This window comes from Variovorax multivorans (genome assembly GCF_051216835.1).
Classification (GTDB): Bacteria; Pseudomonadota; Gammaproteobacteria; order Burkholderiales; family Burkholderiaceae_C; genus Variovorax.
This window is the reverse complement of sequence record NZ_JBPJZL010000007.1, coordinates 443,710-555,951: the sequence shown is the minus strand read 5'-3', so window position 1 is coordinate 555,951 and position 112,242 is coordinate 443,710. Positions and strand designations below refer to the sequence as shown.

General features: G+C 62.9%; 103 protein-coding genes, 1 tRNA gene and 5 pseudogenes. 43 read left to right on the top strand and 66 right to left on the bottom strand.

Annotated elements, in window-relative coordinates; all coding sequences use genetic code 11:
• The 4 genes and pseudogenes from ACSFCA_RS21615 to ACSFCA_RS21600 form a co-directional block, all read left to right on the top strand.
• A pseudogene (locus ACSFCA_RS21615) lies at positions 1 to 433 on the top strand (mammalian cell entry protein); the annotation flags it as partial.
• Entirely contained in the window at positions 430 to 624 is a 195-nt protein-coding gene (locus ACSFCA_RS21610; RefSeq protein WP_435460542.1) for a hypothetical protein, read from the top strand. The pseudogene ACSFCA_RS21615 and the gene ACSFCA_RS21610, both read left to right, overlap by 4 nt.
• Positions 624 to 944 (top strand): response regulator, encoded by a 321-nt coding sequence (locus tag ACSFCA_RS21605; protein ID WP_435460543.1) that lies wholly within the window; start codon positions 624 to 626, stop codon positions 942 to 944. The genes ACSFCA_RS21610 and ACSFCA_RS21605 overlap by 1 nt, the downstream gene beginning before the upstream one ends.
• A complete protein-coding gene (locus ACSFCA_RS21600) occupies positions 929 to 1,300 on the top strand; it encodes a winged helix-turn-helix domain-containing protein (RefSeq protein ID WP_435460544.1) in 372 nt (123 codons plus the stop codon). The genes ACSFCA_RS21605 and ACSFCA_RS21600 overlap by 16 nt, the downstream gene beginning before the upstream one ends.
• Positions 1,301 to 1,949: 649 nt before the next feature.
• On the opposite strand, the gene ACSFCA_RS21595 is transcribed toward ACSFCA_RS21600, so the two are convergent.
• Positions 1,950 to 2,744, bottom strand: a complete 795-nt coding sequence (locus ACSFCA_RS21595; RefSeq protein ID WP_435460545.1) for a helix-turn-helix transcriptional regulator — start codon at positions 2,742 to 2,744, stop codon at positions 1,950 to 1,952.
• A 71-nt stretch (positions 2,745 to 2,815) separates the two neighbouring features.
• Here ACSFCA_RS21595 and ACSFCA_RS21590 point away from each other — a divergent pair, with 71 nt between their 5' ends.
• Together ACSFCA_RS21590 and ACSFCA_RS21585 are read left to right on the top strand one after the other, a co-directional pair.
• Positions 2,816 to 3,304: a DUF3237 domain-containing protein gene (locus tag ACSFCA_RS21590; RefSeq protein WP_435460546.1), complete on the top strand. Its 489-nt coding sequence runs from the start codon at positions 2,816 to 2,818 to the stop codon at positions 3,302 to 3,304.
• Between the two features lie 51 nt (positions 3,305 to 3,355).
• Positions 3,356 to 4,372 carry a Bug family tripartite tricarboxylate transporter substrate binding protein gene (locus ACSFCA_RS21585; protein WP_435460547.1) on the top strand — a complete coding sequence of 339 codons (1,017 nt, stop codon included), beginning with the start codon at positions 3,356 to 3,358 and terminating at the stop codon, positions 4,370 to 4,372.
• Positions 4,373 to 4,811: 439 nt separating this feature from the next.
• Here ACSFCA_RS21585 and ACSFCA_RS21580 read toward each other — a convergent pair whose 3' ends face one another.
• Both ACSFCA_RS21580 and ACSFCA_RS21575 read right to left on the bottom strand, forming a co-directional pair.
• Positions 4,812 to 5,711 carry a LysR family transcriptional regulator gene (locus ACSFCA_RS21580; protein WP_435477368.1) on the bottom strand — a complete coding sequence of 300 codons (900 nt, stop codon included), beginning with the start codon at positions 5,709 to 5,711 and terminating at the stop codon, positions 4,812 to 4,814.
• 190 nt (positions 5,712 to 5,901) lie between these two features.
• Positions 5,902 to 7,206 carry a hypothetical protein gene (locus ACSFCA_RS21575; protein WP_435460549.1) on the bottom strand — a complete coding sequence of 435 codons (1,305 nt, stop codon included), beginning with the start codon at positions 7,204 to 7,206 and terminating at the stop codon, positions 5,902 to 5,904.
• 1,505 nt (positions 7,207 to 8,711) lie between these two features.
• On the opposite strand from ACSFCA_RS21575, the gene ACSFCA_RS21570 reads away from it, so the two are divergent.
• Positions 8,712 to 10,166, top strand: coding sequence for an APC family permease (locus tag ACSFCA_RS21570; protein ID WP_435460550.1), 1,455 nt, complete (start codon positions 8,712 to 8,714; stop codon positions 10,164 to 10,166).
• Between the two features lie 47 nt (positions 10,167 to 10,213).
• A complete protein-coding gene (locus ACSFCA_RS21565; RefSeq protein WP_435460551.1) occupies positions 10,214 to 11,563 on the top strand; it encodes an aminotransferase class III-fold pyridoxal phosphate-dependent enzyme in 1,350 nt (449 codons plus the stop codon).
• Between the two features lie 38 nt (positions 11,564 to 11,601).
• On the opposite strand, the gene ACSFCA_RS21560 is transcribed toward ACSFCA_RS21565, so the two are convergent.
• Positions 11,602 to 12,618: a helix-turn-helix domain-containing protein gene (locus ACSFCA_RS21560; protein WP_435460552.1), complete on the bottom strand. Its 1,017-nt coding sequence runs from the start codon at positions 12,616 to 12,618 to the stop codon at positions 11,602 to 11,604.
• Between the two features lie 226 nt (positions 12,619 to 12,844).
• Here ACSFCA_RS21560 and ACSFCA_RS21555 point away from each other — a divergent pair, with 226 nt between their 5' ends.
• Positions 12,845 to 14,284: an aldehyde dehydrogenase family protein gene (locus ACSFCA_RS21555; RefSeq protein ID WP_435460910.1), complete on the top strand. Its 1,440-nt coding sequence runs from the start codon at positions 12,845 to 12,847 to the stop codon at positions 14,282 to 14,284.
• 114 nt (positions 14,285 to 14,398) lie between these two features.
• Here ACSFCA_RS21555 and ACSFCA_RS21550 read toward each other — a convergent pair whose 3' ends face one another.
• Positions 14,399 to 14,806 (bottom strand): winged helix-turn-helix transcriptional regulator, encoded by a 408-nt coding sequence (locus tag ACSFCA_RS21550; protein ID WP_435460553.1) that lies wholly within the window; start codon positions 14,804 to 14,806, stop codon positions 14,399 to 14,401.
• A gap of 58 nt (positions 14,807 to 14,864) precedes the next feature.
• On the opposite strand from ACSFCA_RS21550, the gene ACSFCA_RS21545 reads away from it, so the two are divergent.
• The 6 genes and pseudogenes from ACSFCA_RS21545 to tnpC all read left to right on the top strand — a co-directional run bounded on the left by ACSFCA_RS21545 (position 14,865) and on the right by tnpC (position 20,238).
• A complete protein-coding gene (locus tag ACSFCA_RS21545) occupies positions 14,865 to 15,230 on the top strand; it encodes a YybH family protein (protein WP_435460554.1) in 366 nt (121 codons plus the stop codon).
• Positions 15,231 to 15,356: 126 nt separating this feature from the next.
• Entirely contained in the window at positions 15,357 to 16,451 is a 1,095-nt protein-coding gene (locus tag ACSFCA_RS21540) for a Bug family tripartite tricarboxylate transporter substrate binding protein (RefSeq protein ID WP_435460555.1), read from the top strand.
• A gap of 114 nt (positions 16,452 to 16,565) precedes the next feature.
• Complete coding sequence (locus ACSFCA_RS21535; protein ID WP_435460556.1) at positions 16,566 to 17,516, top strand: Bug family tripartite tricarboxylate transporter substrate binding protein; 951 nt, start codon at positions 16,566 to 16,568, stop codon at positions 17,514 to 17,516.
• A gap of 284 nt (positions 17,517 to 17,800) precedes the next feature.
• Positions 17,801 to 18,328 carry a transposase gene (locus ACSFCA_RS21530; protein WP_435460557.1) on the top strand — a complete coding sequence of 176 codons (528 nt, stop codon included), beginning with the start codon at positions 17,801 to 17,803 and terminating at the stop codon, positions 18,326 to 18,328.
• Entirely contained in the window at positions 18,304 to 18,654 is a 351-nt protein-coding gene (tnpB, locus tag ACSFCA_RS21525) for an IS66 family insertion sequence element accessory protein TnpB (protein WP_101488468.1), read from the top strand. The genes ACSFCA_RS21530 and tnpB overlap by 25 nt, the downstream gene beginning before the upstream one ends.
• 17 nt (positions 18,655 to 18,671) lie before the next feature.
• Positions 18,672 to 20,238: pseudogene (gene tnpC, locus ACSFCA_RS21520) on the top strand (IS66 family transposase).
• A 404-nt stretch (positions 20,239 to 20,642) separates the two neighbouring features.
• Here the strand turns inward: tnpC and ACSFCA_RS21515 are convergent.
• Positions 20,643 to 21,743, bottom strand: a complete 1,101-nt coding sequence (locus ACSFCA_RS21515) for an ATP-binding protein (protein ID WP_435460558.1) — start codon at positions 21,741 to 21,743, stop codon at positions 20,643 to 20,645.
• On the bottom strand, positions 21,743 to 22,432 hold the full coding sequence (locus ACSFCA_RS21510) for a response regulator (protein WP_435460559.1): 690 nt from the start codon (positions 22,430 to 22,432) through the stop codon (positions 21,743 to 21,745). The genes ACSFCA_RS21515 and ACSFCA_RS21510 overlap by 1 nt, the downstream gene beginning before the upstream one ends.
• A gap of 194 nt (positions 22,433 to 22,626) precedes the next feature.
• Here ACSFCA_RS21510 and ACSFCA_RS21505 point away from each other — a divergent pair, with 194 nt between their 5' ends.
• The 3 genes from ACSFCA_RS21505 (at position 22,627) to ACSFCA_RS21495 (ending at position 28,645) form a co-directional block, all read left to right on the top strand.
• The gene (locus ACSFCA_RS21505; protein WP_435460560.1) at positions 22,627 to 23,907 is read left to right on the top strand and encodes an efflux RND transporter periplasmic adaptor subunit; all 1,281 of its coding nucleotides are present in this window, start codon (positions 22,627 to 22,629) and stop codon (positions 23,905 to 23,907) included.
• Positions 23,907 to 27,077: an efflux RND transporter permease subunit gene (locus ACSFCA_RS21500; protein ID WP_435460561.1), complete on the top strand. Its 3,171-nt coding sequence runs from the start codon at positions 23,907 to 23,909 to the stop codon at positions 27,075 to 27,077. The genes ACSFCA_RS21505 and ACSFCA_RS21500 overlap by 1 nt, the downstream gene beginning before the upstream one ends.
• An 89-nt stretch (positions 27,078 to 27,166) precedes the next feature.
• Positions 27,167 to 28,645 (top strand): efflux transporter outer membrane subunit, encoded by a 1,479-nt coding sequence (locus ACSFCA_RS21495; protein WP_435460562.1) that lies wholly within the window; start codon positions 27,167 to 27,169, stop codon positions 28,643 to 28,645.
• Positions 28,646 to 29,306: 661 nt separating this feature from the next.
• Here ACSFCA_RS21495 and ACSFCA_RS21490 read toward each other — a convergent pair.
• Entirely contained in the window at positions 29,307 to 30,584 is a 1,278-nt protein-coding gene (locus ACSFCA_RS21490) for a bifunctional O-acetylhomoserine aminocarboxypropyltransferase/cysteine synthase (protein ID WP_435460563.1), read from the bottom strand.
• 118 nt (positions 30,585 to 30,702) lie between these two features.
• Positions 30,703 to 31,581 (bottom strand): IclR family transcriptional regulator, encoded by an 879-nt coding sequence (locus tag ACSFCA_RS21485; protein ID WP_435460564.1) that lies wholly within the window; start codon positions 31,579 to 31,581, stop codon positions 30,703 to 30,705.
• Between the two features lie 214 nt (positions 31,582 to 31,795).
• Here ACSFCA_RS21485 and ACSFCA_RS21480 point away from each other — a divergent pair, with 214 nt between their 5' ends.
• The 8 genes from ACSFCA_RS21480 to ACSFCA_RS21445 all read left to right on the top strand — a co-directional run bounded on the left by ACSFCA_RS21480 (position 31,796) and on the right by ACSFCA_RS21445 (position 42,173).
• Positions 31,796 to 32,599, top strand: coding sequence for an SDR family NAD(P)-dependent oxidoreductase (locus ACSFCA_RS21480; protein WP_435460565.1), 804 nt, complete (start codon positions 31,796 to 31,798; stop codon positions 32,597 to 32,599).
• Positions 32,600 to 33,249: 650 nt separating this feature from the next.
• The gene (locus ACSFCA_RS21475) at positions 33,250 to 34,113 is read left to right on the top strand and encodes a PCC domain-containing protein (protein WP_435460566.1); all 864 of its coding nucleotides are present in this window, start codon (positions 33,250 to 33,252) and stop codon (positions 34,111 to 34,113) included.
• Between the two features lie 2 nt (positions 34,114 to 34,115).
• Positions 34,116 to 36,428: a molybdopterin-dependent oxidoreductase gene (locus ACSFCA_RS21470; RefSeq protein WP_435460567.1), complete on the top strand. Its 2,313-nt coding sequence runs from the start codon at positions 34,116 to 34,118 to the stop codon at positions 36,426 to 36,428.
• A gap of 38 nt (positions 36,429 to 36,466) precedes the next feature.
• Positions 36,467 to 37,486 carry a TRAP transporter substrate-binding protein gene (locus ACSFCA_RS21465; protein ID WP_435460568.1) on the top strand — a complete coding sequence of 340 codons (1,020 nt, stop codon included), beginning with the start codon at positions 36,467 to 36,469 and terminating at the stop codon, positions 37,484 to 37,486.
• 57 nt (positions 37,487 to 37,543) lie between these two features.
• Positions 37,544 to 39,427 (top strand): TRAP transporter large permease, encoded by a 1,884-nt coding sequence (locus ACSFCA_RS21460; RefSeq protein ID WP_435460569.1) that lies wholly within the window; start codon positions 37,544 to 37,546, stop codon positions 39,425 to 39,427.
• Positions 39,428 to 39,440: 13 nt separating this feature from the next.
• On the top strand, positions 39,441 to 40,292 hold the full coding sequence (locus ACSFCA_RS21455; RefSeq protein WP_435460570.1) for a transketolase: 852 nt from the start codon (positions 39,441 to 39,443) through the stop codon (positions 40,290 to 40,292).
• The gene (locus ACSFCA_RS21450) at positions 40,289 to 41,299 is read left to right on the top strand and encodes a transketolase family protein (RefSeq protein WP_435460571.1); all 1,011 of its coding nucleotides are present in this window, start codon (positions 40,289 to 40,291) and stop codon (positions 41,297 to 41,299) included. The genes ACSFCA_RS21455 and ACSFCA_RS21450 overlap by 4 nt, the downstream gene beginning before the upstream one ends.
• A 91-nt stretch (positions 41,300 to 41,390) precedes the next feature.
• Positions 41,391 to 42,173 (top strand): SDR family NAD(P)-dependent oxidoreductase, encoded by a 783-nt coding sequence (locus tag ACSFCA_RS21445; protein WP_435460572.1) that lies wholly within the window; start codon positions 41,391 to 41,393, stop codon positions 42,171 to 42,173.
• Positions 42,174 to 42,723: 550 nt separating this feature from the next.
• On the opposite strand, the gene ACSFCA_RS21440 is transcribed toward ACSFCA_RS21445, so the two are convergent.
• The 11 genes from ACSFCA_RS21440 to ACSFCA_RS21390 are packed head-to-tail and all read right to left on the bottom strand — an operon-like array spanning position 42,724 to position 53,527.
• A complete protein-coding gene (locus ACSFCA_RS21440) occupies positions 42,724 to 44,334 on the bottom strand; it encodes an AMP-binding protein (RefSeq protein ID WP_435460573.1) in 1,611 nt (536 codons plus the stop codon).
• A 7-nt stretch (positions 44,335 to 44,341) separates the two neighbouring features.
• On the bottom strand, positions 44,342 to 45,088 hold the full coding sequence (locus ACSFCA_RS21435; protein ID WP_435460574.1) for an SDR family NAD(P)-dependent oxidoreductase: 747 nt from the start codon (positions 45,086 to 45,088) through the stop codon (positions 44,342 to 44,344).
• Positions 45,085 to 45,582, bottom strand: coding sequence for an aromatic-ring-hydroxylating dioxygenase subunit beta (locus ACSFCA_RS21430; RefSeq protein ID WP_435460575.1), 498 nt, complete (start codon positions 45,580 to 45,582; stop codon positions 45,085 to 45,087). Before ACSFCA_RS21430 ends, ACSFCA_RS21435 begins: the two co-directional genes overlap by 4 nt.
• A complete protein-coding gene (locus tag ACSFCA_RS21425; protein WP_435460576.1) occupies positions 45,579 to 46,904 on the bottom strand; it encodes an aromatic ring-hydroxylating dioxygenase subunit alpha in 1,326 nt (441 codons plus the stop codon). Before ACSFCA_RS21425 ends, ACSFCA_RS21430 begins: the two co-directional genes overlap by 4 nt.
• Complete coding sequence (locus ACSFCA_RS21420; RefSeq protein ID WP_435460577.1) at positions 46,901 to 47,836, bottom strand: amidohydrolase family protein; 936 nt, start codon at positions 47,834 to 47,836, stop codon at positions 46,901 to 46,903. Before ACSFCA_RS21420 ends, ACSFCA_RS21425 begins: the two co-directional genes overlap by 4 nt.
• Positions 47,837 to 47,854: 18 nt before the next feature.
• On the bottom strand, positions 47,855 to 48,781 hold the full coding sequence (locus ACSFCA_RS21415; protein ID WP_435460578.1) for a VOC family protein: 927 nt from the start codon (positions 48,779 to 48,781) through the stop codon (positions 47,855 to 47,857).
• Positions 48,781 to 49,689: a fumarylacetoacetate hydrolase family protein gene (locus ACSFCA_RS21410; protein WP_435460579.1), complete on the bottom strand. Its 909-nt coding sequence runs from the start codon at positions 49,687 to 49,689 to the stop codon at positions 48,781 to 48,783. Before ACSFCA_RS21410 ends, ACSFCA_RS21415 begins: the two co-directional genes overlap by 1 nt.
• Positions 49,690 to 49,693: 4 nt before the next feature.
• Positions 49,694 to 50,095: a RidA family protein gene (locus tag ACSFCA_RS21405; RefSeq protein ID WP_435460580.1), complete on the bottom strand. Its 402-nt coding sequence runs from the start codon at positions 50,093 to 50,095 to the stop codon at positions 49,694 to 49,696.
• Between the two features lie 24 nt (positions 50,096 to 50,119).
• Entirely contained in the window at positions 50,120 to 51,175 is a 1,056-nt protein-coding gene (locus ACSFCA_RS21400) for an Ldh family oxidoreductase (RefSeq protein WP_435460581.1), read from the bottom strand.
• A gap of 10 nt (positions 51,176 to 51,185) precedes the next feature.
• The gene (locus ACSFCA_RS21395) at positions 51,186 to 51,917 is read right to left on the bottom strand and encodes an SDR family NAD(P)-dependent oxidoreductase (protein ID WP_435460582.1); all 732 of its coding nucleotides are present in this window, start codon (positions 51,915 to 51,917) and stop codon (positions 51,186 to 51,188) included.
• Between the two features lie 2 nt (positions 51,918 to 51,919).
• Positions 51,920 to 53,527, bottom strand: coding sequence for an FAD-dependent monooxygenase (locus ACSFCA_RS21390; RefSeq protein WP_435460583.1), 1,608 nt, complete (start codon positions 53,525 to 53,527; stop codon positions 51,920 to 51,922).
• Positions 53,528 to 53,668: 141 nt separating this feature from the next.
• On the opposite strand from ACSFCA_RS21390, the gene ACSFCA_RS21385 reads away from it, so the two are divergent.
• The 8 genes from ACSFCA_RS21385 to ACSFCA_RS21350 all read left to right on the top strand — a co-directional run bounded on the left by ACSFCA_RS21385 (position 53,669) and on the right by ACSFCA_RS21350 (position 62,100).
• Positions 53,669 to 54,241, top strand: a complete 573-nt coding sequence (locus ACSFCA_RS21385; protein WP_435460584.1) for a MarR family winged helix-turn-helix transcriptional regulator — start codon at positions 53,669 to 53,671, stop codon at positions 54,239 to 54,241.
• Positions 54,242 to 54,794: 553 nt separating this feature from the next.
• Positions 54,795 to 56,120, top strand: coding sequence for an aromatic ring-hydroxylating oxygenase subunit alpha (locus tag ACSFCA_RS21380; protein WP_435460585.1), 1,326 nt, complete (start codon positions 54,795 to 54,797; stop codon positions 56,118 to 56,120).
• Between the two features lie 47 nt (positions 56,121 to 56,167).
• A complete protein-coding gene (locus ACSFCA_RS21375) occupies positions 56,168 to 57,145 on the top strand; it encodes a Bug family tripartite tricarboxylate transporter substrate binding protein (protein WP_435460586.1) in 978 nt (325 codons plus the stop codon).
• Between the two features lie 53 nt (positions 57,146 to 57,198).
• Complete coding sequence (locus ACSFCA_RS21370) at positions 57,199 to 58,374, top strand: thiolase family protein (RefSeq protein WP_435460587.1); 1,176 nt, start codon at positions 57,199 to 57,201, stop codon at positions 58,372 to 58,374.
• Positions 58,368 to 58,736 carry a Zn-ribbon domain-containing OB-fold protein gene (locus ACSFCA_RS21365; RefSeq protein WP_435460588.1) on the top strand — a complete coding sequence of 123 codons (369 nt, stop codon included), beginning with the start codon at positions 58,368 to 58,370 and terminating at the stop codon, positions 58,734 to 58,736. Before ACSFCA_RS21370 ends, ACSFCA_RS21365 begins: the two co-directional genes overlap by 7 nt.
• An 18-nt stretch (positions 58,737 to 58,754) precedes the next feature.
• The gene (locus ACSFCA_RS21360; RefSeq protein ID WP_435460589.1) at positions 58,755 to 60,377 is read left to right on the top strand and encodes an ATP-dependent acyl-CoA ligase; all 1,623 of its coding nucleotides are present in this window, start codon (positions 58,755 to 58,757) and stop codon (positions 60,375 to 60,377) included.
• Positions 60,374 to 61,117 (top strand): hypothetical protein, encoded by a 744-nt coding sequence (locus ACSFCA_RS21355; protein WP_435460590.1) that lies wholly within the window; start codon positions 60,374 to 60,376, stop codon positions 61,115 to 61,117. The genes ACSFCA_RS21360 and ACSFCA_RS21355 overlap by 4 nt, the downstream gene beginning before the upstream one ends.
• Positions 61,114 to 62,100: a PDR/VanB family oxidoreductase gene (locus tag ACSFCA_RS21350; protein ID WP_435460591.1), complete on the top strand. Its 987-nt coding sequence runs from the start codon at positions 61,114 to 61,116 to the stop codon at positions 62,098 to 62,100. The genes ACSFCA_RS21355 and ACSFCA_RS21350 overlap by 4 nt, the downstream gene beginning before the upstream one ends.
• Before the next feature lie 14 nt (positions 62,101 to 62,114).
• Here the strand turns inward: ACSFCA_RS21350 and ACSFCA_RS21345 are convergent, their stop codons facing one another.
• From ACSFCA_RS21345 to ACSFCA_RS21330, 4 genes are all read right to left on the bottom strand, one after another.
• The gene (locus ACSFCA_RS21345; RefSeq protein ID WP_435477374.1) at positions 62,115 to 62,681 is read right to left on the bottom strand and encodes a flavin reductase family protein; all 567 of its coding nucleotides are present in this window, start codon (positions 62,679 to 62,681) and stop codon (positions 62,115 to 62,117) included.
• 82 nt (positions 62,682 to 62,763) lie between these two features.
• Positions 62,764 to 63,186 carry a cupin domain-containing protein gene (locus ACSFCA_RS21340; protein WP_435460593.1) on the bottom strand — a complete coding sequence of 141 codons (423 nt, stop codon included), beginning with the start codon at positions 63,184 to 63,186 and terminating at the stop codon, positions 62,764 to 62,766.
• 36 nt (positions 63,187 to 63,222) lie between these two features.
• A complete protein-coding gene (locus ACSFCA_RS21335; protein WP_435460594.1) occupies positions 63,223 to 63,999 on the bottom strand; it encodes an ABC transporter permease in 777 nt (258 codons plus the stop codon).
• Positions 63,996 to 64,817, bottom strand: coding sequence for an ABC transporter ATP-binding protein (locus tag ACSFCA_RS21330; protein ID WP_435460595.1), 822 nt, complete (start codon positions 64,815 to 64,817; stop codon positions 63,996 to 63,998). Before ACSFCA_RS21330 ends, ACSFCA_RS21335 begins: the two co-directional genes overlap by 4 nt.
• Before the next feature lie 108 nt (positions 64,818 to 64,925).
• Between ACSFCA_RS21330 and ACSFCA_RS21325 the strand changes: the two genes are divergently transcribed.
• Positions 64,926 to 65,648 carry a GntR family transcriptional regulator gene (locus ACSFCA_RS21325; RefSeq protein ID WP_435460596.1) on the top strand — a complete coding sequence of 241 codons (723 nt, stop codon included), beginning with the start codon at positions 64,926 to 64,928 and terminating at the stop codon, positions 65,646 to 65,648.
• A gap of 73 nt (positions 65,649 to 65,721) precedes the next feature.
• Complete coding sequence (locus tag ACSFCA_RS21320) at positions 65,722 to 66,750, top strand: ABC transporter substrate-binding protein (protein WP_435460597.1); 1,029 nt, start codon at positions 65,722 to 65,724, stop codon at positions 66,748 to 66,750.
• A 175-nt stretch (positions 66,751 to 66,925) separates the two neighbouring features.
• On the opposite strand, the gene ACSFCA_RS21315 is transcribed toward ACSFCA_RS21320, so the two are convergent.
• The 10 genes and pseudogenes from ACSFCA_RS21315 to ACSFCA_RS21270 all read right to left on the bottom strand — a co-directional run bounded on the left by ACSFCA_RS21315 (position 66,926) and on the right by ACSFCA_RS21270 (position 74,018).
• The gene (locus ACSFCA_RS21315; RefSeq protein ID WP_435460598.1) at positions 66,926 to 68,872 is read right to left on the bottom strand and encodes a DUF3363 domain-containing protein; all 1,947 of its coding nucleotides are present in this window, start codon (positions 68,870 to 68,872) and stop codon (positions 66,926 to 66,928) included.
• A 375-nt stretch (positions 68,873 to 69,247) separates the two neighbouring features.
• On the bottom strand, positions 69,248 to 69,781 hold the full coding sequence (locus ACSFCA_RS21310) for a S26 family signal peptidase (protein WP_435460599.1): 534 nt from the start codon (positions 69,779 to 69,781) through the stop codon (positions 69,248 to 69,250).
• A pseudogene (locus ACSFCA_RS21305) lies at positions 69,778 to 70,308 on the bottom strand (DUF2840 domain-containing protein). Before ACSFCA_RS21305 ends, ACSFCA_RS21310 begins: the two are co-directional and overlap by 4 nt.
• The gene (locus ACSFCA_RS21300; RefSeq protein ID WP_435460600.1) at positions 70,305 to 70,568 is read right to left on the bottom strand and encodes a chromosome partitioning protein ParB; all 264 of its coding nucleotides are present in this window, start codon (positions 70,566 to 70,568) and stop codon (positions 70,305 to 70,307) included. The pseudogene ACSFCA_RS21305 and the gene ACSFCA_RS21300 overlap by 4 nt, the downstream one beginning before the upstream one ends.
• Positions 70,565 to 71,323, bottom strand: coding sequence for a ParA family partition ATPase (gene parA / locus ACSFCA_RS21295; protein ID WP_435460601.1), 759 nt, complete (start codon positions 71,321 to 71,323; stop codon positions 70,565 to 70,567). Before parA ends, ACSFCA_RS21300 begins: the two co-directional genes overlap by 4 nt.
• Positions 71,324 to 71,523: 200 nt before the next feature.
• Positions 71,524 to 72,348: pseudogene (locus tag ACSFCA_RS21290) on the bottom strand (replication initiator protein A); the annotation flags it as partial.
• A gap of 27 nt (positions 72,349 to 72,375) precedes the next feature.
• A complete protein-coding gene (locus ACSFCA_RS21285; RefSeq protein ID WP_435460602.1) occupies positions 72,376 to 72,672 on the bottom strand; it encodes a helix-turn-helix transcriptional regulator in 297 nt (98 codons plus the stop codon).
• A 92-nt stretch (positions 72,673 to 72,764) separates the two neighbouring features.
• Positions 72,765 to 73,304, bottom strand: coding sequence for a DUF2285 domain-containing protein (locus ACSFCA_RS21280; RefSeq protein ID WP_435460911.1), 540 nt, complete (start codon positions 73,302 to 73,304; stop codon positions 72,765 to 72,767).
• A 13-nt stretch (positions 73,305 to 73,317) separates the two neighbouring features.
• Complete coding sequence (locus tag ACSFCA_RS21275) at positions 73,318 to 73,557, bottom strand: transcriptional regulator domain-containing protein (protein WP_435460603.1); 240 nt, start codon at positions 73,555 to 73,557, stop codon at positions 73,318 to 73,320.
• Positions 73,558 to 73,676: 119 nt separating this feature from the next.
• Positions 73,677 to 74,018, bottom strand: a complete 342-nt coding sequence (locus tag ACSFCA_RS21270) for a DUF2958 domain-containing protein (RefSeq protein ID WP_435460604.1) — start codon at positions 74,016 to 74,018, stop codon at positions 73,677 to 73,679.
• 235 nt (positions 74,019 to 74,253) lie between these two features.
• On the opposite strand from ACSFCA_RS21270, the gene ACSFCA_RS21265 reads away from it, so the two are divergent.
• A complete protein-coding gene (locus tag ACSFCA_RS21265; protein WP_435460605.1) occupies positions 74,254 to 74,544 on the top strand; it encodes a helix-turn-helix domain-containing protein in 291 nt (96 codons plus the stop codon).
• A gap of 30 nt (positions 74,545 to 74,574) precedes the next feature.
• On the opposite strand, the gene ACSFCA_RS21260 is transcribed toward ACSFCA_RS21265, so the two are convergent.
• The 5 genes from ACSFCA_RS21260 to ACSFCA_RS21240 form a co-directional block, all read right to left on the bottom strand.
• A complete protein-coding gene (locus ACSFCA_RS21260; RefSeq protein ID WP_435460606.1) occupies positions 74,575 to 74,916 on the bottom strand; it encodes a DUF2958 domain-containing protein in 342 nt (113 codons plus the stop codon).
• Between the two features lie 606 nt (positions 74,917 to 75,522).
• On the bottom strand, positions 75,523 to 75,831 hold the full coding sequence (locus tag ACSFCA_RS21255) for a DUF736 domain-containing protein (RefSeq protein WP_435460607.1): 309 nt from the start codon (positions 75,829 to 75,831) through the stop codon (positions 75,523 to 75,525).
• 500 nt (positions 75,832 to 76,331) lie between these two features.
• Positions 76,332 to 76,796, bottom strand: coding sequence for a thioesterase family protein (locus tag ACSFCA_RS21250; protein ID WP_435460608.1), 465 nt, complete (start codon positions 76,794 to 76,796; stop codon positions 76,332 to 76,334).
• Positions 76,797 to 77,082: 286 nt separating this feature from the next.
• Positions 77,083 to 79,137 carry a ParB/RepB/Spo0J family partition protein gene (locus ACSFCA_RS21245; RefSeq protein WP_435460609.1) on the bottom strand — a complete coding sequence of 685 codons (2,055 nt, stop codon included), beginning with the start codon at positions 79,135 to 79,137 and terminating at the stop codon, positions 77,083 to 77,085.
• A 76-nt stretch (positions 79,138 to 79,213) separates the two neighbouring features.
• Complete coding sequence (locus ACSFCA_RS21240; RefSeq protein ID WP_435460610.1) at positions 79,214 to 80,041, bottom strand: DUF932 domain-containing protein; 828 nt, start codon at positions 80,039 to 80,041, stop codon at positions 79,214 to 79,216.
• Between the two features lie 535 nt (positions 80,042 to 80,576).
• On the opposite strand from ACSFCA_RS21240, the gene ACSFCA_RS21235 reads away from it, so the two are divergent.
• Positions 80,577 to 81,389 (top strand): NYN domain-containing protein, encoded by an 813-nt coding sequence (locus tag ACSFCA_RS21235; protein WP_435460611.1) that lies wholly within the window; start codon positions 80,577 to 80,579, stop codon positions 81,387 to 81,389.
• 237 nt (positions 81,390 to 81,626) lie between these two features.
• On the opposite strand, the gene ACSFCA_RS21230 is transcribed toward ACSFCA_RS21235, so the two are convergent.
• The gene (locus tag ACSFCA_RS21230; RefSeq protein ID WP_435460612.1) at positions 81,627 to 82,802 is read right to left on the bottom strand and encodes a helix-turn-helix domain-containing protein; all 1,176 of its coding nucleotides are present in this window, start codon (positions 82,800 to 82,802) and stop codon (positions 81,627 to 81,629) included.
• Complete coding sequence (locus tag ACSFCA_RS21225) at positions 82,769 to 83,356, bottom strand: hypothetical protein (RefSeq protein WP_435460613.1); 588 nt, start codon at positions 83,354 to 83,356, stop codon at positions 82,769 to 82,771. The genes ACSFCA_RS21230 and ACSFCA_RS21225 overlap by 34 nt, the downstream gene beginning before the upstream one ends.
• A gap of 436 nt (positions 83,357 to 83,792) precedes the next feature.
• On the opposite strand from ACSFCA_RS21225, the gene ACSFCA_RS21220 reads away from it, so the two are divergent.
• From ACSFCA_RS21220 to ACSFCA_RS21210, 3 genes are all read left to right on the top strand, one after another.
• Positions 83,793 to 85,034 (top strand): hypothetical protein, encoded by a 1,242-nt coding sequence (locus ACSFCA_RS21220; protein ID WP_435460614.1) that lies wholly within the window; start codon positions 83,793 to 83,795, stop codon positions 85,032 to 85,034.
• Positions 85,035 to 85,089: 55 nt separating this feature from the next.
• A complete protein-coding gene (locus ACSFCA_RS21215; protein WP_435460615.1) occupies positions 85,090 to 85,530 on the top strand; it encodes a hypothetical protein in 441 nt (146 codons plus the stop codon).
• A gap of 199 nt (positions 85,531 to 85,729) precedes the next feature.
• A complete protein-coding gene (locus ACSFCA_RS21210; RefSeq protein ID WP_435460616.1) occupies positions 85,730 to 86,068 on the top strand; it encodes a helix-turn-helix transcriptional regulator in 339 nt (112 codons plus the stop codon).
• Positions 86,069 to 86,518: 450 nt separating this feature from the next.
• Here the strand turns inward: ACSFCA_RS21210 and ACSFCA_RS21205 are convergent, their stop codons facing one another.
• The 12 genes from ACSFCA_RS21205 to ACSFCA_RS21150 all read right to left on the bottom strand — a co-directional run bounded on the left by ACSFCA_RS21205 (position 86,519) and on the right by ACSFCA_RS21150 (position 97,186).
• The gene (locus ACSFCA_RS21205; RefSeq protein WP_435460617.1) at positions 86,519 to 87,508 is read right to left on the bottom strand and encodes a Bug family tripartite tricarboxylate transporter substrate binding protein; all 990 of its coding nucleotides are present in this window, start codon (positions 87,506 to 87,508) and stop codon (positions 86,519 to 86,521) included.
• On the bottom strand, positions 87,505 to 88,335 hold the full coding sequence (locus ACSFCA_RS21200; protein ID WP_435477364.1) for an ABC transporter ATP-binding protein: 831 nt from the start codon (positions 88,333 to 88,335) through the stop codon (positions 87,505 to 87,507). The genes ACSFCA_RS21205 and ACSFCA_RS21200 overlap by 4 nt, the downstream gene beginning before the upstream one ends.
• A 3-nt stretch (positions 88,336 to 88,338) precedes the next feature.
• Positions 88,339 to 89,118, bottom strand: coding sequence for an ABC transporter permease (locus ACSFCA_RS21195; RefSeq protein ID WP_435460619.1), 780 nt, complete (start codon positions 89,116 to 89,118; stop codon positions 88,339 to 88,341).
• On the bottom strand, positions 89,115 to 89,960 hold the full coding sequence (locus ACSFCA_RS21190) for an ABC transporter permease (RefSeq protein ID WP_435460620.1): 846 nt from the start codon (positions 89,958 to 89,960) through the stop codon (positions 89,115 to 89,117). Before ACSFCA_RS21190 ends, ACSFCA_RS21195 begins: the two co-directional genes overlap by 4 nt.
• 2 nt (positions 89,961 to 89,962) lie before the next feature.
• Complete coding sequence (locus ACSFCA_RS21185; RefSeq protein WP_435460621.1) at positions 89,963 to 90,952, bottom strand: ABC transporter substrate-binding protein; 990 nt, start codon at positions 90,950 to 90,952, stop codon at positions 89,963 to 89,965.
• 46 nt (positions 90,953 to 90,998) lie between these two features.
• Positions 90,999 to 91,883 carry a TauD/TfdA dioxygenase family protein gene (locus ACSFCA_RS21180; protein WP_435460622.1) on the bottom strand — a complete coding sequence of 295 codons (885 nt, stop codon included), beginning with the start codon at positions 91,881 to 91,883 and terminating at the stop codon, positions 90,999 to 91,001.
• 7 nt (positions 91,884 to 91,890) lie between these two features.
• A complete protein-coding gene (locus ACSFCA_RS21175) occupies positions 91,891 to 92,439 on the bottom strand; it encodes a MarR family winged helix-turn-helix transcriptional regulator (RefSeq protein ID WP_435460623.1) in 549 nt (182 codons plus the stop codon).
• A gap of 2 nt (positions 92,440 to 92,441) precedes the next feature.
• Positions 92,442 to 93,122 carry a dienelactone hydrolase family protein gene (locus ACSFCA_RS21170; protein ID WP_435460624.1) on the bottom strand — a complete coding sequence of 227 codons (681 nt, stop codon included), beginning with the start codon at positions 93,120 to 93,122 and terminating at the stop codon, positions 92,442 to 92,444.
• 11 nt (positions 93,123 to 93,133) lie between these two features.
• Positions 93,134 to 93,952, bottom strand: coding sequence for an SDR family NAD(P)-dependent oxidoreductase (locus ACSFCA_RS21165; RefSeq protein ID WP_435460625.1), 819 nt, complete (start codon positions 93,950 to 93,952; stop codon positions 93,134 to 93,136).
• 111 nt (positions 93,953 to 94,063) lie between these two features.
• Positions 94,064 to 94,966, bottom strand: a complete 903-nt coding sequence (locus tag ACSFCA_RS21160; protein ID WP_435460626.1) for a LysR family transcriptional regulator — start codon at positions 94,964 to 94,966, stop codon at positions 94,064 to 94,066.
• Positions 94,967 to 95,048: 82 nt separating this feature from the next.
• The gene (locus ACSFCA_RS21155; protein ID WP_435460627.1) at positions 95,049 to 96,152 is read right to left on the bottom strand and encodes a TauD/TfdA family dioxygenase; all 1,104 of its coding nucleotides are present in this window, start codon (positions 96,150 to 96,152) and stop codon (positions 95,049 to 95,051) included.
• A gap of 26 nt (positions 96,153 to 96,178) precedes the next feature.
• A complete protein-coding gene (locus ACSFCA_RS21150; protein WP_435460628.1) occupies positions 96,179 to 97,186 on the bottom strand; it encodes a tripartite tricarboxylate transporter substrate binding protein in 1,008 nt (335 codons plus the stop codon).
• Positions 97,187 to 97,531: 345 nt separating this feature from the next.
• On the opposite strand from ACSFCA_RS21150, the pseudogene ACSFCA_RS21145 reads away from it, so the two are divergent.
• Positions 97,532 to 97,963 (top strand): annotated as a pseudogene (locus ACSFCA_RS21145) (tyrosine-type recombinase/integrase); the annotation flags it as partial.
• A gap of 148 nt (positions 97,964 to 98,111) precedes the next feature.
• On the opposite strand, the gene ACSFCA_RS21140 reads toward ACSFCA_RS21145, so the two are convergent.
• The 12 genes from ACSFCA_RS21140 to ACSFCA_RS21085 all read right to left on the bottom strand — a co-directional run bounded on the left by ACSFCA_RS21140 (position 98,112) and on the right by ACSFCA_RS21085 (position 109,618).
• Positions 98,112 to 99,272, bottom strand: coding sequence for an IS30 family transposase (locus ACSFCA_RS21140; protein ID WP_435460629.1), 1,161 nt, complete (start codon positions 99,270 to 99,272; stop codon positions 98,112 to 98,114).
• Between the two features lie 316 nt (positions 99,273 to 99,588).
• A complete protein-coding gene (locus tag ACSFCA_RS21135; RefSeq protein ID WP_435460630.1) occupies positions 99,589 to 100,839 on the bottom strand; it encodes a tyrosine-type recombinase/integrase in 1,251 nt (416 codons plus the stop codon).
• Between the two features lie 192 nt (positions 100,840 to 101,031).
• Positions 101,032 to 101,108: transfer RNA gene (locus ACSFCA_RS21130), tRNA-Pro, on the bottom strand.
• Positions 101,109 to 101,134: 26 nt separating this feature from the next.
• A complete protein-coding gene (locus ACSFCA_RS21125; protein ID WP_258350107.1) occupies positions 101,135 to 101,593 on the bottom strand; it encodes a MerR family transcriptional regulator in 459 nt (152 codons plus the stop codon).
• A gap of 64 nt (positions 101,594 to 101,657) precedes the next feature.
• Positions 101,658 to 102,029, bottom strand: coding sequence for an integration host factor subunit alpha (locus ACSFCA_RS21120; RefSeq protein WP_093053063.1), 372 nt, complete (start codon positions 102,027 to 102,029; stop codon positions 101,658 to 101,660).
• Between the two features lie 5 nt (positions 102,030 to 102,034).
• Positions 102,035 to 104,476: a phenylalanine--tRNA ligase subunit beta gene (pheT, locus tag ACSFCA_RS21115; protein WP_435460631.1), complete on the bottom strand. Its 2,442-nt coding sequence runs from the start codon at positions 104,474 to 104,476 to the stop codon at positions 102,035 to 102,037.
• A 38-nt stretch (positions 104,477 to 104,514) separates the two neighbouring features.
• Positions 104,515 to 105,591, bottom strand: a complete 1,077-nt coding sequence (pheS, locus tag ACSFCA_RS21110) for a phenylalanine--tRNA ligase subunit alpha (RefSeq protein ID WP_093053069.1) — start codon at positions 105,589 to 105,591, stop codon at positions 104,515 to 104,517.
• 113 nt (positions 105,592 to 105,704) lie between these two features.
• Positions 105,705 to 106,064 carry a 50S ribosomal protein L20 gene (rplT, locus tag ACSFCA_RS21105; RefSeq protein ID WP_007832499.1) on the bottom strand — a complete coding sequence of 120 codons (360 nt, stop codon included), beginning with the start codon at positions 106,062 to 106,064 and terminating at the stop codon, positions 105,705 to 105,707.
• 24 nt (positions 106,065 to 106,088) lie between these two features.
• On the bottom strand, positions 106,089 to 106,292 hold the full coding sequence (gene rpmI / locus ACSFCA_RS21100; protein ID WP_007832497.1) for a 50S ribosomal protein L35: 204 nt from the start codon (positions 106,290 to 106,292) through the stop codon (positions 106,089 to 106,091).
• A 162-nt stretch (positions 106,293 to 106,454) separates the two neighbouring features.
• Positions 106,455 to 107,078, bottom strand: coding sequence for a translation initiation factor IF-3 (gene infC / locus ACSFCA_RS21095; protein WP_258355330.1), 624 nt, complete (start codon positions 107,076 to 107,078; stop codon positions 106,455 to 106,457).
• A gap of 101 nt (positions 107,079 to 107,179) precedes the next feature.
• Entirely contained in the window at positions 107,180 to 109,087 is a 1,908-nt protein-coding gene (thrS, locus tag ACSFCA_RS21090; protein ID WP_435460632.1) for a threonine--tRNA ligase, read from the bottom strand.
• A 219-nt stretch (positions 109,088 to 109,306) separates the two neighbouring features.
• Positions 109,307 to 109,618 (bottom strand): putative quinol monooxygenase, encoded by a 312-nt coding sequence (locus tag ACSFCA_RS21085; RefSeq protein WP_435460633.1) that lies wholly within the window; start codon positions 109,616 to 109,618, stop codon positions 109,307 to 109,309.
• Between the two features lie 115 nt (positions 109,619 to 109,733).
• Here ACSFCA_RS21085 and ACSFCA_RS21080 point away from each other — a divergent pair, with 115 nt between their 5' ends.
• Entirely contained in the window at positions 109,734 to 110,696 is a 963-nt protein-coding gene (locus ACSFCA_RS21080; RefSeq protein WP_258350110.1) for a GlxA family transcriptional regulator, read from the top strand.
• 101 nt (positions 110,697 to 110,797) lie between these two features.
• On the opposite strand, the gene aceA is transcribed toward ACSFCA_RS21080, so the two are convergent.
• Positions 110,798 to 112,129: an isocitrate lyase gene (gene aceA, locus ACSFCA_RS21075; RefSeq protein WP_093053080.1), complete on the bottom strand. Its 1,332-nt coding sequence runs from the start codon at positions 112,127 to 112,129 to the stop codon at positions 110,798 to 110,800.
• Positions 112,130 to 112,242 lie beyond the last annotated feature (113 nt).

Sequence of the window (112,242 nt, the reverse complement as noted above, 5' to 3'; positions counted from 1 at the left end):
GAAGGCGCCGGCCGTCACGATCGATGTGACCAGGGAACCGCTCGAGCTGCCGACCATTCCCAACGGCCTCGATACGCTGCAGTCGCAGGTGGAAGAGATCGTGTCCAAGGTCAACAAGGTGCCCTTCGCGCAGATCGGCAACGACCTGCGCACCACGCTCGCGAGCCTCGACAAGACGCTGACCAGCGCCGAGCAACTGACAACGACGCTGAACAACGACGTAGCGCCGGAAGCCATCGCGGCGATGAAGGATGCGCGCAAGACTATGAGCGCGGTCGAACGCACGCTCGCGCAGGACTCGCCGCTGCAGCAGGACGCGCGACAGACGCTGCAGGAGCTCACGCGCGCAGCCGCGTCGGTGCACGTGCTGACCGACTACCTCGAACGCCACCCCGAGTCGCTGCTGCGCGGCAAACCGGACGACAAGAAGTGAAACACCTCTCCAGCTTTCCGATTGCACACGCTGCCGTGCTCGCGCTTGTGGTTGGCGCCTTTCTGATCGACGGCCACGTGAACAGGACCGATCGCCGCTGCACGCTGGCGGCGCCGGATGTTCCGTCGGCGCCGTCTTCGACGCTTCTCGACGTCCAACGGAGAGCGCCGACGGCAAGGAGCGCCTGCTGATGAACATCCTGCTTCTCGGGGCTGAAAATCAAACGCGCAGCAAACTCGGCAGTGCGCTCTGGCGATCCGGCTTTGCAGTCGACGTGGCCGACCCCGGCGATGCCGAATTGCGGCTTTCCACCGGCAAACCGTACGCGTTGATTCTTCTCGACGTTGCACCACCAGAAGCAACCCAGGCGACGATAGGTTCGGTTCGGCGCATGACCAGCGCCCCCTTGCTGGTGCTGACCGGGCGAGGCCAGTTGGCGGACCGCGTCGAAGGACTTGCGCCGGGCGCCATCGAGTACCTGGCCGGGCCTTGCGCATGGACGATTTGCTGACGCGCGCCTGGGCGCTGACATCCCGCGACGAGAGTCCGGACGCCGCATTGCTCCGCCTGGCGGACCTGGCCATCGACCGGAAGCGCGGCAAGGCAATTCGTCAAGGCATGGACCTCCGCCTCAGTGCCACGCTGTTCGAGCTTCTGGATGTGCTGGTGGCTCACAGGGGCCAGGTGATGTCGCGCGCAAGGCTCATCAAGGCTGTCTGGGGATCGGGTGCCAATCATCGGCACGACAACATTGTCACCGTCGCCATCCTGAGACTTCGCCAGAGGCTGGATGATCCGTTCGATCTGAAGCTGATTCACACGGTGCACCGCCAGGGGTACGTCCTGGAGTTCCGCAATGACCGATAGCCTCGCGTGTCAGGCTATGAGCATCATGCAGTCGTATTTCTTCATTCTGATGTCGGAGCGCAATTCGAACGCGAATCTTGCAGGGGCAGCTTGAACTGAACGGTGCGTCCCGTCTCCTGCTGGCCACTTGAGCGTCACGCCCATGGCCGTCAGTGCCTGCACTTGTTGACGCGGGTTACCGCGTCCACATGGCATCCCACACGTGCGAGGATCGTACGCGCCAAGGCAAGGATCGAAATCCGTAGGTGTCGAGAACGCCCCAGTTCAGCACAGGCAGCCCATGCATCCGGGGTATTTGCGTAAGCAATCCCACAGCATTCCCAGTCTGGAGATTGCTACGCCACCCTCGAGATCCTCCAATGAACGGGCGGTCTACGTCGACGCGAACATCGGGGAAGAGTTGAGCGTTGAGATTGAGAAGATGGCACACGCCCTCAGTTCGAAAATACCGTGACGAGTACTGACTCGCAGTCGCTCTAACTTGAACCTGTCAAACAGCCGCACACAGCGAAGACGCCATTCTCTCGCGCCGCGGTGAGTTGCAGTAGGCGCGGAATCTCTCTCATCCACAGCCATGAGATGAAGTTTCAACGGTGCAAGGGTTACCAGAACTCGCCCGATCCGATCGGATGCCGTATTGCCCCTGCAGTCAGCAGGCATTGGGTGACCCATGTTCCGGCAGCATGAGCGCAAACAACTGGTTGCGGAAGTGGATCCCGAGCCGCCCGAAAGCGCGGTTCCTATAGGTCTTGACGGTGGGCAACGCGAGGCCCATGTCCGAGGCGATCCCATCCTGGGTCATGCCGCGCAGCAGCCGCAGGCACACGTTGAGTTCCTGCGCAGTCAGCGCCGGACAGCACGCCAGCAACCGGGCGCCGAGGTCGTCCGCCATGTCGACGTTCGTGAGCGCCACGTGCTTGCGCGCAAGCGCCATCAGCAAGCGCCCGGCGGAGCCGAAGTCGGCCAGTTGCGCATCGCTCAGCGGGCGCTGATGGGTGTGCCTATAGAAATTGACCGCGAACAGCGCGTCGTCGCAAGCAGAAGGCTCCTCTTCAACCACAGACACACGCTCCATCACGCCATGGGCGTCGTACACCTTGGCACGGTGTTCCGGCGGCACCTCCCGCGCAGTGATGTGGCACACACGCAGCTGCGGCGCGCTCGCTTCGCGCAAGGTGTGGTCCCCTTGGATCGGACCCGAGAGGTAAGCGCGCCAACAGTCACGGGTGGTGTCGGGCATGCCCCGGCTGCCGCTCAGAAAGATGGCCGGTCGCGACCCCGTGCGGTAGACCGAGAACGACCCCACCGGCAGGGCCGACGCCATGGCCTTGAGCAGGCAAACGCCAAACGTCGGCTCGCCCAGCGCACGCACCACCACCGGCAGGCATTGCGCCAATGACGCTTCGGCACTCTCGGCGGGCAGATCGGGAATCCAGGTGTGCATGGGGCAATACGGGGAATCCCGTCATCTTCCAGGATGACAGCGTCGCCCCGCCACCGGACTTACGCTAAGGCATGACTTCCACCCTTCAAGAGAACGATCCGCTTGCCGCGCCGCGCCTGACCTGGTTTGCCGATGTATCCGTCGAAGTCGGCGAGCCGCTGGTGCTGGGCGACGGCGCCCAGGGACTACGCCGCGTGGTGCCCATCGTGGGCGGCCATGTCAAGGGCGATGGCTGGAGCGGGCGGGTGCTGCCGGGTGGTGCCGATTTCCAGCGCATCGCAAGCGACACGGTCTCGCAGCTCGACGCCCGCTACGGTCTGGAGACAGATGCCGGCGACCGCATCTACGTGCGCAACCGTGCGATGCGCACCGCGCCTGCCGACGTGATGGCGCAGTTGCTGCGCGGCGCCCCCGTTGACCCGGCGCAGGTCTATTTTCGTTGTGCACCCTCTTTCGAGACGCGCAGCGAGGCTCTGCACTGGATCACCGAGCGCCTGTTCGTCGGGGTCGGCGTGCGCCACCCCGCCCAGGTCGTGATGCGCTTCTTCGCGCTGCAGTGATCCATGGCGCCAGCGCCGCGCCCCCCGTTTCAACACCGACAGGAGACCTCCATGACGACCGCCCAAACCACCGCCACGCGCCGCCGCGCGCTCATCGCCGCCACTGCGCTGGTCGGACCCGGGAGCATGTCCTGGGCGTCCCAGGCGCCCGCCCAGGCGGCCTCCGCCTATCCCAGCCGGCCTGTACGCCTCGTCGTCGGGTTCCCGGCTGGCAGCGGCCCGGACATCGTGGCGCGCCTGCTGGCCCAGAAGCTGTCCGAGGGGTGGGGGAATCTCGGCGCCATCGTCGACAACAAGCCGGGCGCCGGGGGGCTGATCGCCGCGTCGGAAGTGGCCCGTGCACAGCCCGACGGCTACACGCTCATGCTGGGTGAGACAGGCCAATTGGCCATCGCGCCCAGCAGCTACAACAAGCTGCCCTACGACCCGAGGAAGGACTTCGTGCCCGTGAGCCAGGTGGTCACGTCCAACTTCATGCTGGTGATCAACCCCGCGAAGGTGCCGGCGCGTGACATGAAGCAATTCGTGGATTGGAGTCGCGGGCAAAAAGACCTGTTCATGGGCACTTTCGGTGCCGGCACGCCAGGCCACTTCGGTGCCTTCCTGTTCGGCGATGCCGTCGGCCTCAAACCGGAGCCGGTGCACTACAAGACCACCGGCGATGCGCTGGGCGGCTTGTTCAGCGGCGACGTGGCGGGCGCCTTCGCGAGTGTGGGTCTGACTGCCGCCAACGTGAAAGCGGGCAAACTGCTGGCGCTGGCCTCCAGCGGGGATACGCGCAGCGCCAGTCTGCCCGACGTCCCGACCTTCCGCGAACAGGGCTACCCACAGTTGGCCTTTAACTCGTGGTTCGGCATCGTCGCGCCAGCCCGCACACCGCCCGAGGTCATCGCTCGGCTGGAGACCGACATCCGTAAGGCCGTGCAGTCGGCCGAAGGCAAGGCGAAACTGGAGGATGCGGGCTTCGGCGTCACGGGCACCACGTCCCAGGAATTCACTCGCGTGATCGCTGCCGACACTGCGAGCTGGGGCAAGGTGGTCGCTGCCACCGGCTTCAAGGCGGATTGAGCCATGGACGGGCGCGCCTCCGATGCACCGGTGCTGGCGGCATGTGCCGTCCTGGCATCGGGTCGGGCCGTGCCTGATAATCGAACGCATACGCCATCCACTGCGTCGTAGCCCCCCCCCGAGCGTGACGCTCAGCACCACCATGATTTGTCCGAACAGCTGGCGCTTGCTCCTCTCGGTATAGACCACTTCCGCGTTCTTTTTACGCGCGTACCGATCTGGCACCGCTCCTTTGAGTCTGAAATCGACGCTCAGCAGCGCGCACACTCATCGGAGCTTGGCGTGGCGCATGCAGGCGGACGTGTAGTGGCTTCAGGCTTGGCAGAAGCTGCGCGCGAAGGATCGCGGCCCCGTCAGGCGGCGATCAGCATCCCAAGAGATGCGAGGCCTGTCTATGGCCGGTGGCGCGAGGCAGGACCGCGCCGCGCACGAATAGCAATCAGTGCAAGGTTTTGGTGTGAACGAGAAAGCGTCGCAGCGCGTCTTTCAAGCCGCGCACCTGGCGCTTGTGCAGCACGTATGTCGTGATACCGATGTCCTCAGCCAGCGGCATGGCTACCACGTCAGTGCGACACAGGGTCTCCATGTGCCCTGCGTCAGCCACCCCAACACCCAAGCCAGCCGCGACACGGGTGACGTAGCCCGCCAGAGTGCAAGCTTCGCCGGCGATGACGGGTCTCGGCGCATACTGCTGGCGCATGGCATCCATCTGCTTGCGCAGCCCCGGAAGATGGCCGAGGTGGCAGGCAATAATGGGGAAGGCGAGAAGTTCGGACACTGACAGTACGTCGCGTGTTGTCAGTTCGTGATCCGGCGAGAGAAGCGCCACCAGCGGATAGGTCCAAGCCATTTCCCGAACAATAGTCTCGTCGTCTGGCACTCCGAAAGAGAAACCAACATCCACCTCCTCGCGTCGCAGCGCGGCCAATAACTCGATCGCACGCATCTCCGTGACTTCCAGCGGGATGTCGGGTGCCAGTACACGCCAGCGGACGAGGCATTCGGAAAGCCGGGGCTGAGCGATACCGTCGGCCACGCCGACGCGAAGCGGCTCTCGATAGCGGGCATCTGTTTCGCGCACCACGCGATTGATGCGCCGCAGCCGGACAAAGAGGCCGTGAGCCTGTTCCAGCAGCTTGGCACCGGCAGGCGTTAGCTGTAGCTTCCGCGACGATCGCACGAACAGCACGACGCCAAGCTTGTCTTCTAGGTCGCGGATGGTGCGTGAAAGCGGCGTTTGGTCGACGTGCACGCGCTCTGAGGCGCGGCGAAAGTTCAGCTCCTCTGCGACGGCGACGAAGTAGCGTAAGTGGCGCAATTCGATCATCTTCGCGGTCAATATGGAAATGAGAATACGTTTCAGGCTGCAGTTGCACGCGATTTAAAGCAACACATCAAGGCGCCCGTCCGAACGCATCATCCCGGTGCCGAGCGAGGACTCAGTCGCCGCTCGATCACGTTCGCCCCCTGAAGCAAGGCGCTTATGCCGGAGCCTCACAAGGCGTTGATTCGAACGGTCGCAATCCGGTTCAGAACGGCACGATGAGCAGCAGCTGTGCGTACACATTGGTGCCCTTGCCACTCTGCGTGCCACCGTTGCCCGCATGTGCGCTCGGCCTGTAGATGCCGATCAGCGGCGACACAATCAGGTGCTTGTGCGCGGCCCATTCGACGTACAGATCGAGTTCGCGCCCGTCGCGATTGAGCAATGCACGGTCGTGCAGCGTCTTGAAGTCGAAAAAGAGAGCACCCACTGTCACTGTTTCGATAGGCTTAGCGGTCAGCGCGACGTGATGGATGCGCGTATTGGTGTTAAAGGGACCGGCATAGTTGCTCGCCACCTCCCCTTGCAGCCAGCCCATGTAGCCGCCTGTGAAGAGCGAATCCCAGTTCTTTCCATAGCGAACATGCCGATAGGTGAGTTTGGGCGACCATGACACATCGGGAAACTCATAGCTCGCCTGGACATGCCAGGCAGTATCCGTCCCCGAGCTCTTGCGCTGGCTTGCATACTCGAAAGCGAAATCCGCATTCTGGATGCCTGCGTTGCCTTCGCCGCGTAGGCTATACACGTCCATGCCTTTGCGCAAAGCCTGCGCCGGACTGGCGTAGCGCGCATCCACGTCGAGCCCACGGATGTAGGTCAGGCCTAGAGTGCCTGCAGCACCGGTGTAGTCCAATGTGCCGACAGCCAGTTCCGTCTTTGCCTGGGCGAGGTTGTCCGACCTGAGCCACATCGCACTGCCATGCAAGCCCTGCTGGCCGCCTAGTCGCACCACTGCCGTGCGGGCAAAGGCATGGCGCGCGCCGATGTAGTAGGCCCCGCCCCGGCTCAAGCCTCCGCCGCCCAAGGCATTGCCGGAGTTGAGTCCGTCGTCGGTGATTAGAAAGCCACGGCCAACCTTGATCACTTGACGCCCCGCCGAGAGGTCCACGCCGTCACTGCCCAGCGCCGGGAACAGGTCGCCCGAGCGCCAGCCCAGATAGGCCTCCTCCATGTTGGTCCGGCGTTCGCTGCCATCCGTCATGCCGCCGGGATCACCATCGCCCCAGGTGCCCGAACTCACCACGGAGAAGCCTCCATAAGCCGTGCCTGCGCCTAGCCGGCCCGTCTGTCCGCTCAGGCCATACTTTGCGAAACCCTCTCGCCAGTGGGAGCCTCCAGAAGCGCCGTCGTAGTTGTACCGGCTGCGCATCAGCCCAAAAACCGCCGTCACATCGGCGTTCAGTTGCGCATTGCCCTCGTTGTATAGCTCATAGGCACCGGCCGGTACGGCCAGCACGATCGCCGCGGCTGAAGCGATCAAAGACAGGAAACCGTTGGAATGTCGCATGGTGAGGAGACTCTTTGTTGTCAGTGCTTGTGAAAAGCCCGGTGATCATGCCCAGCGGGCTAGCCGCCGGGATGGCGAAGAGGATGATGAAGCCCACGCCGACAGCTTCTTTTCGCAGCGCCGTGGAGCGGCCCCGTTGTGCAAGATCGCACTCATTCATTTCTCCAGTCAGATTTGGTGAGCCGGAGCGATGCTAAGAAGATGCCTTAAGCCGGAGGTAGCCCAAATCGGCAGCTTGTTCCCGATCGCGGGAACGTCGTATGCGCATTTGCCAAAACGGGATACTGGAGTGACTTGAGTGAGCAGGCGTTGCCGGCCCAAAGCCTGTGCAGGCACACGGCGCTAGGGCAGCGATGGCTTGGCCCAGCGGGTAGAAAGTCGGGCGGCGCGTGCCAGGCTCCACCAGTCAACTGCGGTCCATGCGGCAGCGGACGGTGCCATCGGCCCTTCGGCCTGCTGCGACAGTTCGGCCGAGCAGATCGCTCATCTTCCGGTCGAACGTGCATGTCGTTCATTCGCGCTGGGTGATAAGGACCATATTTCCATCCACCAGGAAGGCCGAATCTGCGCGGGCAAAGGACTTGAGTGTCGCTCTGCGCCTGCATGCGGGGTCGCGGCAGTGCGATCAGCACCCGGTGCAGGTGTGAGCTGCGCGGCGCTGCCCGAGACGCTAGCCGACAGCAAGTTCTCGGCCGCATGCGTGGCACGATCACCGTCGCGATGCAGGACAGGAACGGCAAGTTCGAGATCGCAGAGGGGGCACGCTCTTCGTTATGTACGAAGTCGGGGAACTGGGCAGGCTGCGCGCCTGCGGCGTTCTGCAGAGCGGCGATATGCAACGGCCCCGGAAGAACCATCTACCAGAAGGTCGCCGAAGTGCAGTCAAGGGCAACGAACTTGATCTTCAATGTCCCGATAGTATTCGTGTGGAAGAGAAACGGCGGCACAGCGCGGCAGGAAGACCTCCGACACGGGGACGCTGCGGTGGTTGCCGGCAAGGATTCGTCACTAAGGGCATGTTGCCTGTCAATCAGCTTCGATCGACGAGATCGGATCAATCAGTGTCATAGCCAGGCCTCCTGGGCGAATGCACTGTGCGCAGGTAAGAACGAGGGGTTGCGCCTCCCGGTAGCTGCACTGAGCCGACTTTGCTCCTGATCGCCGTACTTGGAGATCGCGCGCCGCGCGTAGCCAAGAGCGTTGAACCGCATCGTCGATGCGCCGTGCTCGCGTCCCTTCAAACGCAGTGGCGCTCCAAGGCCTTCGCAGCGCTTCCCGTTCCATGACGTGGCAAGAACTGCCATTGCCGCTCCCTGCTTCCGGGACCACCCGAAGCCTGCTGCGAACTCGAACTCCTACGCAAGCGTTGCCGATTCGGGCTACCGCGCCGTGCTGCATCGCCCATACAGTCGCCTCTCTGATCTGGCCCGAAGGATCTTCCGATCCAGAGAAATTGCGCTCCCGCATCGTGCAGCCCGATCGAGTCGCCACACTAGGAAAGAATAATGAGTTCCGTTTTGCCAACCGCCAACTCGACGTCTCTCAGGCGCAATGCGCTGGGTGTCTACTTCATCATCTTCTTCGTGGTCTCGGCGGCAAGCCCACTGAGTGTGATCGCCGGAGGCTTTCCGATCGGGATCATGCTTGGCAACGGCGCAGGCATGCCCGCGCTGCTGCTTGCAGCGCTCGTTGTCCTACTTTGCTTCTCCGTTGGCTATACCACGATGGCCCGCCACGTGACGAACGCCGGGGGCTTCTACGCCTTTTCTGCGGCAGGCCTCGGAGGGCTCGCCGGTGGGGCCGCTGGTGTCTTGGCCATGTTTGCCTACAACATCCTGCAGATCGGCCTCTACGGAATGTTTGGCGCGGTGATGGCTGCCACCGTGGCAGATACTTTCGGCATTCAGGCACCCTGGTGGGTCTATTCGATGCTCGCCATGTTGAGCATCGCGATCCTTGGCTACCGCAACATCGACCTCTCCGCGCGATTGCTTTCGTTCATGGTGATTGCTGAATACTTGGTCATTTTCGCCCTGGATATAGCGATCCTCAAGACCGGTGGCGACAGCGGTATCAACCTCGATTCCTTCAAACCATCGAACGTTTTCAGCGGCACGCCATCGATCGGACTGCTGTTCTGCTTCGCGGCATTCATCGGCTTCGAGGCGACAACGATCTATGGAGAGGAGGCAAGGAATCCCGAACGCACCATCCCGCTGGCCACCTACGTCTCGGTGCTGCTCATCGGTGGGTTCTATGCCCTGACGTTATGGTCGCTGATCATCGGGGTTGGAGCCGACAAGATCGTTCCGCTCCTGCAATCTCTGAAGGACCCGACGACCTTCATTTATGGGGTGTCCGACCATTTCGCCGGACCAAGGCTGACCGCAGCGATCCGGTTTCTGTTCGTCGTCAGTACCTATGCAGGGCTGCTGGCCTTCCACAACGCTGCGGCGCGCTACTTTTACGCCATCGGTCGAGATGGGCTTTTGCTCGCTTGGCTTGGCACAACGCATCGCGTGCATCAGAGCCCACACGCTGGATCAGCAACACAAAGTCTGATTGCTGCGGTCGTCGTCCTGACCTTCGCAGCTTTCGACGCCGATCCGATCTTGCAGCTTTTCTCGTGGCTTTCGAACTTGGCAACGCTCTGCGTGATTCTGCTGATGGCGCTGACTTCGTTGGCAGTTCTTGCGTACTACCACCGTCGTCCGGATCTCGGCAAAAGAATGGGAATCTGGCGTGTACGAATACTGCCGGCCTTTGCAAGCGCTGCGCTCCTGTTTGTCTTATGCATTGCGATGTTGAACTTCGAAGTTCTAACTGGAGCAAGCAAGGCCCTTTCTTATGGACTGTGCTCGATCATCTTGCTGGCTGTGATCACCGGTGTCGTTTGCGCTTCCCGCTTGCGACGGACATCACCACAGCGATTCCTCACCCTCGGCAGCAACAAGATCTGACGTTCAGGCGCTGACGTTGTCGAAAACTTATCAAGGATCACAAAACCATGTACAGAAAATACAAGACTGCCGAGAAGAAGTTCTGGCACCCGATGCGGTCGGCCAATCCGCTCAATACGTCCAGCACCTTGATCATCGCGAGCGGTGATGGCAACTACATCACTGACGTTGACGGGCATCGCATGATCGATGGCGTTGGCGGACTCTGGAACGTCAACGTCGGTCACAACCGCGCCGAGGTCAAGGCGGCGATCGCCAGGCAACTGGACGAGTTGGCCTACTACCAGACCTTCGACGGCATCGCACACCCGCGGGTCTACGATCTGTCGGAACGTTTGACAAGCATGTTCGCCTCAGAAGACATGCAGCGCGTTCTGTTCAGCAGCGGCGGCTCCGACGCCGTCGAAACCGCCCTGAAAATGGCGCGGCAGTACTGGATCACCGAGGGCCATCCCAGCCGCACGAGATTTCTCTCGCTGCGCAGCGGGTATCACGGCGTCCATGTGGGTGGCACCTCCGTCGGTGGCAACGGGGTCTACCACCACAATCATGGCCCACTGCTCGACGGCTGCTACCTCCTCGATACGCCCTGGCTTTATCGCAACCCCTGGGATTGCCGTGACCCGGGCCAGTTGGTCGATCATTGCATCCGCCAGATGGAAGACCAGATCGCCTTTCTCGGCGCAGACACGATTGCAGCCATGATTGCCGAGCCGGTGCAAGGCGCGGGGGGGGTCATCGTTCCCCCAGACACTTACTGGAAACGGCTCAGGGAGGTTTGTGACCGCCACGGTATCCTTCTGATTGCCGACGAGGTCGTCACGGGATTTGGTCGTTCGGGTTCGATGCTGGGCAGTCGCGGCTGGGGGGTCGCACCGGACATTCTGTGTCTTGCCAAAGGGATTTCCGCGGGGTACATCCCTTTGGGCGCGACGATGTTCAACGAACGCGTGGTACGGTCAATCGAGAACGCGTCAGGATTTTCGAGCGTGGTCATGCACGGGTACACCTACAGTGGGCATCCCACTGCATGTGCCGCCTCCCTGGCCGTATTGGACATCGTCGAGAAGGAAGACCTGCCTGGCAATGCCGCCAGCGTGGGAGCGGCCCTGATCGAGAGCCTTCGCCCGCTGAGCGAGCAGTTCGATGTCGTCGGTGAAGTTCGTGGCAAGGGGCTGATGGTCGCGCTCGACCTCGTTGCGGACAAGGAGACTCGCCAGCCCCTCGACCCGCAACTTGGTCAGCCAGCGCGTATCGCGGAGGCAGCCCGCCTTGCCGGCGTATTGGTGCGACCAGTCGGCAACAAGATCATCCTGTCCCCACCGTTGACGCTGACGCTCGAGGAGGCGGGCGTGATCGCACGGGTCCTGCGCGAAGCCATCGCATCGACTCGCTGACGCTTGTCGCATCAGGCGCCCCCCCTGCATGTCACCATTCAAGCGTATTCGCGCAATGAGGCCTTGTCGCTAGGCGACTCGTGATTCCATTCTTTCAGTGCGCCGGTCGCAATGCAGTCGCGCCGGGTCTGTGAGGGCAATTCTCCGAACAACTCTTTGTACTCAGAGGCGAAGTGGCTCAACTGTGTAAAACCCCATCCCGCGGCGGCGTCCGCGATCGTGACCGTGCGCACGTCCGTCGACATCAGCTGTCGACGGACGCCGTTCAGGCGAAGGCAACGGATGTAGTTCACCGGCGTCATGTGCGCCACGCTTCGAAAGCTGTTCTGCAGCGTACGGCGACTGATACGCAGTTGGGTGCAAAGGTCCAGCACATCCGGCTTTCGACCCATGTCGCTCACCGTACGGTTGTGGCACTTCTCGACGATAAAACTGTGCGGCGAGCTGCTCAGCCGATTACGAGGATTGCAGTCTGTGCTCGACAACAACGTCAGAAGAGCATCCAACAGACAGGCCTCCAGTGCCCGTGCGGTGTCGGCACACTCGTACAAGTGCGGCGTCGTGATCGCGTTGCAGAAGACAGCCATCAGAGCGGCGCGAAATTCGCCAAGCTTGCCGGGCTCCACCCGCAGCACCGGCTGCTTGAACACAATGCTCAGCGTATAAGCCGCCCCGACGCGATCGAACATCTGTTCGACTCTGTCAGCGTCGAAAGTCAGGACCAGCATGTCTGTGCCTTGCGGCATATGGAACATGAACTCCTCGCCGCCCCGCAACGGAAAGATGCTATTGCCGTCGGTCTCACGCCCTTGCATGCATGCCGTACCCGGCAAAGTGAGCGGAACAGCAAAGCACACCTTGCCACGCGGCGAACCGCCCTGCTGGACGACCCTTTGGTTGATGTACTCCCGAAAGACGTGGAAGGCACCGACGGAGAACTGCATGAGCGAACTGCACAGCGGCCCTGGCGACAGCTGGTTGTACGTCTGTTTCCAATCACGCACCGACGCCGCGTGCAAGTGAATGTCTTTGAACCGATCGATGGACGTCAGCATCTTGCACTCCTTGCGCCATTCCCTTCCGGGCGGCTCCACAGACCCGGGTCCCGATCATCAAATGAGCATTTCATCTTGATACCAAGTAACTTCATCTGAAGATGATTGCAGCTTTTCCCCGGAAAGGAATCCATGCAATCCCTATACGCGCCCGCCCGCTTGGTGCATCGGCGCTCGGCTTCCCCTCAATCCAAGGAGCATCTCTTTGTCCCAATCGAATCCACCCATCCAACTCGTAGAGAATTTTGTCGATGGCCAGCTTACGAGCGCGCAGGACGACGCACGCTTTGACAAGCTGGCACCCGCCACCGGTGCACTCCTCGCGCGGGTAGCAAACTCCACCGTTCAAGATGTAAGTGCGGCGGTCGAGGCGGCCGCCAGGGCCTTCGAACATGTCTGGCGAGACACGCCGGGTGCGCAGCGGGCACGCCTTCTGCAGCGCTTGGCAGACCTGCTGGAGCGTGACGCACACCTGTTCGTCCACATCTTGGCCGAAGAGCAAGGACGTCCCAAACATGAGATGGCGATGATGGACCTGCCCATGTGCGCCGACACGCTGCGTTATTTCGCCGGCTGGGCCGACAAGCTCGAGGGACGCCTGATCCCCACGAGCGGCTTCATGGGCAGGGCAACCTTGAACTATTCCAGTCGCACTCCGATCGGCGTGGCGGCATTGATCATTCCGTGGAATGCGCCACTGATGATCTGCATCTGGAAGCTCGCGCCTGCGCTTGCAGCAGGATGTAGTGTTGTCATCAAGACGCCGGAGGATGCACCCCTCGCAATATCGAGACTGGCGAGCCTGTTAAACGAGGCGGGTTTCCCCGCCGGCGTCGTCAACATCATCAATGGCGGTGCGGTCGCCGGCGAAGCGCTTGTCGGCCACCCTCTGGTACGCAAAATCAGCTTTACCGGCAGTACCGGGGTCGGTCGCACCATTGCGATACAGGCGGCGACGACTTTCAAGCGCGTCACTCTGGAACTCGGTGGAAAGGCCGCGCAACTCGTCTTCGCCGACGCAGACATCGATCAAGCAGTCATGGGCGTGACTATGGGACTGTTCGTCAATCAGGGGCAGACCTGCGCGGCGGGCTCACGCGTCCTGGTACATCGATCCATCCTAACGCGATTCGAGCAGGCCCTCACAAATGCAGCCAAATCGATGCGGCTTGGGCCCCCCTCTGAACCAGGAATGCAGATGGGTGCGCTGATCAATCACCGTCATATGGAGAGAGTCCGCAGCTACATTGCACTTGGCATGTCAGAAGGCGCTGTGATGCTCGCGGGCGACGAGCCCTTGCCGGCCGAAGGCTATTTCGTTCGGCCGACGGTTTTCTCGAATGTACGCAATGACATGCGTATCGCACAGGAGGAGATCTTTGGGCCGGTTGGCATGCTTATCCCGTTCGACAGCGAACAAGAAGCGATCCGACTATGCAACCAGAGCAACTTCGGATTGTCGGCGTCCATCTGGACTCAGGACCTGTCCACGGCGCACCGCGTGGCCGCCCGACTCGACGTGGGAGCCGTGGCGATCAACTGCTGGAGCCCATTGGACGCACGGCTGCCGTGGGGAGGCTTGAAGGATAGCGGCCTTGGCCGGGATCTCTCAAGCAAGGCGCTAGACGCGTACTTGGAGGAAAAGGCCGTTACGGTCGCGTTGTAGGGTCCGAGACTCAGCATGATTGGTACGTCCAGTCCTAGGCCGTCTCGGAGATCCGAAGCGATGACACTTAGTTTGCGCGCAAATGTTCGGTGAGATGCGACTCGAGCTTCAGCTCTATGGGGCAGTGCGCTTGGCATCCGCCCAGATCGCCAATTGATCGAGTATCAGCAACAAGTCGCTCCCCTCGCTGGTCAACGCGTAGCTGACCCGCGTGGGGAATCCAGCAATCCTGCTCCGAGAGATCAGGCCCTGTGCCGTCAACGCGATCAACCGCTCGACGAGCGCCTTCGGTCGGATTCCCGGCAAGCGGAGGATCAACTCTGAGTGATGGAGTGCGCCATCACCCAAATGCCACAAGATAACTGCGTTCCAGCGGTGCCCGAGAAATCCGAGCCACTGCTCGACAGGGCAGGCTGTGGCGTGAACGACTGACGTTACTTGCCCTTCCCTGCGCGGACCGCCCGACGTGTCATGGTGCGCTGCACCTTTCCGTTTGGAGATCTTCGAAGATGTCGGTTCCACTATTCCATCCCCGTAGAGAAAAAGGATTCAAATGCCGCGAATCTCAGACCCGCAAACGATGAATGAAACCTTCGGCGCACTGTTCAACGCGCGCGATTTGGAAGGCCTCCTCAGCCTGTACGAGCCGCAGGCCATGCACCAGAACACCGTCACCGGCGAAGCCGATGACGGAATCCTTGCTATTGAGCGATCACTTCGCGAACTCCTCAAGATCCAGGGCACGATGGAATCAGTGAACAATTTCACTCTGGCGGCGTCCGGCCTAGCTCTGCTGCGCGCCGATTGGCGCATTCTCGACAACAACAACGGAACCGTCCTGGCCGAAGGCTCTTCAGCCGAGGTTCTTCGGCAGCAGGCAGATGGTAGTTGGTTGTACTTGATCGACCACGCCGTTGGGTCGAGCATGCCCAGAGTCGACCAGTAACAGCTCGCTCGAACCTTCGCCGGTGCTGGATAACGTTACCTGCCGATCGGCAACCCTTGCCATCCATCGTGATATATCTTATCATATATCTTTTGCCGTGACATCCCCCATCACACCGAGGCTTTCGTGTTCACCACCGCTGTCGCCCAACGTCGCCGCACCTTTATTGAAGAGGATCGATCTACCGCATCGCGGCGCGGCGTCATGAACCTCGATAAGTCCCACGTGCGTCAGATTGGAGCGCAAATGCAGCGCGTGGTCCGGCAATGGCTCAGCGGCCTCGTCCTCATCGCTCTGGTGATTCCGCTTGCATCCACGGCGCAAGGTCCAGCTAAGACTGCGATCACAATCATCGTGCCCTTTGCCCCGGGAGGAACGAGCGACGCGCTCGCCAGGGCCTTGGCCGAGCCGGTCCACCGTGCGATGAATCAACCTGTCATCGTAGACAACCGCGCGGGAGCAAGCACGACGATCGGGACACAGGCAGTCTTTGCCGCGCCTGCCAGCGGGCAGACCTTGGTGATGAACACTGCGAGTTCTGTCATCAATCCGCATCTGATGCCTCGTCTCGCGTACGACATCCACAAGGATTTCGCTCCGGTGACCCTGCTCGCGTCGAACCCCCACATTCTTGTTGTTCGTCCGAACCTATCCGTGCAGGATCTGAACGGTTTCATCGCCTGGGCGCGCGCGAAGAACGGCGCGGCCAGCTATGCGTCCTTCGGCAATGGATCATCCGGTCATCTCGGATTCGAGTTGTTCAAGAAGGCGGCTCAACTCAACATGCTGCACGTGCCGTACAAGGGCGTCGCTCCGGCAACGAACGATCTGCTCGGTGGTCAAGTTGATGCCATGTTGACGGACCTCGCGCAAGTCGTTCCATTGATCCGCGCTGGAAAACTGAAGGCCATCGCGGTTGCTAGCGAGGGCAGGACACCCCTTCTGGAGGAGGTACCGACGTTTACGGAAGCGGGCTTACCAGGCTTCACGTCCAAATCCTGGTTCGGGCTGCTCGTACGCGCCGGCACACCGCCCGATGCAGTGGCGAGGCTCAACGCAGTGTTCGTGAGCGCGCTGCACGAGCCAGCGGTCCGGCTCAAGCTGGCAGAAGCCGGCATGGAGCCAATTGGCTCGAGCAGCACCGAGTTCGCAGCCTTCATGGCTGCCGAATCACAAAGATATGCGGAGGCCGTGAAATTCTCGGGTGCCAAACTAGATTGAACGCACCGCGCGCGCGCCAGACCTCCCAAATCCTCTGATACTTCCATGCCCGAAAACACAGTCTCTGCCTTCCCCTCGCCCTTCACACGTCGGCAGCTTGTCCTAGGACTGGGTGTGAGCGCGTTCACCGCGGCACTGCATGCCCAGCCGAAGTCTGCACTTCCCGCCTTCCCCACCCGAAGCCTCAGGTTGATCGTCAGCTATCCGCCGGGAGGCACCGCGGATTTGTTGGCACGTCTGGTCGCAAATGATCTGTCCAAGCGCTTCTCTCAGCCTGTCGTTGTCGAAAACCGTCCCGGGGCCAATGGCAACATCGGCGCTGATATCGTGGCCAAGAGCGCATCCGACGGACACACATTGCTCATCACTGCGCCCGGTCCACTTGCCGTCAATGCGAGTTTGTATGCCTCGCTTCCCTTCGACCCCGCGAAGGCCTTCGCACCGATCATTCGGGTAGCAGTCGCCCCATTGCTGCTCGTGGTTCCGTCAGCCCTTCCGATCCACAACCTTGCCGAACTGTTGGCGTATGCCAAGGCCCATCCGACGGCGATTTCGTATGGTTCCCAGGGGAATGGATCCAGTGGTCATCTGGCCATGGAGTTGCTCAAATCTCGAACCGGACTGTCGGCGGTACACGTGCCTTACAAGGGCAGCACGCCTGCGCTCAACGATCTGCTCGCCGGTCATGTCACGATGATGTTCGACAACATCTCGTCGAGCTATCCGCACGTGCAGAGCGGCGCGCTACGCGCACTCGCCGTCGCGGAAACGAAGCGCGTCGGCAGTATGCCGGGCATCCCGACCATTTCTGAGTCTGGCGTGCAGGGCTTTGAAGCGACCCCTTGGTTTGGCCTCGTCACGACGGCGGGAACTCCGGCCAGCGTTGTGAACGAGATCTACCGTGCGGTCAAAGACATTCTCGACGCGCCAGCGACGCAGGCTCGGTTCGCGCAGATGGGTGTGGAACGAGCGAGCGAATCGCCAGACGCATTTGCCCGACTTATTCAAACTGAAACGATCAGATGGCGCGATGTGGTACAGCGCTCGGGGGCACGGGCGGAATGACTTCCTTCCACCAGACCGGGGCGTTGCCTGCTGTGCACCATGTCGAGAGAGAGAGAGAAGAGCTGAGCGCTAAACCCGCCTTGTCTTGAGTGATCGAGATGAGCCACACGGCAGCATCCTCCTCGCTCGATACTCTCATTGTTGTTTGCTGCCGTGAGTCCACGGTGGGATGACTGCCTCTTGGTCACCGGCGTGATGTAAGCCGTCAATTAACCACGCCCTTGTTCAGGGAGCGATGAGCTGTGAGGCTACGTGCCCATGTATAGCAACATGGACACGTAGACATGACAGAGCAGTACGCAGAGTTGCGAGGCCGGTTGGTTGTGGGGCGTAAGAGTGACGGTCGCGGCGTCTACGACGAAGCCGCCAAGAGGGAGTTGATCGTTGCGTGCCTCAAGCAAGGAGTGTCGGTGGCACGAATGGCGATGGAGCACGGTGTCAACACGAACCTGCTGAGGACGTGGATCGCGGCTTACCAGCGGCGAAGCGCCCAGGTGCCAGCGGGCGACATCGCGCGAATGCAAGATGCGGCATTCGTTGCCGTGCGCGTAGAGGGTGAACAAGATCAGCCTCAGCGAATGCCTCAGCGCGAGTGTGCGGTGGCGGCGCCCGCGATGGCCCATGCACCTGCTACGGCAGTGGCGGTGATCCCGAATGAGAACTCCTTGACGGCACCGACCCCGATGGTCGGGTTGCAGGTGCGCCTGCCCAACGGCGTGCAGCTCGATCTAGGCGAGACGAGCTTGCAGCAATTGCCGACGCTGGTGCAGATGTTGAGCCGACTTCCATGTTCCGCTTCGACGAAGGGCTGAAGGTCTACCTGCACCGCGAGCCGGTGGACTTCCGGTTGAACATCAACGGCCTGGCCGTGCTGGTGGAGCAGGCGCTGGGCCTGGACCCGTTCGCCTCGTGCGCGTACGTGTTCAGCAACCGCCGGCGCGACCGGGTGAAGATCCTGGGTTGGGAGCGCAACGGCTTCTGGCTGTTGCTCAAGCGGCTGGAGAAGGACAGGTTCATCTGGCCCTCGGCCGATGCGGTTCCCACGCTGACGGCCGAACAGCTGCACTGGTTGCTGGAGGGCATCGACATCGCGGTGGTGCAACGCCACTCGCGCCTGCGCTACTCCAGCGTGGCCTGAAGGAACAATGATGGCGCATGCCGATCCAAGCGGGCGTGTCGTCGCCCGCCACCATCACCGCTGAAGAACTCGCCGCGCTCATCGCCGAGCGCGATGCGCTGGCCGGCGCGCTTCGAGTAGCGACCACCGAGCGGGACCTCGCACTGGAGCGGCTGAAGGCGCTGCAGCGCCAGCTGTTTGCGGCCAAGAGCGAAGCCCGCGGCACCGATCAGAAGGACCTGTTCCTCAACGAGGCCGAGGCGCTCGCGCCCACAGATCAGACGCCGCAAGCCGAGACCGACGAAGAGGAGTCGACACCGGTCGCGGGCCATCAACGCAAGAAACGCGGACGCAAGCCGCTGGACCCTGCGCTGCCGCGCGAGATCGTGCGCCACGAACTGCCCGAGGCCGAGCGTGTGTGCGCGCATGACGGGCACGCGCTGGTGGAGATCGGCGCCGAGGTCAGCGAGCAGATGGATGTCATCCCCGAACAGGTGCGCGTGCTGCAGCACCACCGCATCAAGTACGCCTGTCCCTGCTGCGATCAGAGCCTGAAGGTTGCACCGACGCCGGCGCGCATCATCCCGCGCGGGCTGCTCACCGAGCAGGCCCAGGCCTGGGTCATCACCGGCAAGTACCAGTTCGGCATGCCGCTGTACCGAACGGCCGTATTGCTGCGCCGCTTCGGTGGCGACATCGCGAGCAATACGCTGGCTTCCGGCATCGTGCGCATCGGCCAGGCTGTACAGCCGGTCATCAACCTGCTGCGCGACCACTTGCTGGACTCGGACCTGATCTACGGCGACGAGACCACGGTTCAGGTGCTCAAGGAACCGGGACGCAAGGCGCAGACCAAGAACTACATGTGGGCGCAAATGAACGGCACCGGTGCGGCTGTTCGCCTATGCGCCAGGACGTGGCGCCGTGCACGCCGAGAAGCTGTATGCCGGCATCCGCCCCGGCACCACGCTCATGAGCGACGGCTACGAGGTCTACAACGGCATTGCGAGGGCCGGCAGCCTCACGCATCTCGGGTGCTGGGTTCACGCGCGTCGACCGTTCATCAAGGCCGAGGAGGCCATCCCGAAGGCAGCCCGCTCGCCCGATCAGATCGCGCCCCGGTTCGTGCGGCTCATTGGCAAGCTGTACCGCGCAGAAGCACTGGCCAGGGACTGGGCGCCCGCGCGCCGGCTGCGGCTGCGTTCGCGCTACAGCGCCGCAGTCGTGCGCGAGATCGAGCAACTGTTGCTCACGCACCTGCACGCCGTTGCACCATCGAGCTTGCTGGGCGAGGCACTGCACTACCTGCATGGGCAATGGCCCAAACTCGTGCGGTTCGTGGACAACGGCTCCTGGCCGTTGGACTCCAACCCGGTGGAGAACGCGATCCGGCCCTTCGTCGTCGGGCGCAGCTGGTTGTTCGCCGACACCGTGCGCGGTGCCAACGCGAGCGCCAATCTCTATTCGCTGATCGAGACCGCCAAGGCCAACAACATCGAGCCCTATCGGTATCTCGTCGCGCTGTTCAAGAAGCTGCCGCTGGCGCAGACGGTCGACGACTACGAGGCGCTGCTGCCCTGGAACCTTGAACTCGGCGGCGCGTAGGCCGTCCTGCGCGCATCGGCTCTGACACCACGCGCAAGGGCGTGGTTTATTGACTGCTTACGGCGTGATGGACTCGATCAGCGCCACGCTTCTCAGCGCGCCTCGATGTACCTGCGGATCCGCCGCCGCGCAGGCACCGGCGGCCACAGAGATTTCATACCCGCAGTCTGCGGCTCACGTACCGTATTTTCACGACGGAATGGACCGCAACGCCGGGGCGATTGCCGACAGTGTCAAGCGACATCAGGAACTGACCCCCCGGGGGTCAGTTTCTCGTGTCGCCTGACAGACAGCTCCCAATCGGTGCCCGGTCGCAGGGTGTTTGATCTGGGCACGCTGTCCAATGCCGTTGAGCCTGAGCAAAGCGAGAACAGCCGATTTTCAATGAACAGGCTGATCGCCATTCACGGTGGAACCTTGAATGCGCGAAACTGTGCCGGCTTTCCGACCGCGTACGGGAGTTTCATCTCAAAGATGGACCCGCCCACGGGAGATCTTCGATATTGCACTTCGCCTGAGTGAGCCAAGACAATCGCCCGGACAACTGCCAATCCGAGCCCCGATCCCCCGTATTGCCGCAGACGTGACGGCTCATCGCGCATGAAGGGATCGAATGCCTGGCGTGCGAATTCAGGCGCGAGACCCGGGCCTTCGTCTTCTACCCTCAGCACCACATGGCTGGCGGTCGCCTCAAGCTCGACCTTGAGCTTACCGGGTTGGGCATAACGTCGCGCATTGTCGAGAAGCGCCATGAGGGCTTGTCGCAGCCGTGCGCCGTCGCAGCGCAGCACGATGTCCGATTGAGTCACCTCGACCGCCAGGCCGGCCTCAAAGAGTGCAGGGCTCATGGAATCGACCGTGCGCTGAACCTCGGCGCCGACGTGTACCGGTTCGATGCGCATTTCCAGGTGGCCACTGTCCTGCAAGGTGACGATGCGCAAATCGTCAACGAGCCGCGACAAGCCTTCCACTTGAGCCAAGAGGCCGTGGATCAGTTCTTCACTCGGCGGAAAGACGCCATCTTTGACGCCCTGCAATCGGCCCCGCAAGATCGTCAGTGGCGTTCTCAATTCGTGAGCGATGGCCGCATTCCACGAAGCCATGCTCGCGGCCATGTCCTGCAGTTTTGCCGCCATGACGTTGAAGTCATCGACGAGATGGGCCGTTTCACCAAGCGACCTGTCACCGGGGTTTGCCCGGACCGCAAGATCCCCCGCCGCAATACTGCGAGCGCTCTCCGCCAAAGAATTAAGCGGGGTGAGGATGCGCCGAGTCAATCGCAGCGCGATGACCACGGCCGCGATCAATCCCAGCATCAGGAACATCGCAACAATCAGGTAGTCGGGGCCTTGCGGAAGAAAGGTCTCCGGAGGTCCCGGAGGTGGGGGAAGAAACCGGAAAAGCAGCGCGTAGGCGATGAACGAGCCAACAAATCCGATGATTGTCGTGATTGCCGATACAAGACTCATCGACAGCACGATCTGGCGGCTAAGTCGGCCGGACATCAGGCCTCCGTCAGTCGGTAGCCCACACCGCGCGTACCCATCATCATTCCATGCGCTCCGGCCTGGTCGAGCTTCTTGCGTAGGTTGCTGACGTGGCTGTCTACGGTCCGCTCCAGCGCATCACCCCCGGGCAGGCAGGCGTCGACCAGCTCGCTTCGACTGAAAACACGGCTCGGTGATTTGCCCATGTGCGCCAGCAGCCGGAATTCGGTCAGCGTCAAACCAAGAGGGACGTCGCCTGTTTCGTGTATCACGCGCGCCGCATAGCCCTCCAGATCGATTTCTAACCGACCCAACCGGATCACGCTCACGGAAATGACTCCCCCGGCGCGGCGCAACACCGCCTGGGTGCGCGCGACAACTTCCACAGGATTGAAAGGCTTGACGATGTAGTCGTCTGCGCCGAAGCGCAAGCCCTGCAAGCGATCGATGTCCTGGTCCAAGGCGGTAAGCATGATCACCGGCGTGTGGCCGCGCCGACGCAATTCGGCCAGCACAGCCCATCCGTCCATCTTCGGCATCTTGACGTCCAACAACACCAAGTCTGGCTTCAGCACTCGATGAACCTCGATGGCTGTTTGACCGTCGTTGACCCGGTAGGTACGAAAACCCTCCCGCGTCAGATAAGCATCGAGTATCTCGGCGATTTCTGGTTCGTCTTCAGCGATAAGGATGAGCGAGTTGTTCACGGTTGGGCCTCAGTACCAACATTGTCGGACTACGGACGGCGCCGCGTCGAGGTTGGACGACTTGCCTCCACCAACTCTCCACGATTCCCCAACACTTCCTGAGTCCATCCCACCGAGGATGCGCAGGCCGCATGGGACGCTACCCGGACCCAAGACGGCAAAAAGACTTATCACGGAAAAATTTTGGCGCAGGAATGAACAGCAGCACGACAGTCAGGACCACCGCAGCGGCATTGCTGCTTCTCGCCCTTGCAGCATGCAAGCAAGCCGACGACGGCGCCTCCGTTTCGCAAGAAAGGCCTACTGTCAGCGTCGTGACTCTGCATGCGCAGTCGGTTCCGCTCACGGAGGAATTGGCCGGGCGCGTTGTCGCGTCGTTGGAGGCGGAGGTCCGTCCTCAGGTCGGCGGCATCATTCAGACGCGCCTATTCACAGAGGGCGGCGAGGTCAAGGCGGGCGCAGCCCTGTACAAAATCGATCCGGCCACCTATCAGGCCACCTACGACAGTGCCGTCGCTGCGCTCTTGAAAGCCCAAGCCGCTGTACCCAGCGCACAGGCCAAAGCCGATCGCAATAAGGACCTGGTCAGCCAGAAGGCGATCAGCACGCAGGACTACGAAGCAGCGGTCGAGGCCTTGGCACAGGCCCGGGCCGGTGTTTCCGCAGCCCAGGCCGCTGTACAGACGGCGAAGATCAACCTCGACTACACCACGATGACCGCGCCTATTTCCGGGCGCATCGGCAAATCGTCACTGACTCCTGGTGCGCTTGTCACCGCGGGCCAGGCAACTGCGCTTGCGACCATCCACCAGCTCGACCCCATCAACATTGACTTGACCCAGACCAGCTCCAGTTTGCTCAATCTGCGCCAGGCGATCAAGGCCGGACGCATCAAGGCCTCCGGCGCACACATCGACGTGACGCTCAAGCTAGAAAACGGCACGGTCTATCCACTGACAGGCAAATTGGCGTTCGCCGAGTCCAGCGTGAGCACCACAACAGGCTCCTATACGCTGCGCGCGACTTTTGCCAACCCGGACCGCCTGCTGCTGCCCGGCATGTATGTGCGCGCCGTCGTCGACAAGGGGGCGGCGCCGCAGGCCTTTCTCGTTCCTCAGCGCGCCGTCAGCCGCAATGCGCGCGGCGAAGCAACGGCGCTCTTTCTCAAGAACGGCAAGGTGGAGCAGCGCGTGCTGACTGCCGGTCGCTCTATCGGCAACGCATGGGTGGTCGAAAACAGCGTGACCGACGGTGACCAAGTGATTGTGGAAGGCAGTCAGGGTGTCCGTGAAGGAGATGCGGTCACATCGGTCAGCGTGGCGATAGATGAGGCGACGGGCCAGATCCGTCAAGCTAACCAGGGCGGCTCCCACAGTCAGCAGGCGCCGGCGGGATTGAGCGATGCTCAAGCCCTCACCAGCTCTGCCGCATTGGCGACCTCCAATCAACGCGATACGGCGAGCCGGGGCCAGTAATGTCGGAATTCTTTATCAAACGACCGGTCTTCGCCTGGGTCCTCGCCATCGTCGTCATGCTGGGAGGCCTGATGGCACTCCGCATGCTTTCGATATCGCAGTACCCGGAGATCGCGCCCACCACCATATCGATCAACGCAAGCTATCCCGGTGCGGATGCCCAGACCGTCGAAAACTCGGTCACCCGAATCATCGAGCAGGGCATGACGGGTCTCGACAATCTTCAGTACATGTCTGCGTCCTCCGACTCCGCAGGGTCGGTGGAAATCTCGCTGACCTTCAGCAACGCGGCGAATGCAGATGTAGCCCAGATGCAGGTGCAGAACAAACTCCAGCTCGTCACCTCTTTGCTGCCGTCTATTGTGCAGAGCACGGGGCTGACGGTGACCAAGTCGTCGTCCAGCTTCCTCATGGTGATCGGTTTCGTCTCGACGAATGGCAAGCTCACTGCGACCGACTTGGACGATTACGTCAACAGCACGTTGAACGAGACGATCAAACGGGTACCCGGGGTCGGCAAGACGCAGTTGTTCGGCTCCGGCTATGCCATGCGGATCTGGCTCAACGCCGAGCGTCTCGCGCAGCATGCGCTGATGCCCGGCGATGTCGAGACTGCCATCAAGGCGCAAAACACCCAGGTATCGGCCGGCCAGCTCGGCGCGCAACCCGCGCGCCAGGGGCAACAACTCAACGCGACGGTTACAGCCCAGAGCCGTCTGCAGACGGTCGAGCAATTTGGCAACATCATTCTCAAAAGCGCTACCGATGGGTCGGTTGTTCTTCTTCGAGATGTTGCCCGCATCGAGATTGGTGCCGAAAGCTACACCGGCAGCGCGACCTACAACGGCAAGCCGACGTCGGGCCTCGGCGTCAACCTCGCAACCGGCGCGAACACCATCACCACCGCCAAGGCTGTCAAGGCCGCGATCAGCGGGCTCGCAACAACTTTACCCGCTGGCGTGGAGGTCGTCTATCCCTACGAGACGACGCCATTTGTGACGCTCTCTATCAAAGAGGTGGCCAAAACGTTGGTAGAGGCCATCGTGCTCGTGTTCGTCGTGATGCTTGTGTTTCTTCAGAACGTACGCGCTACGCTCATCCCTACCCTGGCCATTCCAGTGGTTCTTCTTGGAACCTTCGGGGTCTTGTCCATCTTCGGGTACTCAATCAACACGCTGACGATGTTCGCGATGGTGCTCGCTATCGGCCTGCTCGTCGATGACGCCATCGTAGTGGTGGAAAACGTTGAACGCATCATGGCCGAAGAGAACCTCTCGGCGCGCGAAGCGACGCGCAAGTCAATGAAGGAAATCACCGGTGCACTGCTGGGTATCGCAGTCGTGCTGTCAGCCGTATTTGTGCCGATGGCATTCTTCGCAGGCTCGACCGGCATCATTTATCGCCAGTTCTCGGTCACGATTGTCTCAGCCATGGTGCTGTCGCTCATGGTTGCCTTGATCCTGACGCCGGCGCTGTGCGCATCGGTCCTAAAACCCCCGAAGCCTCATGGCCCGCAACGCGGATTCTTTGGCTGGTTCAATCGTACGTTCGAGCGCGGCTCGCAGCGCTATCGTAGCGGCGTAGAGAAGATTTTGACCCGCCGGAAGCGCTTTTTCATTGCCTTCGTAGGTATTGTGCTTGTCATGGCGTGGATGTTCGCGCGCCTGCCCAGTTCATTCCTGCCCTCTGAAGACCAAGGCATTCTGATCACGTCCGTACAGCTGCCGGCTGGGGCGATGCAGGACAGAACGCGAAAGGTGCTGGACCAGGTCACGGACTACTACCTCCAGCAGGAAAAGGATGCCGTCGACGGCGTCATGGCAGTCTCGGGCTTCGGGTTCGGCGGCGCGGGCCAGAACGTTGGCATCGTCTTCGTTCGCCTGAAGGACTTCGGCCAGCGCAAGTCGGCGAGCTTGTCCGCAAGCGCGCTCGCTGCACGCGCCACCACGGCGTTCGCCACGACAAAGGATGCCCAGGTATTCGTCCTTTTGCCACCTGCCATCGAAGGCCTTGGTTCGTCCAACGGATTCGACTTCTACTTGCAGGACGCTGGTGGGTTGGGCCGCGAACAACTCAGCACCGTCCGCGATCAGTTGCTCAGCGCCACAGCCAAGGATGCGAGCTTGCGCAACACCCGCCAGAACGGGCAGGAAGGCACGCCACAGTACGCCATCGATATCGACCCGGCGAAAGCGAGTGCGCTGGGCGTGAGCCTGGCCGACGTGAACACTACGTTGTCGACGGCTTGGGGTAGCAACTATGTCAACGACTTCATTGATCGGGGGCGCGTCAAGAAGGTGTACGTGCAATCCGATGCCGATTTCCGGATGCAACCCAAAGATTTGGACAACTGGCATGTACGCAATTCCAGCAACGCCATGGTGCCGTTTGCATCGTTTGCTAGCGGCCATTGGACCTTTGGTCCTGCTCGACTGGAGCGATACAACGGTTTGCCTGCCCTCCAGATTCAAGGGGAAGCCGCTGCGGGCGTGAGCTCGGGCACAGCCATGAGCGCGATTGATCGACTCGTCGCAAAGCTGCCCAAAGGCTATAGCCATGAATGGACGGGGCTGTCGTACCAGGAGCGCATGTCGGGCAGTCAGGCCACGTCGCTTTACGCGATCTCAGTGCTGGTGGTTTTCCTGTGCTTGGCCGCACTGTATGAGAGCTGGTCTATTCCCTTCGCCGTGATGCTATCGGTGCCAATCGGGATCGCCGGGGCACTTTTGGGAGCCCTGCTCTTCGACCAGTCCAATGACGTGTACTTCAAGGTCGGCCTGCTGACGACGATCGGCTTGGCGGCGAAGAACGCGATTCTGATCGTGGAGTTCGCGCTGGAGCGCCAAGCGCGCGGCGCGGGATTGGTCGAAGCCACGCTGGAAGCTGCCAAGCAGCGTTTGCGCCCCATTTTGATGACCTCGTTTGCCTTCATCCTGGGCGTCGCACCGCTGGCCCTGGCCACCGGCGCTGGCTCCGGCGCGCAACGGTCGATCGGCATTGGGGTGATGGGCGGCATGATCGCCGCCACCGTGCTGGGGATCTTCTTCGTGCCACTGCTCTTTGTAGGCGTGCGCGCTATTTTCAAACGGCAGTCGTCTCCCGATCTTGAACCAGACAACGGATTGCCTGCGAAGAATCCTGCCGCCGGTGATGTGACGAACCCAATATGAGCAAACGGAAAATGATCAGCACGAAGGCGACGGCGACGCATGGTCTCGCCCGCCCCCCCCACTCCCTGCCCCAACGCTGCGCACCCGTCATGACGTTGCTGGTCAGCATGTTCCTTGTGGCCGGCTGCGCCGTGGGCCCTGACTATCACGCACCGCCGGTCACATTGCCCGTCCAATGGGCCACGACGCAAGATCGCACACTGTCGTCCGCCGCACCGGACCTATCCCGATGGTGGACGCGTCTGGACGATCCGCTTTTGAATGCGCTTGTGGACGAGGCAGTAGCCGGCAATTTGGATGTGGCTACCGCGAGTGCCAAGATTCGTGAGGCTCGGGCCACTTACAACCAGGCGGCCGGCTCGTTGGTCCCATCGTTGACGAGCACAGCGTCCGCAACGCGGTCCGTCAGCAACGGCGTTGCGTCCGGCGGGACAACCGGCACGACATCTACCGGTCTCACGACCTCCTCAGGCGGCAATACGTTCAAGGCGGGGTTCGATGCGAGTTGGGAGTTGGACCTTTTTGGCGCCAACAGGCGCGCGGTCGAAGCGGCGGGATATGGCGTGGACGCCGCCCAGTGGAGTCTGCGTTCGACGCTGCTCACCCTGATCGGCGATATCACGTCCAACTACATTCAGGCGCGCGGCTACCAGACTCGTCTGGCATTGGCTCGCGACACCGTCTCATCGCAAGAAGAGACAGCACGGATCACGCAAGTCAAGTTTGACGCAGGCGCATCTTCCGGCCTGGATGCGGCCAATGCTACAGGCCAGGCGCAAACCACCAAGGCGGCGATTCCAACGTTGGAAAGCTCCTACGCACAGACCGTGCATAGCCTGTCTGTCCTGACGGGCCAGGCACCGGCTGCGCTGATGCAGCGTCTGCAGGCGGTTGAGCCGATCCCCACGCCACCGTTGCCAATCGCGCTCGGCATTCCTGCGAACGTGCTGCTCGCCCGTCCGGACGTTCTGCTGGCTGAACGCCAATACGCCCAATACACGGCCAAGATCGGCCAGGCAGAAGCGGCGCGCTACCCGAGCGTCAGCCTGACCGGCAGTCTGTCGACCTCTGGCAAACAGGTCGGCGACTTGGCGAAGCACTCTTCGATCGGTTGGTCATTCGGTCCGTCCGTGACACTTCCGCTTTTCAATGGCAGCAAGCTGAAGGCTACGGTGGATATCACCCGGGCCCAGCGTGATCAGTATTTCATCGCCTACCAGTCCTCTGTATTGGCCGCGCTGAAAGATGTGGAGAACGCTGCAGTCGGCCTGTCCCAGGAGACGGCGCGTGTCCAGAATCTGGAGGCCTCGGTCGATGCCTACCGCCAAGCGGCGAGCCTTTCCCAGCTCCTCTATCAGGCCGGCTCCACGGGCTTCCTTGATGTGCTGACGGCCCAGCGTTCGCTTTACACGTCGCAAGATGCGTTGATCCAGAGTCGGGTGCTGATCACCACCCAGTACATTGCGCTGAACAAGGCTCTGGGTGGCGGTTGGGACGGTGAGATCGATACGTCAACGCCGGCCGTCACTGACTCCTATACCGGGCCGCGTCTGTCCAGCGCCGAATGAGTACGGCTTTGCGTCGCTTGAGCTATAACCGGCAATGTTTAACCCTCCTCTGCGTCGATCAAGTTCATGATGCACGCGATCGAAGTGCGCAACGACCAGTCAATACTGCACACCCTCGATCAGCGAAAACAGAGGGTACTGAGGAGACGATCAGAGGGGCCGCCACGCAGAAGTCGAGCCACCAGGTCGGCAGGTAGCCAGCGCCCGCTGCCCCGCTCGGATCGTCTTTCGCCATGCCGGGCTGGACGTGCAGCCAGCAGCGAAAGGGGCCCGACGAGGCCCAGTCGCGCCAGTTGAATCGCAACTGCGCGAATGCGAAAGTGCGGATAAGGATGCACGGCCTTACCGCCCATAGGGTCAAGGGTCTGGTGAAAGCTCTCGGGAACCTGCGTCAGTTTAGGGAGTCGGTTCGGATCTTCGCCGACCGAATCGGAGCAGGTTCTAAGGCGCCTGCCCGCGGGACAGCAGCGCTGACGTGCGCCTTAAAGACGGCCTATCACCTAGGACCAGCAGATGAGGCGTCGCAGCCGCAACCGCCGAACTCATCAGATGCCCACCATAGGTCCTCCCGTGTGTTTCGGTTCACAGCGCAGACTGCGCTATTCTCTTGGATGGAGACCGTAAAACTGTCTGCTCGTCGAGGGACGCGTGCCGATGTTTGCTAGTCGGCGGCAGCAGCCAACGCCTGTGTGAGATCGTCCAAAATATCGTCGCAGTGCTCAATCCCAACAGACAGTCGAACCATGTCCCGTGGAACCCCCGCCTCTTCAAGCTCTTTCTCGTCGAGTTGGCGGTGAGTTGTTGAAGCCGGATGACAGGCCAGGGACTTGGCATCGCCGATGTTCACCAGGCGGACGAACAATTTCAGAGCATCAATAAAACGCGCGCCGGCTTCGTGCCCTCCCTTTACCCCGAACGACAAGATCGAGGCCGGCCGCCCCCCCATGTAGCGTTTGGCCAATTCATGCTCGGGGTGGTCAGTCAGTCCAGCGTACTTTACCCATGACACCGCGGGATGCTCACGCAAGAACGTAGCAACCTTCAAAGCATTCTCAGTGTGACGCTCCATCCGTAGCGCAAGCGTTTCCAAACCCTGCAAGATCAGAAACGCATTGAACGGCGACAGCGCGGCCCCGGTATTGCGCAACGGCACGACACGGCACCTTCCAATGAACGCGGCAACTCCAAATGCTTCCGTGTAGGTGACGCCGTGGTATGACGGGTCGGGTGTGTTCAACATGGAAAATCGGGCTGCGTTCTCGCGCCAGGGAAAGGAACCCGAGTCGACAACGATGCCACCGATGCTGGTGCCATGACCGCCCATGTATTTCGTGAGGGAGTGCACCACGATGTCTGCGCCGTGTTCGAACGGTCTGCACAGCATCGGCGTGGCCACGGTGTTGTCGACGATGAGCGGGACGCCGTGCTTGTGCGCCACGTCGGCCAAGGCTCGGATGTCCACGATGTTGCCTGCGGGGTTGCCGATGGATTCGCAGAACACTGCTTTTGTCCTTGCATCGATCAACGCCTCGATGCCCGCCACATCGTCGTGGCCTGCAAAACGTGTCGTGATGCCGAAACGCGGGAGGGTGTGCGCGAACAAGTTGTACGTGCCTCCATAGAGCTTTGCAACCGAGATGATGTTGTCACCGGCTTCAGCGACCGTTTGAATCGCGTACGTGATCGCCGCCATGCCGGATGCAACGGCCAATGCGCCAACACCCCCTTCCAATGCAGCGACTCGTTTCTCGAGCACGTCGTTGGTCGGATTCATGATGCGCGTGTAGATGTTGCCCGCGACCTTCAGGTCAAACAGATCCGCACCATGTTGCGTGTCGTCGAACGCGTAAGCGGCCGTCTGATAGATGGGCACGGCGACGGACTTCGTCGTCGGGTCGGGGCTGTAGCCGCCGTGGATGGTGATGGTTTCCAGTTTCATAGGGTCTCCGGTGGGCTGAAACATGACCGCGTTGCGCCCGACGGCTCATGCGAATCAGTGAAGAATCTTTGACTTGGCTGGCGTACGCTGCGCTGTCGAGACAGGCCGCAAAACGTCGTCAGCGATATGGCTTTCTTGCCTGTTCGGCACGAGTCGGCACCTTTTTCTCGTCGGCGACCGTGGGCTTCGTTCTCGCCATCAATTTCCTGCGCAGCTTCTCCGCTTCCTCTCGCATGAGCGGTACCAGAGACTCCTGGCGCGCTTCGGGCAACCGGGTGTCGATCGCGCCGATGGAGAGCGCCGCATTGGGTTGACCGAACTGGTCATAAACAACGACGCCGATGCCCCAAGAACCAGGGTGCACCAGACCGCGGTGTGCTGCAAATCCCCTCGCCCGGGTTTCGACCACGAGCGTCTTCAGGCTGTCCACAGATATGGCCGGATACTTTTCTTTATAGATGAGGGCGTTGTCGGCAAGGATCGAATCAACTTCTTCATCTGGCAATGCAGCCAGGATGGCGATACTCCCTGCACCCACACCCAAAGGGTGCCGGTCGCCAACCGACAGCACATGAGCGCGAATGGGATAGTCGCCCTCTTCACGGTGCATGCAGACGGTGAAGTGTCCTCGGCGAACGGTCAAGAACGCTGTGTCTTGAGACACTTGGGCAAGACGCGCGACGCTGCTCTGCGCGAGTTGATGGATGCCGAACCGATCCTTCGCGAGTTCTCCGAGCACGTAGCTCTCATAACCCAGGTGGTAACGCTTGGTTGCGATGTCCTGCTCGACCAGTCCACCGCGAATCAACGCCAGCAGCAATCTGTGTACCGTCGGCTGCTTGAGCCCGCTCTCCGTCACGAGTTGACCGAGTGAAGCGCCTGCCGCGTGCAGCTTGGACACGTGCAACAGGACGGCGATGGCCCGGTCGATAGCCTGAGCCCCATCGGGGGCAGCGCCGCCTGCAGCAGTTCGGGCTCGTCTTTCCTGGTTCTCCATCTTTTCTCCGTGAGATTTTTTGATCCATATTATGGATATTCCAACTTTGCCAATTTTCTGCTATCAGGCCGATTTTCGACCTGCCCCCAAGGGAATTTAGGGTTAACGCCTACGTCAACCGCACGAAGTCCCAGTATGGTCGACATCAAGAATTTATATTTAGTCCATTATATGGACTTTACGCGCCTTAGCCAATTTGACTTGGACTTCCAACATGACGCAAACCCTTAAGGGCAAAACAGCCCTTGTATTCGGCGCTGGATTCAAGGGTGACGGCTGGAGCAATGGAAAGGCCACGGCGGTTGGCTATGCGCGCGCGGGCGCTTGCGTAGCGTGCGCGGACATCGACCTTGCCGCGGCAAAGGCCACCGCGGCGGTCATCGCCAGCGAAGGCCATCGGGCCATCGCCGTTCATAGCGACGTGAGGGACTCGGCATCGGTCGAAGCCGCCACGCGCTCTGCGCTGGCGTTCTCGGGGACCCTGGACATCCTTCACAATAACGTCGGTGTGACCCACATGGGCGGCCCCGTGGAATTGGATGAAAGCACCTTCCAGTTGTCGCTGGATCTGAACCTGGGTTCGGTGTTTCGCACGGTCAAGGCAGCCGTGCCGCACATGCTCAAACAAGGCAGCGGCGTCATCGTCAACATCTCTTCATTGGCAGCCTTGCGATGGACTGGCTACCCGTACTTCGTGTACTCGGCATCCAAAGCGGCCGTCAACCAAGCGACGGTCGCAATCGCCATGCAGTACGCGAGACAAGGCATACGAGCCAATTGCATCATTCCCGGCGCGATCGACACGCCCCTCATCTACCAGCAAATCGCTTCGCAGTACACATCGATTGAAGAGATGCTGGCTGCGCGCAATCGAATGGTGCCACTGGGACACATGGGCGATCCATGGGACATCGCTAACGCGTCCGTGTTTCTGGCGTCAGACCAAGCCAAGTTCATCACCGGTGTCTGCCTTCCGGTCGATGGCGGTCAAAGTTGCGCCACCGCTCCTCTGGGCTGACACCACCCATTCACGAAACCCCAGTCGAGGCGACACCTGGCAGAGGGGTTGCACGTTCGTCGACCCTTGCACCCGCCCAGCGCGGGCCAACACCAGCTGGCATGTCCACGCGCGCGACGCATCGCCACGCCAACGTGAGCCGCTGATCCGTGGCGGTGGGTCATGGGTTGATCACGCCACCGGGCGACATCCGAAGCTCAGCTTGTTGATCGCAAGGACCGCCCACGCGATCGCCTTTGGTGGTGACGGGCAGGCGAATTTCTCCAATGCGGTCGACAACGCGCACAGCTAAACGAGCTCGCCCGACTCCACCCCTCGGCGGCTCGGCGGCCAGTCACATGGAGCCGCTCCGACCTGAGTCCAAAAACCAGTTTTGACCATGTGAAAGATGATCAATAAAAGTCCATATTATGGATTTATATATAAATTATTTTCTTGCTTGCCAAGTGATTTGAAATGAAAACCCATGGTAAACCCCGAGATTCCTAGCTGTTTTCTAGGAATAAAGTCGGTTCTTGGCAGATGCGCAGCAGCAAATCAAGAATCCATATTATGGACTTTAAATAACATTTAAAAGTCCACAATATGGTTTCACTAGTCAAGCACCCAAGCTTTAGCTCACGGCCCTAATTGCTCCTCACCCGACAACCATGCTCACCACCCTCGTACAACCAGGAACTCCCGAGACCCAGCGACTGGAATCCATAGAGGGCCCGCTGCACAGCGTCCGCTTCAACGTTGCCGCTGGGGCAACTCTGCTTGCAGGAATCAGCCAGGGGATGCATCACGCAGGCATTCGCAGTGGGACGCTTCGGATGGCGGACTTCGATGTGCACGCCCTGCACTATGTTCGGCCGACCGAGACGGACGACGACGAGCACGTGGCGTTCTACAGCGCGACCCACCGCATCGACGCACCGGTCCGCGTCCTGTTGGCGGTGGCGACTTTCGGTGAGAAGGATGGCCAGCCATTCGTGCATTGCCACGCGCTGTGGACGGATGACGAAGGCAGGGTCAAAGGCGGCCACCTGCATAACGACTGCGTGCGGGTGTGCGAAGACACGCCAGCGACAGCTTGGGGTCTGGGCAATGCCGCAATGTCAGTTGAATTCGATGCGGAGACAAACTTCAGCTTGTTCCGCCCCCGCGCGGTGCAGGAGCGGCTCCCACCGCCCCGGAACGCGTCGCGCTGCGTGATCGCAAAAGTCCGTCCAAACGAGGATTTGCTAATCAGCATTGAACGCGCTTGCGAGCGCTACGGGATCCACCGGGCGCGCGTCGCTGGCAGCGTGGGCAGTGTGGTTGGTGCAACGTTCACCGATGGCCGAAGGGTATCGGACATCGCCACCGAGATCCTTGTGATCTCTGGGCACGTGGAGCCCGATGCCGAGGGGCCATGCGCTCAGTTGCGCATCGCACTGATTGACCCCAGAGGCGATGTCCATTTCGGAGATCTCGCCCGCGGGGAAAACGCCGTTTTGATCTGCTTCGAACTGGTCCTCGTTGAGGTCTGACAGTGGCTCGATATACCCTTTCCCACTGGGGCCTGTACGAGGTCGAGAAGACGGCCGCTGGAGAGCCGTCCATCGCCGCGTACCGGCACGATCCAGATCCATCGGCCATCGGACTGCACCAATTTGCGCCCGAACTTTCCCGGCTTCGTGTCCGCAAACCAGCGGTGCGCAGAAGCTGGCTTGAGAACGGGCCTGGCGCCAACCCCGAACTCAGAGGTCGGGAACCGTTCGTCGAAGTCGAATGGGAAGAGGCCTTCAGTTTGGTGGCCGCCGAGATCGAGCGCGTGCGCACGACCCACGGCAATTCGGCAATCTTCGGCGGGTCTTATGGCTGGGCCAGCGCCGGGCGCTTTCACCATGCCCAGAGTCAAATCCACCGCTTCCTAAACGCCGCAGGCGGTTATGTGCGCCACAAGGACTCGTACAGCCTTGGGGCGGCGCACGTGATCATGCCGCACGTGGTAGCAGGCATGGACGAGCTCATCAGCATCCACCACACGTGGGATGTTCTCGCTGAACATACCAAACTGCTTGTGACCTTTGGCGGCGTGCCCCGCAAGAACGCCCAGTCATCTCCCGGCGGCGTGGGACGCCACAGGGTTCGCGACGGGCTCGCGTCTTTGCACCGAGCCGCCGTGCGAATCGTCAACTTGGGGCCCGTCAACGACAACATCGAGACGGGCGGCCCGATCGAATGGATCCAGTTGCGGCCCAACACCGACGTCGCGATGATGATGGCGCTGTGCTGGGTGCTGCGCGACGAGAAACTGCACGACGTCGATTTCTTGAGTCGGTACTGCGTGGGGTATATCAATTTCGAGGCGTACCTACTGGGCGCCACGGATGGCATTGCGAAGACGCCGCAATGGGCTGCGACCATCACCGGCGTTCCCGCCGAAGTAACGTACCAATTGGCCCGCGACATGGCCAAAAACCGGACCATGCTCAATGTGGCGTGGTCGCTGCAGCGTGCCGAACGGGGCGAGCAGCCCTTCTGGGGTGTGGTGACTCTGGCTTGCATGTTGGGTCAGATCGGGCTGCCCGGAGGCGGGTTCGGCGCAGGCTACGGACCTGCCAACACAATGGGAACACCCCATCGCAAGATCGGTGGCCCCACCCTGTCGCAAGGCTTCAACCCCGTGACGCAGTTCATCCCAGTGGCGCGGATTGCAGACCTGCTGATTCACCCGACCGAAGCCTTCACTTACAACGGGACCACCTACACGTACCCTGACATCCGAATGGTGTACTGGGCCGGCGGCAACCCGTTTCATCATCATCAGGATCTGAATCGGCTGGTGAAGGCATGGCAACGGCCTGAAACGATCGTGTTCCACGAACAATACTGGACCGCCGCTGCGAAGTTTTCAGACATTGTGCTGCCCGCGACGACCTCCCTGGAACGTGACGACATCGGTTATGCATCGCAAGAGGGCGTGCTGGTCTGGATGTCAAAAACGACTGAGGCCGTGGGCTATGCGCTCAGCGACTACGACATCTTCGCCGGGATTGCCAGCAAGCTGGGGTGCGCCGACGTGTTCACCGAAGGACGCTCGGCCGACGCATGGCTGAGGGTCATGTACGAAGATCTGGTGCCCAAGTACGACCGCGTCGGCATCGCGCTTCCGGACTTCGAAGCGTTCAAGGAACTGGGACTGATCGATCTGGACGCATCCGGGTCCAGTCACGTCATGTTCAGCGCCTTTCGCGAAGACCCGCTAACCCACCCTCTCAAGACGCGCTCTGGCTTGATTGAGATCACTTGCCGCGATATCGAATCGTTCCAATTGAGCGATTGCGTCGGTCACGCGGCCTGGCTTGCCCCGACCGAATGGTTGGGATCAGATCTGACGGGCAAGTACCCATTGCATCTGTTGACGGACCAGCCCCGCAACAAGTTGCACAGCCAGCTGGATGCGAGCCCGCACAGCATGGCCTCGAAGGTACACGGCCGCGAACCTGTTTACCTGAGTGCCGACGACGCGGGCGCTAGAGGCATCCAACACGGTGATCTGGTGCGCGTATTCAATGACCGAGGCGCCTGCCTGGCCATCGCCACCGTTTCGGCCGACGTGATGTCAGGCGTGTGCCGTATCTCCACAGGCTCCTGGTACGACCCCGATCCAGACACTGGACTCGACAAGCATGGCAATCCCAACGTCCTGACGAACGACGTTCCGGCCTCAGGACTGTCGCAAGGCTGCGCTGCCCAATCGTGCCTCGTTCAATTGGAGCGCTTCACCGGCGAGCCGCCGCCAGTGACCGCCTTCGAACTGCCCGCCTTTGCCGACCGGGCGGATGACAGCGGCATCTGACGGCTTTGCCTTTCACCATTTTCACAAGGAGACATGTCATGTATCAACTCTCACGTCGCAAGATGTTTGGCGTCGCAACCGGCACAGCACTGGGCTTGGCTGGCTGGGGCCAGTCGCGTCCGGCACACGCTGCGGATTTCACATTGAAGTACGCCAACAACGCGCCCGCAGCCCACCCCCTCACGGTCCGCATGAAGGAAGCCGCGGAAGCCATCCGCGCTGAGACCAATGGCAAAGTGGACCTGCAGGTGTACTTCAATAGCCAGCTTGGCGGCGACACCGACATGCTCGCCCAATTGCGTGCGGGTGGCTTGGATTTCTTCACGCTTTCACCCCTGATCCTTTCGTCCATGGTGCCCAAAGCGGCCATAAGCGGCATCGGGTTCGCGTTCTCGGACTACCAGAAAGTGTTCAGCGCGATGGACGGCGAGCTTGGCGCGTTCGTGCGTGCAGAGATCAGCAAAACCGGCCTGCATCCCTTCGAAAAGATTTTCAACAACGGCTTCCGGCAAATCACGACGTCCACGCGCGCGATCCATCAACCGGCTGATCTTAAGAATCTCAAGATCCGCGTCCCACCTGCGCCCCTGTGGACGTCGATGTTCAAGAGCTTCGATGCGGCACCACTGTCGATCAACTTTGCCGAGGTCTATTCCTCACTGCAGACCAAGATCGCTGACGCGCAGGAAAACCCGCTTGTGACCATCGATTCGGCCAAGCTATACGAAGTCCAGAAGTTCCTGTCAAAGACCAACCACATGTGGGACGGATTTTGGTTCCTAGCAAGTGGCAAGACTTGGAACAAGCTGCCGGCGGACGTGCGCCAGGTCATCGAAAAGCATGTGAACCGCTGCTGCCTGCTGCAGCGCGAAGACGTCATCTCGCAGAACGTGTCGCTCGAAAAACACGTTGCCGACAGCGGTCTCGCCATCAACAGCGTGGACAGCACGCCGTTCCAGGCGAAGCTCAAGTCAGCTGGTTTCTACAAAGAGTGGCAGACCCGGCTGGGCGACCCGTTGTGGGCCTTGTTGGAAAAAAGCGCTGGCGCTTCGCTCTAAAACTCATGAAGCCCGCCGTGGCGGGCTTCCATCCGCGTACTCATCAAGGATGTTGCGATGAAAACAGCCATTCCCATTCCCATTGGTCACCCCACAGGGCTCTCACGCTTCGCGGCCAGCCTCGATGCAAGGATGCGTCCCCTGATCGAAGTCCCGTGCGCTCTGCTCGTGGTGATAGATATCGTCGTACTGTCCATCGGCGTGGCCAGCCGGTACGTGTTCCACAGCCCACTGGTTTGGTCAGACGAGCTTGCCGCGATGGTCTTTCTTTGGCTCGCCATGCTCGGTTCCGTCGCCGCCTTCCAGCGCGGCGAGCACATGCGCATGACTGCGCTTGTAGGGAAACTCAAACCCAACACGCGAGCTTTCGTTGACGTGATCGCCATCGTTGTGCCGATCACGTTCCTGCTCCTGGTGCTTCACCCTTCGTACGAGTTCGCTTCCGACGAGGTGATGATGACTACTCCCGCTCTGGAGGTGTCGAACGCGTGGCGCGCGGCCGCACTGCCGGCCGGTTTTGCGCTTATGACGGTGGTCGCATTCCTCAAACTGGCCCAGGTGACCAGTGTGCGCCACCTCGTCAAGGCGGTCGCCACCGTGGCAATCATCGTCGCCGCGTTCTGGTTGCTGCAGCCCGTCTTCGCGAAACTCGGCAGCGCCAACCTGTTGATCTTCTTCGTGGGATTGGTCGCCGTGATGGTCTTGACGGGCGTCCCGATTGCATTCGCGTTTGGGCTTGCCACCTTCGCCTACCTCGGTCTTACTACGGCGACACCGACCGTCATCGTGGTAGGTCGTATGGATGAAGGCATGGGACATCTAATCCTATTGGCCGTCCCAATGTTTGTGTTTCTCGGTCTTCTGATTGAAATGACGGGCATGGCCAAGGCCATGATCGGCTTTCTGGCCAGCCTGCTCGGCCACGTTCGCGGCGGACTCAACTACGTGCTGATCGCCGCGATGTACCTTGTATCGGGCATTTCAGGATCGAAGGCCGCGGACATGGCGGCCATCGCCCCAGTGTTGTTTCCCGAAATGAAGAAGAGGGGCGCCAAACCGGGCGACCTCGTGGCGCTGCTCTCAGCAACCGGCGCACAGACGGAAACAATTCCGCCCAGCTTGGTGTTGATCACGATCGGCTCTGTGACGGGGGTTTCCATCGCGGCGCTTTTCACAGGCGGATTGCTGCCGGGCGTGGTGCTCGGAGTGGCGCTATGCGCGCTGGTTTGGTGGCGCTATCGCGGCGAGAACCTCGACGACGTGCAACGCGCCACCAAACGCGAGATATGGAAGGCCTTCCTGGTCGCGCTGCCGGCGATGGCCCTGCCCTTCATCATCCGGGCCGCAGTGGTAGAGGGCGTGGCAACCGCCACGGAAGTCTCGACGATTGGGATCGTTTACGCCTGCCTGATGGGCATTCTCGTGTACCGCCAGTTCAAGCTGTCGCGGCTGTTCCCGATGCTGGTAGACACCGCGTCCCTGACCGGGGCCATCCTGCTCATCATCGGCGCGGCCACCGCCATGGCATGGGCGTTGACGCAGTCCGGCTTTTCCGCGTCGCTCGCGCAATACATGTCCAGCTTGCCCGGTGGTGCGCCCGTCTTCATGGCGGTGTCCATCGTCGCCTTCATTGTGTTGGGAAGCGTGCTCGAGGGAATTCCGGCTGTGGTGCTTTTCGGCCCCCTTCTCTTTCCCATCGCCAAGGCCGTGGGGATCCACGAAGTGCACTACGCGATGGTGGTCGTGCTCTCCATGGGCCTCGGCCTCTTCGCTCCGCCTTTCGGCGTGGGCTACTACGCCGCATGCGCAATCAGCAAGATCCATCCCGACGAAGGCATCCGCCCGATCGTTGGTTACATGGTGGCGCTGTTTATCGGCGTGGTCGTCGTCGCAGCGGTGCCCTGGATCTCGATCGGCTTCCTCGCCACATCACAACCCTAAAAGGAAGGTATTCATGAAACTCCCCAAGACAGAGCGGTTGCGCGACTTGGCAGCGCGAGCGTACAAGGTTCGAATCAACGCGCTACGCATGGCAGAGATCCACGGCCAGGGCTACATCGCCCAGGCGCTGGGCGTGGCCGATCTGCTAGCCGTCACGTACCTCGACTCGATGCAGACTCGGCCACAAGAGCCGAAATGGGAGGACCGCGATCGCTTCCTCCTGTCGGTCGGACACTACGGCATCGCCCACTACGCGATCCTGGCTGAGGCCGGATACATCAGCGAAGATGAACTCGACACGTACGGATGCGACGACAGCCGTCTCCCGATGTCGGGCATGTCGGGCTATACCCCCGGCGCAGAAATGTCCGGGGGCTCCATTGGCCTCGGCTTACCAATGGCGGTAGGCATGGGTCTTGGACTGAAACGCAAGAATAACAAGGCGTTCGTCTACACGTTCATGGGCGACGGAGAGATGGCCGAGGGTCCGACCTGGGAAGCAGCGGCCGCCGCGTCGCACTTCGCGCTGGACAACATCATCGGCATCGTTGACTTCAATGGCGTCCAAGCCGATGGCCCGAGTACCCAGATATTCAAGACGGAACCACTGACCGACAAGTTCCGCGCTTTCGGCTTCCACGTACAACGCGTGGACGGGAACGACCTGGAGGCCCTCGTCGATGCGTTTGAAATGGCGCGTAATCTGAAAGACGTCGTGCCTCGAATCATCATCTGCGACACGAAGATGGGCAAGGGTGTGGACTTCTTGGAGAAGCGCGAGAAAAACCATTTCATCCGCCTGGAAAAACCTGAGTGGTCGTCAGCGTACGAGCGCCTTGGCGCATTGAGGAAAGAAGTAGCATGAACAACAGCACCGTGATGGAACAAACAACAGTCCAAGCGCCGAAGCCCATGGCGCAAATCGCTTCGAACGTCGAAGAAGGGCATCGCGTCCGCGCCACGCCCTTCGGCAAGGCACTGGTCGCCCTGGCCGAATCGGATCCGCGCATCGTGGGCATGAGCGCAGACCTGGCCAAATACACCGACATGCACATCTTCGCGCAGGCCTTCCCGGACCGCTTCTACCAAGTCGGGATGGCCGAGCAGCTGATGGCAACGGCGGCGGGAGGATTGGCAAAGGAAGGCTTCGTCCCTTTTGCTTCGACCTATGCGACTTTCGCATCGCGCCGCTGCTATGACTTCATGTCGCAAGCTGTCGCGGAGCAAAACGCCAACGTCAAGCTGATCGGCGGCCTGCCTGGCTTGACCACAGGCTACGGCCCAAGCCACCAGGCGACAGACGACCTCGCCATTTTTCGCGCGATGCCGAACCTGGTCGTGATAGATCCGTGCGACGCGCTGGACATCGAACAAATCGTGCCTGCCATCGCAGCCTATCCCGGCCCCGTCTACATGCGAGTGCTGCGCGGCAATGTGCCATTGGTCCTTGACGAGTACGACTACAAGTTCGAGCTCGGCAAGGCCAAGGTCCTGCGAGGCGGCCGTGACGTTGTCATCATCGCGACCGGGTTCATGACGATGCGGGCGTTGGATTCGGCCAAGGAGCTGGAGAAAGATGGCATCGACGTGAGCGTTGTGCACGTGCCCACCGTCAAGCCGCTGGACGAAGCGACGATCATTGCGGAAGCCAGCAAGGGCGGCCGCCTGGTCGTGGTGGCGGAGAACCACACGACCATTGGCGGATTGGGCGAAGCGGTTGCGGGCACGCTGATGCGCGCACGCGTGTCGTGCTCGTTCCACCAGATTGCCTTGCCAGATGCGTTTCTGCACGCGGGATCCTTGCCAGTCCTTCAGGATCGGTACGGCATCTCACGCAAGGCCATGATGGCCAGCATCAAGAACTGGCTATAAGGCTTCCACCTCGCCGTTCGCGTCTGCGGGCGTTCAGGGGGCGGGCGCCCGCCCCTGAGCGGGCCCATCGCCATCTCAACAAGGATTCGCCATGAATCACCAAGATCGTGTTTGCATCGTGACCGGGGGTGCCAGTGGCATCGGGCGTTGCATCGTAGAGAAATTTGCGCTTGAGGAGAAGGCGACGGTGTGCTTGCTCGATCGCAATGCCGAGAGCGCCCACGCTGTGGCGGAGTCGGTCCGCGCGTCAGGGGGAACGGTCCATCCCTACGCGGTGGACTTGTCCAACATCGCCGCCATCGAGCGCGTTTTCTCGGATCTGGTCGCCGCCGTGGGCGGCCCGCAGATTTTGATCAACTGCGCCGGCTTCGCATCGGTGGAAGCTGCTGCCACTTTCAACATTAACAACTGGCGCAAGAGCATGGACATCAACGTGACGGCAGCCATGCGCCTTTCCCAACTGTGCATCGCCACCATGCGCGAGCATCGATGGGGACGCATCGTGAACATCTCGTCTGTCAGCGCCGATCTAGCAGGAACCGGCCGCCTCGCCTATGGCACGTCCAAAGCAGCGCTCAACGCCATGACGCGCCAGTTCTCGGTCGAGGTGGCACAAGATGGCATCACGGTCAACGCGGTCGCGCCCGGCCCGGTCCAGACGTCGCTGACCGGCGAGAACCATGGTGGCAGCACGGCCGACATCTACAAGAGCATGATCCCAATGGGACGTTACGGCTCCATGGAGGAGATCGCCCACGCCGTGTCGTTCCTTGCCTCCACCGGCGCCAGCTACCTAACTGGCCACACCCTGCCCGTCGATGGCGGATTCCTGGCGAGCGGCATCATCGTCCGCGACCTTTTCAACAACGCTTGAAAAGCACCCCGGCTACCCCTGATACGTCGAAGGCGATCCCGTGGACGGGGGACGGCCTGACGCTCGGCGGCTTGGCACCGCGATCCAGCCATGTTCCTAAGGCGTTCGCCCAACGGTCGCCTGATCTCAGGCTCGTTACGAGGTGCATGGACCTTCTAGTTTTGCGACGCGTGGTGAAGCGTTTGCGCGGTCCACACCACAGGTTTCTGACGAACGGATGGAGCCATGCACATCGGGGTATGCAAGTAAACAACGCGAGCTGAGACGCGCGTCGCCGTCACGGCTGAACTGCGAAAAGCTCGTGGGGCATCGTTGTACCGATCATCGGCGGGTGGTTGCTTCAGGCGGGCGGCTGGCACGCCAGCTTCTGGGCTCTCGCCGGCGTGAGCTCAGCCAAGCTCCTATGGGTGTGGCGCCGATGCCCGGAGTCACTGCCGGTGCAACCGACGCGCCACCGAACCTCAGACCCAAGCATCTCAGGGATTCTTCATCCGACTATCGCTGCGACGACCCCCTGCCGCTCCGGTGGCAGCCAGTGAGCTGATCTCCGTCAGTGCTGGCCCCTCGACGACCGCTTCTTCAAATACCTCAGGTCAAAAACATTCCCGCTTTGTACCAGCAAGCGCGCCATCGTTTTGAGCTCCCCGCGTTGCAATTTCTGCGATGTTGTCAGGGGCAACGCTGCAACAAAAGCGATGTAACCCGGAACCTTGAAGTAGGTCAACTTCTTACCCGCAGAGTCGAATATCTGCCGAGCGGTGTCGATCGTCGGCGCGACCCCCTCGGCCAGTTCAATGCAAGCCATCACCTCTTCGCCTCGCAACTCGTCATCGACTGGCCCCACACCAACGGCTCGCACCCCGGCGATCTGGTTCAACACGCCCTCCACTTCCAGCGACGCAATGTTTTCTCCGCTGCGACGAACAATGCTCTTGCTACGATCCACGAAGTGCAACGACCCGTCATCGCCTTCGCGCACCATGTCGCCAGTGCGGAACCATCCATCGGACCAAGCCTCCTCCGTCAACACGGACTGACCTGCGTAGCCGCTGAAGAATCCCCCTCGCGCATCCTCGCCAGCGGCGCGCACCTGCAATTCGCCAGTCGCGCCCTTGAGGACCTGATTGCCGTCGGGTGTTACCAAGCGATATTCCATTGCATTGGTGGGCCGGCCGAAACACCGAGTCCCCACATGGCGCGGCTCCTCGCTTGCTACCATGGCTGCACCCGCCCCCACCTCAGTCATCGACCAAGATTCGAGCAGCGGAAAACCGAAACGCTCCTCGAAGGCCTTGTGGTGGGATGGATGAACGCCCGCACCAAATCCGAAACGCAGCGCGTGACGTCGCTCGTGCTCTCCCTGCGGGATTTGCAGGAGCATGGCAGGCATGACACCCAGATAGTGAACGATCGTCGCGCGGCTCTCGGCTACGACCTGCCACCATGATCGAGGGTGAAAGCGATCCAGCTGTACGATGCAGCCGCCCGACAGCACCATGGCCATGGTCGAGCAGGCCAGAGCGTTCATGTGCGTGAGCGGCAACGGCGTGATCAGCCGCTCCTCTCCGTTGCGAACGTGGCACAGCCCGCCGACGTTTATGTACCACGTGCCGAAGGCCAGGAAATAGCGGTTCGACAACATGCACCCCTTGGGCGCACCGGTGCTGCCGGACGTATAAACGAGCGAGCACTCGTCGCGCCCGGAATTTGGTGACGCCTGCAGGCAATGCGGCGGATCGCTATCGATCACATGCACTGGAAGAGTCGGAGCCGCGGCCTCGAGCAGGGCGCGTCGCTCGGGCAAGGCCACGGCCATGGCCACACCGCTGTCGCGCACGACATGAGCCATGTCCGCAGTGCTGCCTTCCGCATTGAGTGGCACGATCGAGATGCCCAGCGCATTGAGCGCCAGCCAATGCACGAAGAAATCCGCCCGATTGTCCAGCAGCAGAGCCACACGATGGCCCGTTCGCAGGCCGCTCTCGCGATAAGAGGGGACTAGCGACTCGGTCAAGCGCGCGGCCTCACCATAGGTCAGATCCAGTGGACCGCGGGCGTAGCTAGCAGCGGCGGTGGCTGGAATGTGAACGAACGGAGCCTGAGGAGTGCGATCCGCGGTTTGACGAAAGGCTTGATAAACGGAGCTGGGGGCGTTCAACATATGCGGTTCAGATTGGAATGGCAGTGCCGACGCTGGCGCCGCCGCACACGAAAAGGTTCTGCCCTGTCACCCAGCTGTTGCGCGGGTCGGCAAAGAAAAGGACCGCGCGCGCGACATCCTCGGGCTCTCCAAGGCGACGCATCGGCAATGCAGCCGCAAGGTCACGGGCTTTCTGGCTCTGAGCCGGAATGTCAGCCACGAGCATCGGCGTGACGGTCGGTCCGGGTGCCACGGCGTTGACGGTGATCCCATACGGGCCCAACTCCAGCGCCCACGTACGCGTCATCGCCACCAGCGCAGCCTTCGTCGCAGAATAAACGGTGCGCCCCGCCATTCCGACCAGCGCGCGCGACGACAGGTTCACAATCCGGCCAAAACCGCGCTCGCGCATGCCGGGCGTGAGAGCTTGCGCCAACACCACCGCGGCCCGCAGATGAAGGTCCACGAGGAGTTCAAACTCCTCATCCGCCACATCTTCGAGCCTCGTGTTTCGCACGACACCCGCGTTGTTGATCAAGATGTCGAAAGGCGCTTGCTTCGCGAGATCCAGCGACATTGTTCGCGTCGAACGGATGTCACTCAAATCGACCTCATGCTGCGCGAAAGCGGCGTGAGATAAGGAGCCTTTGTCGCGAGACAGGGAAACGACTTCCGCGCCCTGACTTAGGAGTGCATGGCACACAGCCGCGCCGATCCCGGCGCTACCGCCAGTCACCAGTGCACGGCGACCCGTAAAGATGTCACCGCTACTCATGGGAAAAGTTGCACCGAAGGCAGCGCAGCGTCGCAATTGAGTAGGTTGACCCGCTTAGTTCGGATTCGAAGCTTGCCTTTTGCGTCAACCGCCAAGGTGTGCCAAGAGACGGCGCCCAGGACAAACTGCTCTTCACCGCGCGCCTCGAGATAGGTGTAAGAAGTCCGAACCAGGTAGTCGTTGCGCTCGGGATCAAAGCGCTCTACCGTGGGCTGCTGAAGAACGTGCAATCCACGACTCACAGGTTGCTGGGAAAACGCGCGCGCATGACCAAGCCGTTCGACGCGAAGCCGTAGCAGCAGCTTATCCTCATGCATGAGCGAGTTGTGGCTGACTGCATCGACCTGGTCGTGTTGCAGAGGAATCCAGTACACGCCATCGTCGGCGAAAAGCTCGTACCAGTCACCGTAGCGCCGCTCATCGAGCAGCCGCGCCTCGCCAACGACGAAAGCGACGAGGTCGTTTTGACTGATTTCTTTGGCAACTTCGATCATTCCTCTTCTCCCATCATCGACGACCATGCACGAAACTGATTGCGCACGGATATCTCGCTCGTTCCATTGACTGTGAGGTCACGGGCCTTCTCTTCGTCACTGACATGATTGCGATGAAGACTGATCCATGGATTGCCATTGGCAGCCAATCCCTCCTGGATGGACCGGTAGCAATGCAGGTCGTCATGGCCGACCACCGACATCGGTGAATTGATCAGACGGCTGTACATCATGGTGCGTTGCAGGAGCGCATCGGGCGCCCCCTTCAGACGCAGGGTCCACGACTCAACGACGGTCTTGTCCACCGCGATTGGCCGGATCACGCGTATTGCCTGGATGGCTCCCTTGACGGTCAGGCTCGGGTAATAGACAGTGTTGTGACGCACAGTCCCGAGAATCGCGCGCGTGCGCTCTTCGCCATAAGCCGCAACGAGCTGTTCCTCGTATGCCGGCACCTGCGAATAGCTCGAATGCAGCGAGATCGATTCGGTACCCGTGTAGCTGTGCCCGCCTGCAAACACGCGCACACCCATCGCATCAGAGAACTGGTAGTTTTCAGTGAAGGGGACCATGACCTCGATGGCCATCGGCTTGACTTTGTCCGAGGGCTCATCCTTCCACAGGGATTTCGCTGTACCTGCCGAGGATTCGTGGGCCACCATCGGATGCATCGTGTCGTTGAGATTCTCGATGAACATCTTCCAGTTGCAGTTGTGCGTGTACCGCAAACAACCGCCCACAACCTCGAGTTCGCCTTCGGCCGAACGATCGGCCATGTTGTCGATGGAACTCAAGGAGTCGCCGAAGTACTCCTCAAAACCGGGTCCGGTGTCAGACAGGCGGGCGAAGACGAAGCCGCGCCGTGAGGCAACGTTCTGAATGCGGCACATGCCGCCGCTGGCCGGCGCCTGTGCGAACTCTGTGCCTTCATAGCCGCTGCGAAGAGGAACACCCGCCAGGCTTCCGTCAGTTCGGTAGATCCAGGCATGGTAGGGGCAACGGAACTGGCGACCGGTGTTGCCTGTCGGGGCCGTGACGAGTTTGGCGCCCTTGTGGGCACAGCGATTGAGAAGTACGCGGACGCTATGATCCGGCTGTCGCACGAGAAGGACCGGTTGATTGCCAAGATCGGCGGTCAGGTAATCGCCCGGCTCGGGCACCTGGCTCTCATGCCCCACGTAAATCCAGGCGCGCCGCCACAGGCGTTCCATTTCCAAGTCGAAGATTTCCGGATCCACGTACACATCACGATGTACTTGGTCGACCTTGATCAGCGCAGCGATGGCCTTGGCATCGTTGCGATACCGATTGACGTTACTCATGTTCGTCCTTTGGAAGCGATGAACTGATTTGTTGTTTCCTGCTCTGCAGGCATTCCGTCGGGCAGGCCCATTGGGAAGGGCCAGTCAGAGCCGAATAGGATGTGGGTAGGTCCGAATACGTCTCTCGCCAGGCTGAGGACGCCGGGATGGTGCGCGATGCAGTCCGCGTAGAAGCGCCTTGCCGCCTGCAACGGCCTCTCCACCTCGTGATCCACGCCGGGGCGGCGGGTCTCGAATCCGCGCTCCATGCGCCCGACCAGCGATGTGAAGACGCCACCTGCATGGGCGAGACAGAATCGCCCCCTCGGATATCTGGCGGGCACGCCCGCCATCACCAGATGTGCGGCAGCCACCCCGGTTTCCATGGGATTGCCAATGAGATTCTCCAGATAGAAGGAAGCGAGCCGGCCGTCGGCACATGCACCCGGATGCAGGAAGACGAATGCGCCCTTGTCGTCGAGGATCTTCCAAAGTGGTTCGTAGGCCGCATCTGAAAAAAGGATTCGCGGGTCGCCGCCCGCGGCGAGCGCGACACCCTCGAACTGGTGTCCCTCATAGTGCCTGAGCAGTCGCAGCGCCAGCGCAGGATGTTCCATGGGCAGATGAAGAAGCGCAGAAAGTCGCTGGTCATGCGCCGCGGTCAACTCGAGCAGCCCATCGTTCAAGGCTCGAGCCCAGAGTTCGGCCGCGCGCTCATCGAGCTGCTGGCGATACAGGGGCGGAGGCACGGAAACCAGCGCCCTGTCCACGGAGTGTTCCTCCATCCAAGCCAGCAGACGCTCGGGGAAATACAGATTCGCAATACCGATGGCATGGCCGTCGACGGTCAGCTTGGGCGGTTCGGAATGCCACACAACGCCCGGAAGACCCGCCAAGCGCTCGGCTGCGAAGGGCACCAGATGCGCGTGAACATCGAGAGCAATGGGATTCATGGGCGGTCCGGGCCGTTTTCAGCGCGGCTCAAGATTCGCGTTCATTTCGTTGCCCCAGAACTCCGGCGACCATTTCGGTCCCCAGACATAGGGGAGCTGGTTCCAGTCCCTCGTGACCCAGGCTTCACTGATCTTGTCCATATCGCTGTAGTACTCGACCCAGCTGCCCCAGGGATCCCGGATGTAGAGGAACAAATTCGAAGCCAGGGCATGGCGCCCCAGCCCGAACTGATCGGCGAACCCCGCTTCTCGCATCTGCCAGCCGCCAAAGCCGAGCTGGTCAAACGAGTCCACGTAGAAGCTCGCGTGTTGGAATCCGCGATGCGTACTGTTGATGAGACCGAAACAGTGGTGATCTCGAACGCCTTCGCCGCCCGCCATGAACGAAACCTTGCCCACGGCACGGTCCGTCGTGCGCAGACCCAATGCCTCGCTCAGGTAAGCCTCCGCCTTTGCGAAATCCTGGGTGAAAAGCAGCATATGTCCCAATTTCTTGGGCAGGACTTGCTTGGGCAGTTCCGTCCAAAGATGTCGGTCCACCCGCTTGTGATCCACGACGAACGGCTCGATGACGACTTCATCGGCAGGCGTGCGCGGGGTGAGGTTGAACCATGTCCCCCACGGATCCTGAAACCAAAGTCCCGGGCGAAGACCGGCAAACGGCGGCGCTGCTGCCGGTGTGCCCAGCGCCTTCAGCCGCTCTTCGAAGCGCGGCAAGTAGGCCGCCTCCACGAAGAAGGAGAGGTGGTGCAGGCGCTTGATGGAGCCCGGTGGGCCTTGGAGTACCAGCACGCTCGGCGCTGCCACATCGGCACATCCCAACGCGAGCGCGCCCTCATGCGCCTTGGGTTGCAGACCGAACGCAGTGTAGAAGCTGCGCGCTACCTCGACGTCAGGCACTTCAAATCCATATCCTGCAAGTGAATGCACGCGTGCGGAAGACATCAAAAGTCTCCTTCTCGATAGGACGTGAGGTCGGTGGCCGTTACCTTGTTGTCCAACTCGCCCAGCCCCGTGGCTCGAACAATCACGCGGTCGCCATCGGCCAGGAAAACCGGAGGCACGCGTGCATTGCCGATACCGCTCGGGGTGCCGGTGAGGAGGACGTCACCCGCCTCGATCGTCATGCCGGAGGAAAGCTCAGCGATGAGTTCTGGGATCGGGAACGCCATGTCGCTAACAGTGGCGCTCTGCATGGTCCTGCCATTCAACTCGCACTCAATGGCAAGCGCTTCAAGCGCGACGTCATCACGGTGAACGATCCAGGGCCCAAGTGGCATCGTCGCGTCGATGCTCTTCCCCTTGAGCCACTGTCCCCCGTGACGGCGTTGCAGGTCGCGTTGCGAAACGTCATTGGCCAGGCAGTAACCCCAGACATGGTCCATTGCTTTCGCAATCGAAATGCTGCGACCGCGCTTTCCCAGGACGACGACGACCTCGGCCTCGTAGTCCCATTTGGCCGAAAGTTTGCTATCGAAGGCGATCGGATCGCAGGGCGCGATCACGGTCGCTGGCGCCTTCGTGAAGAATGTGGGAGCGTCAGGTTTGGGCACGTCCTGGCCTTCGCGCTTGCCCTCACTCTCGTAGAAATGGTCCCAGTAGTTCCAGCCGGTGCAGAGCACGTCACGCCGGAACCTTCTGAGCGGCGACAGCACCTTCACATCCTCCAGGGCGACGACGTCGATCGAGTTCGCGGCATGAACCTTCAGCTCTTGCGCAAACTCCGGCCCACGCGAGACGATGTCCAGCACATCGCCCAGCTCCAGAGGCAGAAGGCGAACGCGTCCCTCGTCGTCCAGGCAGGCCGCGCGCTCAGCTCCGCGCAGCAAAACAGTTCCGAGTCGAAGTGCCATGGTCTCAGTCCTCGATGACAGCGATCGCGCTGATCTCGATCAGGTACTCCGGCTTGACCATCTTGCTGACCTCGACCATGGTCGACGCCGGCGCAGGGGCCTCGAAGAACTCACGGCGCACCTTGTGGATGATGTCGAAGTACTCGATGTTGCGAACGTAGACATCGACACGACAGATGTCGCGCAGCGTGCCGCCCGCGTCCTCCACCGCGGCCTTCAGGTTTTCACAGACCTGGCGGGTTTGCGCTTCGATGTCACCGATGCCGGCGATGGTTCCATCCGCCTTCCGCGCGGTCATTCCCGAAATGAAGGCCATGCGGCCCGCAGGCTTGACGCTGATGGCGGCCGAAAAGTGTCCGTTCGGCGTCGCCAGCGACGCGGGGGAGTGTTGCTTCTTCGTGCTCATGATGGTTTTCTCTCTGTGGTTGGATCAAAGGGTCGACGTCGCGCCGAGGGGCGCCACGCGAGCGGATTGCGCGAGGCTGTCAAACTGGGCGACAAGCTCTGGCGAGAGCTTCAACGCGTGCTGGTTGTGTGCACGGCGTTCGCGCTCAAGATCGCCCGGGGCGTAGACGGCAGCCACCTCGGGCGCGCGCACCGAATTGCGAATGCGTTCGGCAAACGCTTCGGCTCGCGCGGGCATGCCCGCCCCCGCATCAATGGCAAGAAACCAGTGTGCGCAGTCGTAGGGACGATCGGAGGCGCCATAAAGAGGCTGAACCTCCGCAGCCATAGACCCGCCGGAGAGCCCACCACACAGAAGATCGACCATGACCGCGAGCCCAAAACCCTTTGGACCAGCGGCTGGCAGAAGCATCCCTGCAATCGCCTCGCTCGGGGACGTCGTCGGCCGCCCGCCCTTGTCAGTTGCCCAGCCTGGCGGGATGGTCCCGCCCTCGCGCTCTGCGTTGCGGATCTTTCCCATGGCTGAATTGCTGGTCGCCATATCGATGACGATGGGTCGGCCCGCCAGCGCCGGGAATGCGAACGACAGTGGGTTGTTGCCGACCACACGCTCCGCGCCGCCGGGCGCCGGCATCAGCGGACGCGTGTTGGACATCGCTGCGCCAATCAGGCCAGCTTCTGCAATCCGCGCACTCCAGTACGCTGCCGTTCCGAAGTGAAACGCATGCCGTACCGCGACAACGGCCACGCCCGTCTGACGTGCTCGCTGGATCGCCAGATCCGTCGCCAGTACTGAAGAGACTTGGCCGAGCGCATGGTCGGCATCCAGAACCAGCAACGAAGCACGGTCTTCAACGACGTTGGACACCGGCTTGGCTTTGACGCTGCCGGCACGCAGGCGCTCCACATACATCGGCAGCAGCATGCAGCCATGAGACGCCACGCCCTGCAGATCGGCCTCGACGAGTGCTGCCGCGGTGTGTTGCGCATCGGCAGCCGGCACCTCGCAGGATTCAAGGATTTGCGCTGCCCATTCGATCAGACGACCGGGTGCCACGCTCAGATTTTTGGTGTTATTCATAAGGAGCCCTTCAAGACGCGGGGATCAATCTGCGCTCGACCACGTTCCCGGAAATCGTGCTGGCGCCATCCGAGATCAGATGAAGCAACGTGGGAACTACGGCCGAAGGCTGGGAGACGCCCAAAGTGCGCTCGTAGCCCGCGAGCTCCTCCGCGCTGGCCGATTTGAGGAAGACGGGTGTCGCAACGAGCCCGGGCGAGAGTGCATTCACGCGAACGCCGAATTCGCGAGCCTCGAGCGCAGCGCATTTGACGAGCCCGATGATTCCCGCTTTCGTCGCGGCATACGCCGCAGCGCCGGGCCAGCCATTGCTGGCCAAACCCGACGTGAACGCAACGACGGAGCCGCGGCGCTGGCGTTTCATCGCTGGCAGGAGTGCCCGCAACAGATAGAAAACCCCCGATAGATTGACGTCGAGATGGCGCTGCCATTGCACATCTGTTGTGTCCTCGATGCTTGAGCGTTCCTGAATCGCCGAGGTCAGCACCGCCGCATCGACGCGTCCGTCCGCAGCCAGAATGCGGTCGACCAACTGCTGGCAGCCATGCGAGTCCGCTATGTCGAGAGTGGCGACCTCGATACGAGCAACCGAAGCGAGCGCGTGGAGCGCCTTTTCGTCGATGTCCACCGCCCAGACTTTGGCCCCGCATCCGGCAACTGCCAGGGCTGTCTCGCGGCCGATGCCCGAAGCAGCACCCACGACGAGCACCGTGTGCCCGCTGAAGTCATAGGAGACTTTCATCGTCAAGCTCCCTTTGGCGGGAGCACGCCCGTGATCTTCGTGTAGAGCGCTTCGGCGTCTGCCCCATCCATCGAAACGATGGCCGCGACATGCTCGTCCGGCCGAACGAGCACCAGGGTGTTGGGCTGGACATCCAACCGTTTCATGAATGCATCCCCCGGATCGAGCACCGCGCGATCGCGCAGGCCGCTATCGTGTGGAGCATCCCAGCGCGAGACGACGCGGTGCGCGAGGGCCGGTGAATCGTGCGCCGGCAACGAGGGGCGGCGGCGTGCATCGGTGAAGTACAGCGCGACAAATCGATCCTGACAGAGGTCATGCGCACGCAGCACGCGCCCATCGCTGCCATGCAGGGGATGGTCGGGCAGACGATCCCCCACTTCGATCGCCGGGCGGGTACTGCGCTTGAAAAGGCTTCCGCCGCCATGCCCCTCCAGATCCAACTTCACGCCGAGCAAGCCCCGGGTGTAGGCGTTCGCCCAGCTGTTGTCGGTCATTGCGATGGCGCTGTCCTTGCGACGGGCCATGTACAGGCGCGCCGCCTCTGCCACCTGGCCCGATCCATTGATTGCCATGGGCCGCTGCTCGCGCTCATAGCCATCGATGAGGCTCTCGTCGGCCCACCCTCGAAGCACCCAGTTGAGGCGCCAGGGAAGATTCGACGCATCCAGTGCACCGGTGGTGATACCGAGACCCCACATGGGCGTGATGAGGTGGGCGGCGTCGCCCATCAGCAGGACGCGGCCGCTGCGCCAGCGGCTTGCAACGCGATGATGCACGTTGTAGATGACCTTGCTGATCACCTCGACGTTGTCCACTTGGCCGATGAAGGACAACGACTTTTCCAGCAACTCAGCGTCCGTCGGCGAGTCCTGGCCCGGTAAAAGTGGATACAGGAAGCGCCAGCACTTCGGATGCCGCACCAGAATCATCCACTGCTCGGGGTCCGAAAAATAGGCCAGGTAGGGATAGTCGCGCGGGTTGCCGATATCCAGGTCCAGCTTGAGATCCACCAGCGCGTACTTTTCATCGAGCGAGTAGCCCTCGGCCTCTATGCCCAACTTCGTGCGCACCATGCTCCGGCCACCATCGCACGCCAGCATCCAAGCACACTCGACGGTCTTGGCGCCTTCGGGCGTGTCGAGCTTCAGCAGCACATGGTCATCCCGGTCTTCGAAGCCGACCAGCTTGTGCCCCAGATGGAGGCTTGCGGTCTCTCGCGTACTCAACTCCTCTGCGAGAACCGGCTCGAAGTCGTGCTGCGGAATGTTGATGACGAACGGGAATCGCGTCTCATCGCCAAGCAGGTGAAGAGGAACTGGGAACTGGGCGGTCTGCGTGCGACGGTCCACCTCGCCGATCTCGTCAATGCGCAACGAGGACGCCAGAACTTTATCCACGGCGCCATACCGGCGCAGCACCTCCAACGTCCGCGTAAGGATGGTGCCGGCTTTGATTTCCATCGATAACTGCCCATCCTCCTCGTAGACCTGCACAGGAATGCCGTAGCGGGCAAGCCCCAGTGCTGTGAGCAGACCGATTGGCCCTGCACCAATGATGGCCACCGGGCGGCCGTCCGCGTTCGGGAATGAGGAAATGGTTGCATTCAAGATAAGAAGCTCCGCAGGAACGGCGACCTCCCCTGAGAGACCGGACCGTGATTGAGACCAAGACATGACGATCATAAATCGATAAAACTTGATGTCAAGATACTTGATTGAGGAATACTTGAACCGCGTAAACTAGGAGGAATGACACAGACCCTCACCGCCTCCCGCAAACCGAAAGCGCCGGCCTCCACTGGCGCGGACTTGGAAACGGCCGATTACGTAGATCACTTTGTGATGGAGTGGGATCGGCACCGCCCAGATCTTCAGATTCACCGTCTCTCGCCTCTCATGCGCGTTCTTCGGCTCTCGAACCTGCTCGAGAAAGAACTCTCCCGGATCGCCAAAATGCAGGACATCACGAGCGCGCAGTTTCAGGTGCTCGCGGCCCTGCGCCGTCACGATCCGGAGCCACAATCGCTTTCCCAACTCAGCCGCATCGCCATCCTGACCTCGGGGTCCATGACGTCTCTGGTGGACCGCCTGGAGGAGCGCCAGTTCGTCCGCCGCCAGCGCCACCCCGAAGACCGAAGAGGCATCTTGCTGGCCCTCACGGATGCGGGCCGCAACGTCATCGACGCTGCGCTAGAGATGCGAGTGCGCCGACTGCATGCATTGGCCGACTCGCTTTCCGCGCAAGACCTGAGCGCCATCTCCACCGGGCTGCGCAAGCTGCTACTGGCCGTCGACACGCCCTTTGAAGGCAATCCGTCCTGAAAGAATCCTCGGCTTACAGCAGTGCACGTCCCGGATGCGCAGCGCGCGCCTTGCGCCGACTTGCACGCAGCAGCTTTGCGACCGCCGTCAGCACGATGCCGTGCACTCACGGTCTCCTCTCGGAATCAACGGCTGCGAGACATCGCGGACGCGACACCGTGGGCAGCACCCCCAATGCAGCGTTCTGAACGCTGGCCGTGAGTCAGACCCGCTTTGGCGCTTGGCCTGCATGGGCCGCGCCTGATACGCCCCGTGAAGGGCGCGAACTTGGCAGCACCGCCTCACTCCCTCGGCGCGATCCAGCGCCATTGACGTCGCGGCAGCGCCTAGCCGGCAGTCGATAGCGTCAGTCGGTCTCACAGAGATCGTCCCGGACGCAGATGTTCTAACTGACATGTGCGCGTCGCATAGCGGCCGCCATTCGCGCAGCGTCGCGCCAGACTCTCGCTGCGCCATATTGACTATCTTGTGATATGTCACATAGAATATTTCCAGAGAATACTCATAAACCTGGTCTTCGATTCGGAGGCTAGGCAGCCACGACGGAGCCCACGTGAGCAGATATCGCAACAACCAAGCGGCCATCGCCGATCTGATCCGAACCGATCAGGTCCATGCGGACCTCTACATTGATCCAGAGCTCTTCGCGCTGGAGCAGGAGATGCTATTTGTACGCACGTGGCAGTACGTCGGGCATGCCAGCCAAATTCCGAACACCGGCGACTTCTACACGGTGACGATCGCGGGTCAGCAACTCATGATGATCCGGCAAGCCGATGCATCGGTGTCCGTATTGCATAACCGATGTGCCCACAAGGGGGCAACGCTGTTCTCGGAGCCCAGCGGCAACGCGGGCAAGGTCATTCGCTGTCCCTATCACGCATGGACGTACAAGCTCGATGGCTCGCTGATCTCCATGCCTCTTCGTGCGGAGTACGAGTACACCAACGTGCGCGCCTGCCCCGCAAGTGAGGGTCTCTCGAAGCCTGCGATACGCAACTATCGTGGCTTCGTCTTCGTGAGACTCTCACCCGAGGGCCCGGACTTCGAGACGTACGCCGGTGGAATGCTGGAGGTGATCGACAACCTCATTGACAGATCGCCCGAAGGCGACGTCTCTGTAGTGGGTGGCTGCATCCGATCGACCATTCGTTGCAATTGGAAGATGTACCTCGAGAATGTGAACGACGCCGTCCACGCGATTTCCACACACGAATCGGTTGTCGTGACAGCGAAGAATGCATGGGATGCAGAGGTCGACCGATCTGCCACCCCAATGGCGGTCGAGCAGCTTCTGCCGTTTGGTTCAGGGCTTGATTTCGTCCGCGGCATAGGTGCGCGCATTTTGAACAATGGTCACAGCATCCTCGGCACAAAGGCGAGCCTGCACACCGGATATCACGCGTTGAACGAGTATGAGGCATCACTCGCGCACGTGCATGGACCCGACAAAGCACGACAGATTCTTTCCTTCGCACCACAGAACGCCATTCTGTTTCCAAGCCTTGCCCTGAAGTGCTCGCCCCAACTCCTGCGGGTGGTGAGGCCCCTCGGCGTGGATCGGATCGTCGTCGAGGCCTGGGCATTGCAACTAAGAGGTGCGCCTGCCGAACTGGCAGCGCGCACCATGCACTACAACCGGTTGGTTTATTCGCCAATGTCGCCAGTGGCCCACGATGACGTGCACGTGTTCGAGGGCATGCAACGCGCACTGCACTCCCGTGCCAACCCCTGGGTCAGCCTGCACCGTCTTCACCGCGCCGACGAAAGCACAGACCTCGCCGTCGATCACAGCGCTACAAGCGAAATCCTGATGCGCAATCAGTTCCGGGCCTGGGCGCAATGGATGCAGCAGGGCACGCCAGCCACAGTTTCCTAAGCGAGTTCTTCTGCGCCCCTCATCCCATACACCCCTGGAGCTCTACGATGACACACACCCGCCGCGATTTGCTCAGCACCGCATGCCTCCTGGCCGCATCCGCACTTGCGCTGCCCGCACGGGCGCAGGACTACCCCAGGAAGCCCATTACCATCATCGTTCCGTTTCCGCCGGGCGGCATCGCAGACCCCATCGCCCGCCTCGTAGGGCAGAAGTTGAGCGAATCCCTAGGCCAGCCGGTCATCATCGACAACAGGCCGGGCGCCGCCGGCCAAGTCGCAATCTCCGCCGTCAAGAATCAGCCAGCCGACGGCTACACGCTGTTCATGGGCAACATGGGATCCCAGGCGCTCAATCCATTCCTCTTCTCCAAGCTCGGCTATGCGCCCGGCGACTTCGCGCCGATCACGCCGGTCGTGCAAACGCCTCATTGGCTCGTCGTGCACCGCGACAGCCCGCTGCGATCGGTTGCCGACCTGATCGCGCAATCCAAGAGTAAGCCCGGGGGGCTGACGTTCGCTTCCCAAGGCGTCGGCACTGGCGGACAACTGCTCGCAGAAATGTTCAAGGCGCGCACTGGCATCGAGGGCACGCATGTCCCTTACAAAGGCTCGGCACCCGCTTTGCTAGACCTGCTTTCGAATCGCGTGGATTTCTTTTTCGACTCCGTCAGCACCAGCCTTCCCTACGTGAAGGAAGGTCGGTTGCGCGTGCTCGCCGTCGCGTCGTCCAAGCGGCTGCCTCAGGTTCCGGATATCCCGACGCTGGCCGAGCTCGGTTACCAGGGCATCGAGCTGTTGTTCTGGTTCGGCATGTTTGCGCGCACGGGCACACCCGATGCCATCGTCAACAAGCTGAACGCGGAGTTCACCAAGATTGTCCAGTCACAAGCTCTGCAGGATGCCACCTTGCCCATCGGCCTCGAACCTATCCACAGTTCTCCGGCCGAGCTCTCGGCACGAATCCAAGCGGACGCACAGCGCTGGGGCAAGGTCATCAAGGACGCAAAGATCAGTGCCGACTGAACACGCCTTGGCGAATCGATCAACGACCACCTCTCTTCGACCAGAGACCGCGCGTGTCTTCCAAACCCAGTTCTGATTTCGGCGGGGTTGTCATCGCAGCTCCCGTGTCGGTCGCCTACGCGCGCTACAGCAGTGAGCCGGCTGACTGGTACTTCGCGCAGTGCCTGCGTGCCATGCTGGGCGCATCCGGCCTGGACAAGGCGGAGATCGACGGGCTGGCCGCCTCGAGCTTCACCTTGGCGCCGAATCCAGTCGCATCGCTTACCCTGTCGCTGGGCATCTCGCCCGGTTGGCTGGAGGCAGTGCCTTTTGGGGGCGCAAGCGCCGTCATGGCGCTGCGCCGGGCTGCTCGCGCCGTTCAGGCAGGCGACGCATCCGTCGTAGCTTGCATTGGAGCCGACAGCAATCCCGCGGATGGCTTCAAGGACATCATCAGCGGCTTCTCGGTCGCATCCAACGACGCGGTGTTCCCCTATGGCGCGGGCGGCCCCACAATGCCATTCGCCCACATTACGCGGCAGTACATGGACGCCACCGGCACCTCTCGCGATGACTTCGGTCGTCTGTGCGTAGCCCAGCGCGACAACGCCAGCCTCTGCGAGCATGCGCTACTGCGCAAGCCGATCACCCTCGATGACTACCTGTCTGCGCCTGCAATCAGCGAGCCGTTTCACAAGCTCGACTTGGTGATGCCCTGCGCCGGCGCCGAGGGCTTCCTCGTCTTGCGCGAAGCGCATGCCAAGGCTCTCCAGATCCCCTACGCCCGCATCCTCAGCGTGGTCGAGCGCCACAATGCCTACCCCAACGAACATCCGGTGTTGCGCGGGGGCTGGCTTCTCGAGTGTGAACGCCTGTACGCGACGGCGGGATGCCGGCCAAATGACATCGACGTGGTTGCAACCTACGACGACTGTCCCGCCATCGTCTTAATGCAGCTCGAAGGTCTCGGATTCTGTGCGCAAGGGCAAGCCCGCCATCTCGTGCGAGATCGGGACTTGCGACTTGGAGGGGACTTCCCCATGAATACCAGCGGCGGCCAACTCGGCTGTGGTCAGGCAGGAGCGGCGGGAGGCTATCTCGGCCTCGTGGAGGTACTTCGCCAAGTGTCGCATCAGGCGCCTGGACGGCAAGTCCGGGGCGCTCGACGGGGCGTCGTCAGCGGCTACGGCATGGCCGTCTACGACCGCTGCCTCGGCAGCGGCGCAACGTTGCTGGAGGGCGCATGGTGACCACCTCATCGAACGCAATGAAGGCGCTGATCGACGCCGCACAGGCCACCGGCTTCGCAGTGCCGCGGTGCGGAGCGTGCGGGCATCGCTTCTATCCGCCTCAGTCCTTCTGTCCGCACTGCCTGGCCCCCGAGATCGAGTATGTGCCCGACAGTGGTGACGCAATCGTCCTGTCCACCACGCGGCTGCATCGCACCTTCGATCCAGCGTGGACCGCTGCCTTGCCCGTCCATATTGCCAGCGTGAAGACAGCGGCGCAGCTCTCTCTATTTGTGACTGTGGATCGCATGCTCCCCGTAGGTACCCAGGTCAGGATTCATCTTCGCCACGGCCTCTTCCATGCAGAAGTTCGCGGCCTCTGATATCACCCCACGCCCACCATGACGTCCCTGTTGCCACTCCAGCCCCAATCCGTCCAGAACCGCACGTTGCCCCGGATGCTGCAACGTCAGGCCGCGCGGCAACCTGACGCCCGATTCCTGACGATGGGATCGAAGCATTGGACCCACGCCGACGCCCTTAGGGCCGCCGGCGCGCGCGGCGCTGCCCTTCACGCCGCAGGCGTCACTAAGTCCGATCGCGTGGCCTCGATGTGCGGCAATCGCATCGAGGCGATTGAGGTCTTCACCGGTTGCGGCTGGATCGGCGCGGTGGCGGTACCTATCAACACGGCGGCCAAGGGACCTCAGATCCAGTACTACGTCGAGAACAGCGGCGCGAAGCTGCTTGTCATTGAGGCTGCTTTTCTCGAACGACTCGAAGATGTCGATTTCTCGCAAACCGCTCTCGAGACGATCTGGGTGATTCCGAGCCCCGCATGCGGCGCACAAGACCGATCACACGTGAACGGCGCCCGTGTCGTGGCCTACCCTGTGGCCGGCCCCCCCGTGTCGGCCGAGGACATGGAGTCGTCAGATACCTTGGCGATTCTGTATACGTCGGGGACAACCGGTCCCGCCAAGGGCGTCATCTGCTCTCACGGACACTACTACATGTTCGGTTTCAATAGCGTACGCATGCTCGGCGTCACTGGCAGTGACGTGCTCAGCACCACCCTTCCGCTGTTCCATATCAACGCCCTCAACACGTTTGCGCAAGCGAGCATCACGGGTTGCCAGGTCGTCATTCACGAGAAGTTCTCCGCGTCAGGCTTTTGGCCCACCTCCCGGGCTTGCGGCGCGACGGTGATCTATCTGCTCGGCGCCATGATTCCCATGCTTCTGGCTCAACCCATCTCCGAGGACGAGCGGTCTCACAATGTGCGTATAGGCCTCGGTGGAGGCGCCCCGGGCACGACGGCAGAGGACTTCAAGAATCGCACGGGCGTACTTCTCGTCGACGGCTACGCCTCGACCGAAACCTCTGTGGTGATCTCGACCCCGCCGGGCGTGGCCGGGCTTGGAGCGATGGGGTGGCTCAATGAAGGCTTCCAGGCCCGCGTGGCCGATGCATTCGATCTGGAGGTACCGCTCGGGGAGGCAGGCGAGCTCCTGTTGCGCGCGGACGAGCCCTTCGCGTTCGCGAGCGGCTATTTCAACATGCCTGACAAGACCGTGGAGGCGTGGCGCAACCTGTGGTTCCATACCGGCGACCGCGTCGTGCGCGAGACCGACGGTAGTTTCCGGTTCGTCGACAGAATGAAGGATGCGATCCGCCGCCGTGGCGAGAACATCTCCTCCTACGAGGTGGAGCAAGCATTGCTCACTCATCCCGACATCGCCCAGGCTGCGGCTTTCCCAGTGCAGTCCGAGCTCGGCGAGGACGAGGTGATGGTCTCGGTCGTTCTGCATGCGGCCAGCCGCATCGAGCTATCCAAGCTCGTCACGCACTGCGAGTGCCGCCTGCCCCACTTCGCTGTGCCACGCTACTTCGATGTGGTCACCGACTTGCCGCGCACGGAAAACGGCAAGGTCCAGAAATTCAAGTTGCGCGACACGGGAGTGACCGCGACCACTTGGGAACGTCCAGGCGCCAGCCAACCTCGTCGCCAGAGCAACGCATGACCGGCATTGAACGCCCCAAGGACGCACCGCTGACTTGGTTCTGCGTGTGGGTGGCCGACCAGGTTTTGCCTTTGGCTCCATACGAACGCAACGCGTTGCGCGCACTGGTGAACGGCTGCCCAGGAACACAGGCAGCGCACGTGATGCTGCCGACATCGGCAGACGATCCTTTCTATCCGGACCGCGAGGGGTCGCCTTCGCTGGTGGTGCAACTCGACTTCTTCCACCCGTGTGTGCTGGAACAGCATCTTGGTCCAGGCGGCTACCTCGCACCCCTTGCCGACCCGGATTTCCTGCCAAGCCTGGCAGGCGCCCAAGCCACGCAACAGGGCATGCTCGCACGGTACTATCCGGTCGCCGAGCCCGGCATTCGCAGCGCACATGCCGAAAGCGTGAGCTACTGGGTCGAGTACGCGGGCCCTGCTGCCAATCCCAACAAGTGGCACGAGGCGTACATGCGCCGCCACCCGTTGCTGCTTTCCCAGTTCCCTGGCATCCGCGCGATCGAAATCTACACCCCCGCCGCGCTGGTGTGCGGGCTACCGCTGCCAGAGCGGCCCTGCCTTCAGCGCAACAAGACCGTGTTCGACAGCGCGCAGGCCATGAGCCACGCGATGCAAACTCCGGTGCGCGGCCTGCTGCGCCAGGATTTCCATCGCTTGCCCCCATTCGAAGGCGCCGCGCTGCACTTTCCCTTCGAGACATTGACCTACCGACCCTCAGCGCCGACCCTGCCATGACCGATCCTTCGACTCTCCAGCTCTTGGTCGCCACGACCGAGGAACTCAACTCCCTCATTCGTCGCATCGTCCTTCAAGCGCCGGATGGCGGCCTCCTGCCAAGTTTCAGCGCCGGGGCTCACATCCAGGTGCAGGTGCAGCTCGGCGTTGGCCTAAGCGACTGGCGTCACTACTCGCTCATCAGCTTCGACCCGACCGGTTCCTCGACGCTTGCTCCCCGCGACTACACCATCGCGGTGCGGCGAGAAGATGTGGGCCGAGGCGGATCCAAGCACATGCATCAGCTCAAGGCTGGCGACTCCGTTACTGTGCAGGCGCCCAAGAATGACTTTCCCCTCCGTGATCACGAGGCAGCGGCCGTTTTGGTCGCCGGCGGCATCGGCGTCACGCCACTTGCCTCCATGGCGACCGAGCTCAAGCGCGTGAACCGTGCGGCGCGCATGGTGTACGCGGGCCGCATGCGAGAGCTCATGGCATTCGTGCCCGAACTCCGTACGCTGCTCGCGGACTCGCTGGAGCTCCACGTCGACGAAGAAGCCAATGCCCCGCTGGACATTGCACGACTGCTTGATGGCTGCGACGCGGGTGAAGTCCTCTACGTCTGCGGTCCGAAGATCATGCTGGACGCGATCCTCTCTGAGGCCCAATCCCGAGCCTGGCCGTCCGACCGTATCCGGTTCGAACTCTTCTCCGCACCCGAGGCTCAGACGGGTGACCGCGCCTTCGAGGTCTTGCTCAAGCAAAGCGGCAAGACGCTCACCGTGTCTTCCGATCAATCGATCCTGGACTGCCTCCTCGACAACGGGTGCGACGTGCTTGCCGACTGCAAACGCGGCGAATGCGGCATCTGCGCCGCCACCGTCCTCGAAGGCGAGATCGATCACCGTGATTACGTGCTCACCGAGGCGGAGAAGGCCAGCGGTAAGGTCATGCAGATCTGCGTATCCCGCGCAAAAGGTCCACGGCTGGTGCTTGACCTCTGAAGCGCGCGGCAGTTTCAGGAAGAGCCCACGAGAAGGGGTGCAGGCAAAATTTCGCCCAGCCTGCCGTACCAGGAACCGCCTAGTCGGCAGATCGGGTCCAACAGGGCCGAATCAATGCGCCCCTCCTGCAGCACCGATTCGCGCACGTGGTACTGCAACACCCGACCGATCATCAACCGGTTGGGTTGATTTCCCAGTTCGATGCACTGGTGAAGCACGCACTCCATGGCCACCGGCGCGGCCGCCAGACGCGGCGTCGCAATCCGAACGCTCGCCACTGTCGCAAGGCCGAGCAACGCGGCCTCGCTGACGTCGGCACCAACGTCCTGCGCGCTCGCGTGCACCGCTGCGAGCAGACTGTGATCAGCCATGTGGACCACAAACTCCCCCGTATCCAGGATGTTGCGTGCCGTGTCCTTGAGCCCGTCGAATGCCGCGCGGCGTGCATCGATCCCGATGGCGAGCATGGGTGGATCGTGGCACACAAAAGTGAAGGAGGAGAAAGGTGCCAGATTCATCACGCCCTGGGGAGACCTTGTGCCGACCCAAGCAACCGGACGCGGGACCACTGCGCCTGTCATGAGCTTGTAGATCTCTGCGCCTGACAAGCTCTCCGGGTCGATCGCATGCATAAGGCTCGGCCCGCTCGCCACCTCACGCGCGTCAGGTTGCGTCGCGGGCATCCGTGTACCAGTCGGGCACCTTCGGATAGTGCGGACCATCGTAGATCTCGACCACCACCGACTCCTCGTGCGCGAGGGTGGGCCCATGCACTTTCCCCTTCGGGTTGCAATAGAACGAGCCGGGCAAAAGCGTAACTCCGGTCGCCGTGTATTCGTACTTGCCACTCAGGCAGTACATGAACTGGTTGGAGGCGTGGCTATGGGGCTTGGGAATGCTGGTGCCCTTGGCGAACTTGATCAGTGCGATGGATGCACCGGTTGCTTCGTCACGCCAGAGCATTTTCTCAAAGACGCCCTTGAGGGACTTCTCACGCCATTCCATGGTCTGGGTCGCGATGAGGATTTCGACAAGATCGGGGGCCTCGCCGCCTGCGGCTTCAGCGAGTGTAGTTGTAGACGACATAGGATATTTCCTCGGTAGGTTGATCGAAGGGAGGCACTAGTGACTCGACGGAGGCGGCAACCAGGCCGAAAGCACCTGCTCGCCCAACACCACCAAGAGGTACACCGCCATCCCCATGAAAGAAAGTCCGAAAAGCGCAGCGAATGCAAGTGGTGTGTTGATCTGCGAGGTCGCGCTCAGCAGCAGGAATCCGAGCCCTTCGCCCGCGCCAACGAACTCTCCAATCACTGCCCCGATGAGCGACAGCGTCACGGCCACCTTGGCGCCTGTAATGACGAATGGCAACGCTGCAGGAAACCGGACCATCCGGAACACTTGCCAGCGCGACGCACGCAGACTTCGCGCGAGTTCGAGCAATTCCTTCGGCGTCGACTGCAAGCCCGCGGCCGTGTCCACCACAACCGGAAAGAAGGCCACCAACCAGGCCAGGGCGAGCTTCGATGACATCCCCGTGCCCAGCCAGACTAGCAAGATCGGCGCAAGAGCGACCTTCGGCACCGACTGCAAGGCCACGAGCAACGGGTAGAACGTCAGGTTGACCCAGCGGAAGCTGGTGACGGCCACGGCCAGGGGAATGCCGAGCACCAGTGAAAGTGCAAAGCCGTAGAGCGTCGCTTTGAGCGTGACCCACCCTTCCTCCACAATCGCTTGCCAGTGCTCGGCAAAGGCGTGCGCCACCTTGACCGGGGTCGGCAACACCGCAGTGGGTACCGCCCAAATCATGCAAACCAGCTGCCACAAGGCCAGTAACAGAATGACTCCAGCGATCGGATAGGAAAGACGCCCCCCCGCGGCCACGGCACGACCCGTCATTGCACGCCTCCTTCGACGCTGAGTTGCTGCGCCGACACCGACGGATGGATCACGCCCAGCGCCTCTCCCGCCGCTCGCTCCGCTTGCGTGAAGGCTGTCTCGAACCGCATGCTACGGTGGCGCGGGTTGCCCAGTGCAGGCTCGATCTGGCAAACCACGCGAGCCGGCCTCCGGCTGAACACCAGGACCTTGTCGGCGAGATACACGGCCTCGGAGATGGAGTGTGTGACGAAGAGCACGGCCGCGCCGGTCTCTCTGCGCACATCGAGCAGCAGATCGTTCATATCGAGTCGTGTCAGTTCGTCGAGCGCGCCAAAAGGCTCATCCATTAATAGCAGCTTCGGCTGATGAATCAGCGCCCGACACAATGAAACGCGCTGCTGCATGCCTCCCGACAGCTGGTGCGGGCGCGAGCCCTCGAACCCGTCCAACCCCACCATCCCAAGCAGGTCGCGCGCACGGCGCTCCGCTTTTGCGTCTCGCCGCCGCAAGACTTCCATGGGAAAGAGCACGTTGTCCAGGACCGTGCGCCAGGGCATCAGCCCAGGCGCCTGAAATACGAACCCGTAGTCGGGATATGGACCCTGAACATCCCTGCCGCCGATGGTCACCTCGCCGCCGGTCCGGTCGACTAGCCCAGCAACGATGCGCAGCAGCGTGGTCTTGCCGCAGCCGCTCGGCCCGAGGAGTGTGACCAGTTCACCCTCGTCAAAGAAGAAGGTCGCGTCCTCGAGCGCGACGAGATCTTCCTTCGCGGATGGCCCCAGTTCTGCGGCAGGGAACACCTTGCGCGCGGCATTGATGACTCCAAATGTCATTTCATTTTTTCCGTCGACCGCTGTAGGTAGGATTGCAGTGCCGCCTCCGGCAGTCCGCGGCCACCAAGCGGGTTTTTGTTTCTAAAACCACATGATATATTACCAAACATGGCACGTCTATCAATGAGCTCTTTACCGCAAGCAAAAGTGGTAGTGGCGCGCGCGCCGATCGCGCCTAAGCGCTCCGAGCCAAAGGCACCCTCACTCACGCAACGGGCCTACGACCAGATCAAGAACAGCATCCTGTCGATGGAGTTGCGCCCGGGCCTCTTTCTGAACGAGGCCGCACTGTGTGAGATGACAGGACTTGGCCGCATGCCTGTGCACCAAGCCATTCATAAGCTTCAGGCTGACGGGTTGATCGAGGTCATTCCGCGCAAGGGTCTCGTGATCCGTTCGGACTCGTTGCAGGACATCCTCCTCCTGATTGAGGCGCGCCTGGCCATCGAACCAAACATCGTCGCGCTGGCGGCCCAGCGAATCCACAACGATCAGATCGCAGAACTGCGGCGACTCCTCAAACAGTCCGCCTCTCTGGTGCACCAGCGTCAAAGGGAGTCATTCAGTGCCATTGACAGAGCATTTCATGGCGTCGTAGCCGACGCGGCCTGCAACAAGATACTGACCGATACGTTGCGCCCTCTGCATGAGCGCTCTGACCTGATCTGGCATCTTCGCATCATGCCCGCCGACGGCCTCAAAGTGACCCAACAGGAGCATGAAGCGGTGCTCAAGGCAATCGTCGAGCGCGATTCGGAAGGTGCGTGGAAAGCGATGCACGCGCATCTGACATCGCTGCACAACCGAATCTTAAAAGCGTCGAATCTCTGACCCCTGCCATTCGGTGCGGCTGCAGATTCCACTCTATGTATGGTTTCCCCCACCCTAGAAAAGGAACTGCATCATGAAGTCGCCCGCTCAACTTGTATCAGCGGCTTTGGCCATCTTGGCCATTACCTCTACCGCGCTGACTCCGGCGCCGGCGCAGGCCGCGCCCAATGAGGAGGACGTCAAATTTGCGCTCGATTTCATACCGCTGGGTCGGCATGCACCGTGGTACGTGGCCTTGTCCAAGGGATACTTCAAGGAAGAGAAACTCAACGTCTCGATCTTGCCCACGAAGGGCACAGCTGATGCGATTCGGTACATTGAGACGGGCTTGACCGAGTTTGGATTCGTCGACATTCCCAGCCTCGTCGCGAGTGGCAGTGGAGGCTCTTCCGTTCGGATTGTTGCGGGCATCTATCAACGCGCGCCTTATTGCGTCTTCAGCATGAACCCAGGGGCGAACGTCACGTCGCCCGCAGGCATGGTCGGTCTGGAGATGGGTTCCAGCAGCGCATCATTCATGCCGCGCATCTTCAGTGCGTTCATGAAGCTGAACAACCTCGACCCATCGACGCTTAAGATTGTGAACATCGACGGTTCGGCCCGCGTGCCAATGCTCGTCAGCAACAAGGTGCAGGCGATCGATCAGTTCCTGATGGGAGAGCCATCGATCCGCCGCGCCGCGACGAACGGTGCACAGCCGACCTGCCTGCTACTGGCAGATCATGGCCTGGACATCTATGCCAACAGCATTGGCGTACGCGAGGATTTTCTGAAGAAGAATCCGGCCGCCGTGCGTGGTTTTGTCAAAGCGGCTCTCCGAGGATGGAAATACGCTCTCGCCAACCCCGAGGAAGCAGCGAAGATTCAGACTCAGTACCTCAAGGCCCTGGATCCGGCAATCATCGTTGAGGAGTTGAAAATCCTTCGACGCATTGCGATCACGCCGGACGTCGAGGCGCGCGGTTTCGGAACGCTGTCGCGTGAGAAGCTGACGCGCACGGTCGAGTTCATCAGCCAGAACGTCACCGTTCCCGGGACACCACCAACGGTGGATCAAATGTTTGTCGCCGGGTTCCTGCCCCAGCCACCCATCAAACCGTGATCGGACCGCACCGTTTCGCTGCATGTCGTAGCGATGCCGATGGCTTGCGCCCCGCGTGTTGATTCGCGCCGAAATTGACCCAGCTGCGGGTCAGTTTCACATCGGCACGTTCTTGGCGAAGTCTCTTCAAGCACGCTCTGTCTAAGCCGTTGCCCCGAATTTCGTGGTGCGCGGCTCAAATGGATATGCCCTGCTGGCGCCCAAGTTGCCAAGTCACGGACCCGCCGCGCACGATAGCCGCCATCTGCTGGCCCAGCCGCTGCTCGATCACCGGCCGCCAAGGCACCAGGCTGAAACCCATGCCGTCGTCGAGTATGGCGAAGCGACCGCTGGCGAGTTGGACGGAACGATGGTAGACGCCGCTGGCGCGCCCTCCATCCTGCATCGGCAGATAAGTCTTGCCAGTTTGGTCTTGTAGAGACTTCCCCACAGCCGTCAATTCGCGGTCACGCAAGGTGGACAATAGGTTTCGCGCGAGAACCACGTGCACACTTGGTCGCTCGGCCAAACCCTGCTCAATCAAGAAGTCCGCGCGGCCGCGCATCGAGTCGCGTACCTGCGAGCCAAAGCCCCGCGCTGCCAACTCGCTACCCTCCTCGATCAATTGCCTGTCCAACCAGGTCGCACCGATGGCGCGCACCTGTTGGTCGATGGGAAGATGCGAGCACAATTCGATGGTCAGGCCCGTGCCTCTCTGCGCATCATGCTGCTGCGCCTTCCACACCAGGTCCGGCGGTACCCGCCAGACGCCATCAGCCACGCGCACCACGATGCCAGCGCGGCGCAGCGCCTCGAGCCGGCGCACGTGGACATCGACCGTAGCCTGCGGATCGCGATCTGCCGCCTGTTCTAGTCGGGTCAGGTGGTCGGCAGTCTCGTAGATACCGTCCTTGGCGATTGCCGCGATGGTGCGGTCCACGGTCCGCTTTCGCCCCGGCGGCTTTGCTTCGACGATACCGTCCACCGGCAGCACTGACAGATCGGCGTCGGCCTGTAGTTTCAGGTAGTGCGCCCGACCATCGATGCCATCGACCACTAAATAGCCGCGATCGTGCAGTTCATCGACCAGGCCCTTGTCCGCGATGCGGCCAATGACGGGAGCGGTCGACGCGCCATCCAGAACGTATTCGCGCTGCTGCCCCTTGAGTGCCCGGCGCATGATGCCCAACGCATCCTGGCGCTCACCCATCGCGGTCAATGTGCACGCCATGTCCGGCGCCAGATGCCATCGGTTGGCATCAATCCGCTCGGCCAGCGCCATGGCTTCGAGCCGTTGCAGCCGTGTCCGCAGCAGGTTATGGCGTTGGTGGTCTTCGGGCCGGCCAGTCAGGTCCACGACATTCGCCACACCCCGGCACAACAAGGCCCGGTCCAGGCCGGTCAACCGTTGTTGCTCGACTTCGCGCTGCAAGCCTTGCCGGATCTCGACCTCGGTGCGCGGGCCCAGCCACTCGGTGGCGATCTCACTAGCGCGCATGCGCATGCCCTGGGCGATGTAGCCCGGCGCGATCACGAGGTCTTCCTTGCCGGCGGTCCGGCCGTTCAGCACAACGTGGGTATGCGGGTTGTCGGTGTCCCAGTGATCGACCGCCACCCAGTCCAGCGGCGTTTCCAGATCTACCGCCATGCGCTGCATCAGTTGCCGCGTGAAGCCGCTCAGATCTTGCAAGACAACCGCATCCTCCGCCGAGACGATGAAGCGGAACTGGTGCCGGTCGTCTCGCCCGCGTTCTTCGAAGGCCTTGAGGTCTGCGGTATCGGTTTCGGGCCCGTAGGCCTGGCCGCGCTGCCCGTCGCGTGTCACCCCATCGCGCTCGATGTAGCGCAAGTGCGTGGATACCGAGTTCGCGCCGACTTTCCGGAGCACCACGAAGCGCGCCTTGATGACGACGCGCCGGGCATGCGAGCTCAAGCGAGCGCCCGCCATGCCGGCTGCGACGCGGCCCCGACCGAAGGTCGATGCGGGCCGCCCTGCCCGCTGGCCGGGAGCTTTGACGCCGGCCTTTGAGACTTCCTTGAGCACCCGGGACACGAAGCGCTCTGGGCGAGGTCCTACGCGGGATTTCGGGGCCGCCGGCCGGACGCGAAAGCGCTCGCCATCCGATTCCTTACGCGAAGCCATGGCGAGCACTCCAACGCAACCAGGCGCAAGGGATCGGAAGCGGCACGCGCGCAATGCCGCGGCGATGCTGCATTGCGCATGGGCGCGGCACCGACACCGACTGGTGCAGTGCCGCGCCCAACCCACGTGCAGATTGGTTCCGCGGGTGGCGGCGTGCCGCCCCTTTTATCTGGCCCCCAGTCTCCACCTCCCGCATCCGCTCCCGGCTCCGACCTACCGCCAGCCGCGCACGGGGTGCGCAACGCTGCCCGAGGGGCAGCGGCGGTGCAGCTCGCGCTGCACGCTGGCGGCGGACTCTCTGCACGATGGAGTGCAGAGCGGACGCGCGGCCGGCTGCAGTCCGGCGGCATGCTCGGACGCCGGATACGACGAAGTTCATTGCGCACTCCATATCCACAAAGGCCGCGCGACGCCGAGCACGGCTGACGCGGAAATGGGCCCGAAATACCGACTGTCGAACGACGTCGGATTCGTGTCGCCGATCAAGAACAGCTCGCCCATAGCAAGGGCGCGGCACTGCGCCCAGGCTTGCAGCGGACGAAGCGCGCCATCATGCGTTCGCACGCTCGCCACCACGGTGCCGTCGATGTGCACAAGCTGCTTTCGGACACACACCGATTGCGGCGCGAGCGCGCCGATGCGCTTGAGGATCGGCACGCCGCTCGGCAGGTAGCCGCGCTGGGCCGCGAAGGCGGCCACGCCGGCGGGAAGCCGTGCCAGCACGATGCTGCCAACGCGCAGTGAGGCTGCGCTTTCAATGCGCGCGATGCGGTACCAGCCGCGCGGTACGCTGTCGCTCGGGTTGTAGACCACGAACACGTGGTCGCGTGTCGCCATCGGCGCGACCGCTGGCGCGTACAGCGCAGCCAAGCCAACGCCCATCCAGGCGAAGAGCAGGCGCGGCGTCATCGCAGCGCCTCACGCGCCAGATGCGTCGCATGCCTTTCGGCGGTGTACGTCGGCAGCGGCTGGCGTGCAGCCAACCGGTTGCCGACCGTGCGCCAGTACGTGACAGCCACCGCGCACGGATCGATGCCCAGCGCCTTGATGGCATCGATCACTTCAAGCACGCCTTGACCTGCGCCTCGCCATCGGCGCGCAGCAAAATCCGCGCGCCCGGTTGCACGCCGGCAACGCGCTGCGCGCCCTCGAACAGCGAGGGCGCCTGCAGCACCATGAGCTGCCACAGTGCCGTGCCATGGTCGTTGCCGATCCACTTGATGCGGCAGCAGATCGCGCCCGGCTCGAAGGTCGCGACGCGCCGCCAGCGGTCGAGGATGGTCTCGCGCATCGCGCCGACCGAAGCGCAGCCAGACGTTCACGCGTTGCTGGACGAAAGCGAGCGAAACCTGCATGTTCGCTGGCCGCTGTGGCAATGCAGCCTGCGGCCAGGTCTGCACGATGGCCGGCGTCAAATGCGAAACCCGTGCGGTCATGGCGTGTCCTCCGGGTACTCGCGCTGCAGCACTTCGCGCAGCATCTCGGCCGCCGTGGTACTGCGCTTGAACGCCACGATCTTGATGCGCCCCCGCAGCGCGGGCGTCACATCAATGGTCAGGCGCGCGGTGTAAATCGACGCCTTGGGTGCAGTCGTCGGTTCGTCGGCGCGCCGCACCCAGGCCGACGCAGCATCGGCAGCCGGCCTGCGGCCGATCGGCGCGCGCTTCTGCGCGGTGGATGTCGCGCGCGACGTCATCGCAGCATCTCCCGCACGGCCTGCGTCAGCGCGGCGATCTCGCGCGCGGCTGCGCACGTCGGCGCCGCTTCGCAGGCGAGCCGGCCGGCGGCGACACTGTCGGCGAACACGATGCGCTGCGAGACTTCGGCGCGCAGCGCAGCGAACGGCTGATCGGCCAGCGCCCCACGCGCCTCGCGCCCGATGACCGTCCCCACCACGCGCCGGTTGATCACAAAGGCCGCGCGCAGTTGCGGCCGGAACACCCTCGCTTCGGTGACGAGCTGCACCATCTCGTGGCTGGCCCACACGTCGTAGGCGCTGGGCTGCACCGGGATCAGCACCAAGTCGGCGGCCAGCAGCGCGGAGCGCGCAAGCGCCGCGACCCGGGGCGGACCATCGATGACCACGTAGTCGGCCTGCGAGGCGATCTGCGGCGCTTCCTGGTGCAGCGAGTCCCTCGCCAGCCCGAAGACGCCGTAAAGCCGCTCCTGGCCGTTCTGGAGACGACGCTGCGCCCAGTCCAGAGCCGACCCCTGCGGATCGGCGTCGAGCAGCGTGACGCGCCGACCCTGCATCGCCAGCTCGCCGGCCAGATGCGTGGCGAGCGTCGTCTTGCCTGCACCGCCTTTCTGGTTCAGCAGCGCGATCACTTTGCCCGAGAGGGGCTCGCTGCCTGGCGAGTGGTTTCCGGCTGGCCGGCTTGCTTGGATTGCCTCGAAAGAGGCGCTGCCCATTCTTTGAGCACCTTCGGCTCGCGCGCGCGTGACTTCCATTTATGTATCCCTTTAGATGTTTAGGGAGCCCCGAAACCGTTGCGGGGCGCGGCTTGCGGGCTGTTTGGCGCCGGTGATCCACCGACAGTTGCGCCGGTGATCCACCGAGTCGCCCGACGGTGATCCACCGAGCCCATCCCCACGCCATCCACAGGTTCTTCAACAGAATCTGTGGATAAGTCAGGTGTTGCGACGCCGTCCGGGCAGTGGCGAAACGCCAGCCATTCGCTGCCGCCACGGCGCTCGATGACGAGGCCATAACCCGGCAGCGCTTGGCGCAAGGCAAGGCGGCGCACGTGCGCGGCGAAGTCGCGGTAGCGCTGCAGGCTCCCGGACTTCAGGTACAGGTGGCGCATCTCGAAGCGCCAGCCCGCGGGCTGGCGTCCGCCGTGCTTGCGCACCAGCCGGTACAGCCAGCGCTCGATGCCTCCGGAAAGCCGGAAGTAGGTGGGATCGAGCGTGAGGACCAGGGTCTCCTCCATCACGCCGGAGAAGAACCAGTCGGCCAGGATCAGCTCGATGCCGTCGGAACGCCCGTCGGGCCGGACGTACTCCTTCCACTCGTTGATCCAAGAGAAGCGGTGCACGCGCATGGCGCCGTTCGGACGCTCGCGCTGGCGCAGCGTGGTGGCGATGGTGGTGGACTGCAGACGGTCGAGCGCGGCGCGCAGCGCCTGGTAGTCGCTGCGGCCGGTCCCGCGCCGCGTGAAGCGCAGGATCTCGTAGGGCGTGGCCACCATCAGGCGCGAAGGCGCGATGCCTTCCTTCTTGGCTTGGACGATCTGGCTCGCGGCCCAGATCAGGACGTCGGCATCCCAGATCGTCGCGATGCCGTGCTCCGGCACGCCCTCGACAGTGAGCGACACGCCGCCGGCCTCGAAGCGGATCGGCACCGTGCGCGGCGATTTGGCCAGCGAGAAGAACGGATAGGCCATCAGGTCCTGCGCGTCGCGCAGCGCCATGTCGCCTGCCGGCAGCGCGCGGAACAGCGACAGCTGTTCGCGTTCGCTCGAACGCTTCGACATGGGGGTGCTCCCTGCCCTGCGCGCCGATCAGCGGACCGAGCCGCGCTGCACGTAGCCGGGATCGGACGTCATCTCATAGGCCCGGCTGTTCGCCCAGGCCCGCAGATCCTCGACCGCGTAGACCACACGCGCGCCGAACTTCCGAAAGCGCGGACCACCGCCCAGCACGCGGTGCTTTTCGAGCGTGCGCGGCGACAGCCGCAGGAAGGCGCCGGCCTCGTCGGTGGTCAGGAACTCGGGGGTGGCGGGCGCATCAGGTGCTGAAAGGGGCTGCGGCGCAGTCGCCGCAGCGCGGACGGGAAACCGGGAACTGGCGCTTGCCATGACAGCCTCCATCGTTGTCGCGGGGCCGCGAACCATTCGCAGCCCGATGGAGGCAGTCTCAGGAGTAAATGTCTTCCTGCGCAGGGAGAGATTCAGTGCATCAGTTCGTCTCCGGGGCGATCGGCTGCGGTGCGCCGTATGCCCGCGAGCGCCAGGTAGCCACCGCGCATGTACGCCTCGGCACGCCGCAACAGGTGCCGGACCTGGGCGCGAAGCTCGCCATCGGCGTGCCAGCGCCCCATGGCGTCGAGACCGAACAGGGCCTGGGCAATCTCGCGGTGCGACGCCCCGGACTGCGCGCCATCGAGCGCCTGCAGGGCGCGAAGATGCAGCAGCGCGGCCCGGCCGACGGGCCGCGCATGCGCCGATGCCGGCGCGTGACCTCGAAGTACCCGTGCCTGGGCGTTGAACACATCCAATTGGCCGCGCAGGCCAGGGCCGAGCGGGACGGTGCAGGTGTAGGCCGCACCGTCGCCGAGGTCATCGGCCAGTGACATGCGGATGCGCTGCGCGGATACGTCGGTCAGCAGCATCAGGCCGACACCACCGGGCGCCAAGTGCTTGCGGCCTGGCACGCGCCAGAGGTCGAAGGTCGGTTGGGTCGACGCACCATGCGCGCGCAAGGCACGCACGTGCAGCAACTCGTCAGTCGCCGAGATCCAGAATGGCCGCGCTTCGCGCGCATCGAGACGGGGGTCTTCGGCGCTGTCGCAACCCCCACCGGTCGAGCGATGCGGCGCGCCGCGCCCAGTCCGCCTGGTACGGCGGATGGCGGCGCAGGTACTCCCACGCGAGTGCGGGGCCGTCGAGATCGAGCGTGTAGAGGTAGGCCGCCGACGCGCCCCAGGGCGCGCTCGGCAGGCCTTCGGCCTTGCGGTCGGTCATGGCAGAACTCACTCCTTTGCTTGCGCGAAGGCTGCCATAGGCACGGCCGGCATGGCTGGCTTTTGCGGCGATGCGCTCTCGCGCGCGCGGCGACGATTCCGTACGCCCGCCAATGAGGATCAGTCGTTGATCGATCCGTCGCGCTGCGCTTCGGCCACATAGCCGGACAGCGGCTGGCGCGCCCTGAAGTGCGGATCGGCCACGATGCGCAGCCCCTGGGGACCGCGCACGCCCTCGAGCGCGGTCAGGCTCACGTGGCCGAGTTCGGGAAAGCCCGTGCCGGCATCGGTCAGCCCATAGGCGCGATCGCCGTCGGCGTCGAGTTCAGTGAGCAGCCAGCAGGCAGGGGCGTCCAGCGTGTACAGCTTGACGACGGGATAGAGGTCGACGACCTGCCCACTGGCGCGCGCCACGCCGTTGGCCAGCATCTGGTCACGCTGCTGTTCAGTGAGGAATGCCATGGCTTCGAGAAGAGACCTTGGAATGCTAGTGCGACGGACGAGGACTTGTAAGTCAAATTGGCGACTTCATGCGACTCAAAGCTTGCACGATGTCCAACCGCGGGATCTCGTTCGGCAACGCCTTCTGCGCCGACGCAAAGCCAACGCCTTGATAAGAATGCGCTTTTGAACACTATAGATTGTAGCTCTATAGAGGTCGATAGGGTGTCATCGCCGTTCCCCGACGAACGATCGAATGACCTCCACCACACACTCTTTCCCCGCAGCTCTCAAGGCTGTCCGGAAAGCCCGTGGCTTGAGTCAGGAAGCGTTTTCCGATGTGTCGAGTCGCACGTACTTGAGTTCGCTCGAGCGCGGCCTGAAGAGCCCGACCCTCAGCAAGGTGAGCGAGCTGTGCGAGGTCATGGACGTGCATCCACTCACGTTGCTGACGCTCGCTTACGGCGGCAACGACAAGGCCAGAGACAAGCTCTTCGAGCGTGTACGGCGCGAGTTGGCCGAAATCCAAGACGCGCAAACAGAGTGAAAGCGCGGCCGGTTGGCCGCGCCTTCGTCGCTACGCCACGATGCGCCCTGCCAGCCGTGCTTCGCGCGCGTAACCGCTCAGCGGCTTGTCGGCGACGAAATGGAGATCGCGCTCGATCGGCAGGCCCCATCTCCCGCGCAAGCCTTCCAGGTCCGCCAGGCTCACATAGCCGAGTTCGGGAAAGCCTTGCCCAAGATCGCAGAGTCCGAACGCGATTTCTTCCGAATCGAGTTCGGTGAGCAACCAGGTCGCGCCCGCATTGGGCGTGAACAGCTTGACCACGGGCAGCGGGTCGAAGTTGGGGTTCTCGATGGATTGCCGCCCGTTGGCCAGCAACTGTACGCGTTGGTGGTCGGTCAGAAGGTTCGTCATGGTCTCTCCTTGAAGAGGATGCAGGGCGGGATTGCCCGAGACCGAAGCCGCACGACGCAGCGCAGCCGTCAGGGTTCGCAGACGGCCTCCGGCCGCAAGCGCACGCACAACGTGCGCGCAGACCTTGATGGCGAGAACCTCGTGCAACGATGAAGGGAACAGCAAGCCCCTCCCCCGCCCTGAGGCAAGCGAAGCGCGCAGGCGTCAGGGATGGAAGCCCGAAGGGGCGAGACGCCACCGGCGGCTCGATGCGCCGCACGACAGCCCGGCCCGGCACCGCCGGGAGACGCACGCATTTCTTCGACGCCGAACCGTATGCACGCCGATTCGCACAACCTGCGACCCGTCTTTGCACAAACCCGCGAATTCGCAGAACCACCTGTGCACATCCACGGCTACCCGTACATCCGTACATCCGTAGAACCGAAAAAGCCGAACTGCGATTACCCACGCATCAGGAAATCAGGAAGTACGGATTGACGCCAATCCGTACTTCCGCCACTCAGTGCGCGCACGCAGATATGAAACGGCCCGCGACAGAGCGCGGGCCATTGATGGAATCCAAGGGTAAAGCGCCCCGCCAGCCGGCGGGGCGCCGGGCGACGATCAGTCGCCCTTGCTGCGCGACCAGATCAGGTTGTGCGCGCCATCGTCGCCCTCGACCAGGCGGGCATAGATGGTCGCCGGGAACGACGGGTCGTCCAGCGTCACCGACAGGTAGGGCCGGTCCGCCTTGCTGACCTTCTTCCATGCCGCACCGATCTCGTAGCCGGTGCCCGCCACGATGCGGTAGTCCGGGGCGTTCTCGCTTTCCTTGTCGCTGGGCGCGATCTTGACCTTGACGTTGAGCGTCAGGGTGCGAACCGTGCCGATGAAGCCGTTGTTCTGTGCGGCAAAAGTGCCGATGTTGGCCATGATGAAGTCCTTTCGAAGTTGACCAGGTCCGCGCCCATCGCGGTCTTGGCGTGATCCGGTCGGCGCGGGTCCGGGCGCGTCGCACCGAAGGCCGCAACGCGAGTGGAGGACCGTAAGGCCCGAGAAATTTGCCTCGCGAGGAAGACCGCAGGTCGGGGAAATTTGTCGGGCCGGACGGTTGCGGCGATGAAGCCCGAGGCGAAGCGCAACGAAGAGAAGCGCCGCCGTGCCCGCGCCAGGATTCACGACAAATACAAGGCCGTGGGCGTGAACCTGATCCCGAAAGGACACGTGGCCCAGGCACTGATCCCGCAGCAACGGCTTTCCGGCATGGACCCGGACGCAGTCCAGGTCCAAGCCGGCTGGCCAGGAAAGCGCCGCCGGAACGCCCCACTGCATCGAGGCCGCAGACGTGATTGGCATAGGCGGCACAGAAGAAAGTCAGACATCCGCGGCGAGGGACTGATCCGTGACGCTGGATGACCCGTCGTTCCCGACCGTCAGACCCGCTGCCCGGCGCCGCGGGCCGTCTCAAGCGCATCGACCTTCGTTGCGATACGCGATTCGATGCTGGCCCGATGCGCCGCCACCAGCGTGACGGTCCCGTCGAACACGCGTTCGTGATCGTCATGGGCCTGGACATGGAACGTCGCACTGCGTTCACCCAGGCCCTCGACCCATCCCCGCAGGCGCAAGCGTGTCGTCGGTGGAACGGGGTCGCGATGCTCGATATGCACGGTGCGGCCCACGACCACCTCCACCATCGAGTCGACATGCAGCTGCATCTCGCGGATGCAGATGGATTCGACAACCGCGACCAGGTACCCGGTCGCCAGGCATTCGATCAGCGTCTGCGCGTAGTCACTGCCATGCGGCAGTCTCGCAAACAGTGATCGCGCTGTCTGCTCCTTCGGCACCGCGTAGGTTTCTTCGAAGCAGATTTCGCTGACGCCTTGTTGATTCATGAGGATGTGAGAGGTGAAATCGTCGAGCTCTCCGAACCCGAGAGAGATGCGTACGCATCTGGATCGGAGCTCTCACGATGCTCACGCGATGTGCTGGCGCTGCCAACCGAACGCGGCATACCGGGGCGTACCACGGCGTAGCCGATCCCGATTGCTTGAGACACATGCGCCACCACTGCGCGTCCATCGCCCTCTCCTCGTCGCAAACAATAACGCGCGCGGCACACCTGCCGCGCGCGTTTTTTGGCTCGCAACCCAAGGCCCCGGCTTCACCGGGGCCTCATGCCTATGCGGCTGCCGCGAGTTCCTTGCGGTCCTCGACCTCGGCCGTGAGTTCGCCCACCCCTGCCTCTTCCGCTGCTACGGTCCCCGACGATCTTGGCGTTTCAGGGCTCGGCTCTGCCTCGCCCCTGAACATCACAGGCAGCCACCCCGTCCCCGCCGCCAGCCGCTCGGCCTCGCTCGCGATCTCGGCCTTCTTGAGCTTGCCCAGCCGGTTCACCTGATCGGGCGCGAACGCCTGCACCGCTTGCAGTGCCTTGGCTTTCGAAACATGCTCGAAATAGCCCGCAGCGGTCGGCGTCCACCAGTCGTGCATGTCGAGGTTCACCGCCCGCGCCAGTGCAGCGGCGGGTACTTCCTCTTCATGCGAGGCCAGCACGCTGACCGTCGAGGCTACGCACACTGCCAGCAGCGACAGCAGTTCCTGCTGCGGGAAGGCCAGCATTTCGGCGAACAACGCATCCGGGTCTTGGGGCAGGCGGTCGGCCCACGCCTTCCGAACCTTGCGCATGCCCACTGCCGCCGCTGCCTCGCCCATGTCCGGCGCATGCAGCCCGAGCCCATCCTGCGGCGTGGCGCTGATATCGACAGGCGAGCCGCCCGAGCCATAGCTGTCCACGATCACGCGCAGCGCGAGGCGATGCACCAATGCCACCAGCGCGACCTGCGGGTGCCGCGCCACCTCGGCCTGCAAGGCCGCCGTGCGGTGCGCGCTCAAGCGCTTCGCCAGCTTCTCCGAAATACCGGGCTTGGCGCGCTCGTCGGCGCCGGCGTCCGGGCTGCAGCCCTCCCCGCCCTCCTCCTGCCGCGCCTGTTCCCGCAACGCCTTGGCCTGCTCCTCGCGCAGCAAACCACGATACACGACCACGCCGCCCATGTGATCGACCGACACCACGGCCCCGGCCAGCGCCACCACAGCGGGAGGGTATTCGACCAGCCTGCGTTCGATGGCTTCCAGTTCGTTGCCGAGGTCGTCCATCTCCGCCTGCAGCGCCTGCGCCTGCTCATCGGTCGTGTCCTCGTTCTCGTCGTCCAGCCGGTCCTGCAGCTTCGCCTGCTGGTCTTCCAGCTTGGCGATGCGCTTGGCCTCGGCCTTGCCGGGTTCACGGCGCGTGCTGCGCGCCCGCTGGAACTGATACAGGTCGGAGGACGTGGCGCGCGGCGCGGCATCCACCCATGCCCAGCCCTCGGCCCGCACCTGCTCGGCCACCGGCGCGAGCTTGTCCCGCGCCAGCGCTTCCAGTAGCGCACCATCGGTCAGGAAGATGCCGTTCTGCTCGTCCGCGAACAGGTCGCGGCGCACACCGCCGCCCGCCTGCTCGTAGACCTCCAGCCCGACGAAGCGCGCCACCGCATCGCGGCCTGCGTCGATCTCGTCACTCGTCAGGTGTTCGCGCAGCGCCTCCGGGCTGCGCTGCCATTGCGGCGATTCGTAGAACGCTACTTCCTGCGCCGCATGGTCGTCGGTGATGGCCAGCGCCATCAACTGCTCCAGCGTCACGACCTGCGTTTCGAAGTCTGCCAACAGGCGCGGCGAGACGTTGGCGAGCTTCAGGCGCCGCTGTACCACCAAGGGCGTCACGCCGAAATCGGCGGCAATGTCGTCCACGGGTCGGCCTTCGGCCACGAGGTCTTTCCAGGCGAACAGTTCCTCGATGGGCGACATGGCCTCGCGCTGCACGTTTTCCGTCAGGCTGACGGTGCGGGCCGCATCGTCCTGCACCAGCAGGCAATGCACCTCATGGTCCTTTGCCAGCTTGCGGCGCTTGACCAGCAGCTTCAACGCGGCCAGACGCCGCCGCCCGGCCACCACGTCGTAGTGCTCGCCGTCGGACGCGGCCACCACGGTGAGGTTTTGCAGCAGTCCCACGCGCGCGATGCTCGCGGCCAGTTCGCGAATCGAGGTGCCGCCGCTCTTGCGCACGTTGCGACTCGAAGGCCGCAGCTTGGACAGCGGGATCAGCAGAAGTTCCTGCGAAGCCGCGACGGTGGCAGCGCCCGCAGCGATGGAGGCGGCTGCGTCGATGGCATTGGTTTCTTGAAAGGTAGCGGTGTTCATGGTGTAGCTCCTATCGGGACAAGATGAAGAAAATGGGGAATGGATGGAGGGACTGCGCGCCCTCCGGACTTGGGGCTCAGGCCTTGAGCTGGCGCATGCCATCGGCCAGCAACCACAGGGCGCGGTTCAGCCGGAGGTTCTGGTCGATACCCTGCACGGGTCGCGTGCTCTGGCGGCGACCGTTGGCGGCGCGGGCGCGCAGGCCGCCCTTGATGAGGTTTTCCTGCGTGCGGTTGAACACGCTCCACAGGTCGCTGCGGGCGTCGTCCGTGCGGCGCGACATCAGGATTTGGGTTTCCGTGACGGGTGCGGGCCTGTCCGGGTCGTCGTACTTGAGGGTCAGCGCGGCGCGGGCGAACACCTCCGACTCTCCGGCGTCCAGCGTGACCGTCTGCATGACTTCGCGCGACTCCTGCGCCCGGTCGAAGCCGCTCAAGACTTCATAGGCGCCTTCGATGACGTGGCCCGCCACATCGCCCTTGTGGGGTACGCGCACGTCCGCCACGGTGTCGCCGCACACCAGCCCGTTCTGGCAGACGAAGCGGAACATACCCGCCAGCATCTGGTAGCTGCTGGTCCCGTCATGGGAGTTCAGCAGGATGATTTCGTTGGCCTCGCGGCCGTTGATCTGGCTCGCATGGCGCAGCCGGATCAAGTGCTTGGTGAAGTCGCGCCGCCCCTCCTGCCGCACGCGGGTCTGGCACACCATGAAAGGCTGGAAGCCTTCCCCTCTCAGCTCCCGCAGCACGGTGGCCGTGGGGATGTAGCTGTAGCGCTCCGAGCGGCTGCCGTGCGGAGCCTGCGCGAAGATGGACGGGGCCACGGTCCGTATCTGCTCATCCGACAAGGGATGTTCCGAGCGCAGCGCCGGCGAGTGGTTGGCGAAACGGGATGCAAGTTGCATGGTCTTTCTCCTGACAAGGTTGGCTGTTGAACAACCCCCACCGGATTCCTAGATTCGGAGCCCTCTTCGGGTCTTCCGGTGGGGTCGGCACGAAGAACCCGGTTGGCCTCGTTGCCACCGTCTTTCCTGAGTTCATCGCCCGCGGCCAACAGGAGCGCGCGCCCGGGCGCCGTCAAGGAAGAAGCGCCAGGGGTGGTGCGGCCCGCAGCCACAGGCGAGGACACGGCCTGGCGCGCCTTGACGGTGCCCGGGTGCGGGCTACGGTCGCGGACAAGGTGATGAGAGAAGGAAAGATGGCTGGACAGGCAACTGCCGCCTTCTTCGCCGACCCCACGCAAGCGAAGCGCGCAGGCCCGGATCAAAGAGCCGGGTCGTAGGCGTCAGCCGAGCGGAGCGAGGGAACGATGGAGGCCCGGATGGGGCGAGACGCCAAGGGCGGCTCGATGCGCACGCGGCCGGCCATGTCCGCTTGGCCGGAGACGCCCGGAATCGGCTACTGTGAGGGACCGTTCAACCCAAAAAGACAGAACTCCGGATGAGCACCGCCTTAACGACAACAGAGACACGCGTGGCCGTCCTGGTCGACTGCGACAACGTGCCGCCCGACATCCTCGAACATGCGCTGCGCATGGTGGCGCAATTTGGCCGCGTCGTTCTGCGCCGCGGCTACGGCAACCAGAGCACGCTGGCCAACAAATGGCAGGACGCTTTGGTGCGCTTGGCCTTCACCCCCTGTCTGCAGTACCAGTACGCCGCCGGCAAGAACACCGCCGACATCGCTCTGGCGCTGGACGCGCTGGAAGCGCTCTTCGACCAACGGGCCGACACCTTCTGCCTGGTCACCAGCGACTCCGACTTCGCCTACCTGTGCCGCAAGCTACGCGAGCGCGGCGCCACGGTCTGCATCGTCGGCGAGCCCAAGACCCCCGACGCGCTGCGCAACGCCAGCGACCAATTCTTCGAATGGGCGCGTCCCGAGCCGCCAGCGGAAGCAGCCATCGAGGCTGCACCGAAGACCACCGCGAAAGCGGAACTGGTCAAGGCCGAGCCGCCGAAGCTGGAACCACCCAGGCCGGCGCCGAAGCGCCGGCCACGCTTCCTGGTCGAAGCCGTGGCGCTGCTGGCCAGCGACACGTCCGAAGGCAAGGTGGGCCTGGGGGTCTTGGGCCAGTACCTCAAGCGCACCGACCCTGCCTTCTCACCCCAGACCTACGGCCACTCGGGACTGCTGAACATGGTCAAGACCTACGACCTACTGACACCACAGCAGGAGGAAGGCGGCCACTGGTCGGTAAGCCTGCTGCCCAAGGCCGAGGGTGCAGCAGAAGCCGACGGACCGCGCGCATGAAATGTGCGTTGCTGCCTGGCGGGTAGCTCCAGCGAAAAGTCCGGCAAGGACACATCACACGTGGGTCACCCTTCCTTCGAAGCAGTATCAACGACCCCGTGCATGAGCTTGCAGAATGCGTTGCACGCCGAAGTGGCCTGCTGAAGAATCCGCTTTGATGACCAGAATGAGACCGGCCCAACATCCGATGGGTCGTTCCCTGTCAGCAATGACCATCGCGACGGCAGGCGACAGTGATCACTCGCCCGGAGTTAGCAAGGCCGAGATGATGTTGAAGTCCTCGATCAAACCGTCGTAGAGACGGTCCACGGCCGCTCCCCAGCCGGCAACGTGCGCTGCAGCCTGGATGCCAAACGCATCCAGATCAGTCGCAAGCGACGCGGAAAAACCAGCTCCTGTCCGATGCGCAGCCTTCTGCCGAAGTTGATTCACCGCGAACAACCGCCGTAGTGCCGGAATGCGTACGTCCTTGTCCCACTCAGCGACGATGTGCATGGAATCTTCGGGCCATCGGTGGCCCGCGCCCTTGCAGAGAGTCGCTAGCTGGCACAAGGCGCCGAGCAACTTCATACTCTTGAGTTCTGCCAGTTGCTTTCTGTCGACGCCCATCTTGAGGACCATGTTTCGCAGCGGCGGTTGCTGAACGGACTCCCACAGAATCACCAGGTCGACTGCGCGATCGAGGAAGACGTCGAGCGTGATGCTCAATGGCACCACGTTGGCAAGCGACGAGAGCCCCTCGATGCGCCACCATCCGCGATGCTCGACGTCTGCGCTGTCGTAGCCACCGATCTCGGATTGGAGGAAGCTGAGACCGAGGCGCTCGGCCAGTTGCGTTAACGTGCGTGTCATCGCGAGATGTGCTTCCACGAGCTCCTGCGCGCGAAGCGCTATGTTCCTCCCGCCACTGCTGTCCCGATCGGCGTAAGCCATCGCCTGCGGAACTGCAAATCGGTGCCAGTGCTCAATGACGGCAGGTGGACTGCCTTCATAGAGCTTTGCAATCTCGACCGCAATATGGCTTCGTCCTACGCGATGGCAGTAGCTTACTGACCATTGGCCTCGGTATGAAACGCCGCCGGATGGTGGATGAACTTGAAACTCCGGCCGGCCCTCGTAGTCGCGCAAGACCTGATCACTCAGGTAAGCCATCAGATGCTCACGGCCCGCACGCTGCATCGTCATCGATCCGGTGTAGTCGGGCCAGATCAGTGCGGGCTTATCGACTGCGATCACGCGGCGCTCACCTCGAGCCAAGACGACTCTACGACCCCAGACCTGCGCGAATTGGTGGCCACGACCATCCACGTCATCACGATGAACTTGGAGATTGAGCAGTCGGCCCGGTAGATGAAAGTCTTCGCCATCCCGGTGCGCCATCACGCGGTCGAACGACGCGTCACCGTGGACCATCGTTGTTCATAGTAAAAGGCGACGACGGCGGCCTGCTTGATGCGGCAATACTCGAGCAAATAGTCACGCTGGACCTCGACGAAAGCGCCCGGGCGCGCCTCCTTCGGTCGTTGATGGTCCCATACCGCCGACACACGCACCACGTCGTACACGGGGCCGTGAGGGTCATCCCACGACAACTCCGACTCTCCGGTCTGCCGAGGCACGAGTCCGAACACCATCAGCAGGCTGTTGTCGGGAACGACGACCTCTGTGTCACTACCGTGCCAGTTGTTGACCAAGGGCTCAAATTGGGTCTCGCGTTCAATTCCCTCGATCCAGAATCCACTGCGATGTGCCGGCCCTTCATCGCCCACGATTGGCAAAGGGCCGTGCGATTGGACCTCGTGCCCCGTGGGCGCGGTGGATTGCAAGACTTCCGTCAGCATGGAAAGAGGAACAAGCGCGGCGTTGACCTTCTTGTACCCGGCGAACCCTCCGATGGTTGCGTCTGAGATTTCACCGATCGTGACGTACTCGGCTCCCGGCTTATCGTATGGGAGGGCGAGGTGCATGAGAGATGCCGGCCAGTACGTAGCTGGAGTATCCACGCCCGGCAGACTCGATACCGGGGGAGCATGCGCAGTGCTAGAACCGACGGATTCTGGCCACGAGTTGACGGTGCTCTCAGATGTCGCACGGTGCGCAGCCGGGAAGAGGAAACGCAAATATCTTAGTATTTGCATAGAGGCTGACTTGAAAACCCAATCCCTCGAAGTTTGAATCGGTAGCGGGCTGTGCGGCCGAAAAACTGTAGCGGAGCCTGGACTCGATGTCCGCCTCCTCCCAGATTTTCGGCAGTGGCGGCGCGCAGTTTCTTATTCGAGCCCAGAGGATGCTTTTTTGGAAGAGGAATCATGAAGGTTGTTGCGGAACACGCCGCATAGCTCTTCGAGATACCCAAGCCGCGCTTGACCTGAGCCTTCTTTTTACTTGACCGTGGAGATGTACGTGAAGCGATCCGAACTGTACGCGTTGGTCTGGCAAACACCGCTTCGCCATTTGGGGCCGAATCTCGGCCTGTCCGATGTCGGACTCTCCAAGCTCTGCCGCCGATACAACATCCCTGTTCCACCCGTCGGCTATTGGACCCGTCTCGCGGTCGGCAAGATCTGCGTGCAGACCCCGCTGCCGCCTTCCGACGTCGATCACGAAGTCCACTTGCCGGAGAAAGACACCACGGCGGCCCGCTCTTCCGACGCCACGAGGATCCAGCAGGTCCAGCAAGCGCTTTCCCGGGCCAGGGATGCCGTTGTGCTGCAGCCCATCGATGTACCGCCCTCACTCGACCACTGCCCCCCACTGGTGGCGAAGACCGCCCGCTTCTTCCAGTCCATCGAGCGCGATGAGGCGAAGTTGGCGGTGGAGGCGGAAGAAGCCAGACGACTGCGCAAGCCCTTTTTCGGCGCCATGTCGAGCCACAGAATGACCTCGGGCCGGTACACCTCCGGCAGCGGCTGCCTGCGCATCACCGCAACGCTGACCCACATCGACTGGATTCTCCGTTTCCACGAAGCGCTCATCCGGGGACTGCTTGCCGGAGGCTGCCAGGTTGTCACTGGCCGGGGAGACGCATCGAACACGGTTGAGATCCGGCGCGCGGGCGGCGCCATCAGGCTGAACTTCTCCGAACAGGTGGAGAAGATTGCTCAACCCAAGCGTCAGGATTTCCTCTTTCATCGAGATGAGTACAGGGCCCTCGATGGCTACAAGCTGAAGTTGGAGAGAGACTGGCACGTCATCGCCCGCCAGTGGACAGGCAGCCGCGAACAACTGGAGCAGCAACTCCCGGAGATCACGCGCGCTCTGATCGCATTCCCGGAAGCCGAAGCACTCAGGTCCAAGCTGCTGGCCGAGGAAGCCGCTATCCGACGAAAGCAAGAGCAGGAAGCAGCCCGGGCACACAACATCGCGAAGGCCGCAGCGCAGGCGCATGCGCAGCGCCGGGAGGCGCGGGCGAATCAGCTGCCTCGCGCCGTGGAGGTCGGCCAATCCCTGACGACCTATCACGGTGTCCTGGACGTCCTGTCGCGCCTGGAGGAGGGGATCGCCGGCGATCAACCCGAGGATGACGCATTGCGTACATGGGTCGCACTCGTGCGAAGCGGTCTCAAGGACTCCGTGCATGAACTGGCCGACGCGTTGCGTGCCGAAGCGGCGCAACCAACGCGGCCGCTTTGGTGGCCGGAATGAGGCGCGACCCAGACCACATCTTCATCAACCTTCGCAGAAACGATCGGAACCCGACATGGCCGAAAACCGCCGAATCCTTGCGCACGTTCTCATCGAGATGAACCCGCTCGCGGGCCAGGGCGCGGAGGCCACCAAGGCCGCACTGCGATCGGCAATTCAGGTGGGGTTGAATGCCCAGGTTCTGGAGTTGAACGTCTATCCGATCGCCGCGGTAGATGGAGCGCGTCATGTGAAGGCACAGATTCCACACTCGGAACCCTCGGACCATGATCAGGTCGTCGAAGAGTACATGCACAGCGGCATGCAGGTTCAGATTTATCGCGAGGCTGGGCAAAAATCGCCGCCCGGCTACTTCGCCGTGGTCTTGAACCCGACTGCGAAGAATCCCAGCGGAGCGGTTATCGACGCAAAGTCCTACACTGAACTGAAGCAAGCCGCCGAAGCACGAGCCGAACGCAAGGCGTTTCTGCTGCAAAGAAAGAAGGGAGGAAATTGAAGGGTATCGGCCCACACCCACTTTGGTTCAGAGTGCACGAAGGTTCGGCATGTGCTGAACGCCCTTTCCGATTCGCACGTCCCGCTCCAGTACGCTTCGCATTGCTACAGCGAGTTGGTCTCAGCAGACATCCCCGGCAACCTATGGACGTCCCGCAACAGCATTGGATGCGCTGCGGAAGAACCGAAAGGCAATACCCATGCGAGCCCAAACCAACCATGAATCGAGCGCGTTTGTCGCCGCAGACCCTACCGCTCAACGAGCCATGCAGGCGGCTCGTCTGCTGCAGGAGGCGCTCACGCTCCTTTGCTCCGACTCAACGATGCCGCTGGCGCAGACAATCAGGCGCGCCCCCGACAGGCTTCTGAGACTGCCTGAAGTCGAGCGCCTCACCGGCCTGCGCAGGTCAGCCATCTACGAACAAATGCGCAGGGGCATCTTTCCGCGCTCGGTGAAAGCTGGACAGCGCACTGCGGCATGGCCGGAGAGCACCGTGCAATCGTGGATCGCGGAGCGCATGAACGGGCGCACGACTTGATTCGATAAGCCGAACCGAGCCGCCCGGACGGCGCGAACCTGCTCTTGGCAAGCGGTTAGGACAGCGCATCCTTCACACCAGCGGACAGGCCCCTCCCGGCGACTGCTCCTCCTCGCAGGGAATTGGTGCTGCCGACCCAAAGCAGGCCTTCATCTCGACAGCCTGAACGTCAGCACTGCAGCACGTTTGCCGTCCTTCCCGACCGCTCGGGGAACTCACGCTGCAATGCCGGTTGCGGTCATTCAGGTGCGACGAGGATCTCGAAATCGACGACTGGTCCAGGGTGGTGCAGACATAGCCCGTCGCCGACGCTCGCGTTGCCGGCGCCATCCAAACATGGACATGCCCGCACATTGACTTTCATGAGGGTCCCGATGACGTCCGATACCGCCGATTTTCAGGCAACGTGTACGGAGAAGCCGTCCACAGGCTGCCGGATCGGGGAGAGGTCTACTCGCGCGCGATCTTCGCCTGTCGCACATAGACGCCCCAACGGTCGTGATCGCGCTTCACGACATTGGCGAACTGCGCCGGCGTCTCGTTGACTGGGTCAAAGGCCATCGTTAGCAAGGTGTCCTGGAAGGCCTTGGTGCGGATCGCCGTCGCGACACCGGCGTACAGCGGTCGCAGCACGGCGTCGCTCAGCTTCGCTGGTCCGAAGAGCCCATTCCAGCCGCGGATCTCGAAGCCCGGCAGGCCGAGCTCGAGCAAGGTGGGGATGTCGGGCATCAGCGCGCGCCGCTTCTCGCCGGCGCTGCCGAGGATCTTGAGGCGGCCGTCCTTGGCGTACTGCGCCGCGGTCGAGGGCGAGTCGAACATCAGCTGCACGCGGCCGGTGAGCAGGTCCTTCAGCGCGTCGGCGCTGCCCTTGTACGGGACGTGGACAAGGTCCATGCCCGTGGTCTGCCGCAGCACTTCGCCGTAGATGTGCGAGACGGTACCGGTGCCGAACGAGGCATAGGCCAGCGTGCCCGGGTGCGCCTTGCCGTAGGCGATCAGTTCCTTGACGTTCGACACCGGTAGCGTCGGCGCCATCACCAGGACCACGCCGCCGGCGGTGGTCTGCGCGATGGGCGTGAAGTCCTTGAAGGTGTCGTACTGCACCGACTTCAGCGTGTGCGGGTTCTGCGTGACGACACCGTCGGAGATGTACATCAACGTATGGCCGTCGGGCTCGGCGCGTGCCACTTCCATGGCGCCGATGCCGCCGCTCGCGCCCGGCTTGTTTTCGACGATGACCGAGGTGCCGAGCGACTTCGACATCTCGAGCGCCAGCACGCGCGCCTGCGTGTCGGTCGGGCCGCCGGGCGCGAAGCCGACGATGATGCGGACCACTTTGCCGGGCTTGGGGAAGACGGCTGTCTGCGCCCACGCGCTGGCGGCGCTCGACATCGACAACGCCACGACGCCCATCATCTCGAGCAGCGTCCGCCGCTTCATGGCTGCACCGCCACAGTCTTGGCGGCCTTCGCGGCCTGGATGCCCCTGTAGACGCGCGTTCGCAGTTCAGCGAACAAAGGCTCGACGCGCGTCAAAGCTTGTGTGCGCGGGCCCGGGATGTCGACTGGCACGTCGTCGAGCACTCTTGTGGGCGACGACGACAACACGAGCACGCGCTGGCCCAAGTACACGGCCTCGTCGATGTCGTGCGTGACGAAGATCACGGTCAGGTCGAGCTCGCTCCAGAGGCGCAGCATCAGGTCTTCGAGGTCGGCGCGCGTCTGCGCATCGACCGCGGCGAACGGCTCGTCGAGCACCATCACCTTGGGTTGGTACGCGACGGCGCGCGCGATGGCCACGCGCTGCTGCATGCCACCCGAGAGCTGCCACGAATACGAGTCGCCGACGCCGGCCAGCGCCACGGCTTCGAGCGCCGCATCGACCATGTTCTTGCGCTTGTCCTTGGGCACCTTGCGCTCACGCAAGGGCAGCTCGACGTTCTCGCGCACGGTCTTCCACGGGAACAAGCTGCGGCCGTATTCCTGGAACACGATCGCCATCTCCTCGGGCGGCGACGTCACGTCGTGCCGGTTCACGTGGATGATGCCGCGCGTGGGCGCCAGCAGGCCCGACAGGCACTTGAGCAGGGTCGTTTTGCCGGCTCCTGAAGGGCCGACAATGCAGGTGAAGTCGCCGTGCCGCACGTCGAAGCTCAGGTCGCCGATGGCCTCGACACGCCGTTCCTTCGACTCGTAAACCTTTTGCAGATGCTGGACCGACACCACCGGCTGGGTGGAAGATTGTTCGTTGTTCATGACAGCGCTCATGGTTCAGCTCTTTCTTTCGAGATCGCGCATTCCGTAGTACCAGCCGAGCACGTGATGCTCGAACAGCCTGAAGACCATCGACAGCGCGAAGCCGAAGAGGCCGAGCATCAGCACGCCGCTCCACATCTGCGGGATCTCGTAGCTGCGCTGGAAATAGATGATGGCCGAGCCCAGCCCGTCGAGCGCGGCGAACATCTCGCTGATCACCATCAGCACGATGCCGATCGACAGGCCCAGCCGCATGCCGACGATGATCTGCGGCGACGCGGCCGGCAGGATGAAGTGCCAGAGGCGCGCGAAGCCCTTGATCTGGTAGGTGCGGCAGGTGTCGTCGAGCACGGAGTCGACGGCCTTCACGCCTTCGACCGTGTTCAGCAGGATCGGCCAGACCGCGCCGGCCACGATGACCGTGATCTTCATCGCGTCGCCGAAACCCATGCTCACGATCAGCAGCGGGATCAGCGCCACCGGCGGCACGGCGCGGAAGAACTCCAGCACCGGCTCGGCCGCGCGGCGCACGCCGGCATGGCTGCCGATGACGATGCCGATGGCGGTGCCGAGAATCGTCGCGAGCACGTAGCCGGCCATCAGGCGCTGGAAGCTCGGTATCACGTCGGTGAAGAAGCGCGGGCCGAGCCACAGGCCGTTGAACTTGTCGAGCACCGCCGCGAGCGACGGGAAGTAGAAGTTGGTCGAGTCGGCGCTCAGCGCATAGAGCAGGCCGAACAGGATCAGCGGCAGCGCCAACTCGACCACCAGCTTGCGGGCGAAGGACGGAATCAACGTGTACCTCCGGCATTGCGAACGCTCGGATGCCATTTGAGAAGCCGGCGTTCGAGCAGGCGCGCGGCCATGTTGATCGCCACGCCCATCAGCCCGGCCACGAGCACGTAGGCGTAGGCCTCTGGCGTCGCGTTGGAGGCCTGGGCCACCACGATGCCGCGGCCGACGCCCTGGCTGCCGATCACCATCTCGGCCGTCACGGCCAGCACCAGCGCTATCGCCGCCGCGAGCCGCACGCCGGTGAACAGATAGGGCAGCAAGGTCGGCCACGCCACATGCCGCACATAGCCGAAGCGGCTGAAGCGGAAGGTGCGTGCGGTGTCGCGCGCGACGCTGTCGATGTCGTTCAGTCCATAGAGCATCTGCAGCAGCACCTGCCAGAAAGCGGCATAAGTGATGAGCACCACGCCCGAGTGGTAGCGCGAACCGAAGAGCAGGATCACGCCGGGAATCAGCGCGACCGACGGAATCGGCCGCAGGAACTCGATGGTCGAGTGCGTGTACTTGCGCGCGCCGGGCGTGAGCCCGACGGCCAGGCCGACGAGCACGCCGGCCACCGTCGCGATCGCGAGGCCCAGCACGCAGGTGCGCACCGTGCAGGCGACGAATCCCCAGAACTCCCCGGTGGTGACGAGCACCGACAGGCGCCCGAGCACGACCGACAGCGGCGGGAAGAAGTCGCGGTTGACCCAGCCGGCGCGCGGCGCGGCTTCCCAGAGGGCCGCGAGCAGCAGGATGCCGACCATCCTGCCCAGCCATCTTGCGATGGCGGACGCGTCGAAGGTGCGGGTGGCCGGGGTCGTGCGCACCGCCCTGCCCACCAGTCCGTTGCTCGCGGCCACGATCACTTGCCTTCGGTCCAGACGACGACGTCGTACACGGCCGGCTTGGTCAGCATGCCGAACTCGTTGCCCGACTTGGAGAACATGTCGACCGACTCGCGCGGGATGTCGACCAGGTACTTCGGCAGGATCAGCTTGGCCGCGACGTCGGGGCCGAGCTTGGTGAACTTGGGCAGCTGCTTCCGCACTTCGTCCGGATGGCCCTGCGCGTATTCCAGCGATTCGTTGATGGCGGTGCGGATCTTCTTGAACAGCTCAGGGTTGGCCTTCAGCTGCGGCTCGCTCGTGAAGTACGACGAGGTCAGCATGCTCTTGGTCGACATCGCCTGGTACGGCGACGCGATCGGCGGAAAGCCCGCGGCGATGGCGGCCGTTCCGAAGGGCTCGGCGCCGACCATCGCGTCGATCTTGCCGGCCTGCAGCGCGGCCAGCGCTTCGGCGAAGCCGAGCTCGATGAAGCGCACCTTGGCCGGATCGCCGCCGTCGGACTTGACGGCCGCCTTGCCCATCATCTGCAGCAGGCCGTTGAGCGCGTTCACGCTGACGGTCTTGCCTTCGAGGTCCTTGGCCGACTTGATGCTGCTGGCCGGGCCGGCGTGGATCATCGTCACGTCCGCGCCCTTGACGCCGGTCGAGCTCGACCCGGCCGAGATGATCTTGAGCGGCAGGCCCTTGTCGCGCGCCTGCAGCACGTTGACCAGCGCGGTGAAGCCGAAGTGGTATTCGCCGCTCATCACGGCCGGCACGGCGCCGGTCGAGGCAATGTTGGCCTTCAACTGCAGGCCGTGCTTCTTCCATATGCCGACCTCCTCGCCGAGGTAGAGCGCGGCCACGTCGGTCACCGGCACGAAGCCGGCGTTGACGGTGGTGAGCGCGGGCGCGGCCTGCGCCATCGCGGGGCCGGCCGACAGCAGGCTGGTGCCGGTCAGGACGGCTGCGACGGCAAGGGCGGCCGCGCTGGTGAAGGTTCTGCGGAAGATGCTGGCTTTCATGATGTCTCCTCGTTGGTTGCTGGCTGGCTGGATCGGTGAATGGGGTTCAGCGCGGCGGTTCGCCGACGATGGTCGTGCGCGTCATGAAGCGGGCGCGGCCGATGTAGTCCGGGATGGCCTTGTGCATCGCGCAGCGGTTATCCCAGATCAGCACCTGGTCCTTCTGCCAGCGCACGCGGCAGGTGTTCTCGAAGCGGGCGCAGTGCTCGTACAGGAAGCGCAGCAGCGGCAGGCTCTCGGCCTCGGTCATGCCTTCGAAGCGCTGCACGTAGACCTGGTTCAGGTACAGGAAGCGCCGGCCCGACACCGGATGCGTGCACACCGCCGGATGCAGCTGCTCGCGGTCGCCGGCCTCGATGTCGAGATCGGTGCGCGCATTGACCGAGCTGAACTTCTTCTTCTGCGCGTGGTAGGCCGAGCCGTAGATGCGCGTCGCGCTGTGCACGACGTTGAGCCCGTCCAGGATCTCGCGCAGCTTGGGCGACAGCGTCTCGTACGCGGCGTACATGCTGAGGAAGCCGGTGTCGCCGCCGAACTCCGGCACCGTCACCGACTTCATGATCACGGCGGCCGGCGGCGACTCGAAGTAGGTGCTGTCGGCATGCCAGCTCTCGCCGATCACGCGGCTGTTGTCGTCGGCATCGCGCTTGATGATGTGGATCTGCTCGTGGCCTTCGACCGACAGCAGCTGCGGCATCGCCATCAGCGGGCCGAAGCGCTCGCTGAAAGCCAGGTGCTGGTCATGCGTCAGCGGCTGGTTCGGGAAGTAGACGACAAGGTAGTCGGCGAAGGCTTGCCGCACCTCCTGCCAGGTCTCGTCATCGAGCGGGCGCGTCAGGTCGACGCCGTGGATCTCTGCGCCGATGGTGCTGTTCATCGGGCGGACGTCGATCCGCTTGAACTTGAGGGGGTTGTCGTAGATGGCAGTCACGGTCGGTTCAATCCTTGTTCATGTGCGGCACGCCGGCGATGAGCTTCTTCAGCAGCGCGACGGCCTGTTGGCGCTCGTCTTCCGACAGCGCGGCGATGAAGCGCCGCTCCCGCTGGCGCGACGATTTCCTGATCTGCCGCTCGAGCTCGCGGCCCGTTTCGGTGAGGTGGACGATGGCGGCGCGGCCGCGCGTGGCGGTCTGCTCGAGCTCGACGATGCCGCGCTGTTCCAGCGCACGCAGGCTGCGGCTGGCGGCGGCCTTGTCGACGTCGGCCGAACTCGCGACCGCGCTGATGTTCAGGTTCTTGGCGAGCCCGAGCGCCAGCACGATCCGGTAGTCGGCCATGCTCAGTTCGAAGTGTTTCTGGTAGTGGCTCGACGCGCCGCGGTTCAGGCGGCCGGCCAGGCTCATCACCAGCACGGCGATGTATTCCTCGGCCAGCGGCGCGATCGGTGCGGCCAACGAGGCCAGTGGATCCGCAGCCCGATCGCACGGCGTGCCGGCCGTGCTGGCCTTGCTGACCGAGCCGGATGAAGTCGCCCTCTTGCCAGCCATCGTCAGGCCGCCCTGTGCGCCGCGAGCCAGCGCAACGAACGTTCCCAGGCGAGCTGGGCGGATGCCGGCTCGTACGAAGCGCGTGCATCGCAGTTGAAGCCGTGGCCCGCGGGGTACACGTGCAGCTCGACCTCGGGGCGCTCGGCGCGGGTGCGCTCGACGCCGACCATCGGGATCGTGTGGTCGGTCTCGCCGTAGTGCAGCAAGGTCGGGCTCTGCGCGGGGCGCTCGAGATGCTCGACGATCTGGCCACCGTAGTAGCCGACCACCGCCGCGATGCCGGGCCGCGACTGAGCAGCCATCCAAGCGACCGAAGCGCCGAGGCAGAAGCCCATCAGCGCGACCGAGCCTTGCGTGCGGCGTGCAAGGTCGGCCGTCGCGAGCGTGTCGACGACCATCGCTTTCCAGTCGATGCGCGGCAGCAGCTTGAGCGCTTCCGCGACCTCTTCCTTGCTGTAGCCTGAGGTGAAGCCGGGCTGCAACCGGTCGAAGAGCGCGGGCGCGTAGGCGTCGTAGCCTTCCTTCGCGAGCCGTGCGCAGACCGACTGGATGTGCGGGTTGACGCCGAAGATCTCCTGCAGCACAACGACCGCGCCGCGCGAGTGGCCTTCGGCGGGCGACGACCAGCAGTCGAAGGCATGGCCGTCGGGCGAAGTGATCTTGATGAAGCCGGGCTGGGTCATGGGGTCTTCCCTCAATCCGCCGGGCCGAGCGCGGTGCCGCCGTCGATCAGGATCTGCGCGCCCGTCACCAGGCTGGACGCCGGCGATGCGAGATACAAGGCCGCGCCTTGCAGGTCTTGCGTCGTCGCGATGCGGCCGAGCGGTGCGGCGCGTTCGAAGGGCTTGCGCGCGTCGGCATCCTTGAGCCGGCCGCCGCCGATGTTGGTGATGACCGGGCCGGGCGAGATCGCATTGACAAGGATGTCGTACTTGGCGAGCTCGTGCGCGGCCTGCCGCACGAGGTAGCCGACAGCCGCCTTCGAGGTCGCATAGATCGAGCTGACCAGCGTCTCGGTCTTCGACGCCGAGATCGAGCTCGTGACGATGATGCGGCCGCCGCCCTGCTTCTTCATGTACGGCACGACGGTCTGCAATGTCAGGAAGACCGAGGTCGTGTTGGTCGCGATGACGCGCTCCCACACTTCGAGCGAGAGGTTCTCGATCGCGCCGGCCGGATTGCGCTCTCCGGCGCCGTTGAGGAAGCCCGGGCCGCCGCTGATGCCGGCATTGGCGAAGACAATGTCGAGCCGGCCATGGCGCCCGACGATGTGAGCGAAAGCCTGGCGCACGGTGTCGGGCTTCGTCACGTCAGCGACCTCGCCGTGCACGTCGCCACCCTCGGCCTTGAGGCGCTCCACGGCAGCTTCGAGCGACGCGCGGTCGACGTCGATGAGGTTGACCTTGGCGCCGTTGGCGGCCATGACTTCGGCATAGGCGAGACCGATACCGCCGGCACCGCCGGTGATGGCGACGATGCGTCCTTCGACGTTGAAGAGTTCACTGGCTTTCATGGTGCCAATTGTGATTTCGCATTAAATGATTCGTCAACAAAGGGGAAACCCGAAGGTCGAACCAATGACTCCTGTCGCGGCCAACCTCCTGGCCTTCGGCCGGCCTGCCTTTCAGCTTCGCTTCGGCACGACGTGCTGCTTCCACAGCCGCTCGAAGCCATCGCAGAATTCGCGCGCCGCCGGCGTCATCGACCGGTGCTTGCCGCGCAGAATCTGCACCGGAATGCGCGGGCTCGGCGCGTACGGCCGCACGACCAGGCCCTTGAAGGCGCCGCCTGCGGCCGTCGGCGCATCGAGCAGCGCGATGCCAGCACCGGCCTGCGCGAACCAGCAGGCGACCGTGCCGGACGTCACCTCCAGGTCGACCCGCATGCCTTGCAGCTGACCGCCGTACACCTGCTCCAGCAGATGGCCGAAGGGTGGCGCCTGCGAGATCGCGATCAGCCGCTCGCCGCGCAGGTCGTCAGCCTTGACGACCTTCTTGCGCGCGAGGTGATGGTCTTCGGGCACCACGCACACCAGCCCGCACTGCAGCGTGCGGACGATCTCGAGCTCGGGATGCGCAGTCGGCAGCATCTCGATGCCGATGTCGCACATGCCGCGCGCGACCGCGTCGCTCACCAGATGCGGCATGACCATGTCGACGTGGATCGTCAGCTCGGGAAACGCCGCGTAGAGCGCGGTCGCGGCCTGCGGCAACAGGAAGGTGCAGAAGCGCGCCGTGCTCGCGATGCGCAGGCTGCCGCCGCGCGGCGCCGCGAGTTCGCGCGACACCGAGCGCGCCTTTTCCATGCTCTTCCAGACCGCCTCGATCTCGGGATAGAGCTGATGCGCTTCCGGCGTCGGCACGAGCCGGCCGCGCACGCGTTCGAAGAGGCGCAAGCCGGCATGCCGCTCGGCCAGCGCCAGCAGCTTGCTCGCGGCCGGCTGCGAGATGTGCATGAGCGCGCCCGCGCCCTTGACGGTGCCGCTCAGCATCACGGCACGGAACACTTCCATCTCTCGCAGGTTCACGTCGTCGTCTCATCGGTGGTGAAGGAGCGGCGAACCCTAACCGATAGGCTGTGCGCTTCCTGCTAGCCTTCGCTGGCCGCGGCTAGCCGTTGCTCGCCGCCATCTCGTCCGTCACCTTGAGGTCAGCCACGCCGCCGCTCGCGACCGGATCGTCGGCGTAGAGCTTCTTGAAGTTGAGCGACGCGCTCTTGCCTTCGCGCTTCGGCACGCCGTTGACTTCATGGAAGATGTACTCGCCCGGCACCTGGCGAAAGCCCGGGGCGTCCATCCACAGCCGCACCAGATGACGCTTGCGCTCGGGCTCCGGATAGTTCTTGAACGAGGTGCGCGCATGCATGACCGTGTAGTTGTTGACCACCAGCATGTCGCCACGTTCGAGGAAGAAGGCCAGCCGGTTCTCGGGCGCGGTGGCGACCGCATCGAAGGTGTTGAGCGCGGCGATGTCCTCCTCAGTCAGCGGCGTGTCGAGCGCGCGATGGCCGGCCACCAGGTTGGAGCGCAGATAGCGCGAACTGAGCTGGCCGTCGCGAACCGCGAAGAGCGGCACGCGCTGGCGCGTGACCGGCGGCTCGCCCGGCGCTTCTTCGCCGACCTGGTGGTAATGGAAGCCGCGGTAGAGCGGCGCCAGCACTTCCGGGTGGTGCTTGCACAGTTCGTCGTGCACCGTGACCGCGCTCACGATCACCGACGCACCGCCGGTCTCAGACTTGTGCCAGCAGGCCAGCGAGATCATCGCGGTGATGTCGTTGTGCGGGCGCAATTCGAGGTTGCTGCGGTACATGCGCGGCGTCGCGTCCTCGGCGGTCGCGTCGACCACGTGGCCGATCAGGTCACCGCTGGTGCTCTGCGACAGCGCGTCGCCGAAGTGCTGGCCGATGCCCCAGACGGCCGAGACGAATTCGTTCTTGCTCATGCTGTCGACCGGCAGGCCGCGGATCACGACGAAACCGCGGCCGCTGCGCACGTCCTCGTACGCGGCCTTCAGGCGCGGCGTGAGCGAAGCCATTGCGAAGTCGGATGCGGTGGAACCCTGTGGCCGCTGCACGTCGGGCAGTGCACGCACGGCGGCGAGCAGCTCGGCGCGTTCGGCGTCGCTCAACTTGAGGCTGTAGTCGGCCGAACTCTGGAAGGACGCGGCCTTCCAGGCGAAGGATTGCGATTGATGTTGGAGACAGTCGTTGCTCATGATGCGACCTGGTGTGTTGAAGAGGATCAGTCCGGCAACGCGCCGGACGACTTGACCACCGGCGCCCATTTCTGGATGTCGGCGCGGATAATGGAATCGAATTCCTGCGGCGTCGAACCCACGGCCTCGACGCCCATGCCCTGCAGCTGCTCGGCGAACTCGGGTGAGCGGATCACCGTCGCCATGTCGGCGCTGGCCTTGGCGACGATGGCCGCCGGCGTGGCGGCCGGCGCCACCACGCCCAGCACGCTGACGGCGCTGACGCCGGGCACGGTCTCGGCGATGGTCGGGATCGACGCGATCGACTTCGGCCGCTCCGGGCTGAAGAGCGCGATCGCCTTCAGCCTGCCCGCCTTGATGAACGGCGAACTGCTGTGATAGATGTCGACCAAGAGCGGCACCTGGCCGCCGATCACGTCCTGCTGGGCCGGCGCGCCGCCCTTGTATGGCACGTGCAGCATGTCGATCCCGGCCCGCGTCTTCAGGAGTTCCATGCCGAGATGCAGCGCGGTGCCGCTGCCCGAACTCGCATAGCTGATCTTGCCGGGCTCCTTCTTCGCGAGCGCGATCAGCTGCGCGAGGTTGTCGGCCGGGAACGACGGATGCGCCGCGATCACCATGTGCTGCACGCCGACTTCGCTGACGGCCGCGAAATCCTTGAGCGTGTCGTAGGGCAGCTTGGGCCGCAGGCTCGGATTGATCTCGTGCGCCGACACGACGATGCCGAAGGTGGCGCCGTCCGGTGCGGCCTTGGCGACGACGTCGGTGCCGAGCACCGTGCCGGCGCCGGGCTTGTTGTCGACGATGACGGGTTGCTTCCAGACCGCCGCCATCCGTTGCGCCAGCAGGCGCGCCATCGCGTCGGTTGCGCCGCCGGCGGCGAAGGGAACGACGAAACGGATCGGCCGAGAGGGCCATGGCTCGTCGGCCGCATGAGCCACCGTCGAGGAATACATCCATACGCTGGCGGTGAGGGCGGCAAGGCCGGCGGCTCGCAGCGAGCAAAGGAAGGTGCGGCGGTTCCGCTGATTCATTTCGGTGTCTCTCTTCGTCCTGCCTACCTCGACGGTGGTGGACTTCGTTGTCGGTACTGTGCCGGATTGTTCGGCATGGAGGCTCCATCCGCAAATGAAGAGTTGTGGGTCAGCGAATAACCATTGGTTATTCGTTCTAGATCAGTTCTCGAATGAAAGTCTGCTCAGTAAGACGCCGAACTGACGGTCAGGCCCCTCTGCAGTTGATCGCCGTTTATCACTCTTGCAGTTGACCTGCCGCACCCGGAAGTCGATCGCGCGAGATCAGTGGAAGGAGAGTCGCATCTGGGCGTAAGCGCAGCGCGCCGTCAGAGACCGTAAGTGGGGGAAACCACATTCAAGAACGGCGATCTCGTTTCACTCAAGGTGCGCGATGTCAGTCAGGGTGACCTGATCGCTTCTCGAACAGTCGTCAAGCAGCACAAGACACAGCACCCCGTGCAGTTCGAAATCACGGCCGGTACTCGTGGGCCCTCCTGAAGTGGATCAAGCTGGCTGGACTGCAGTCCGAGGACTTCCTGTTCCCAAGCCCGATCCAAAACTCGCCGCTTCTTGGGACCCGTCAGTACGCCCGCGTTCTTGAACACTAGGTGGTCGAGCTCGGTCCTGACGCATGCAGACTACGGCACACAACCCGAGCGACGGACAAATGCAACGCTGATCTACCGAAGGACGAAGAACTTGCGCGCAGTCCAGCTTCTGCTGGGCCGCTCGAAGCTCGAATCGACAGTCCGGTACCTGGGCATCGAAGTGGATGACGCGTTAGAGATTTCGGATGGAGTGAACCCCTGCGGCTGGACCACGGGTTCGACGCTCGCTCCATCCAATAGATTGCGTCGGGGTGGGGCGGGGTGAGCTCCGGGTCCTCACAGCCTCAGGCGACATCTCCCCGTCACTGCGCAACTTCCGCTTCATGAGTGCGGATTCAACCGGTCGATGCAACGATTTGGCTGAACATCTCAGCCGGTGTGTGGAAGTCGAGGGTCTTCCTTGGTCGCTCGTTCAATTGTCTTGCAACGGCATTCAGCTTGGCCTGTGAATGGCTCGAGAGATCGATCCCTTTAGGGAAGTACTGCCTGAGCAAGCCGTTCGTGTTCTCGTTGGTTCCGCGCTGCCAAGGATTGTGCGGATCGCAGAAGTAGACTTGGACGTCGGTCGCCAGGGTGAAGCGCTTGTGAGCCGCCATCTCCTTGCCTCGATCCCAGGTCAGCGATTTGTACAGCTCCTGCGGCAGCTTGCGAGCGTTCTTGATCAGCGCCTTGACGACGGTCTCGGTGTCCGTGCCCCAAAGTTTCACCAGCATCACGTAGCGTGTTTGACGCTCGACCAGGGTGGCAATCTGACTGCTCGTGCCGCCGAACAGCAGGTCGCCTTCCCAATGACCAGGCACTGCCCGATCTTCCACCGTGGCCGGGCGCTCGCTGATCGACACCGTGTCGACAATTCTTCCGTGGTTATCGGTCTTCTGCGTGTGATGGCGCGAACGGCGCATGACCCGCGTGCGTCGCAGATGCTGCAGCAGTTCCTTCTTCAAGGCCCCACGGGCTTGGATGAAGAGGCTGCGATAGATGGTCTCGTGTGACACCTGGAAGTCCTCATCGCCAGGATAACTATGCTTGAGCCACCCCGCGATCTGCTCAGGCGCCCACAGCGATTGGAGCTTGGCAGCCACGATGCGCGCCAAGGCTCTGTTCCTTGCCAGTTTGCATCTCTTGGGACGGTGCCCGCGGTCCCACGCCGCCTGGTCGGCCTGAGCAGCCCGGTAGCCCTCTCGACCACCGTTGCGCTTGATCTCCCGGCTCACAGTCGATGGCGCTCGCCCGAGGATGCTGGCGATCGCTCGAATTGAGAAGCCGGCCACCACAGCACGTGAGATCTCCTCGCGCTCGGCCAAGGTCAGTGCCAAGGAGGACCGGCACCGCTCTGGCGGCGGTATTCCGCCTGTTCGCGACAGAATCCCTTCGACCGACGAATGCGATCGATCAAACAACTGGGCTATCTGTTGAAGGCTGTCACCTGCTTTCCAGCGCTCCCACATCAGGGCCTTCTGGCTGTCTGTGTAGTAGGTCCGCGTTCGATACTTCATCTGCAACACTCCTTCTGTTTACTCAGTTTTAAGTGTGTTGCATCGACCGGTTGAATCCGCAGAGTTCAAGCAGCCATTCGATGCTTGAAATTGAACGTCGGCAGTCAGTCTCAAGCGGCCTTCCGCTAACCACGGCTAGCATACCGCTCCTGGCCCGGGACTTCCCGTTCTCTCCAACGCCAGGAAGCTGATGCTCGCCCCTGGATCGGATTGGCGAAGGGCCGCGGTGGCGCGCGACGCCCTCGGCAAAGAGCGGTCGTCGGCGACGCTCTACAGCAGATCGGGAGGGCCGTACTAACACCCGACGGGGCAGTTCTCATGCGGCCGCTTTCAACGCAACCGCTGGAGAACCCACTTTGGTAGCCAGCACGTCCAGATAGTCCGCCCATCGCTGGAGCATCACGGCGCGCTGCTTGAGGTACTGGGTACGGTTGTAGGCGCGCCCATTGGCATCCTTGACGGCGTGCGCCAATTGGGCTTCGATCACCAGCGGATCGATCTCCAGCACTTCCGCCAACAGGGTCCGGGCTGTCGCCCGGAAGCCATGAACCGTCTGCACGGTCGGGCCGTACCCCAGGGTCAGAAGCGCTGCACGCAGAGTGTTGTCCGAGATCGGCCGCTCATGACTACGCTCGCCCGGGAAGACCAGCGTGCTGTGGCCCGTAATGGGATGCAGCTTGCGCAGCAACCCCACAGCCTGCCTGGGCAGAGGCACCAAGTGCGGATCACCATGTTGCTTGCCGTCGATGCGCCGCTTCATCCGCGCAGCGGGCACGGTCCAGAGCGCCCCGTCGAGATCGATCTCGGCCCAGGCCGCCGCTCGCAGTTCGTTCGGGCGTTGAAAAAGCATGGGCGCCAGTTGAAGCGCCGTACGCACGATCGCTCCGCCTTGGTAACCCCGGATGACGCGTATCAGCGTCCCCAGTTGGGCCGGATCGGTGATCGCCGCGAAGTGCCGCTTCTTGTGGGGCGTGAGTGCCCCCTTGAGATCCGCCGTGATATCGCGCGGCGCCCGCGCGGTGGCGACCGCGTAGCGCCACACCGCGCGTGCTGTCATCAGCACGCGGCCGGCCACGTCGAGAGCGCCACGCTCCTCGACACGGCGCAGGGCTGCCAACAACTCGATGGCCTCGATTTCGCTGATGCGACGAGCAGCGAAGTACGGAAACAGATCCTTTTCCAGGTTCCGCTTCTCGCGTGTCGCGTAGTGGCCGCTCCACCGCGCATAGTGCTTGTCGAACCATTCGAGCGCGGTCTCTCGAAAGGTGTCGCCGGTGTTCACAGCCGACTTGAGCTTGACGACCTGGCGCGCCTGTATGGGATTGATTCCGGAAGCCTTCTGGGCTTTGGCAGCGTCACGGGCCTTCCTCGCCGCCGCAAGGCTCACGTCGGGATAGGAGCCCAAGGCGAATTTTTTCTCGACCCCCACGATCCTGAACTTCCAGAACCACCGACGAGAACCCGAGGCCGAAACCTCCAGATAGAGGCCGCCCGCGTCGGCGTAGCGTGCCTGCTTTCGGTCAGGTGGACAGGAGGCGTTGCGGCATGCGGCATCGGTCAACGGCATGGGGTACATCCAGGGGGTGGGGGTACAAAACCGCCGTACCAGGGGGTTCAGGAGGTTTGTACCCCCTTTTGTACCCCCACTTGGGGCTGGCAGTCACCAGATTTCAGTGTATGCCGGCGGACGCGATTCGCCCAGTTCCCCAATGAAAAAGGGCGTCCGGTGGATGAAACCGGACGCCCTTGGACGTTATGTTGGTCGGTGTGAAAGGATTCGAACCTTCGACCCCTTGCACCCCATGCAAGTGCGCTACCAGGCTGCGCCACACACCGAAGCTCTCGATTATAGCGGTTGAAATTCAGCGCCCGAGGGTCAGCAACTCACGAATTTCAAAGAGTTCGCGCCGCAGGTGCAACAACTGCGACAGGTCGACCGTCTGCGCGGCAGACGACGAGGGCGAATCCTGCACCACGGCGGCATCGAATTCTTCCTGGTCGATCTCGATGGCCTCCATGCCTTCGAGCGGCACCTCGCCCGCCTTGCGACGGTCGCGTTCACCCTGCACGAGTTCTTGCAGCTTGTTGCGCGCGCCGCTGATCGTGAAGCCCTGGTCGTAGAGCAGATCGCGGATGCGGCGGATCATGAGCACCTCGTGGTGCTGGTAGTAGCGGCGATTGCCGCGCCGCTTCATGGGCCGCAGCTGCGTGAACTCCTGCTCCCAATAACGCAGCACGTGCGGCTTGACGCCGCACAGTTCGCCGACCTCACCAATGGTGAAGTAGCGTTTGACGGGAATCGGAGGGAGCGTTTTCTCCATTGAAATCAAGACTGTGCGCGGGAAACCTTAGAGATTACTCTACGCAGGCGCGCAGCACCAAGCACTATTCGGCGCCCAGGCTCCACTCGACTTCGGATGCGCCGTTCTGGTCGATGCTTCCATGGATCTGTTCCTTGAGCTTGGCGCTCGCATGGAACGTGGCCACGCGCCGCTCGCCGATCGGAATGGCCTCGCCCGTGCGCGGGTTGCGGCCCGGCCGCGGCGCCTTCACGCGGATCTGGAAGTTGCCGAAGCCTGATATCTTCACGTCCGTGCCTTCGACGAGACTGCTGGCCACGAGCTCGAAGAACGCCTCGACCATGTCCTTGGACTCGCGCTTGTTCAGGCCGATCTGCTCGAACAGCAGGTCGGCCAGATGCGCCTTGGTGAGCGCAGGCGTTTCGAGAGCCTCGAGCGTGAATTCGGCAGCGTTCATTCTCATCATCCCCTCAAGCGGCCGCCGAGCTTGGCGTCCAGTTGTTCGACGATTGCACGGACCGCGGGCTCGACCTGCTCGTCCGTCAGGGTGGCGTTGTCGCTCTGGAAACTGAGGCGAACCGCCATGCTCTTCTCGCCTTGCGCCAACGCGCCCGGCGCAGCCACGGCACCATCGCGCAGCGGCTGCGGGCGATAGATGTCGAACAGCGTTACGTCGCGCAGCAGTCCCTGCGCAGCTGTCGTCGCGCGAATGGCCTGCACCAGTGCATCGTGCGTGACGGCTTCAGCCACGACCACGGCAAGGTCACGCTCTACGGCCTGATGCTTGGGCACTGGCTGAGCAACCGGCACGGGGCGCGCCGTGACGGCGTCGAGGTCGAGTTCGAACAACACGGGCGCTTGGGCGAAGTCCCACTTCTGGCGCCAGCGCGGATGCAGTTCGCCGACGAAGCCGATGGCCTTGCCGCCAACCAGCACACGCGCCGAACGGCCCGGGTGCAGGGCCGGATGCTCGGCCACTTCGAAGCTGGGCACCAGCGGCGCGAGCAGTGCTTCGACGTCGCCCTTGACGTCGTAGAAGTCGACGCGCTGCGGCTTGCCGTCCCAGCGCGACTCGTCGGCGTCGCCCCAGGCGAGGCCCGCCACGCGCATCGGCTGGTTCACGCCGCGCACGGTGCTGTCGGTGGTGGCAACGCTGTCGTCGCGCATGAACACACGACCCACTTCGAACACGCGCACGCGAGGCGCCTTGCGGTCGAGGTTGAACTTGAGCACCTGCAGCAGCGAGCCCAGCAGCGACGAGCGCATCACGCTCATCTGGCTGGCGATGGGGTTCAGCAGCTTGATCGGGTTCGCATTGCCTGCGAGGTCCTGCTCCCAATGCGCTTCGACGAAACTGAAGTTGATCGTTTCCTGATAGCCCAGCCCCGCGACGCTGCGGCGCACCGCAAAGCGGCTGCGCTGCGCCTCGGGCCGCACGCGGGCGGTGATGGGAGCGAGCGGCGCGGTGGTCGGCAGGTTGTTGAAGCCGATGAGGCGCGCGACTTCCTCGATCAGGTCTTCTTCGATCAGCAGGTCGAAGCGGTGCGGCGGCGGGGTCACAGTCAACGTGCCCTCGCCTTCAGTGATCGCGAAGCCGAGGCGATTCAGCGCGTCGGCGCATTGCGCTTGCGTCAGCGGCATGCCGATCACGCGCGCCGCACGCTCGACGCGCAGCGTGACGGGTACGGCCTCGGGCACGCTCAGCGTCTGGTCGTCCATCCTGCCGGCCTCGCCGCCGCAGATCTCGACGATCAGTTGCGTGATGCGCTCGATGATCTGCACAGTGCGGCTCGGATCGACGCCACGCTCGTAGCGGTGGCCCGCATCGGTCGAGAAGTTGAAGCGACGCGAACGCCCTTGCACAGCCTCGGGCCACCAGAACGCGGCCTCGACATAGATGTTGCGCGTGTCGTCGGACACCGAGGTGGCGTCGCCCCCCATGATGCCGGCGAGCGATTCGACTTCGCGGTCGTCGGCGATCACGCCGACCTTCTCGTCGACGGTGATGGTCGTGCCGTTGAGGAGCTTGAGCTGTTCGCCCGCCTTGCCCCAGCGCACCGTGAGGCCGCCGTGGATCTTGTCGAGGTCGAAGATGTGGCTGGGCTGGCCGTACTCGAACATCACGTAGTTCGAGATGTCGACCAGCGGCGTCACGCTGCGCTGGCCGCAGCGAGCGAGGCGCTCGACCATCCAGGCGGGTGTTGCGACCTTGGTGTCGACGCCGCGCACGATGCGGCCCGAGAAGCGGCCGCAGAGTTCGGGGGCTTCGACCTTGACGGGCAGCACGTCGGCGAAAGACGTCGCCACCGGCGCGATAGCAGGGGTCTTGAGCGGCGCACCGGTAAGCGCGGCGAGTTCACGCGCCACGCCGTAGACGCTGAGGCCGTGCGCCAGGTTGGGGGTGAGCTTGAGCGTGAGCAGCGCGTCGTCGAGCTTGAGCACGTCGCGTACGTCGGCACCGATGGGCGCATTGGCATCGAGCTCGAGCAGGCCGCCGTGGTCTTCGTTCAGACCCAGTTCACGCGCCGAGCACAGCATGCCCTGGCTCTCGACGCCGCGCAGCTTGCCGAGCTTGATGAGGAAGGGCTTGCCGTCTTCACTCGGCGGCAATTCGGCGCCGACGAGTGCGCACGGCACCTTGATGCCGACACGCGCATTGGGCGCGCCGCACACGATATTGAGCAAGGCGCCCTGCCCCGCGTCGACCTGGCACACGCGCAGGCGATCGGCATTCGGGTGCTGCTCGGCTTCCTTGATTTCGCCGACCACGATGCGCGTGAAAGGCGGCGCCACCGGTCGGCGCTCTTCGACCTCGAAGCCGCCCATGGTGAGCGTTTCGGCCAGTGCGGCGCTGTCGAGGGGCGGGTTGGAGAACTCGCGCAGCCAGGATTCCGGGAATTGCATCTCTTCGATCTCGATCTGGTTTTTCTATGGAGGGGTGCTTACTGGAACTGCGAGAGAAAACGCAGGTCGCCGTCGAAGAAGAGGCGCAGGTCGTTCACGCCGTAGCGCAGCATCGTGAGCCGGTCGGGGCCCATGCCGAAGGCGAAGCCGATGTAGCGTTCGGGGTCGAGCCCCATGTTGCGCACCACGTTCGGATGCACTTGGCCCGAGCCCGACACCTCGAGCCAGCGGCCGGCCAGCGGCCCGCTCGCGAACTGGATGTCGATCTCGGCGCTCGGTTCGGTGAACGGGAAGAAGCTCGGGCGGAAGCGCAGCACGAGGTCATCGCGCTCGAAGAAGGTGCGGCAGAAGTCGGTGAAGACCACCTTCAGGTCCTTGAAGCTCACGTTCTCGCCGAGCCACAGGCCTTCGCATTGGTGGAACATGGGCGAGTGGGTGGCGTCGCTGTCGACGCGGTAGGTGCGGCCGGGCGCGATCACGCGGATCTCGGGCGCCTTCACGGTGCCGGTGGTGTCGGCTGCAGCGGCCGCGAACTCGGCGGCGTACTTCTTGATGTGCTGATGCGCATAGCGCACCTGCATCGGGCTGGTGTGCGGACGCAGGTTGTAGGGAATGCCGTCGTCGCCGTTGATGTCGACGTAGAAGGTGTCCTGCATCGAACGCGCCGGATGGTTCGGTGGGTTGTTCAGCGAGGTGAAGCTGTGCCAGTCGCTCTCGACCTCGGGGCCATCAGCCACGTCGAAGCCCATGCTCGAGAAGATTTCCTCGATGCGCTCAAGGGTGCGGCTCACGGGGTGCAGTCCGCCGGGAATCCGGCGACGGCCGGGCAGGCTCACATCGAGCGCTTCGGCGCGCAGTTGCAGCGAGAGTTCTTCGTCGGCCAGTTGCTGGCGGCGGTCGGTCAGTGCGGCCTCGATGGCCTGCTTGGCGACGTTGATCGCGGCGCCGCGGGACTTCTTCTCTTCGACACTCAGCGCGGCCATGCCCTTCATCAGCTCGGTGATGCGGCCCGACTTGCCGAGGAACTGGGCCTTGGCGTTTTCGAGCTCGGCGGGCGTTTTCGCTTCGGCGAAGGCGGCGCGTGCGGTGTCGACCAGGGAGTCCAACTCGTTCATAGCAACAAAAATCTTCGAGGGGAAATAAAAAAGAGCTGGAGCCTTTTCAAGCGCCAGCCCTTGAGCCGTGGGCGCAGGAAGCTACCCGAAGGCAGCATCCCTGCTGTGCAGAATCAAGCAGCCAGCTTGGCCTTGACCTGCTCCACGATGCCGGCAAAAGCGGCCTTGTCGTGCACGGCGATGTCCGCAAGCATCTTGCGGTCGATCTCGATACCGGCCTTGCGGATGCCGTTGGCGAACTGGCTGTAGGTCAGGCCCAGTTCACGCGAGGCGGCGTTGATACGCGCGATCCACAGCTGACGGAACACGCGCTTCTTGGTACGGCGGTCACGGTAGGCGTATTGGCCTGCCTTCATCACCGCCTGTTTGGCGACGCGGAAGACATTGCCGCGGCGACCGCGGAAACCCTTGGCGAGTGCGAGAACTTTCTTGTGGCGGGCGCGAGCCGTTACACCACGTTTGACGCGAGGCATGTGTGTACTCCTTGTTCGTCTGAGTTAAATGCCACGGCCGGGCAGCATGGCGGCGACAGAAACCATGTTGGTCTCATGCACTGCGACTGCACCACGCAGGTGACGCTTGTTCTTGGTGGTCTTCTTCGTCAAGATGTGACGCTTGAAGGCTTGACCGCGCTTGACGGTGCCACCGGGACGAACGCGGAAACGTTTTTTCGCGCTGCTCTTGGTCTTCATTTTGGGCATGTGAATGCTCCTTTAGTTTGTGCTCGTGAGGCGCCATGGATGCTCCACGGACTTGTTGGCCCCGAGACACTTCTTTATCCCGCCCCTGCCGGCATCTCTCGCGAGGCGCTGGCAAAGGCGAAATCCCTTCGAACCTTCTCTTCTCTACTGCAACCCTGACATTCAGGCTGTTGCGGGCGACGCTGCCGGTGCGGCGGCATCTGCTGCCGGCTTCGGCGCAGCGCCACCAGCCTTCTTGCGGCCCGGCGCGATCATCATGATCATCTGCCGGCCTTCGAGCTTCGGGAACTGCTCGACCATGATCAGGTCGCCCAGCTCGTCGCGAATGCGCTGCAGCAATGCCAGACCGAGCTCCTGGTGCGTGATCTCGCGGCCGCGGAAGCGCAGCGTGATCTTGCATTTGTCGCCCTCATCAAGAAAGCGCTTGATGTTGCGCATCTTGATGTTGTAGTCGCCATCGTCGGTACCGGGCCGGAACTTGATTTCCTTGACCTCAATGACCTTCTGCTTCGACTTCGCCTCGGCTGCCTTCTTCTGCTCGTGGTACTTGAACTTGCCGTACTCGATCAGGCGGCATACCGGCGGGTTGGCCGCCGCAACGACCTCCACCAGGTCCACGTCCTGCTCACCGGCAAGGCGCAGAGCCTCGGCAAGACTCACGACACCCAATTGCTCGTTATCCGGGCCGATCAGGCGGACTTCCGGGGCCATGATTTCCCGGTTCAGGCGGTGTTGGCGTTCCTCGCGGTGGCGGCGGTCGCGGAATGCAGTAGCGATGGTCAGAATCCTTCAAAATTTGCTACAAAATCTGTAGCGAACACCGGTCAGTCCTCGCGGACAAACGGCATGATTTGGCTTTGAAACATATGGGGTGTTCCGAAGACAAATCAACGCTTGTCGGCAATATCCTGGACGAGCCGTTGCACGAACGATTCGAGGGACATTGCACCGAGGTCTTGATTGCCCCGGGCGCGCACTGCGACGGCACCTGCTTCCTTTTCCTTGTCGCCTACGACAACGATATAAGGGAGCTTTTGCAACGAATGCTTCCGTATTTTATACGTAATCTTCTCGTTGTGCAGGTCAAGCTGAACCCTAAGCCCTTGATTTTGCAGCGCTTTCGCAACTTGCGCGGCGTAATCGGCCTGTCCTTCGCTGATATTGAGCACCGCCACCTGTACCGGCGCGAGCCATGCGGGCAGCGCGCCCGAGTGGTGTTCGATCAGCATGCCGATGAAGCGCTCGAGGCTGCCGACGATCGCACGGTGCAGCATCACGGGGTGCGCACGACCACTCGACTCCGTCACGTATTCGCCGCCCAGGCGCTCGGCCGTGTTGAAGTCGACCTGCATCGTGCCGCACTGCCACTGACGGCCGATGGCATCGCGCAGCGTGTATTCGATCTTGGGGCCATAGAAGGCGCCGTCGCCCGGTGCAATGACGAACTCGACGCCCGAGCGGCGCAGCGATTCCATCACCGCGTGCTCGGCCTTGTCCCACAGTTCGTCGGAGCCGACGCGGTTCTCGGGCCGCGTGGCAACCTTGTAGAGGATGTCCGTGAAGCCGAAGTCGGCATAGACCTTCTGCAGCTGCTCCGTGTACGCGATGCACTCGTCGAGGATCTGGTCTTCCGTGCAGAAGATGTGCCCGTCGTCCTGCGTGAAGCCGCGCACGCGCATGATGCCGTGCAGCGCGCCGCTGGGCTCGTTGCGGTGACACTGGCCGAACTCGCCGTAGCGCAGCGGCAGGTCACGGTAGCTGCGCAGGTCGCTCTTGAAGATCAGCACGTGGCCCGGGCAGTTCATCGGCTTCAGCGCATATTCGCGCTTCTCCGACTCCGTCGTGAACATGTTGTCGCGGTAGTTCTGCCAGTGGCCCGTTTTCTCCCACAGGCTCTTGTCGAGGATCTGCGGGCCCTTCACTTCCCAATAGCCCGTGTCGCGGTAGATGCCGCGCATGTACTGCTCCACGGCCTGCCACACGGCCCAGCCCTTGGGGTGCCAGAACACCACGCCCGGCGCCACTTCGTCGATATGGAACAGGTCGAGCTCCTTGCCGAGCTTGCGGTGGTCGCGCTTCTCGGCTTCCTCGATGCGCTGGATGTACTGGTCGAGCTGCTTCTTGTCGGCCCAGGCCGTGCCGTAGATGCGCTGGAGTTGCTCGTTCTTGGCGTCGCCGCGCCAGTAGGCGCCGGCCAGCTTCGTGAGCTTGAAGACCTTCAGGAAACGCGTGTTCGGCACGTGCGGGCCGCGGCACATGTCGACGTATTCCTGGTGGTAGTACAGGCCCATGGCCTGCTCGTCGGGCATGTCCTCGACGAGGCGCAGCTTGTAGTCCTCGCCGCGCGACTTGAAGACTTCGATGACTTCGGCACGCGGCGTCATCTTCTTGATCACGTCGTAGTCCTGCGCGATCAGCTCGCGCATGCGCGCCTCGATGGCGGCCATGTCCTCGGGCGTGAACGGGCGTTCGTACGAGATGTCGTAGTAGAAGCCCTCGTCGATCACCGGCCCGATCACCATCTTGGCCGTCGGGTAGAGCTGCTTCACCGCATGGCCGACCAGGTGGGCCGTCGAGTGGCGGATGATTTCCAGGCCTTCGTCGTCCTTGGGCGTGATGATCTGCAGCTTGGCGTCATGGTCGATAACGTCGCTGGCATCGACGAGCCTGCCGTCGACCTTGCCGGCCACCGTCATCTTGGCCAGGCCGGGGCCGATGGACTGAGCGACTTCGGCCACCGAAACCGGGCCGGGGAACTCGCGGCGCGAGTTGTCGGGGAGCGTGATCTGGATCATTTGAAGAAAACCTCGGGGAGAAAAACAAAAAAGCGCGGTGGGTGCCGCGCTTTGCTTGGTTGTGAAGCTGGCAGAAACCAGCGAGCGCGGGGCTACCGGCCTTTTCCTTCAGTGAAGAAAAAGCCGCTGAATCCTTGCGGAGTAGTTCGCGGTGTCATAACCAAGGTGCCTTTCTCGCTCTTGTTGAGTGCAGAGCCCGTAATTCTAGCCGCTGCCCGTTCAGGATGCGGGCGCCGCATTCTTGAGCCCCAGCACTTCGATGGGCTCGATTGACGGCGGCTTGGCGAACAGCTCGGGAGCCTTCGCCATCAGCGCCTGGGCGATCGGGCCGGTCAGATGGGCCTGGCGCCCGGCCTCGTCTTCGAATGCGTCGAACACGCCGAAAGTGTTCGGCGACAGGCGCAGCGCAAACCAGATCGGCGTGGTCTTCTCGTCGCGCGCCATCGCAAGGCCGGCTTCGAGAAACTTCTCTACATCGCCTTCCTTGCCCGGCTTGGCTTCGAGTCGGGCGAACAGTGCGTACTTGATCATGGGTGATCTCCTGAGTTGAACGGCGCGCGACATTGCGCGGCGTTGGTATGGACTCTAGGCAGCCATCGCCTCTGGAGCTATTGGCATTTTTGACATCTTTGATATCGTTATGGCCATGAAACTCGACGTACTCGCTCTCGATGGCGTGTTCGACACCGGCCTGTCCACGGTGCTCGACGTGTTCACCACTGCCAACGAACTCGCGGCCATGCTGCAGCTCGACGTGGCGCCATTCGAAGTCACGGTGACGGGCGCTCGCAAGCGGGTGAAAACTTCGCAGGGCCTCACCGTTCCGGTGGCTCGCGCGCTTGGCGCCGGCTCAGCGGATTGGCTGATCGTTCCCGCGCTCGGCTGCAAGATGCCCGAAACACTGGAGCCCGCCTTGCTTCGCCCGGACGTGCGCGACGCCTGCGCCGCAATTCAGGAGCGCGCAAGCAAAAGTGCCAACCTGGCCGCCGCCTGCATCGGCACCTTCGTGCTCGCCGAGTCGGGCGTGCTCGATCGCCAGAAGGCAACCACGACCTGGTGGCTGGCCACGTTGTTCCGCCAGCGCTACCCCGCCGTGCAGCTGGAAGACTCGCGCATGCTGGTCAGCTCCGGCAACCTGGTCACGGCCGGCGCGGCGCTGAGCCATGTCGACATGGCGCTGTGGATCGTGCGCCAGGCCAGCCCCGAACTCGCCACGCTGGTCGCGCGCTACCTGATCGTCGATTCACGGCCGTCGCAGTCGGCCTACGTGATCTCCGACCACCTCTCGCATTCCGACCCGCTGGTGGAGCGCTTCGAGCGCTGGGCGCGCGGACGGCTGGCCGATGGCTTCTCGCTCGACGAGGCCGCGCAAGCCGCCGGCGCCAGCAAGCGCACGCTGGCCCGCCGCATGCAGCAGGTGCTGGGCAAGAGTCCACTCTCCTACGTGCAGGACCTGCGCGTGGAACGCGCGGTGCATCTGCTCAAGACCAGCGACAAGAGCCTCGAGCAGATCGCCGGCATGGTGGGCTACGCCGACGGAGTCACGCTGCGCACCCTGCTGCGCCAACGCCTGGGCCGCGGCGTGCGCGAGGTGCGCCTCGAAGCCTGAGCACGCAACGGACGCAAAAAAGCCCGGCGCGCGGCCGGGCTGAAAGTGACAGCGAAATATCTGTCCGTCGAAAGACCGACCCGCGAGGATCGATCACCCGATCAGTGGAATTGCTCTTCCTCGGTCGAGCCTGACAGCGCCTTCACGCTGGACGAACCGCCCTGGATCACGGTGGTCACGTCGTCGAAGTAACCGGCACCAACTTCCTGTTGGTGCGACACGAAGGTGTAGCCCTTGTCGCGCGCGGCGAACTCGGGTTCCTGCACCATGTTGACGTAGTGCTTCATGCCTTCGCCGCGAGCGTAGGCGTGGGCGAACTGGAAGGTGTTGAACCAGTTGACGTGGATGCCGGCCAGCGTGATGAACTGGTACTTGTAGCCCAGGGCCGACAGGTCTTCCTGGAACGAGGCGATCTGCTTGTCGTCGAGGTTCTTCTTCCAGTTGAAGGAAGGCGAGCAGTTGTACGACAGCAGCTTGCCGGGGCAGGCGGCGTGCACGGCTTGTGCGAATTCGCGGGCGAAGCCGATGTCCGGCACGCCGGTTTCGCACCACACCAGGTCGGCGTAGGGTGCGTAGGCCACGCCGCGGCTGATGGCTTGCTCCAGGCCGTTCTTCACGCGGTAGAAGCCTTCCTGCGTGCGCTCGCCCGTCAGGAAGGGCTTGTCGTTGGCGTCGTGGTCGGAGGTGATCAGGTTCGCGGCTTCCGCGTCGGTGCGGGCCAGGACGATGGTCGACACACCCAGCACGTCAGCTGCGAAACGCGCGGCAATCAGCTTCTCGCAGGCTTCATGCGTCGGCACGAGCACCTTGCCGCCCATGTGGCCGCACTTCTTCACGGCAGCCAGCTGGTCTTCGAAGTGCACGCCGGCCGCGCCTGCCGTGATCATGTTCTTCATCAGTTCGAAGGCGTTGAGCACGCCGCCGAAACCGGCTTCCGCGTCGGCCACGATGGGCAGGAAGTAGTCGATGAACTCCTTGTCGCCCGGGTTGACGCCGCGGCCCCACTGGATTTCATCGGCGCGGCGGAAGGTGTTGTTGATGCGGCGGACCATCGTCGGCACCGAGTCGTAGGCGTACAGCGACTGGTCGGGGTACATCGTCTCGGAGCTGTTGCCGTCGGCGGCGACTTGCCAGCCCGACAGGTACACGGCTTCCAGGCCAGCCTTGGCTTGCTGCATGGCCTGACCAGCGGAGATAGCGCCGAACGCGTTCACGTAGCCCTTCTTGGAGCCACCGTTGATCTTGTCCCAGAGCTTCTCTGCGCCGCGCTTGGCCAGCGTGTGCTCGATGGGGAACGAACCGCGCAGGCGCACCACGTCGGCCGCGCTGTAGCCACGCTTGACGCCCTTCCAGCGCGGATCGGTAGCCCATTCCTTTTCGAGGGCGGCAATCTGCTGTTCGCGGCTGAGTTGTTCTGTGAGGGTCTGGGGCATGGTCACTCCGTGAGGTTGATTGAAGGTTGGGCGCTGCGGCCGTGGAGTTACTGTAATCGGACCGCAGACTCTTATGTCTTATAGAAGACATATTTTTCAATCAATTAAATCAA

Bases quoted from the DNA above. Each gene is read 5' to 3' on its own strand.
- ACSFCA_RS21500 (WP_435460561.1), top strand. From the start codon at position 23,907: ATGTCGGAATTCTTTATCAAACGACCGGTCTTCGCCTGGGTCCTCGCC.
- ACSFCA_RS21350 (WP_435460591.1), top strand. From the start codon at position 61,114: ATGACCGATCCTTCGACTCTCCAGCTCTTGGTCGCCACGACCGAGGAA.
- ACSFCA_RS21570 (WP_435460550.1), top strand. From the start codon at position 8,712: ATGAGTTCCGTTTTGCCAACCGCCAACTCGACGTCTCTCAGGCGCAAT.
- ACSFCA_RS21495 (WP_435460562.1), top strand. From the start codon at position 27,167: ATGACGTTGCTGGTCAGCATGTTCCTTGTGGCCGGCTGCGCCGTGGGC.
- ACSFCA_RS21250 (WP_435460608.1), bottom strand. From the start codon at position 76,796: ATGAATCAACAAGGCGTCAGCGAAATCTGCTTCGAAGAAACCTACGCG.
- ACSFCA_RS21135 (WP_435460630.1), bottom strand. From the start codon at position 100,839: ATGCCGTTGACCGATGCCGCATGCCGCAACGCCTCCTGTCCACCTGAC.
- ACSFCA_RS21560 (WP_435460552.1), bottom strand. From the start codon at position 12,618: ATGCTGACGTCCATCGATCGGTTCAAAGACATTCACTTGCACGCGGCG.
- ACSFCA_RS21080 (WP_258350110.1), top strand. From the start codon at position 109,734: ATGAAACTCGACGTACTCGCTCTCGATGGCGTGTTCGACACCGGCCTG.
- ACSFCA_RS21140 (WP_435460629.1), bottom strand. From the start codon at position 99,272: ATGAAGTATCGAACGCGGACCTACTACACAGACAGCCAGAAGGCCCTG.
- ACSFCA_RS21225 (WP_435460613.1), bottom strand. From the start codon at position 83,356: ATGCACCTCGCCCTCCCATACGATAAGCCGGGAGCCGAGTACGTCACG.
- ACSFCA_RS21205 (WP_435460617.1), bottom strand. From the start codon at position 87,508: ATGAAGCGGCGGACGCTGCTCGAGATGATGGGCGTCGTGGCGTTGTCG.
- ACSFCA_RS21275 (WP_435460603.1), bottom strand. From the start codon at position 73,557: ATGACCGACCGCAAGGCCGAAGGCCTGCCGAGCGCGCCCTGGGGCGCG.
- ACSFCA_RS21575 (WP_435460549.1), bottom strand. From the start codon at position 7,206: ATGCGACATTCCAACGGTTTCCTGTCTTTGATCGCTTCAGCCGCGGCG.
- ACSFCA_RS21260 (WP_435460606.1), bottom strand. From the start codon at position 74,916: ATGACGAACCTTCTGACCGACCACCAACGCGTACAGTTGCTGGCCAAC.
- tnpB (WP_101488468.1), top strand. From the start codon at position 18,304: ATGTTCCGCTTCGACGAAGGGCTGAAGGTCTACCTGCACCGCGAGCCG.
- ACSFCA_RS21315 (WP_435460598.1), bottom strand. From the start codon at position 68,872: ATGGCTTCGCGTAAGGAATCGGATGGCGAGCGCTTTCGCGTCCGGCCG.
- ACSFCA_RS21600 (WP_435460544.1), top strand. From the start codon at position 929: ATGGACGATTTGCTGACGCGCGCCTGGGCGCTGACATCCCGCGACGAG.
- ACSFCA_RS21450 (WP_435460571.1), top strand. From the start codon at position 40,289: ATGAACAACAGCACCGTGATGGAACAAACAACAGTCCAAGCGCCGAAG.
- ACSFCA_RS21605 (WP_435460543.1), top strand. From the start codon at position 624: ATGAACATCCTGCTTCTCGGGGCTGAAAATCAAACGCGCAGCAAACTC.
- ACSFCA_RS21420 (WP_435460577.1), bottom strand. From the start codon at position 47,836: ATGAATCCCATTGCTCTCGATGTTCACGCGCATCTGGTGCCCTTCGCA.
- ACSFCA_RS21445 (WP_435460572.1), top strand. From the start codon at position 41,391: ATGAATCACCAAGATCGTGTTTGCATCGTGACCGGGGGTGCCAGTGGC.
- ACSFCA_RS21410 (WP_435460579.1), bottom strand. From the start codon at position 49,689: ATGGCACTTCGACTCGGAACTGTTTTGCTGCGCGGAGCTGAGCGCGCG.
- ACSFCA_RS21430 (WP_435460575.1), bottom strand. From the start codon at position 45,582: ATGATCGAAGTTGCCAAAGAAATCAGTCAAAACGACCTCGTCGCTTTC.
- ACSFCA_RS21365 (WP_435460588.1), top strand. From the start codon at position 58,368: ATGGTGACCACCTCATCGAACGCAATGAAGGCGCTGATCGACGCCGCA.
- rpmI (WP_007832497.1), bottom strand. From the start codon at position 106,292: ATGCCCAAAATGAAGACCAAGAGCAGCGCGAAAAAACGTTTCCGCGTT.
- ACSFCA_RS21460 (WP_435460569.1), top strand. From the start codon at position 37,544: ATGAAAACAGCCATTCCCATTCCCATTGGTCACCCCACAGGGCTCTCA.
- ACSFCA_RS21395 (WP_435460582.1), bottom strand. From the start codon at position 51,917: ATGAAAGTCTCCTATGACTTCAGCGGGCACACGGTGCTCGTCGTGGGT.
- ACSFCA_RS21375 (WP_435460586.1), top strand. From the start codon at position 56,168: ATGACACACACCCGCCGCGATTTGCTCAGCACCGCATGCCTCCTGGCC.
- ACSFCA_RS21125 (WP_258350107.1), bottom strand. From the start codon at position 101,593: ATGGAGAAAACGCTCCCTCCGATTCCCGTCAAACGCTACTTCACCATT.
- parA (WP_435460601.1), bottom strand. From the start codon at position 71,323: ATGGAAGTCACGCGCGCGCGAGCCGAAGGTGCTCAAAGAATGGGCAGC.
- ACSFCA_RS21400 (WP_435460581.1), bottom strand. From the start codon at position 51,175: ATGAATAACACCAAAAATCTGAGCGTGGCACCCGGTCGTCTGATCGAA.
- ACSFCA_RS21230 (WP_435460612.1), bottom strand. From the start codon at position 82,802: ATGGTCCACGGTGACGCGTCGTTCGACCGCGTGATGGCGCACCGGGAT.
- ACSFCA_RS21485 (WP_435460564.1), bottom strand. From the start codon at position 31,581: ATGGAGAACCAGGAAAGACGAGCCCGAACTGCTGCAGGCGGCGCTGCC.
- ACSFCA_RS21270 (WP_435460604.1), bottom strand. From the start codon at position 74,018: ATGGCATTCCTCACTGAACAGCAGCGTGACCAGATGCTGGCCAACGGC.
- ACSFCA_RS21515 (WP_435460558.1), bottom strand. From the start codon at position 21,743: ATGTCCGGCCGACTTAGCCGCCAGATCGTGCTGTCGATGAGTCTTGTA.
- ACSFCA_RS21360 (WP_435460589.1), top strand. From the start codon at position 58,755: ATGACGTCCCTGTTGCCACTCCAGCCCCAATCCGTCCAGAACCGCACG.
- ACSFCA_RS21355 (WP_435460590.1), top strand. From the start codon at position 60,374: ATGACCGGCATTGAACGCCCCAAGGACGCACCGCTGACTTGGTTCTGC.
- ACSFCA_RS21265 (WP_435460605.1), top strand. From the start codon at position 74,254: ATGACCTCCACCACACACTCTTTCCCCGCAGCTCTCAAGGCTGTCCGG.
- ACSFCA_RS21465 (WP_435460568.1), top strand. From the start codon at position 36,467: ATGTATCAACTCTCACGTCGCAAGATGTTTGGCGTCGCAACCGGCACA.
- ACSFCA_RS21245 (WP_435460609.1), bottom strand. From the start codon at position 79,137: ATGAACACCGCTACCTTTCAAGAAACCAATGCCATCGACGCAGCCGCC.
- pheT (WP_435460631.1), bottom strand. From the start codon at position 104,476: ATGCAATTCCCGGAATCCTGGCTGCGCGAGTTCTCCAACCCGCCCCTC.
- ACSFCA_RS21415 (WP_435460578.1), bottom strand. From the start codon at position 48,781: ATGTCTTCCGCACGCGTGCATTCACTTGCAGGATATGGATTTGAAGTG.
- ACSFCA_RS21170 (WP_435460624.1), bottom strand. From the start codon at position 93,122: ATGACCCAGCCCGGCTTCATCAAGATCACTTCGCCCGACGGCCATGCC.
- ACSFCA_RS21565 (WP_435460551.1), top strand. From the start codon at position 10,214: ATGTACAGAAAATACAAGACTGCCGAGAAGAAGTTCTGGCACCCGATG.
- ACSFCA_RS21335 (WP_435460594.1), bottom strand. From the start codon at position 63,999: ATGACGGGTCGTGCCGTGGCCGCGGGGGGGCGTCTTTCCTATCCGATC.
- ACSFCA_RS21165 (WP_435460625.1), bottom strand. From the start codon at position 93,952: ATGAAAGCCAGTGAACTCTTCAACGTCGAAGGACGCATCGTCGCCATC.
- ACSFCA_RS21175 (WP_435460623.1), bottom strand. From the start codon at position 92,439: ATGGCTGGCAAGAGGGCGACTTCATCCGGCTCGGTCAGCAAGGCCAGC.
- ACSFCA_RS21455 (WP_435460570.1), top strand. From the start codon at position 39,441: ATGAAACTCCCCAAGACAGAGCGGTTGCGCGACTTGGCAGCGCGAGCG.
- ACSFCA_RS21425 (WP_435460576.1), bottom strand. From the start codon at position 46,904: ATGAGTAACGTCAATCGGTATCGCAACGATGCCAAGGCCATCGCTGCG.
- ACSFCA_RS21505 (WP_435460560.1), top strand. From the start codon at position 22,627: ATGAACAGCAGCACGACAGTCAGGACCACCGCAGCGGCATTGCTGCTT.
- ACSFCA_RS21330 (WP_435460595.1), bottom strand. From the start codon at position 64,817: ATGACATTTGGAGTCATCAATGCCGCGCGCAAGGTGTTCCCTGCCGCA.
- ACSFCA_RS21435 (WP_435460574.1), bottom strand. From the start codon at position 45,088: ATGAGTAGCGGTGACATCTTTACGGGTCGCCGTGCACTGGTGACTGGC.
- ACSFCA_RS21255 (WP_435460607.1), bottom strand. From the start codon at position 75,831: ATGGCCAACATCGGCACTTTTGCCGCACAGAACAACGGCTTCATCGGC.
- ACSFCA_RS21310 (WP_435460599.1), bottom strand. From the start codon at position 69,781: ATGACGCCGCGCCTGCTCTTCGCCTGGATGGGCGTTGGCTTGGCTGCG.
- ACSFCA_RS21480 (WP_435460565.1), top strand. From the start codon at position 31,796: ATGACGCAAACCCTTAAGGGCAAAACAGCCCTTGTATTCGGCGCTGGA.
- ACSFCA_RS21210 (WP_435460616.1), top strand. From the start codon at position 85,730: ATGCGAGCCCAAACCAACCATGAATCGAGCGCGTTTGTCGCCGCAGAC.
- ACSFCA_RS21150 (WP_435460628.1), bottom strand. From the start codon at position 97,186: ATGAATCAGCGGAACCGCCGCACCTTCCTTTGCTCGCTGCGAGCCGCC.
- ACSFCA_RS21490 (WP_435460563.1), bottom strand. From the start codon at position 30,584: ATGAAACTGGAAACCATCACCATCCACGGCGGCTACAGCCCCGACCCG.
- ACSFCA_RS21300 (WP_435460600.1), bottom strand. From the start codon at position 70,568: ATGACGTCGCGCGCGACATCCACCGCGCAGAAGCGCGCGCCGATCGGC.
- ACSFCA_RS21215 (WP_435460615.1), top strand. From the start codon at position 85,090: ATGGCCGAAAACCGCCGAATCCTTGCGCACGTTCTCATCGAGATGAAC.
- ACSFCA_RS21235 (WP_435460611.1), top strand. From the start codon at position 80,577: ATGAGCACCGCCTTAACGACAACAGAGACACGCGTGGCCGTCCTGGTC.
- pheS (WP_093053069.1), bottom strand. From the start codon at position 105,591: ATGAACGAGTTGGACTCCCTGGTCGACACCGCACGCGCCGCCTTCGCC.
- ACSFCA_RS21185 (WP_435460621.1), bottom strand. From the start codon at position 90,952: ATGAAAGCCAGCATCTTCCGCAGAACCTTCACCAGCGCGGCCGCCCTT.
- ACSFCA_RS21155 (WP_435460627.1), bottom strand. From the start codon at position 96,152: ATGAGCAACGACTGTCTCCAACATCAATCGCAATCCTTCGCCTGGAAG.
- ACSFCA_RS21440 (WP_435460573.1), bottom strand. From the start codon at position 44,334: ATGTTGAACGCCCCCAGCTCCGTTTATCAAGCCTTTCGTCAAACCGCG.
- ACSFCA_RS21595 (WP_435460545.1), bottom strand. From the start codon at position 2,744: ATGCACACCTGGATTCCCGATCTGCCCGCCGAGAGTGCCGAAGCGTCA.
- ACSFCA_RS21345 (WP_435477374.1), bottom strand. From the start codon at position 62,681: ATGACAGGCGCAGTGGTCCCGCGTCCGGTTGCTTGGGTCGGCACAAGG.
- ACSFCA_RS21590 (WP_435460546.1), top strand. From the start codon at position 2,816: ATGACTTCCACCCTTCAAGAGAACGATCCGCTTGCCGCGCCGCGCCTG.
- ACSFCA_RS21200 (WP_435477364.1), bottom strand. From the start codon at position 88,335: ATGAGCGCTGTCATGAACAACGAACAATCTTCCACCCAGCCGGTGGTG.
- ACSFCA_RS21385 (WP_435460584.1), top strand. From the start codon at position 53,669: ATGACACAGACCCTCACCGCCTCCCGCAAACCGAAAGCGCCGGCCTCC.
- ACSFCA_RS21285 (WP_435460602.1), bottom strand. From the start codon at position 72,672: ATGGCAAGCGCCAGTTCCCGGTTTCCCGTCCGCGCTGCGGCGACTGCG.
- thrS (WP_435460632.1), bottom strand. From the start codon at position 109,087: ATGATCCAGATCACGCTCCCCGACAACTCGCGCCGCGAGTTCCCCGGC.
- ACSFCA_RS21585 (WP_435460547.1), top strand. From the start codon at position 3,356: ATGACGACCGCCCAAACCACCGCCACGCGCCGCCGCGCGCTCATCGCC.
- ACSFCA_RS21530 (WP_435460557.1), top strand. From the start codon at position 17,801: ATGACAGAGCAGTACGCAGAGTTGCGAGGCCGGTTGGTTGTGGGGCGT.
- ACSFCA_RS21325 (WP_435460596.1), top strand. From the start codon at position 64,926: ATGGCACGTCTATCAATGAGCTCTTTACCGCAAGCAAAAGTGGTAGTG.
- rplT (WP_007832499.1), bottom strand. From the start codon at position 106,064: ATGCCTCGCGTCAAACGTGGTGTAACGGCTCGCGCCCGCCACAAGAAA.
- ACSFCA_RS21085 (WP_435460633.1), bottom strand. From the start codon at position 109,618: ATGATCAAGTACGCACTGTTCGCCCGACTCGAAGCCAAGCCGGGCAAG.
- aceA (WP_093053080.1), bottom strand. From the start codon at position 112,129: ATGCCCCAGACCCTCACAGAACAACTCAGCCGCGAACAGCAGATTGCC.
- ACSFCA_RS21120 (WP_093053063.1), bottom strand. From the start codon at position 102,029: ATGAACGCTGCCGAATTCACGCTCGAGGCTCTCGAAACGCCTGCGCTC.
- ACSFCA_RS21340 (WP_435460593.1), bottom strand. From the start codon at position 63,186: ATGTCGTCTACAACTACACTCGCTGAAGCCGCAGGCGGCGAGGCCCCC.
- ACSFCA_RS21475 (WP_435460566.1), top strand. From the start codon at position 33,250: ATGCTCACCACCCTCGTACAACCAGGAACTCCCGAGACCCAGCGACTG.
- ACSFCA_RS21320 (WP_435460597.1), top strand. From the start codon at position 65,722: ATGAAGTCGCCCGCTCAACTTGTATCAGCGGCTTTGGCCATCTTGGCC.
- ACSFCA_RS21240 (WP_435460610.1), bottom strand. From the start codon at position 80,041: ATGCAACTTGCATCCCGTTTCGCCAACCACTCGCCGGCGCTGCGCTCG.
- ACSFCA_RS21405 (WP_435460580.1), bottom strand. From the start codon at position 50,095: ATGAGCACGAAGAAGCAACACTCCCCCGCGTCGCTGGCGACGCCGAAC.
- ACSFCA_RS21545 (WP_435460554.1), top strand. From the start codon at position 14,865: ATGAATGAAACCTTCGGCGCACTGTTCAACGCGCGCGATTTGGAAGGC.